General features: G+C 61.4%; 95 protein-coding genes, 1 tRNA gene, 1 other RNA gene, 5 pseudogenes and 1 other annotated feature (1 of these 103 running past the window's edge). Of the genes and pseudogenes, 48 read left to right on the forward strand and 54 right to left on the reverse strand.

Translation table 11 applies throughout. The features are described 5' to 3' along the window. The 5 genes and pseudogenes from BLT66_RS22325 to BLT66_RS22345 all read right to left on the reverse strand — a co-directional run. Window positions 1-229, reverse strand: a pseudogene (locus tag BLT66_RS22325) (IS30 family transposase); the annotation flags it as partial. Between the two features lie 242 nt (window positions 230-471). After that, on the reverse strand, window positions 472-1,329 hold the full coding sequence (queF, locus tag BLT66_RS22330) for an NADPH-dependent 7-cyano-7-deazaguanine reductase QueF (RefSeq protein ID WP_092761375.1): 858 nt from the start codon (window positions 1,327-1,329) through the stop codon (window positions 472-474). A gap of 62 nt (window positions 1,330-1,391) precedes the next feature. Then, entirely contained in the window at window positions 1,392-2,285 is an 894-nt protein-coding gene (locus BLT66_RS22335) for a 2OG-Fe(II) oxygenase (protein ID WP_092761378.1), read from the reverse strand. Continuing rightward, a complete protein-coding gene (gene yaaA / locus BLT66_RS22340) occupies window positions 2,278-3,060 on the reverse strand; it encodes a peroxide stress protein YaaA (protein ID WP_092761380.1) in 783 nt (260 codons plus the stop codon). The genes BLT66_RS22335 and yaaA overlap by 8 nt, the downstream gene beginning before the upstream one ends. Window positions 3,061-3,165: 105 nt before the next feature. Further along, entirely contained in the window at window positions 3,166-4,143 is a 978-nt protein-coding gene (locus BLT66_RS22345; protein ID WP_092761382.1) for a sensor domain-containing diguanylate cyclase, read from the reverse strand. Between the two features lie 132 nt (window positions 4,144-4,275). Here BLT66_RS22345 and BLT66_RS22350 point away from each other — a divergent pair, with 132 nt between their 5' ends. Next, window positions 4,276-5,652: an esterase-like activity of phytase family protein gene (locus BLT66_RS22350; protein WP_092761384.1), complete on the forward strand. Its 1,377-nt coding sequence runs from the start codon at window positions 4,276-4,278 to the stop codon at window positions 5,650-5,652. A 7-nt stretch (window positions 5,653-5,659) separates the two neighbouring features. On the opposite strand, the gene BLT66_RS22355 is transcribed toward BLT66_RS22350, so the two are convergent. Further along, window positions 5,660-6,436, reverse strand: a complete 777-nt coding sequence (locus tag BLT66_RS22355) for an SDR family NAD(P)-dependent oxidoreductase (protein WP_092761386.1) — start codon at window positions 6,434-6,436, stop codon at window positions 5,660-5,662. A 193-nt stretch (window positions 6,437-6,629) separates the two neighbouring features. On the opposite strand from BLT66_RS22355, the gene BLT66_RS22360 reads away from it, so the two are divergent. Beyond that, on the forward strand, window positions 6,630-9,497 hold the full coding sequence (locus BLT66_RS22360) for a valine--tRNA ligase (RefSeq protein ID WP_092761388.1): 2,868 nt from the start codon (window positions 6,630-6,632) through the stop codon (window positions 9,495-9,497). A gap of 89 nt (window positions 9,498-9,586) precedes the next feature. Continuing rightward, window positions 9,587-10,771 carry a glycerophosphodiester phosphodiesterase gene (locus BLT66_RS22365; RefSeq protein ID WP_092761919.1) on the forward strand — a complete coding sequence of 395 codons (1,185 nt, stop codon included), beginning with the start codon at window positions 9,587-9,589 and terminating at the stop codon, window positions 10,769-10,771. A gap of 6 nt (window positions 10,772-10,777) precedes the next feature. On the opposite strand, the gene BLT66_RS22370 is transcribed toward BLT66_RS22365, so the two are convergent. From BLT66_RS22370 to cysM, 3 genes are all read right to left on the reverse strand, one after another. Further along, window positions 10,778-11,005, reverse strand: a complete 228-nt coding sequence (locus BLT66_RS22370; RefSeq protein ID WP_092761390.1) for a sulfurtransferase TusA family protein — start codon at window positions 11,003-11,005, stop codon at window positions 10,778-10,780. A 40-nt stretch (window positions 11,006-11,045) separates the two neighbouring features. Then, window positions 11,046-11,567: an NUDIX hydrolase gene (locus tag BLT66_RS22375; RefSeq protein ID WP_092761392.1), complete on the reverse strand. Its 522-nt coding sequence runs from the start codon at window positions 11,565-11,567 to the stop codon at window positions 11,046-11,048. A gap of 97 nt (window positions 11,568-11,664) precedes the next feature. Next, on the reverse strand, window positions 11,665-12,567 hold the full coding sequence (gene cysM, locus BLT66_RS22380; RefSeq protein ID WP_092761394.1) for a cysteine synthase CysM: 903 nt from the start codon (window positions 12,565-12,567) through the stop codon (window positions 11,665-11,667). Between the two features lie 41 nt (window positions 12,568-12,608). On the opposite strand from cysM, the gene BLT66_RS22385 reads away from it, so the two are divergent. The 4 genes from BLT66_RS22385 to BLT66_RS22400 all read left to right on the forward strand — a co-directional run bounded on the left by BLT66_RS22385 (window position 12,609) and on the right by BLT66_RS22400 (window position 17,697). After that, window positions 12,609-12,693 (forward strand) — tRNA-Leu (locus BLT66_RS22385). A gap of 208 nt (window positions 12,694-12,901) precedes the next feature. Continuing rightward, complete coding sequence (locus tag BLT66_RS22390; RefSeq protein ID WP_092761396.1) at window positions 12,902-13,630, forward strand: response regulator transcription factor; 729 nt, start codon at window positions 12,902-12,904, stop codon at window positions 13,628-13,630. Next, entirely contained in the window at window positions 13,627-15,330 is a 1,704-nt protein-coding gene (locus BLT66_RS22395; protein ID WP_092761398.1) for a FecR domain-containing protein, read from the forward strand. Before BLT66_RS22390 ends, BLT66_RS22395 begins: the two co-directional genes overlap by 4 nt. A 33-nt stretch (window positions 15,331-15,363) precedes the next feature. Beyond that, complete coding sequence (locus BLT66_RS22400) at window positions 15,364-17,697, forward strand: CHASE2 domain-containing protein (protein ID WP_092761400.1); 2,334 nt, start codon at window positions 15,364-15,366, stop codon at window positions 17,695-17,697. A gap of 37 nt (window positions 17,698-17,734) precedes the next feature. Here the strand turns inward: BLT66_RS22400 and BLT66_RS22405 are convergent, their stop codons facing one another. The 3 genes from BLT66_RS22405 to BLT66_RS22415 are packed head-to-tail and all read right to left on the reverse strand — an operon-like array spanning window position 17,735 to window position 29,854. After that, entirely contained in the window at window positions 17,735-18,802 is a 1,068-nt protein-coding gene (locus BLT66_RS22405) for an OmpA family protein (protein ID WP_176955141.1), read from the reverse strand. Between the two features lie 29 nt (window positions 18,803-18,831). After that, window positions 18,832-22,182 carry a porin family protein gene (locus BLT66_RS22410; protein ID WP_143029260.1) on the reverse strand — a complete coding sequence of 1,117 codons (3,351 nt, stop codon included), beginning with the start codon at window positions 22,180-22,182 and terminating at the stop codon, window positions 18,832-18,834. Continuing rightward, window positions 22,172-29,854, reverse strand: a complete 7,683-nt coding sequence (locus tag BLT66_RS22415) for a DUF7933 domain-containing protein (RefSeq protein WP_092761406.1) — start codon at window positions 29,852-29,854, stop codon at window positions 22,172-22,174. The genes BLT66_RS22410 and BLT66_RS22415 overlap by 11 nt, the downstream gene beginning before the upstream one ends. Before the next feature lie 335 nt (window positions 29,855-30,189). On the opposite strand from BLT66_RS22415, the gene BLT66_RS22420 reads away from it, so the two are divergent. From BLT66_RS22420 to BLT66_RS22430, 3 genes are read left to right on the forward strand one after another with little or no spacing between them, the layout of a single operon-like run. Continuing rightward, window positions 30,190-30,771 (forward strand): GbsR/MarR family transcriptional regulator, encoded by a 582-nt coding sequence (locus tag BLT66_RS22420; RefSeq protein WP_092761408.1) that lies wholly within the window; start codon window positions 30,190-30,192, stop codon window positions 30,769-30,771. Then, window positions 30,768-32,129 (forward strand): cytochrome ubiquinol oxidase subunit I, encoded by a 1,362-nt coding sequence (locus BLT66_RS22425; protein ID WP_092761410.1) that lies wholly within the window; start codon window positions 30,768-30,770, stop codon window positions 32,127-32,129. Before BLT66_RS22420 ends, BLT66_RS22425 begins: the two co-directional genes overlap by 4 nt. Continuing rightward, window positions 32,122-33,153, forward strand: coding sequence for a cytochrome d ubiquinol oxidase subunit II (locus BLT66_RS22430; protein WP_092761412.1), 1,032 nt, complete (start codon window positions 32,122-32,124; stop codon window positions 33,151-33,153). The genes BLT66_RS22425 and BLT66_RS22430 overlap by 8 nt, the downstream gene beginning before the upstream one ends. A gap of 40 nt (window positions 33,154-33,193) precedes the next feature. On the opposite strand, the gene BLT66_RS22435 is transcribed toward BLT66_RS22430, so the two are convergent. Beyond that, window positions 33,194-34,117 carry an SDR family oxidoreductase gene (locus BLT66_RS22435; RefSeq protein ID WP_092761921.1) on the reverse strand — a complete coding sequence of 308 codons (924 nt, stop codon included), beginning with the start codon at window positions 34,115-34,117 and terminating at the stop codon, window positions 33,194-33,196. Window positions 34,118-34,160: 43 nt separating this feature from the next. Here BLT66_RS22435 and BLT66_RS22440 point away from each other — a divergent pair, with 43 nt between their 5' ends. Then, the gene (locus BLT66_RS22440; RefSeq protein ID WP_092761414.1) at window positions 34,161-35,213 is read left to right on the forward strand and encodes a CDP-6-deoxy-delta-3,4-glucoseen reductase; all 1,053 of its coding nucleotides are present in this window, start codon (window positions 34,161-34,163) and stop codon (window positions 35,211-35,213) included. Between the two features lie 59 nt (window positions 35,214-35,272). On the opposite strand, the gene BLT66_RS22445 is transcribed toward BLT66_RS22440, so the two are convergent. Beyond that, a complete protein-coding gene (locus BLT66_RS22445) occupies window positions 35,273-35,500 on the reverse strand; it encodes a hypothetical protein (protein WP_092761416.1) in 228 nt (75 codons plus the stop codon). A 152-nt stretch (window positions 35,501-35,652) separates the two neighbouring features. On the opposite strand from BLT66_RS22445, the gene BLT66_RS22450 reads away from it, so the two are divergent. Next, a complete protein-coding gene (locus BLT66_RS22450) occupies window positions 35,653-36,633 on the forward strand; it encodes a tripartite tricarboxylate transporter substrate binding protein (protein WP_092761418.1) in 981 nt (326 codons plus the stop codon). 239 nt (window positions 36,634-36,872) lie between these two features. Beyond that, window positions 36,873-38,750 carry a diguanylate cyclase gene (locus BLT66_RS22455; RefSeq protein WP_092761420.1) on the forward strand — a complete coding sequence of 626 codons (1,878 nt, stop codon included), beginning with the start codon at window positions 36,873-36,875 and terminating at the stop codon, window positions 38,748-38,750. A gap of 16 nt (window positions 38,751-38,766) precedes the next feature. Here BLT66_RS22455 and BLT66_RS22460 read toward each other — a convergent pair whose 3' ends face one another. Together BLT66_RS22460 and clpB are read right to left on the reverse strand one after the other, a co-directional pair. Continuing rightward, window positions 38,767-39,072: a hypothetical protein gene (locus BLT66_RS22460; protein WP_143029261.1), complete on the reverse strand. Its 306-nt coding sequence runs from the start codon at window positions 39,070-39,072 to the stop codon at window positions 38,767-38,769. Between the two features lie 142 nt (window positions 39,073-39,214). After that, window positions 39,215-41,806, reverse strand: coding sequence for an ATP-dependent chaperone ClpB (gene clpB, locus BLT66_RS22465; RefSeq protein WP_092761424.1), 2,592 nt, complete (start codon window positions 41,804-41,806; stop codon window positions 39,215-39,217). A 199-nt stretch (window positions 41,807-42,005) separates the two neighbouring features. Here clpB and BLT66_RS22470 point away from each other — a divergent pair, with 199 nt between their 5' ends. After that, the gene (locus BLT66_RS22470) at window positions 42,006-42,584 is read left to right on the forward strand and encodes a hypothetical protein (RefSeq protein ID WP_092761425.1); all 579 of its coding nucleotides are present in this window, start codon (window positions 42,006-42,008) and stop codon (window positions 42,582-42,584) included. A 216-nt stretch (window positions 42,585-42,800) separates the two neighbouring features. After that, complete coding sequence (dapA, locus tag BLT66_RS22475) at window positions 42,801-43,715, forward strand: 4-hydroxy-tetrahydrodipicolinate synthase (RefSeq protein WP_092761427.1); 915 nt, start codon at window positions 42,801-42,803, stop codon at window positions 43,713-43,715. Between the two features lie 4 nt (window positions 43,716-43,719). Here dapA and BLT66_RS22480 read toward each other — a convergent pair whose 3' ends face one another. The 5 genes from BLT66_RS22480 to BLT66_RS22500 form a co-directional block, all read right to left on the reverse strand. After that, entirely contained in the window at window positions 43,720-44,202 is a 483-nt protein-coding gene (locus BLT66_RS22480; RefSeq protein WP_092761429.1) for a molybdenum cofactor biosynthesis protein MoaE, read from the reverse strand. A 213-nt stretch (window positions 44,203-44,415) separates the two neighbouring features. Further along, entirely contained in the window at window positions 44,416-45,192 is a 777-nt protein-coding gene (locus BLT66_RS22485) for a ferredoxin--NADP reductase (RefSeq protein ID WP_092761431.1), read from the reverse strand. 171 nt (window positions 45,193-45,363) lie between these two features. Next, window positions 45,364-47,310, reverse strand: a complete 1,947-nt coding sequence (locus BLT66_RS22490) for a hypothetical protein (RefSeq protein WP_092761433.1) — start codon at window positions 47,308-47,310, stop codon at window positions 45,364-45,366. A gap of 12 nt (window positions 47,311-47,322) precedes the next feature. Next, the gene (locus tag BLT66_RS22495) at window positions 47,323-48,567 is read right to left on the reverse strand and encodes a pyridoxal-dependent decarboxylase, exosortase A system-associated (protein WP_092761435.1); all 1,245 of its coding nucleotides are present in this window, start codon (window positions 48,565-48,567) and stop codon (window positions 47,323-47,325) included. 12 nt (window positions 48,568-48,579) lie between these two features. Then, window positions 48,580-50,172 (reverse strand): acyl-CoA ligase (AMP-forming), exosortase A system-associated, encoded by a 1,593-nt coding sequence (locus tag BLT66_RS22500; protein ID WP_092761437.1) that lies wholly within the window; start codon window positions 50,170-50,172, stop codon window positions 48,580-48,582. A gap of 125 nt (window positions 50,173-50,297) precedes the next feature. On the opposite strand from BLT66_RS22500, the gene BLT66_RS22505 reads away from it, so the two are divergent. The 8 genes from BLT66_RS22505 to BLT66_RS22535 all read left to right on the forward strand — a co-directional run bounded on the left by BLT66_RS22505 (window position 50,298) and on the right by BLT66_RS22535 (window position 57,756). Next, a complete protein-coding gene (locus tag BLT66_RS22505; protein ID WP_092761439.1) occupies window positions 50,298-50,549 on the forward strand; it encodes an acyl carrier protein in 252 nt (83 codons plus the stop codon). A gap of 15 nt (window positions 50,550-50,564) precedes the next feature. Continuing rightward, window positions 50,565-51,389, forward strand: coding sequence for a hydrolase 2, exosortase A system-associated (locus BLT66_RS22510; RefSeq protein WP_092761441.1), 825 nt, complete (start codon window positions 50,565-50,567; stop codon window positions 51,387-51,389). Continuing rightward, complete coding sequence (locus BLT66_RS22515) at window positions 51,386-52,246, forward strand: hydrolase 1, exosortase A system-associated (protein WP_092761443.1); 861 nt, start codon at window positions 51,386-51,388, stop codon at window positions 52,244-52,246. Before BLT66_RS22510 ends, BLT66_RS22515 begins: the two co-directional genes overlap by 4 nt. A gap of 11 nt (window positions 52,247-52,257) precedes the next feature. Beyond that, entirely contained in the window at window positions 52,258-52,956 is a 699-nt protein-coding gene (locus tag BLT66_RS26550; protein WP_176955142.1) for a hypothetical protein, read from the forward strand. A 107-nt stretch (window positions 52,957-53,063) separates the two neighbouring features. Continuing rightward, the gene (locus BLT66_RS22520; RefSeq protein ID WP_176955143.1) at window positions 53,064-54,194 is read left to right on the forward strand and encodes a DegT/DnrJ/EryC1/StrS family aminotransferase; all 1,131 of its coding nucleotides are present in this window, start codon (window positions 53,064-53,066) and stop codon (window positions 54,192-54,194) included. A gap of 24 nt (window positions 54,195-54,218) precedes the next feature. Beyond that, window positions 54,219-55,343 (forward strand): GNAT family N-acetyltransferase, encoded by a 1,125-nt coding sequence (locus BLT66_RS22525; protein ID WP_092761447.1) that lies wholly within the window; start codon window positions 54,219-54,221, stop codon window positions 55,341-55,343. Next, window positions 55,340-56,317, forward strand: a complete 978-nt coding sequence (locus BLT66_RS22530) for a glycosyltransferase family 2 protein (RefSeq protein ID WP_092761449.1) — start codon at window positions 55,340-55,342, stop codon at window positions 56,315-56,317. Before BLT66_RS22525 ends, BLT66_RS22530 begins: the two co-directional genes overlap by 4 nt. A gap of 740 nt (window positions 56,318-57,057) precedes the next feature. Next, entirely contained in the window at window positions 57,058-57,756 is a 699-nt protein-coding gene (locus tag BLT66_RS22535; RefSeq protein WP_255407044.1) for a contractile injection system protein, VgrG/Pvc8 family, read from the forward strand. 63 nt (window positions 57,757-57,819) lie between these two features. Here BLT66_RS22535 and BLT66_RS22540 read toward each other — a convergent pair whose 3' ends face one another. After that, entirely contained in the window at window positions 57,820-58,752 is a 933-nt protein-coding gene (locus BLT66_RS22540; protein WP_092761451.1) for an XRE family transcriptional regulator, read from the reverse strand. Between the two features lies 1 nt (window position 58,753). Further along, complete coding sequence (locus BLT66_RS26555; protein WP_143029263.1) at window positions 58,754-58,945, reverse strand: hypothetical protein; 192 nt, start codon at window positions 58,943-58,945, stop codon at window positions 58,754-58,756. On the opposite strand from BLT66_RS26555, the gene BLT66_RS22545 reads away from it, so the two are divergent. Then, entirely contained in the window at window positions 58,918-59,397 is a 480-nt protein-coding gene (locus tag BLT66_RS22545; protein WP_304442149.1) for a P-loop NTPase family protein, read from the forward strand. The genes BLT66_RS26555 and BLT66_RS22545 overlap by 28 nt on opposite strands. Window positions 59,398-60,191: 794 nt before the next feature. On the opposite strand, the gene BLT66_RS22550 is transcribed toward BLT66_RS22545, so the two are convergent. The 5 genes from BLT66_RS22550 to BLT66_RS22570 form a co-directional block, all read right to left on the reverse strand. Next, window positions 60,192-60,998, reverse strand: a complete 807-nt coding sequence (locus BLT66_RS22550) for an aspartate/glutamate racemase family protein (protein WP_092761455.1) — start codon at window positions 60,996-60,998, stop codon at window positions 60,192-60,194. Window positions 60,999-61,385: 387 nt separating this feature from the next. Then, window positions 61,386-61,775 carry a hypothetical protein gene (locus BLT66_RS22555; protein WP_092761457.1) on the reverse strand — a complete coding sequence of 130 codons (390 nt, stop codon included), beginning with the start codon at window positions 61,773-61,775 and terminating at the stop codon, window positions 61,386-61,388. 34 nt (window positions 61,776-61,809) lie between these two features. Then, window positions 61,810-62,598 (reverse strand): GntR family transcriptional regulator, encoded by a 789-nt coding sequence (locus BLT66_RS22560; RefSeq protein ID WP_255407045.1) that lies wholly within the window; start codon window positions 62,596-62,598, stop codon window positions 61,810-61,812. Beyond that, window positions 62,595-63,002, reverse strand: a complete 408-nt coding sequence (locus BLT66_RS22565) for a nuclear transport factor 2 family protein (RefSeq protein ID WP_255407046.1) — start codon at window positions 63,000-63,002, stop codon at window positions 62,595-62,597. Before BLT66_RS22565 ends, BLT66_RS22560 begins: the two co-directional genes overlap by 4 nt. A 137-nt stretch (window positions 63,003-63,139) precedes the next feature. Beyond that, window positions 63,140-64,558, reverse strand: coding sequence for a M24 family metallopeptidase (locus tag BLT66_RS22570; protein ID WP_092761462.1), 1,419 nt, complete (start codon window positions 64,556-64,558; stop codon window positions 63,140-63,142). A gap of 303 nt (window positions 64,559-64,861) precedes the next feature. Here BLT66_RS22570 and BLT66_RS22575 point away from each other — a divergent pair, with 303 nt between their 5' ends. The 6 genes from BLT66_RS22575 to BLT66_RS22600 all read left to right on the forward strand — a co-directional run bounded on the left by BLT66_RS22575 (window position 64,862) and on the right by BLT66_RS22600 (window position 70,540). Next, the gene (locus BLT66_RS22575) at window positions 64,862-65,605 is read left to right on the forward strand and encodes an aspartate/glutamate racemase family protein (protein WP_092761464.1); all 744 of its coding nucleotides are present in this window, start codon (window positions 64,862-64,864) and stop codon (window positions 65,603-65,605) included. Window position 65,606: 1 nt separating this feature from the next. Then, window positions 65,607-66,722, forward strand: coding sequence for an ABC transporter ATP-binding protein (locus BLT66_RS22580; RefSeq protein WP_092761466.1), 1,116 nt, complete (start codon window positions 65,607-65,609; stop codon window positions 66,720-66,722). A gap of 61 nt (window positions 66,723-66,783) precedes the next feature. Continuing rightward, window positions 66,784-67,824 carry an extracellular solute-binding protein gene (locus tag BLT66_RS22585; protein ID WP_092761468.1) on the forward strand — a complete coding sequence of 347 codons (1,041 nt, stop codon included), beginning with the start codon at window positions 66,784-66,786 and terminating at the stop codon, window positions 67,822-67,824. A gap of 1 nt (window position 67,825) precedes the next feature. Further along, entirely contained in the window at window positions 67,826-68,671 is an 846-nt protein-coding gene (locus BLT66_RS22590; RefSeq protein ID WP_092761471.1) for an ABC transporter permease, read from the forward strand. A gap of 16 nt (window positions 68,672-68,687) precedes the next feature. Next, window positions 68,688-69,509 carry an ABC transporter permease gene (locus BLT66_RS22595; RefSeq protein WP_092761473.1) on the forward strand — a complete coding sequence of 274 codons (822 nt, stop codon included), beginning with the start codon at window positions 68,688-68,690 and terminating at the stop codon, window positions 69,507-69,509. A gap of 32 nt (window positions 69,510-69,541) precedes the next feature. Beyond that, window positions 69,542-70,540 carry an asparaginase gene (locus BLT66_RS22600; RefSeq protein ID WP_092761476.1) on the forward strand — a complete coding sequence of 333 codons (999 nt, stop codon included), beginning with the start codon at window positions 69,542-69,544 and terminating at the stop codon, window positions 70,538-70,540. Window positions 70,541-70,752: 212 nt separating this feature from the next. Here the strand turns inward: BLT66_RS22600 and BLT66_RS22605 are convergent. Beyond that, a pseudogene (locus BLT66_RS22605) lies at window positions 70,753-70,947 on the reverse strand (type II toxin-antitoxin system MqsA family antitoxin); the annotation flags it as partial. Next, a complete protein-coding gene (locus BLT66_RS26560; RefSeq protein WP_143029264.1) occupies window positions 70,944-71,291 on the reverse strand; it encodes a hypothetical protein in 348 nt (115 codons plus the stop codon). The gene BLT66_RS26560 and the pseudogene BLT66_RS22605, both read right to left, overlap by 4 nt. 87 nt (window positions 71,292-71,378) lie before the next feature. Between BLT66_RS26560 and BLT66_RS22610 the strand changes: the two are divergent. Both BLT66_RS22610 and BLT66_RS27475 read left to right on the forward strand, forming a co-directional pair. Further along, window positions 71,379-72,599, forward strand: a pseudogene (locus tag BLT66_RS22610) (IS3 family transposase); the annotation flags it as partial. After that, window positions 71,657-71,773 (forward strand) — a sequence feature (AL1L pseudoknot). (Overlaps the previous pseudogene by 117 nt.) A gap of 737 nt (window positions 72,600-73,336) precedes the next feature. Then, window positions 73,337-74,224, forward strand: a complete 888-nt coding sequence (locus tag BLT66_RS27475; RefSeq protein ID WP_369821631.1) for an nSTAND3 domain-containing NTPase — start codon at window positions 73,337-73,339, stop codon at window positions 74,222-74,224. Here the strand turns inward: BLT66_RS27475 and BLT66_RS22620 are convergent. Next, window positions 74,220-74,402, reverse strand: a pseudogene (locus BLT66_RS22620) (type II toxin-antitoxin system MqsA family antitoxin); the annotation flags it as partial. The gene BLT66_RS27475 and the pseudogene BLT66_RS22620 overlap by 5 nt on opposite strands. A gap of 2 nt (window positions 74,403-74,404) precedes the next feature. Further along, window positions 74,405-74,911 (reverse strand): P-loop NTPase family protein, encoded by a 507-nt coding sequence (locus tag BLT66_RS22625; protein WP_143029266.1) that lies wholly within the window; start codon window positions 74,909-74,911, stop codon window positions 74,405-74,407. On the opposite strand from BLT66_RS22625, the gene BLT66_RS22630 reads away from it, so the two are divergent. Beyond that, window positions 74,875-75,438 carry a Gfo/Idh/MocA family oxidoreductase gene (locus BLT66_RS22630; RefSeq protein WP_255407047.1) on the forward strand — a complete coding sequence of 188 codons (564 nt, stop codon included), beginning with the start codon at window positions 74,875-74,877 and terminating at the stop codon, window positions 75,436-75,438. The genes BLT66_RS22625 and BLT66_RS22630 overlap by 37 nt on opposite strands. 96 nt (window positions 75,439-75,534) lie before the next feature. Beyond that, a pseudogene (locus BLT66_RS22635) lies at window positions 75,535-75,765 on the forward strand (tyrosine-type recombinase/integrase); the annotation flags it as partial. Window positions 75,766-76,272: 507 nt separating this feature from the next. Here BLT66_RS22635 and BLT66_RS22640 read toward each other — a convergent pair. The 7 genes from BLT66_RS22640 to BLT66_RS22670 all read right to left on the reverse strand — a co-directional run bounded on the left by BLT66_RS22640 (window position 76,273) and on the right by BLT66_RS22670 (window position 85,258). Then, a complete protein-coding gene (locus tag BLT66_RS22640; protein ID WP_092761487.1) occupies window positions 76,273-78,843 on the reverse strand; it encodes a DEAD/DEAH box helicase in 2,571 nt (856 codons plus the stop codon). After that, on the reverse strand, window positions 78,840-80,609 hold the full coding sequence (locus BLT66_RS22645) for a site-specific DNA-methyltransferase (protein ID WP_092761489.1): 1,770 nt from the start codon (window positions 80,607-80,609) through the stop codon (window positions 78,840-78,842). Before BLT66_RS22645 ends, BLT66_RS22640 begins: the two co-directional genes overlap by 4 nt. Then, on the reverse strand, window positions 80,606-80,803 hold the full coding sequence (locus BLT66_RS22650; RefSeq protein WP_092761491.1) for a hypothetical protein: 198 nt from the start codon (window positions 80,801-80,803) through the stop codon (window positions 80,606-80,608). The genes BLT66_RS22645 and BLT66_RS22650 overlap by 4 nt, the downstream gene beginning before the upstream one ends. A gap of 72 nt (window positions 80,804-80,875) precedes the next feature. Next, on the reverse strand, window positions 80,876-81,136 hold the full coding sequence (locus BLT66_RS22655; protein WP_092761493.1) for a type II toxin-antitoxin system MqsA family antitoxin: 261 nt from the start codon (window positions 81,134-81,136) through the stop codon (window positions 80,876-80,878). Continuing rightward, complete coding sequence (locus BLT66_RS22660; RefSeq protein WP_092761495.1) at window positions 81,133-81,501, reverse strand: H-NS histone family protein; 369 nt, start codon at window positions 81,499-81,501, stop codon at window positions 81,133-81,135. The genes BLT66_RS22655 and BLT66_RS22660 overlap by 4 nt, the downstream gene beginning before the upstream one ends. A gap of 46 nt (window positions 81,502-81,547) precedes the next feature. Then, a complete protein-coding gene (locus BLT66_RS22665; RefSeq protein WP_143029267.1) occupies window positions 81,548-82,861 on the reverse strand; it encodes a hypothetical protein in 1,314 nt (437 codons plus the stop codon). Window positions 82,862-83,719: 858 nt separating this feature from the next. Further along, window positions 83,720-85,258 (reverse strand): MobA/MobL family protein, encoded by a 1,539-nt coding sequence (locus BLT66_RS22670; protein WP_092761500.1) that lies wholly within the window; start codon window positions 85,256-85,258, stop codon window positions 83,720-83,722. A 268-nt stretch (window positions 85,259-85,526) separates the two neighbouring features. Between BLT66_RS22670 and BLT66_RS26570 the strand changes: the two genes are divergently transcribed. Beyond that, on the forward strand, window positions 85,527-85,805 hold the full coding sequence (locus BLT66_RS26570; protein ID WP_143029269.1) for a hypothetical protein: 279 nt from the start codon (window positions 85,527-85,529) through the stop codon (window positions 85,803-85,805). Here BLT66_RS26570 and BLT66_RS22675 read toward each other — a convergent pair. The 5 genes from BLT66_RS22675 to ompA form a co-directional block, all read right to left on the reverse strand. Continuing rightward, on the reverse strand, window positions 85,789-87,594 hold the full coding sequence (locus BLT66_RS22675; protein ID WP_143029270.1) for a site-specific integrase: 1,806 nt from the start codon (window positions 87,592-87,594) through the stop codon (window positions 85,789-85,791). The two genes, BLT66_RS26570 and BLT66_RS22675, sit on opposite strands and share 17 nt — an antisense overlap. 94 nt (window positions 87,595-87,688) lie before the next feature. Further along, window positions 87,689-88,077, reverse strand: a transfer-messenger RNA (tmRNA) gene (gene ssrA, locus BLT66_RS22680). Window positions 88,078-88,084: 7 nt separating this feature from the next. Further along, the gene (locus BLT66_RS22685) at window positions 88,085-88,792 is read right to left on the reverse strand and encodes an HAD-IA family hydrolase (protein ID WP_369821628.1); all 708 of its coding nucleotides are present in this window, start codon (window positions 88,790-88,792) and stop codon (window positions 88,085-88,087) included. Then, window positions 88,789-89,496 (reverse strand): bifunctional 2-polyprenyl-6-hydroxyphenol methylase/3-demethylubiquinol 3-O-methyltransferase UbiG, encoded by a 708-nt coding sequence (ubiG, locus tag BLT66_RS22690; protein WP_092761505.1) that lies wholly within the window; start codon window positions 89,494-89,496, stop codon window positions 88,789-88,791. The genes BLT66_RS22685 and ubiG overlap by 4 nt, the downstream gene beginning before the upstream one ends. Before the next feature lie 163 nt (window positions 89,497-89,659). Then, entirely contained in the window at window positions 89,660-90,307 is a 648-nt protein-coding gene (gene ompA, locus BLT66_RS27450) for an outer membrane protein OmpA (RefSeq protein WP_092761507.1), read from the reverse strand. A 225-nt stretch (window positions 90,308-90,532) separates the two neighbouring features. On the opposite strand from ompA, the gene gyrA reads away from it, so the two are divergent. From gyrA to BLT66_RS22755, 12 genes are all read left to right on the forward strand, one after another. Further along, a complete protein-coding gene (gyrA, locus tag BLT66_RS22700; protein ID WP_092761509.1) occupies window positions 90,533-93,205 on the forward strand; it encodes a DNA gyrase subunit A in 2,673 nt (890 codons plus the stop codon). A gap of 78 nt (window positions 93,206-93,283) precedes the next feature. Further along, window positions 93,284-94,390, forward strand: a complete 1,107-nt coding sequence (gene serC, locus BLT66_RS22705; RefSeq protein WP_092761511.1) for a 3-phosphoserine/phosphohydroxythreonine transaminase — start codon at window positions 93,284-93,286, stop codon at window positions 94,388-94,390. 3 nt (window positions 94,391-94,393) lie between these two features. After that, a complete protein-coding gene (pheA, locus tag BLT66_RS22710) occupies window positions 94,394-95,500 on the forward strand; it encodes a prephenate dehydratase (protein WP_092761513.1) in 1,107 nt (368 codons plus the stop codon). 21 nt (window positions 95,501-95,521) lie between these two features. After that, entirely contained in the window at window positions 95,522-96,400 is an 879-nt protein-coding gene (locus tag BLT66_RS22715; protein ID WP_092761515.1) for a prephenate dehydrogenase, read from the forward strand. Next, window positions 96,400-98,400 (forward strand): bifunctional 3-phosphoshikimate 1-carboxyvinyltransferase/cytidylate kinase, encoded by a 2,001-nt coding sequence (locus BLT66_RS22720; protein ID WP_092761517.1) that lies wholly within the window; start codon window positions 96,400-96,402, stop codon window positions 98,398-98,400. The genes BLT66_RS22715 and BLT66_RS22720 overlap by 1 nt, the downstream gene beginning before the upstream one ends. Window positions 98,401-98,550: 150 nt before the next feature. Beyond that, window positions 98,551-100,233, forward strand: a complete 1,683-nt coding sequence (rpsA, locus tag BLT66_RS22725; RefSeq protein WP_092761519.1) for a 30S ribosomal protein S1 — start codon at window positions 98,551-98,553, stop codon at window positions 100,231-100,233. A 149-nt stretch (window positions 100,234-100,382) separates the two neighbouring features. Next, window positions 100,383-100,706 (forward strand): integration host factor subunit beta, encoded by a 324-nt coding sequence (locus BLT66_RS22730; RefSeq protein WP_092761521.1) that lies wholly within the window; start codon window positions 100,383-100,385, stop codon window positions 100,704-100,706. A 42-nt stretch (window positions 100,707-100,748) separates the two neighbouring features. Next, the gene (locus BLT66_RS22735) at window positions 100,749-101,066 is read left to right on the forward strand and encodes a LapA family protein (RefSeq protein WP_092761523.1); all 318 of its coding nucleotides are present in this window, start codon (window positions 100,749-100,751) and stop codon (window positions 101,064-101,066) included. Further along, window positions 101,056-102,201 carry a lipopolysaccharide assembly protein LapB gene (lapB, locus tag BLT66_RS22740; protein ID WP_092761525.1) on the forward strand — a complete coding sequence of 382 codons (1,146 nt, stop codon included), beginning with the start codon at window positions 101,056-101,058 and terminating at the stop codon, window positions 102,199-102,201. Before BLT66_RS22735 ends, lapB begins: the two co-directional genes overlap by 11 nt. Further along, the gene (rfaE1, locus tag BLT66_RS22745; protein WP_092761527.1) at window positions 102,198-103,151 is read left to right on the forward strand and encodes a D-glycero-beta-D-manno-heptose-7-phosphate kinase; all 954 of its coding nucleotides are present in this window, start codon (window positions 102,198-102,200) and stop codon (window positions 103,149-103,151) included. The genes lapB and rfaE1 overlap by 4 nt, the downstream gene beginning before the upstream one ends. Continuing rightward, window positions 103,148-104,140: an ADP-glyceromanno-heptose 6-epimerase gene (rfaD, locus tag BLT66_RS22750; protein ID WP_092761529.1), complete on the forward strand. Its 993-nt coding sequence runs from the start codon at window positions 103,148-103,150 to the stop codon at window positions 104,138-104,140. Before rfaE1 ends, rfaD begins: the two co-directional genes overlap by 4 nt. 4 nt (window positions 104,141-104,144) lie before the next feature. Beyond that, window positions 104,145-104,633 carry a DUF1993 domain-containing protein gene (locus tag BLT66_RS22755; protein WP_092761531.1) on the forward strand — a complete coding sequence of 163 codons (489 nt, stop codon included), beginning with the start codon at window positions 104,145-104,147 and terminating at the stop codon, window positions 104,631-104,633. Between the two features lie 18 nt (window positions 104,634-104,651). On the opposite strand, the gene BLT66_RS22760 is transcribed toward BLT66_RS22755, so the two are convergent. The 9 genes from BLT66_RS22760 to BLT66_RS22800 all read right to left on the reverse strand — a co-directional run bounded on the left by BLT66_RS22760 (window position 104,652) and on the right by BLT66_RS22800 (window position 114,312). After that, a complete protein-coding gene (locus BLT66_RS22760; protein WP_092761533.1) occupies window positions 104,652-105,437 on the reverse strand; it encodes an SDR family oxidoreductase in 786 nt (261 codons plus the stop codon). Between the two features lie 9 nt (window positions 105,438-105,446). Further along, entirely contained in the window at window positions 105,447-106,211 is a 765-nt protein-coding gene (locus BLT66_RS22765; RefSeq protein ID WP_092761535.1) for an SDR family oxidoreductase, read from the reverse strand. A 42-nt stretch (window positions 106,212-106,253) separates the two neighbouring features. Continuing rightward, entirely contained in the window at window positions 106,254-107,234 is a 981-nt protein-coding gene (locus tag BLT66_RS22770; RefSeq protein WP_092761537.1) for a sugar-binding transcriptional regulator, read from the reverse strand. 23 nt (window positions 107,235-107,257) lie between these two features. Further along, entirely contained in the window at window positions 107,258-108,784 is a 1,527-nt protein-coding gene (locus tag BLT66_RS22775) for a sugar ABC transporter ATP-binding protein (RefSeq protein ID WP_092761539.1), read from the reverse strand. A 76-nt stretch (window positions 108,785-108,860) separates the two neighbouring features. Continuing rightward, on the reverse strand, window positions 108,861-109,790 hold the full coding sequence (locus BLT66_RS22780) for a sugar ABC transporter substrate-binding protein (protein WP_092761541.1): 930 nt from the start codon (window positions 109,788-109,790) through the stop codon (window positions 108,861-108,863). A gap of 128 nt (window positions 109,791-109,918) precedes the next feature. Beyond that, complete coding sequence (locus tag BLT66_RS22785) at window positions 109,919-110,926, reverse strand: ABC transporter permease (RefSeq protein WP_255407048.1); 1,008 nt, start codon at window positions 110,924-110,926, stop codon at window positions 109,919-109,921. A gap of 39 nt (window positions 110,927-110,965) precedes the next feature. Next, the gene (locus tag BLT66_RS22790; protein WP_092761544.1) at window positions 110,966-112,435 is read right to left on the reverse strand and encodes an FGGY-family carbohydrate kinase; all 1,470 of its coding nucleotides are present in this window, start codon (window positions 112,433-112,435) and stop codon (window positions 110,966-110,968) included. 3 nt (window positions 112,436-112,438) lie between these two features. After that, the gene (locus tag BLT66_RS22795) at window positions 112,439-113,401 is read right to left on the reverse strand and encodes a transketolase family protein (RefSeq protein ID WP_092761546.1); all 963 of its coding nucleotides are present in this window, start codon (window positions 113,399-113,401) and stop codon (window positions 112,439-112,441) included. Further along, window positions 113,398-114,312 (reverse strand): transketolase, encoded by a 915-nt coding sequence (locus tag BLT66_RS22800; RefSeq protein WP_092761548.1) that lies wholly within the window; start codon window positions 114,310-114,312, stop codon window positions 113,398-113,400. Before BLT66_RS22800 ends, BLT66_RS22795 begins: the two co-directional genes overlap by 4 nt. Window positions 114,313-114,554: 242 nt before the next feature. Between BLT66_RS22800 and BLT66_RS22805 the strand changes: the two genes are divergently transcribed. Next, window positions 114,555-115,184: a LysE family translocator gene (locus BLT66_RS22805; protein WP_092761550.1), complete on the forward strand. Its 630-nt coding sequence runs from the start codon at window positions 114,555-114,557 to the stop codon at window positions 115,182-115,184. A 56-nt stretch (window positions 115,185-115,240) separates the two neighbouring features. Here the strand turns inward: BLT66_RS22805 and BLT66_RS22810 are convergent, their stop codons facing one another. Next, window positions 115,241-115,343: the 3' end of a LacI family DNA-binding transcriptional regulator gene (locus tag BLT66_RS22810; protein ID WP_092761552.1), read on the reverse strand. 968 nt of this gene lie beyond the right edge of the window; only the last 103 of its 1,071 coding nucleotides appear in the window; the start codon falls outside the window, past its right edge; it ends in the stop codon at window positions 115,241-115,243.

Here is a 115,343-nt window from a genome sequence, read left to right on the forward strand (position 1 = left end):
CAACGATCGCGAGCGATATCTCTTCCCTTTCGAACAAAGTCAAGGCTGTCGCGGACCGGCACCGTTCCGGCGGCCGAATGCCACCCGTTTTCACCAAAATGTTTTGGATCGAAGTGTGCGGCCGGTCAAACAGTTGGCCAATCTGGTGAAGCGTCCAACCTTCCTTCCATCGCTCCCACATCAGCGCCTTCTGGCTGTCGGTATAGTAGTTTCGTGTCCGGTACTTCATCTGCAACACTCCGTCTGCTCACGCAGTTCTCAGTGTGTTGCATCGACCGGTTGAATCCGCCGCCTAAAGCGGCCCCTCACCCTTGAATACCAAAGCTAAAGCGAAGCGCTAACAACGCCTATCTCCAGGGGCGGCGCCCCCAAGGCAAGTGCATGGCCGCCGCGAATATCCGCCGCCGGGAGGGGCTGACCCGGGCCCTCATCCCAGTCCTGCACTACGACGGCCGCTCGGCCTGAGCTAACTTACTGGCGCGCAGTGCGAATATTCCCCGGCAGCGCGCCCGGGTGGCTGGTCCGGTAGGGGTTGATATCCAGCCCACCGCGCCGGGTGTAGCGCGCATAGACGCTCAGCTTGATTGGCTTGCAGCGCGTCCACAGCTCCATGAAGATGCGCTCCACGCACTGCTCATGGAATTCGTTGTGGTTGCGGAAACTCACCAGGTATTTCAGCAGCCCGGCCTGGTCGATCTGCGGGCCGCTGTAGCTGATCTGCACGCTGCCCCAGTCGGGCTGGCCGGTCACCAGGCAGTTGCTTTTCAGCAGATTGCTGGTCAGCACCTCGGACACCGGGGCTTCGTCCAGCGCAGCGCTCAGCAGACTCGGGTCAGGGCTGTAGGTGTCGAAATCCATGTCCAAGCGGTCCAGGCTCAGGCCGTCCAGTTCATGCACCGGCTCGCGGTCGAACATCTCAGGCAGCAGGATGCGCACGCCGACGGACGACGGCGTGTCGCTACCGCGCCAGGCGGCTTCGCTGATGTCGGCGCGTATGCGCGCCTGCACCATGGCGGCGTCGGCGAAGCGGGTGTTGTTGAAGCTATTCAGATACAGCTTGAAGGACTTGCTCTCGACGATATTCGGCGTCTCGCAGGGCACGGTGATGTGGGCCAGCGCCACCTGGGGCTTGCCGCGCAGGTTCAGCCAGCTGAGCTCGAAGGCGGTCCACAGGTCGGCACCGAAGAACGGCGCGGCTTTGTCGGCCAGGCCGATCTCGGCACGCTTGACAGCGCGTGGAATCGGGAACAGCAGCGAGGCGTCGTATTGGTCAATATAGGCCGACGACTTGCCAAGCTGCGATTGTTCAGGGGTATTGGGGCTAGCCATGGGTTTGCTCTGTATTTAATAGCTACCAGCGCAGGTTATATCTGCGCTGAAGGCCAATTTGATCAATTAAATTCGCGTTCCCGCAGCCATTTGGTGGCGATCCACTTTTCGCCGGCCAGCACCGGCGCGCCGCCGTGCAGGCTTTGGGTGCTGGGGTGTGGCCGGTCGTAGCTGAAGAACACCGCATTGCCGCGCTGCGGGGCCACTTCCAGGTGCACATCGGGGAAGATGGTGGCGCCGCCCTTTTCGGGCTCGCCCAGGTACATGATCAGGGTGGCGACGCGCTGGCCACCGCGCTTCAGGATGGTGGGCGTGCCCGGCTCCTGCGGGTCGAAGTAGTCGTAGTGCGGCTTGTACTGCGCGCCCGGCTGGTAGCGCAGCACCTGCAGGCCTTCGCCGTTTTGCAGCGGCCAGTCCAGCAGGCGGGCGATGCGCGCTTCGATGCGCTGCACCAGCGGGTTCTCGCCGCGGGTGAAGAACATGCCGTCGCTGGTGCGGTCCACATGCACTTCTTCGCCGCCGCTTTTGGTCTCTACCGTGAGCGACCGGCTCAGGCGCGGCTCGGCCAGGGCCACCAGCTCGGCGCATTCCTCGGCGCTCAGCAGGTTGCCAAACACCACCAGGTGCGGGCGCCGCATCACCGACAGCACCTGGACCATGCGGTCGCCGGCATCCAGCAGCAGGGGTGCGTCGTCCAGCGCAGGCTGGGGCACCGGCACGGCGGTGGGCAGCAGCTTGCGCTCCTGCGTGGCCTGCAGGTGGGCGGCCAGCGTGGTTTCCATGGCTTCGATGGCCACGTCTTCGGTCCAGCCCGAGGCCTGCATGGATTTGAGCACTACGTCGGGCGCAAAACCGGCCTCGGCCTGGTCGATGATCCACTGGCGCAGCGCGGGGGTGACGGTCTGCAGGGCTGCGGCCGGCTTCTGGGATTTGGCAGACTTTGCGGGCTTAGCCATGGGCAGCTCCTGTGCGGCGGAACACCAGCCGGTCCGGCTGCGAGACGGCCGCGTCGAACGCATAGCCTTCGAGGTTGAAGCCCTGCAGCTGCTGCGGCAGGGTCAGGCGGTGGGTGGCCGCGAAACGGGCCATCAGGCCCCGCGCCCGCTTGGCCATGAAGCTGATGATCTTGTACTGGCCGTTGCGCTGCTCTTCGAACACGCATTCAACCACCCGGGCCTTCAGGGCTTTCAGGTCCACCGCCTTGAAATATTCCTGCGAGGCCAGGTTGACCACCACTGGCGAGGCATCGGCCTGCAGACGCTGGTTCAGGTAGTCGGCAATCTGCGTGCCCCAAAACTTATACAGGTTGGCGCCCTGCGGATTGGCCAGGCGCGTGCCCATCTCCAGCCGGTAGGGCTGCATCCAGTCGAGCGGGCGCAGCACGCCGTACAGGCCGCTGAGGATGCACACATGGTCCTGCGTCCAGGCCAGGGCCTCGGCCGGCAGCGTGCCGGCTTCCAGCCCGCCGTAGACATCGCCGTTAAAAGCCAGCACCGCCTGCTTGGAATTCTTGGCGGTGAATTTGGGGCTCCAGGCCTGGTAGCGCGCCACGTTCAGCCCGGCCAGCGCATCGCTGAGATGCATCAGCGCGGAAATCTGCTGCGGCGACTGGGTGCGCAGCAGTTCAATCAATTCGGCCGACTGCTTGGTAAATAAGGGCTGGGTGTGCGGCTGGCCCGTGGCGGGCGTCTCAAAGTCCAATGCCTTGGCTGGCGACAACAAAAACAACATGGGTAGGGCATCCTTTGGTCCCGATTATCTTAGACGACGGGATGAAGGCACCCCATTCGCCCGGTAAATCCAAAGGACTATGCCGTGCCGTAGCCGCAGCGGGGTTCAATGCACAAATTCTGCCGCTTTGCGATTGCGTTTGTTCTCGTACATCAGCACATCGGCGCGGGACAGCAGGGCTTCTATGGGTGCGTTGGAGTCCAGCGCAATATGGATGATGCCGAAGCTGCAGACGATGGGGTAGCCGCTGCCGGTGAACTGGTTGCGCCGGTCGAGTGCGGTGCGCAGGCGGTCGACGATGGTCTGGGCCAGGTCGTTCGGGCAGTCCAGTAGCAGCGCCACAAATTCATCGCCGCCCAACCGGGCCAGGATGTCGGCATCGCGGAAGCTGCGCCGCATCTGGTCGGCAAACGCCAGCAAGGCCTTGTCGCCCTCGGCATGGCCAAACCGGTCGTTGATGGCCTTGAATTTGTCCAGGTCAAAAAACACCAGCGAGCATGGCGCCTTCTTCTCGCGGGCCAGCCCCAAGGCGGGCTGCGCCTGGTTCAGAAAGCCGCGCCGGTTGTACAGCCGGGTCAGCTCGTCCACCGTGGCCATCTGGTAGGTCGATATTTCTTGTTCGACGATGGCGGCCAGGTCAATCAGCAGCTGGATGTCTTCGGCGCCAAACGCGCGCGGCTCAGAATCCAGAATGCACAGCGTGCCCAGCTTGCTGCCGTTGGTGGCGTGCAGCGGACAGCCCGCATAAAAGCGCACATGGGGCGGGCCGGTGACCAAGGGGTTGTCAAAGAACCGTGGGTCGCGCAGCGCGTCGGGTATCACCAGCGGGGTATCCGCCAGGATCGCATGGCCGCAGAACGAGATGTCGCGTGGAGTTTCGCTATCGCTCAGGCCTTGCTTGGATTTGAACCACTGGCGGTTCTCGTCCACCAGGCTGACCAGTGCCGTGGTCACGCCAAACATGCGCCGCGCCATGCGGGTCAGGCGGTCGAACCGCTCCTCGGGCGGCGTGTCGAGCAGGGCGAGGGCACGCAGGGTGTTGAGGCGGAAAGCTTCGTCGAGAGGAAACGCGGGCTTGATCATGGACGGTCCTTGCTCTTGGCTGGCTATGGGAGGGTTCCGCAATGATTCTAGGACCGCATCCAAGCGCTGTCACAGGGATTTCATGGGGCGGGTTTACGCTGCGGCGCTGCATCCACTTTTAAAGCAGCTTCCATGTTCCGTTTTGCATTTACCACCGTGGCACGCGCTGCCGTGTTCGCCCTGGCCGCCGGTGCCGCACAGGCCCAAACCGAAGTCAGCGCCGTGCTGGCCGGCCATGCCGCCCTGCCCTTCAACACCACGGTGGCCGCGCCCAAAGAGGCCGGCCCGCTGTTTGCCACGGCCGGCAAGTTCACCAACAACAACCGCCAACGCAGCGACACCCTGGGCAGCGTGCCTGGCGTGAGCTTTGTGGGCGACCCCAAGTACCCACGCAACTCGGGCGGCAGCCTGCCGATCCAAGGCCAGTCGGTGCAAGGTTTCTCGGGCATCGTGTCGCTGGGCAAAGACCAGTTTCTGACGCTGACCGACAACGGCTTCGGCAGCAAGATCAACTCGCAAGACGCACTGCTGATGGTGCACCACGTGAAGGCCAACTGGGCCAGCGGCAAGGTCACGCGCCAGCGCACCACTTTCCTGCGCGACCCGGACCGCAAGGTGCCGTTCTTCATCGAGAACGAAAACACCACCAGCCGCTACCTCACCGGTTCCGACTTCGACCCCGAATCCATCCAGGTGGTGGGCGATGAATGGTGGATTGGCGACGAATTCGGCCCCTATGTGCTGCGCGTCAACCACCAGGGCAAGGTGCTGGGCGTGGTGGAAACCGTGGTGGCCGGCAAGGCCTACCGCGGCCCCGACCACTACCTGAACGGCCGCCTGCCCAACTACCCCGGCGATTCTGGTTTTGAAGTGCGCCGCTCGGGCGGCTTCGAGCCCATGGCCAAGTCGATTGACGGCAAAACCCTGTACCCGATGTTCGAATGGCCGCTGTGGGATGCGCAAGCCAAGGCCCAAGAGAGCCGCAACGGCAAGCCCTTCACCCGTATTCTGGAACTCGACGCCGCCAGCCAGCGCTACAGCGAACGCCAGTGGAAGTACCAGTTTGAAGAAGCCGGCAATGTGGCATCTGACTTCCAGATGCTGGACACCAACACCGGCCTGGTGATCGAGCGCGACGACGCATCAGAAGGCGCCGGCCCGGGCTGCCCGAACGAGCCGCGCGTCGACTGCTTTACCCGCCCCGCCAAGTTCAAGCGTGTCTACAAGATCGACTTCAGCCAGCTGGACGCCGACGGCTTTGTGAAGAAGGTGGCCTTCATCGACCTGACCAAGATCAGCAACCCGAAGATGGTAGCCAAGCGCGGCCCGAACGAAGCCAATTTCGTGCTGCCGCACCTAGGCCCCGAAGGCCTGACCGTGGTGGACGCAACCCACATCGTGCTGGTCAACGACAACAACTTCCCGTTCTCCTCGGGCCGCGAGATCGGCAAGCCGGACGACAACGAGCTGACCCTGCTGGACATCTCGGCGCTGGTGGACGCCAAGTAAGCCGGGCTTACACCACGGTGGGCGTAGAAGCGCCGTCCACCGTGATGTTGGCACCCGTCAGGTAGCGGCCGCGCTCGGAGGCGGCAAACACCACGATGTCGGCAATCTCGCCGGGCTCGGCCAGGCGGCCCTGGGCCAGCTTCTTGATGGCCTGCACCTTGGCCGCATCGACGCTGGTGCCGGCGCGCTGGGCTTCGGCCACCAGGCCTTCGGCAACCCGCTCGGTATTCGTCAACCCCGGGTTCAGTCCCACCACACGCACCCCGCGCCCGGCATAGGTATGCGCCAGGCCGGCAGTAGCAAGCATCAGCGCCGCATTGGCCGCGCCACCGGCCAGGTGGGTGGGCGAGGGAATCTTGCCGCCATTGCCGATGATGTTGACGATGGCGCCCTGGCCGCGCGCCGCCATCAGCTTGACCACCGGGTCGATCACATGGATGTAGCTGAAGTATTTGGCGTCCATGGCCGCATGCCAGGCCGAGGGGCTCAGGTCTTCGGCATTGGTGCGGCGCGCGGCGCCAGCGCTGTTGACCAGGATGTCGATGGGGCCGAACTGCGCCTCCACCTCGGCCACCATGGCGGCTGCCGCTGCCGCATCGACCAGGTCGGCGGCCACGGTATAGACCTCGCCGAGTGCGGCGCGGGCCGCGTCCAGGTTCGCCTGCGAGCGCGAAACCAGCGCCACGCGCGCACCCTCGGCCAAAAACAGTTTGGCGCAGGCCAGGCCTATGCCCTTGCTGCCGCCGGTGATCAATACGTTTTTACCGCCCAAACCGAGGTCCATGGATCTGCTCCGTTGAAAAGTGGCTGCCAGCCTAACCCAGCGCCTAAGCCCCCGCAGATGCCAGGTATTTATATGAAAAACAGGGCTCTGGCGCAGATAACACCTGCGCGAGCAGCTACTAAAACAGTAGCAAAACAGAATCTATGTACCCGCCCGGTAAAATCGCCCCCTCCCTGAAAGAACCCGCTAGACCATGACCGACAACGCTTCCACCGCTCCCGCCCAGCCCGGCTTGCAATCCCTGTCCAAATCCTTCGAACCCGCCGCGCTGGAAGCGCACTGGGGCCCGGAATGGGAACGGCGCGGTTATGGCGTAGCCGGCCACCGGGGCACGGGCCAGGCGCAGGTAGGCGCGGAGTCGTTTGCCATCCAGCTGCCGCCACCGAACGTGACCGGCACCTTGCACATGGGCCACGCCTTCAACCAGACCATCATGGACAGCCTGACCCGCTACCACCGCATGGCTGGCCACAACACGGCCTGGATTCCCGGCACCGACCACGCAGGCATCGCCACCCAGATCGTGGTCGAGCGCCAGCTGCAAGAGCAAAAGATCAGCCGCCACGACCTGGGCCGCGAAGCCTTCACCGCCAAGGTGTGGGAATGGAAAGAGAAATCCGGCAACATCATCACCGGCCAGATGCGCCGCATGGGTGACAGCGTGGACTGGAGCCGCGAGTACTTCACCATGGACCCCAAGTTGTCCAAGACGGTGACCGAAACCTTTGTGCAGCTGTACCAGCAGGGCCTGATCTACCGTGGCAAGCGCCTGGTGAACTGGGACCCGATTTTGCAAAGCGCGGTGAGCGACCTGGAGGTGGAGAGCGAAGAGGAAGACGGCTTCCTCTGGCACATCGCCTACCCGCTGGCCGATGACTCGGGCTCGCTGACCGTGGCCACCACCCGCCCTGAAACCATGCTCGGCGACGTGGCCGTGATGGTGCACCCCGAAGACGAGCGCTACACCCACCTGATCGGCAAGATGGTGAAGCTGCCCTTGTGCGACCGTGAGATCCCGGTGATTGCCGACGACTACGTAGACAAGGCCTTCGGCACCGGCGTGGTGAAGGTCACGCCCGCCCACGACCAGAACGATTATGCCGTTGGCCAGCGCCACAAACTGCCGATGATCTGCGTGCTGACGCTGGACGCCAAGATCAACGAAAACGCCCCCGCCGCTTACCAGGGCCTGGACCGCTTTGTAGCGCGCAAGAAGGTCGTCGCCGACCTGACCGAACTCGGTCTGCTGGTCGAAACCAAGAAGCACAAGCTGCAAGTGCCGCGCTGCGCCCGCACCGGCCAGGTGATCGAGCCGATGTTGACAGACCAGTGGTTCGTTGCCATGACCAAGGTCAGCGACCAGGACCCGACCGGCAAGAGCATCGCCCAAAAAGCCATCGAAGCCGTCAGCAGCGGCCAGGTGCAGTTTGTGCCCGAGAACTGGGTGAATACCTACAACCAGTGGATGAACAACATCCAGGACTGGTGCATCTCCCGCCAGCTCTGGTGGGGCCACCAGATCCCGGCCTGGTACGACGAAGACGGCAAGGTCTATGTGGCGCGCGACGAAGCCGAAGCGCAGGCCCAGGCTCCGGGCAAAACTTTGACCCGCGACGAAGACGTGCTGGACACCTGGTACTCGTCGGCGCTGGTGCCGTTCAGCACCATGGGCTGGCCCGAGAAGACGCAGGACTACGACCTGTACCTGCCCTCCAGCGTGCTGGTCACCGGCTACGACATCATCTTCTTCTGGGTCGCCCGGATGATCATGATGACCACGCACTTCACCGGCCAGGTGCCGTTCAAGCATGTCTACATCCACGGCCTGGTGCGCGACGCGCAGGGCAAGAAGATGAGCAAGTCCGAAGGCAATGTGCTGGACCCGGTGGACCTGATCGACGGCATCGCCCTGGCTCCCTTGCTGGACAAGCGCACCACCGGCCTGCGCAAACCCGAGACCGCGCCTGCGGTGCGCAAGAACACCGAGAAGGAATTCCCCGAGGGCATCCCGGCCTTCGGCGCGGACGCCCTACGCTTCACCTTTGCCTCCCTGGCCAGCCTGGGCCGTAGCATCAACTTCGACAGCAAGCGCTGCGAGGGCTACCGCAATTTCTGCAACAAGCTGTGGAACGCCACCCGCTTTGTGCTGATGCAATGCGAAGGCCAGGACTGCGGCGTGCGCGACCACACCCCGGAAGAATGCGGCCCCGGCGGCTACCTGGACTTCAGCCAGGCCGACCGCTGGATCAGCTCCCAACTGCAGCAGACCGAGGCCGAAGTCGCCAAGGGCTTTGCCGACTACCGGCTGGACAACGTGGCCAACGCCATCTACGACTTCACCTGGAACGAATTCTGCGACTGGTACCTGGAAATCGCCAAGGTGCAGATCAACAATGGCGACGACTCGCAAAAGCGCGCCACCCGCCGCACCCTGATCCGCACGCTGGAAGCCATCCTGCGCCTGGCCCACCCCATCACGCCGTTCATCACCGAAGAGCTGTGGCAAAAAGTCGCGCCGGTGGCCGGCATCGCTGGCGAGTCGGTGAGCATTGCGCCCTACCCGCAGTGCCAGCCGTCGAAGATCGACCCGGCCGCCATCGCCCATGTGACCAAGCTCAAGGGCCTGGTGGATGCATGCCGCAATCTGCGCGGCGAGATGAATGTCTCGCCCGCCACCCGCATGCCGCTGTACTGCGTGGGCGATGCCGCCTTCATGCAGGAAGTGGCGCCGGTGCTGCAGTCGCTGGCCAAGCTCAGCGAAGTCAAGCTGTTCGATGATGAAGCCGCCTGGCAAGCCGCCGCCCAAGCCGCCCCCACGGTGGTGGCCGGCGATGCACGACTCTGTCTGCACATGGAGATCGACGTGGCCGCCGAGAAAGCCCGCCTGGGCAAGGAAGCCGCGCGCCTGGAAGGCGAGATCGCCAAGGCCCACAACAAGCTGGCCAACGAAGCTTTTGTGGCCAAGGCGCCGCCGGCCGTGATCGCGCTGGAGCGCGGCCGCATCACCGACTTCACGGCGACGCTGGAGCGCTTGAAAGAGCAGCTGGTGCGTCTGGGCTAAAGCAGTACGGGGCTGCGGCCCCGGCCTGCGGTGACGCGCCAGCGTCACATTCGCTGCCTAGTATGGGCAGCTTTACCATGGAGTTTTGCATGCGCCCTATTCTGGCCCGCTCCCTCTTGTGCTCTGCCATTGCCGGCGGCTTGGCAGCCTGCTCTTCCGTTCCCAGCCAGTACGGCGCGTTTCCCACCTTGAACGGCCAGCTGCCGCTGGTGGTGGCCCACCGCGGTGCATCGGGCTACCTGCCCGAAGAAACCCTGGAAGCCTACAGCCGCGCCATCGAGCTGGGCGCAGATGTGATCGAGATGGACATTGTGGTGACCAAGGACGGCCAGCTCATCACCCGCCACGACCCGAACCTGGCGATCAGCACCGATGTCGCCCAACACCCCGAATTCGCTGCGCGCAAGAAAACCACCCAGGTCGACGGCGAGACGCAAACCGGCTGGTTCAGCGAAGACTTCACGCTGGCCGAAATCCAGACCCTGGGCGCCACCTCCACCGACGCAGAACGCCCGCAGCAGTTCAACGGCAAGTTCCGCATCCCGACCTTCCAGCAGGTGATCGACCTGGCCAAAGCCAAGTCCCAAGAAACCGGCCGGACCATCGCCATCTACCCCGAGACCAAGAACCCCAGCTACTTTGCCGCGCTGGGTCTGCCGATGGAAGACAAGTTCATCGCCCACATCCGCGCCGCCGGCTGGGACAGCAAGACCGCGCCGATCTACGTGCAGTCGTTTGAGCCCGGCAGCTTGCAGTACATGAAGAACAAGGGCTTGCAGACCCGCCTGGTGCAGCTGATCGACGGCGACAGCGTGGACCTGGCCACGGGCAAGGTCACCTTCAAGCTGCCGAGCGACCGCCCCTATGACTGGACCTTGGTGGGCGACAAGCGCAACTTCGACGCCATGGTGACGCCAGCCGGCCTGGCGCAAATCAAGACCTATGCCGACGGCATCGGCCCCTGGAAGCGCTTCATCATCAGCATCAAGGGCACGATCGGCGCCGATGGCAAACCGGTGGATGTGAATGGCGACGGCAAGATCAACGATGCAGATGCCACCTCCATGGCCCCGACCAGCCTGGTGGCCGATGCACACAAGGCCGGCTTGTTTGTGCACCCCTTTACCTTCCGCAACGAGTCGCGCCGCCTGGCCATCGACTACCAGAAGAACGGCAAGAACGAGTACACGGCGTTCTACAAAGCGGGGGTGGACGGTGTGTTCACCGACTTCACGGACACCGCGCTGGCGGCCCGCAAGGCCTTGGCACCGTAAGTCTTTTTACCGGCGGCGGAGAACGTGGATGAAGTCCTTGCCCACGGTCTCCTGTTCCACCAGCTCGTTGCCGGTTTGCTTGGCAAAGGCCTGGAAGTCGCGCACCGAACCCGCATCGGTAGACACCACCTTGAGCAGCTGGCCGCTTTGCATATCGGTCAGCGCCTTCTTGGCCTTGAGGATGGGCAGCGGGCAGTTCAGGCCGCGCGTGTCGATTTCTTTGTCTGTCTGCATGGGGCGGTGGTCCTCGGGTAGGTTTTGATTTTAGTGTGCGCTAGGACAGATCGCGGAACTGCGGTTCATAGCCGCGCCGCCTCAAAAACTCCGCCAGCCCATAGCCGGTGCCGGCGGGCCAGCATTTCACATCTTCAAAGTTGTACAGCCGGTAGTCCACCAGCTCGGGCGACAAGCGCACCTCGCCATGCGCGACCGCGTGGTACACGATCAGCAGCTGGTTCATGCGCTGGAAGTCGTACACGCCGATCAACTCCAGCGCTGAGGCTGTGAGGTTGGTTTCTTCCAGAATCTCGCGGGCAATGCCTTCCTCGGGCGTTTCGCCGGCCTCCATGAAACCGGTGATCAGCGCGTAGATCTCGGAGGTCCAGGCCGCGTTGCGTGCCAGCAGAATCTGCCCGCCGTACTCGACGATGGCCGCCAGCACCGGCGTCGGGTTGTTCCAGTGCGTGAAGTCGCAAGCCGGGCAACGCAGACGCTGCTTGGGGCCGCCGTCTTCTTCCTGGCTGATCCAGGCCAGCGCGGTAGCGCACTGGGGACAGAATTTGAACTCAGTGGCCATGGCTTGGATTACCCATCAAAACTATAGAAAACATAGCAGCTAGCGCAGGCAATATAAGCGCTAGCGGCCTATTTCTCATAAATTAACAGCTACCGGGTCAGGCTGGAAACACGCCGGTGGACAGATACCTGTCGCCCCGGTCGCAGACGACAAACACCACGGTGGCATTGCTTTCGCGCTGGGCGATCTGCTGCGCTACCCAGCAGGCACCTGCGGCGGAGATACCGGCAAAAATGCCTTCTTCGCGGGCCATGCGGCGGCACATTTCTTCGGCGTCGTCCTGGCTGACATAGACCAGCTCGTCCACATTCTTAGGGTCGTAAATCTTGGGCAGATAGGCTTCCGGCCATTTGCGAATACCGGGGATGCGCGAGCCCTCGCTGGGCTGGGCACCGATGATGCGCACGGCCGGATTCTTTTCTTTCAAGAAGCGCGACACGCCAGTGATAGTGCCTGTCGTACCCATGGCGCTGACGAAATGCGTGACCCGGCCCTTGGTGTCGGCCCAGATCTCGGGGCCGGTGGTCTCGTAGTGGATGCGCGGGTTGTCGGGGTTGGCAAACTGGTCGAGCACCAGGCCCTTGCCCTCGCGCTGCATCTGCTCGGCCAGATCACGTGCGTACTCGATGCCGCCGCTCTTGGGGGTGAGGATCAGCTCGGCGCCGTAGGCCTTCATGGTCTGGGCGCGCTCTATCGACAAGTCCTCCGGCATGATCAGCACCATGCGGAAACCTTTGACCGCCGCGGCCATCGCCAGCGCAATGCCGGTATTGCCCGAGGTGGCTTCGATCAAGGTATCGCCGGGCCGGATGTCGCCACGCTCCTGCGCGCGCTGGATCATCGACAAGGCGGGCCGGTCTTTGACCGACCCGGCGGGGTTGTTGCCCTCCAGCTTGGCCAGCACCACATTGCCGCGCTGGGCGTTGTCGTCTGCGCCTATGCGCTGCAGCGCCACCATCGGCGTTTTTCCGATGACATCTTCGATCGTTGGATATTTCATAACCCACACTGTGCCATAATATCGGTCTTGCTTCTGCACATGCCCGGGTGGTGAAATTGGTAGACGCAGGGGACTCAAAATCCCCCGCCGCAAGGCGTGCCGGTTCGATTCCGGCCCCGGGCACCACATCCTGAAAACCCCTTGATTCTTTTGGATCAAGGGGTTTTTTCATTGCGCGGCTGCACTTTGTTATCCAATCGTTAACTGGCTGGCAAAAAGCAAGGGCAACCTCTAGAGTGGCTGGGATTTTGCTTTTACAGAAATTTACAATCTCGGCCCGGTGCCGCCTGGCCCATGGTCCGGGGCAAAAATTCTGGCCGCCAAGGATGTACCGATGCGCATAGCCGCCGTTGATGATGACCTCGCCCAACTGGACCTGATCCACGCCGTGATTGCGGCCATGGGACACGACTGCCATGCCCTGCCCGACGGCGAAAGCTTTCTGCGCGCAATCGCCAAAGAAACCTACGACCTGCTGATCATCGACTGGGAACTGCCGGACATTGCCGGCACAGACCTCATTCGCAAAGTGCGTGAGCGCGTAGCTTCGGCGGTGCCGATTCTGATGCTGACCAACCGCAGCGATGAGCGCGACATCGTGACCGGCCTCACATGCGGTGCCGACGACTACATGGTCAAGTCAAACCGCGTGGTCGAGCTGCGCGCACGCATCGCCGCGCTGCTACGCCGCGGTGGCCATATGCGCGCCACCGAAGAAGTCACATTTGGGCGCTATCGTTTCCATACCGCGCAGCGCAATGTCTGGGCGGCTGGCGAGCCGGTAGCACTCAAACACAAGGAATTCGATCTGGCACTCACCATGTTCAACAACCTCGGCAAGCTGATGTCGCGCGGCTACCTGATCGAAGCCCTGTGGGGCCAGGGTGCCGACGTGTCTTCGCGCTCGCTGGACGTCTACTTTTCCCACGTGCGCAGCAAACTGGGTTTGCGCGCAGAGAACGGATACCGGTTGATGTCCGTTTACAACCACGGCTACCGGCTCGAAGAGGTGTCCCAGGCGGCCCCTGCCGCGGGAGCCAACGCCTTGCAACATTCAGAATGACCGCCCCGCTTTTTACATGGCTGCCGCTGCAAGCCAGCATCGCCGTGGCGGCAGCACTGCTGGGCTTGGCGCCCGCCGCGCAGGCGCAAAGCATCAGCTACACCTTGCAACCCGGCGAGAACCTGTATGGGCTGGCCAAGCGCCTGCTGCACAAACCCGAACAATGGAAGCAGATACAACTGGCAAACAAGGTGCGCGACCCGCTGCGCCTGCTGCCGGGCACGCTACTGATGATTCCCGTGCATCTGCTGCGTCCGCAGCCGGCCCTGGTGACCATCCTGCATGCCATAGGCGACGCGCGTGCCGCCCTGCCCGGCCAGGCCAAAGAGCTGCCACTGCAGAAGGGCCAGCAATTGCCGCAGGGCAGCCAGCTGACTGTGGGCGAACAAGGTTTCGTCACCCTGCAGCTGGCCGATGGCTCGACCATTCGCTTACCGGCCAATACCCGGGTGCAGCTCAGCGAAGTGCTGTACGCACCGGCGTCGAAAGACATCCAGGCCACCATACAGCTGGACCGCGGACGGGTGGAATCCAAGGTGGTTCCGCTACCGTCGGCCAACAGCCGCTTTGAAATACGCACGCCCCATGCAGTTGGCGGTGTGCGCGGCACCGATTTTGGCGTGGCGATTGGCGACAACGGTGCCTTCCTCAACGATGTGCGAGAGGGTGCGGTACAAGTCAATGTCCTGGCATCGCGCAAGCCCGGCGCGCAGGCCCTGGTGCATGCGGGCGAAGGCAGCCGCTTGGGTGTCACGGACGGCCAATTTACCGTCGCCCCGCTGCTGCCCGCACCCGATTTGTCGAAAATTCCGTCGGTGCTGGAGGACGTGTCTTTCATCGACCTACCCCTGCCTGGCAGCGCCCAGGCAGTGTCCTACCAGGTGATGATTGCCACCGACAGCGCGTTCAACCAGGTGCTGCGCTACGGCAGCTTCGCGCCAGTGCTGGCCCGCTTCACCGGCCTGGACGATGGCGACTACCAAGTTGCCGTGCGCCCGGTCGATGCACAAGGCATTGTGGGCCGTGAGGCAATGCGATCCATCCGGGTGAAAGCCCGCCCTGAAGCGCCTTTCATGCAGCAGCCACAGCAAGGCAACCAACTGTTCACTACCGCGGTAGAACTGCGCTGCACCGAGAGCCCGGACGTGCAGGGCTACCACCTGCAACTGGCGCGCGACCCCGCTTTTCAAAATCTGGCGGCAGATCTGCCGCATCTGCCCGCCTGCAGCCATACCGCTCCAGGCCTGGCGCCGGGCGCCTATTTCTGGCGCGTCGCTGCAGTGAAAAGCACACCGGATGGCGCCCGCGACCAGGGGCCGTACAGCAAGCCCGCCAGTTTTACGCTGCTGCCCATCCCCCCCCAGCCGCCCACTCCCAGCATCCGGGCCGACGGTGCCAGCCTGTTGTCCGTGCAATGGGGCACCAGCCAACCCCAGGGTGTGCGCTACCGCGTGCAACTCGCCCAGGACATCGCATTCACCCACCTGCTAGACGACAGCGTGGTGGACGCATCGCGGTATGCCCGGCCACTGCCGCCTGCGGGTGTGTATTACGTGCGCCTGCAACAGCTCGACCAGGAAGGCAGGGGCGGCGCATTTACCGCAGCCCAGTCGGTCGTAGTGCCGGGTCGCCTGATGGCCTCGGACCAGCAGCCGGTGGTCAGCTCCGACGGCACACCCCTGCGTCCAGGCAAGCCGTGATGCACATGCGGCACCCAACGCCGGAGACTGCGCTTGAATAACCGCCTGCTCGATTGGGTGTCGCTGCAACGGGAAAGCGGGCTCGATGCCAGGCGACTGCGCAAGCGCTGGATCGAGTGGGGATTGCTAGCCCTGGTACTGCTGTCGGTGGTCGCCACCTTGAGCTGGCGCAACTCTCTGGAGCGGGTGAACCTGGTGATCGAAGACCAGACCACGCGCTTGATGGAGCGGTCTGTCTCCAACGACATCGTGCTGGTCACCATCGATGACAAGAGCCTGGCGGCAATTGGCCGCTGGCCGTGGCGGCGTGGCTTTCACGCAGCTTTGCTCGACAAGATTTCTCCGGCCAAACCCCGCGCCATCGGCTTGGATCTGATTTTTACCGAGCAAGATCCGGTCTACGCGGCAGACGATGTTTTGCTGGCCCGTGCCATCCAACGCAGCGGCAAGGTCGTGCTGCCGCTGGCACTGCAAGACAGCTACGGCACGGGCCATTACAAACCCATATTGCCCGTTCCCGCGCTGGCCAAGGCGGCTGCGGCCATAGGGCACATCCACCTGAAACTAGACACCGACGGCATCGTTCGCACGACCTATCTGCGCGAAGGAGATGGCACGCGCTGGTGGGACCACTTTGGCGTGGCGGTGTTGCGGGCCGGCGGTTTTGCACTGCCTTCTGAACCAGCTCCCAGCCCGAGCGACATCCAGCCCAAGGACTGGACGCGTGAGCACCTGGTGCAAATTCCATTTGTTGGTGCCCCGGGGCAGTTCCAGCAGGTGTCTTATGTGGACGTGCTCAAAGGACAGGTGCCGGCCGCCACCTTCACCAACAAATTCGTGTTGGTAGGTTCCACCTCGGCCGGCATGGGCGACGCATACGCCACACCGCAATCGGGCAATTCGGAACTGATGGCGGGCGTAGAGATTTCCGCGAATCTGATGAATGCCCTGCTGGAAGGGCAAAAGATCGAGCGGGCCAGCGCTTGGCAGAACGCAATCTTCTGCACCCTGCCCGTCGCGCTGGGCCTATTGGCCATACTGTGGCTATCGCCCACGGCCTCGCTGCTAGGCAATGCGCTGCTGGTACTGCTCACGCTGGCTGCGAGCTGGCTGATGGCGCTGTACACCGGCATTCTGCTGGCGCCTGCTGCTGCGTTGCTGGGGCTGTTATCGGCCTATCCCTTATGGGTATGGCGCCGCTTGAATGCCGCCATGTGGTACCTGCTGGAGGAATTCCAGCGCATGGAAATACGCCATGACCTGCCCCAGATGCGGCCCACCCAAAGCCGCGGTGATCCTTTGGAGCGCCACATCGGGGCGCTGCAGAACGCGTCGGAACAGCTGCGCAATCTGCACCGCTTCGTCAGCGACATTCTGAGCAATCTGCCAGATGCCACCGTTATCACCGACCCCACCGGCCGAGTGCTGATGGCCAACCAGGCGGCACAGCAGTATTTCCGCCCGCTCGGCATTGAACAACCGACCAAGCACCAGCTCGCCGACCTGCTGCGCAAAGTGAACCCGGGCGGCAGCACGCAAATACAGGATGCGGCACAAACCTGGACCGGTGAATCCAAAGACGATGCCGGGCGCGATGTGCTGATCAAGTGTGCCCCCTGCTTCAACACCGATGGCGTGGCGACGGGTTGGATTACCAGCCTGGTCGACATCAGCCCGATCCGGCACGCAGAGCGCCAGCGTGACGAGGCATTGCGCTTCATCTCGCACGATATGCGCTCACCGCAGTCGTCGATTCTGGCCTTGCTCGAACTGCACAGAATGCAGGCCGATGCCGCCATGCCTGCAGAGACGCTGCAGCGCATCGAGCGCCATGCGCAGAAGACGCTGTATCTGGCCGAGGAGTTTGTTCAGCTGGCCCGTGCCCAATCCAGCGCATACCGCCTGGAGGTCATCGACCTGGGCGAACTGTTGCATGAGGCGGTAGACGAAGTCTGGCCGCAAGCCGTGCAGCGGCACATCAGCTTCAAACTGCAGACTCCAGAGGTACCCGCCTGGTGCGAAGCGGACCGCGGTTTGCTGACCCGCGCGATCGGCAATCTGCTCAGCAATGCGGTGAAGTACAGCCCGGAACACACCGAGGTGCAATGCAGGGTGCAGGACCACCAGGGCCGTTGGCAGCTGTCGATTGCGGATGCAGGGCCTGGCCTGTCGCTAGAGCAGCAGCAGGTATTGTTTCAGCACTTTGTCCGCCTGCAGCCGAATGACCGCTCAGCACCGCGCGGCATCGGTCTGGGCCTGGTGTTTGTGCGCACCGTGGTGGAGCGCCACGGCGGTAGCATCCAGTTGAACAGCATGCTGGGGCATGGCACCACCCTGCGATTCTCTTTGGCGCAAGCCCTGGAATAGCGCCACACGGTGGATACCGGGTGGCGCCGAACCAGGCCTACCGCTTGCGGGAGATACCTTCGATGCGGATGTCTACCCGCCGATTCGACAGCAGGCATTCGCGCAGAGCGTCCTGGTCCGGGAAGTGGGCGCTGCATGCATCGACCGGCTGGGCATCTCCTTTGGAGTCCGTCTGGATACGCTCCGCCACCACGCCCCGTGACAACAGCAAGTCCCGCACCGTCATCACGCGCTTCTGCGACAGCACCAGGTTGTAATCGCTGTGGCCGGTGGAGTTGAGGCGGTCCGCATGACCCATCAGTTCCAGGTTCTTGATTTCAAGCTGGTCGGCCCCCATGCGTTGGAGCAATTGCTCCAGCGATGCAAGGCTGGCTGCCCGGATATCGGTGCGGCCATAGCGGTCAAATTCAAACACCACCTGGGCCGAGAGCTTGACCACATCGGGTGGCGCAGCCGGGGTCGGCGCCACGGGTAAGGCCGCAACCAGCGGTGCAGGCGGGCTGCAGGATGCCGCCAGCGCATCGGCCTCGGTCAAACCATCTTCCACCATCTGGACATAGGGCTTTGCATGCCGCCACTGCTGCTGGTTCAGCTCGTTGCCGGCATGCACCAACTCGACTTCAGAGCACGCCACGCGTTGCTGTGCGCAGGCGAATCCGCTGTGTGTATGCAGTGCGCGGGCTCGGTCCCACAGGTCCGGGCGAATCCGCGCCGCACCGTTGACCAGCGGGGTGTCCGTGGAGATAGGGCTTTGCTTGCCCTCCAGCGCCACGACCAGCTTTTCCGACTCTACCAAGGACTCCTGCACAAACGGGCTGCGGTCATTGCGGGTGTATTCGTGGAAGGACACGTCCAGCCAGCATTGCGCTTTGGACAGGTAGTAGTTGCGCACCGGCACGCCGGTTTCGTTGATGGCATGGATGCGCTCCTGCATCTGCGTATAGACCGCATGGTCCGCACGCTGGGCTTCGTCGGTGATGCGGTCTTTGGCGGGTGTCAAAGCAGCTTGCGCATCTGCGTCCAGCGCCCCCAAGGGCCCCAGGGCCACCAGCAAGGCAGCAGCCAACACGCGCAGTCTCAAACGGGAGCAAAAAATAGGGTTCATGGTGTTCACTCGGTTCATCATTGGTTTAATCAGCGGTCCAAGCTGGTGTTGACGTTGCGTTGGCTGCCCGCAAACAGGTCTTCGTCGAACTTGAAGCGCAGGCGGATGTAGAAGCCACTGCGCGTGTACTCATAACCGGCCAGGTCCCGGTCGGCCGAAAAGCCTGACTTGTTGTAGCCCACGGACAACCACAGGTTTTGCTGCAGCAGGTAGCCGGCCTCTACGCCGTAAGCCCATTGCCGGGCCCGCTGCTGGCCGAACTGCACCGCACTCATCACACCCACATCCCACTTCTCGGTCACGTCGTACACCAGGCGGCCAGACAGCAGTTGGGCGTGGAAGTTGTCGCGTACCCCGTTTTCCAGGCTGTCACGCTGCCACTTGGCCGCAATGCGGCCAGTCGTCCACCAGGGACGACTCGGGTGGTAGTCAGCGTGCGCCGAGACGATGTGGGCACGCGTGGCCAAGTTGCCAACAGAGGCATCGCTGGCATCGCGTTCGGTTTTCAGCTCGTACTTGGCCAGCGCATTTACGCGGTTGGTATCGGTCTCGCGGTACGCCACACCAATCTGCGCGCGGTTTTGCAGTACGTCGCCGCGGGCGTCGTACTTGGTGAGCAGCAGGTAGTTGCGCCCCAGCAGCGTCCAATCCCGGGCCATCTTGCGCGCCGCCATGACCTGCCATAGCGTGGTGTTGAACGCCTCGTTGCTGGTCGTATTGGCAATATCGCCGGAATGGCGGTATTCCACGCGGCTGGAGCCGCGCCACAGGGGGTGGGCGGTGTAGTCCACACCAGCCGATACCGCGTAGGCATCGGGTACATCACCTGAAAGTACCTGGACCCGTTCGACCGCCGTGTTCAGGCGCACTCCCTGCGCGACATCCCAGGCATTGCGCACGCCCGAAGCCATTTGCAGGTCTCTGCCGCTCACAGCATCGCGCAAGCGGTACTCGCTGAACAACTGGGTGTCCTTGATGTAGGCCGAGTTGACGCCAAAAACAAAGGCATTGGCCTTGCGTTCGTCGGTGGTGATGGTGTTCACGCCCGACAGCCCGGTCTGCTGCTCGTAACGCCCGTACAGGCGGGTGCGCTCGGCAATCTGATAGTCGCCACCGACTGCGAAACGCCGGCGCGGGTCGCCGCTGATGTCATGCTCAAGCTCACCGCCCAAGGTGAACTTGTCGCTGACGCGAAAGCCCAAGCCGCCGCGCACGGTCTGGCTGCTCAGCCCCGTGGTCTGGTTCGCCAGCGTACCGGCAAGCGAGGTACCTGAACTGACCACCACCAGGCCGCTGACCGGATCAATCACCTGGTTGCCAAAGCCCACAGCGCTGCCGCCTGAGCCGGTAGCAATGCTGCTGGTGAGACCGGCCGTAGAACTGAACGGGGTTGAATACAGCGCGGTCACGCTGCCCGCAGACTCATGCAGTGAGCGCAAGCCCACATCGGCGGTCAGGCGCTCGCTCAGCTTGAAGGCAGCACCCACCTGGACCGAGCTGCTGTCGGAAGCGCCCACGTTCAGATCCTCGCTGCGCTGTCCTTGCAGGTACAGCTTGGTGCTGTCGTCCAGCTTGTAGGCAGCGTAGATGCTGGCCTCACCGCGGCCGCCGGTCAACGGTGCCGCCAGGTTGTTGAAGGTGGTGTCACTGCGGCCTACAAAAGCCCGCGCCGTGGTGCGATCCGCCTCGTGTGCCACCTCGATCCGCCACGCGTTGCCCGACACGTCACCGACGCGGCCGGCCATGCCCGGCAAGACAGACACATTGGTCGCATTGGTGTTGACCTCGCTCGTGGTGCGCGCGACTTCGGCCACCAACATGGTGTGTTCATCGATGCGCCAGCCAACGTTGGCGCTGCTCATGGCCTGCGATGCCAGCGGATTGCTGTCGCGCATCACCGAGCCACCGATTTCCGCACTGCTGCCCAGACGCATCTGGCCATCGGCGCCCATCACCCAGAAGCTGTCTCCGCCCTGGTCAACCTCGTAGGTGATGCGCAGCGATACCGGATTCAGATTGGCATCGGCCGACGGCAGAAAGGTGTTGAGCAGAATGCGCCCGCTGAACGGCTCGAACGTGTAGTCGGATAGCCGCGCCAGTGCAGTGGTACTCAGTATGCGCGAAGGTTGCTCGCGGTCGCGTACGACGATCTCCACTTTCTCGCTGCCTTCGAGCACCGCGCTGTTGCGCAGCCCGTACGGGCCGCTGCCCTGGCTGGAGAACTCTTCCACCACCTGCCGCAGCGAGTCGCGAAAGGCAAATACATTGCCCACAAAACCGCCATCCTCATGGTGGTAGCGCACGCCTGCTGCGCTGCGGTTGTAGTTGCCCAGACTGCGCTGCGCGAGTGTGGCCACGTTGCCGCCGCCAGTACGCTGGCTGAAACCGTCGCCTGTGGCGAAGTTACCCCACAGCAGATAGCTTTTGTCTTTATCGACCCGCACATAGAGGCGGCGGTCCGACAGTGCATCCGTACCGCGCAGCGAGGAGTCGCCGTAGACCGGATAGAACTCTTCAGTCTGGATATCGCGCAGCAAACGCGCGCGGGTCACCTTGTCGGAATCGTAGGCTGCCGTCAGCAGGTACTTGCCCTGGATCGTGCCGCGCAGGAAGAACGCACTGCGCGCCTCCAGGTTCGCCTTGCCGTTGTTGAACTCGCGGCCCCAGGCGCGGATCTCGCGCTCGAATGCATCCTCGCGCTCAGGGCGCACCAGCAGGCTGCGCTCTTTGCGCCCAAAATTGATGATGCCCTCGAGCAAACCGGCGGCGACCATTTCACGCATCTCGGGTACGAAGCTGACCACGCCGGACGCTTCCTGCGCCCCCACCGTAATGCGCAGCTGCACATCCTGCGGCGCCATCGGCGCCAACAGGGAGAAGCTGGCCACGCCATCCACCACCCGGACCTGCACACCCGGCGTTACCCGGTCGGCATCACGCGCCATGGGGCCGGATTCATCCGTGCGCGCCCCGGGCACCAGCACGCGGCCACCACTGTGCTCAATGGTTGCCCAGGCCGGGCTTGCCAGCGGCTTGCCCTGGCCATCCAGCACGCGGATGGTGACAGGCACGGCCGTCTGCCCATCGGCAGGCACCGCGTTGCGGGCCACTTCCACCACGACCCGTTGGGCCGCCTGGTTCAGCGCGTAATCCACCTCGCCAACGGTGCCTGGGAAAACCGTAGCGGTTTGGCCAGGCACAGGCTGCCCAGGGGTCGCCAGCGGGTACAAGGGCTGTGCGACACCGGTAACGGAAGTGCGTTCCGCTGCAGTCAGCGGCGCAAAGCGGACATCTTCGGACTGCGCCCAGCCGGACGGAGCCAGGATGGCGCCGATCAGCAAGGCAATAGCGCTGCGTTGGGGGAGACGATTAGCGTGCACCGTTGGCTCCTTCACGCGGCTGGACTATGGGTTGGTTGGCACTGTCGGTAGCTTGTTTCGGCATACGGACAGGCTTGCTTTCAAAACGCAATGCAGGCCCTTTCAGTTTTTCGGTTTCCACCGAGCGGATTTCCCCTTGGGCACGCCGTGCCTTGACCTGCTCCACGACCGGGTTGGAACAGCTGCCCTCGACAAAATCGGCGCGGTGCAGCTCCCCGTTCTTCAGGTCGATAAACAGGCTGTTGGCGTCGCCCAGATTGCGGTTGCTGGAGGTCGTCAGACGCGAACCGGTGGGCAAGGTGCGGGGGTCGACCTTCAGCACATGGCTATTGGGTGTCAACCCGCATTGGCTGTACTTGCCCTCGCTGTCGCTGACCAGGTACTGCCCCGACTCGAAGTACAAGCGCACGCCGGGAATCCCCAGCTCTTCGGAGTCCTGGATGTGGTTTCCATTGCAGTCCACAAAAATCTTGCCCAGCACACAGGCTTGGTCGGTGAACACGCCACCCGTGACCTGTACCTGGTGCGCGCCTTCGTTCGACTCAATGCTGTTAGCCACTGCTTGCAGTGCAGCCGTCAGGCAGCCCGCCGCGGTAGTGCAGCCATAGGCGCGGGCTGTATTGATGCCAGTGCCCTGCATGCTGCCGACGCCCACGCGCACCCGGTAGGTCAGGGTTGTGCTCTGGTTCAAACTCAACCCGCCCACGGTGAAGCCGAGAACCGGTCCCAAGCCGCCCGCAGGATCGGGGGCAGCCAAGCCGTTCACACGCGCCGTGCCACGGATGTAAGTGAAGCCGGCTGGCAGCCGGTCACGCACCGTGACTTGTGGCAGCGAGGAACCTGCTGTGCGGCGTACCACGATGGTGTAGAGCAAGGTATCGCCTACTTCGGCCACCCTGCGGCTACCGGTCTTGGACAACACAAAGCCGGTTGCATTCATGGGATCCACCGGAATATGGTTGTTCACCACATTGGCCGAGCCGCCAGGGAACGCCAGGTTCAGGTTGAAACTGAAGTAGTACTGGGTGGTGGCCGCACCGCTGGACAGGCCGGCAGAAGTCGATGCACACGCACCTGGTGTCGTCAGTGGATTGCCTGCCGCTGCGGTAGGCGCTGTATCGCTGGTCTGGACGACAGCCGGGTCGGGCGGTCCCGCCGAAACCGACAAGGTGGCGGCGCACACCGGGATCAGCGTGGAGGCGCCTGGCGCATAGCCGGCGGGTGCCGTCACGCTCAGGGTGTAGACGCCGGAAGGCGCAGTCGACAACAGCAGAAACTGGTAGCGGCCTGCGCTACCGGTGGTTTGCGACAGCGCCCCACCCAGCAGCTGGGATGCATCAAAACCGGGTGGGCCAGACAAGGTGACCACAGCGCCTTGCACAGGCAAGCGGGTCACCGCGTCATACACCACACCCGCAGGGTCCAGCGGCAGGCTTTGCTGCAGGATGTTGTCGCCCGGAAGCAAGTTGATGTTGTGCAGCACACCTTGGGAGTTGTCTGCACCGCCGGGGTTGCCGGAACCCACCACGCCCGAGGTATAGGACTGGCCACTTTCATTCGGCACCGGCCGGCCATACAGATAGCTGGTGCTGGGCTCGCGGAAGCGCACTTCGTAGCCAGCCCCGGGCGCCAACGCCGTGAAGCTGTAGGCACCATTGCTGTCGGTTTGGGTGGTTGCCACCAGCACCCCGTTGTTCAGCAGTTCGACCGTCCAGTCGAGCACCACGGGCTCGCCCAGATCCTTGACGCGGTCGTGGTTGGCATCGCGCCACACGCTACCACTCACGGTGGCAGCGGATACCAACACCACCGAATCGCTGGCGCTGTTATTGCCATCAAATCCGGCCGGCTCGCCGCCACCCGATACCAGGGCGGTATTGGTCAGTACCTGGCCAGTGAGGCCACTGGCAACCGCCACGCGCACCACCACAGGGTTGCCGCTGGCGCCTGCCGCAATTTCGGTCGTGCTGGTACAGCTGACGATGCTGCCGCCTACCGCACCTGTACAGGTCCAGCCGGTACCGGTAGCCAAAGCCGCCACGGTCATGCCGGTCGGCAGGGTATCCGTGAGGGTGATGGTTCCACTGGTAGCCACCGTGCCGATGTTGCGCGGCGTCAGGGTGAAGTAGCCGGAGCTGCTGCCCGACGCAAAGTTGGATGGCGCATGGGTTTTAGCCAATGCCAGGTCGGGCACCGCGCCCGGAATTTCGGCAAAGTTGTTCTCTGCAGACACCATATTGGCGCCCGACAAAGCAATGCCGGTGATACGGCTGCTGGTGGCAGTGGGGTTGCTGGCAGCTCCACCGGTGGAGCCGGCCGTTACCGTGCCATTGTTGGTGCCCGCAGGCTGGGACGCTTGCGTCAAGGTGTAGTTGCTGCCTTCGGGCACAGCGCTGAAGCGGAAGCTTCCGTCGGCCGCCGTGGTAGTCGTCAGCGATACAGGGTTGCCGTTGATATCGGTTCCCGTCAAAGCTACCGTCTGCCCGCCGATGCCGTGGTCCGGCGGGTTGTTCAACACGCCGTTGTTGTTGTAGTCCAGGAACACCCGGCCCGAAACGCTGCGGCCATTGGGAATCTCGGCGAAGTCATTGGCCACCGACTGCGTATTGGGTGGCAATACGATGTTACGGATCGCACTGGGCAATACCGCAGGCGTGGAAGCCGTTCCCGCGGTACCGCCATTCGGTACGTTGCCCGCAGTGGTCACGCCATTGGATGTGCCAGCCGGCTGGCTGGGCTCGCGCACGCTGTACGTGCCCGGCAACAGGTTGCCAAAGCTGTAGCTACCGTCGGCTGCCGTCGTGGTGCTGGCCACCACGGCGTTCGCACTGTTCAACAACTCGATCACTACGCTAGCCAAAGACGTATCCGCGCCATTGCGGATGCCGTTGTTATTGGTGTCCAGGAATACCGAACCCGCGATGGTCGAGGGAACTATCTCGGCAAAGTTGTTCTGTGTAGAGCCGGTGATCTGGCCACCCGCACCGTCACCATTCAGCACGATGCCCACGATCTGACTGCTGCTTGCGCTCGGGTTCGACGCGCTGCCTGCAGTACCGGTGCTGCCACCGGTCTGCACCAGGCTGCCGGCCGTGGTGATGCCGTTAACGGTATTGCTGGGCTGCACCAGCTCGCACACCGAGTAGGTGGCAGCAGGCAGGCCGGCAAAAATATAGTTCCCCAGCACATCCGTAGCCACCGGGTTGGCCAGACCGCCCTGACTCACCAAGGGGCCAGCGCAGGAGTTACCAGCACGCAGTTCCACGCTCACACCGCTGATCGGTGTATCCACGCCGGATTCAAACGTGCCGTTCGGCGTGAGGTTGTTGTCGCGGAACACACGGCCGGAGATAAAGCCCTGGGTACTGACTGTCAGCGGCGCATTGGCAGCCTGCTGGTTATTACCCAGGTTGGTTTGCAGCGCACCCGCCGCGATGCTGTTGGTATGCGTACCGGGCGTCGCCGCCGTCACCTGCACGCTGATGCTGCAGCCGCCTGCAGGAATCAGGGCACCACTGGCATAGCTGACGGTGTTGGACGCAGCCGCCGCAGTCACGGGTCCTGGGCAGGTAGTCTGCACATTCGGCGTCGCAGCAACCAGCACCGGGCCCGGGGCGGTAGGCAGGGTATCGACCAGCGCGGCCGTCAATGTCAATGCCGTCGGGTTGTCGTTGCCCAGAAATATCGTCAGCGTAGACGTGCTATTGGGCGGAATGACGGGTGGCGCAAACTGCTTGGAAACCACTGGCGGTGTGGACACCTGCAAACGCGCGCTGGTGGGCTCCTCGTTGCTGATGCCCTCAAACGTTGTGATAGCACCCGCGGCAATCGTATTGGTGTACGCGCCCGAGATATTGCTGAGCACGTCCACCAGCAGATTGCAGGATGCATTCGCCGCCAGCGTTGCGCCGCTGATGCGTACCGAGGTACCCGATGCAACAGCCTGCACCGTGCCACCGGTACAAGTGGTCGAAGCGTTTGGCGTAATCGCCACCACCAGGCCAGACGGCAAGCTATCGGTCAGCGCAAGCGCTGTCAACGCGGTCGCGTTCGGATTGGTGATGCGGATGGTCAAGGTAGCAGCACTGCCGGCCGAGCGTGTTGCGCTGCCGGTGCTAAAACCTGCCGGGTTGCCAGCATCCAAAGTCTGGCCGTCTATCGCCTTGTGCACCAGCAGCGGCGCCTTGGCGCGCAGCACATCGGTTGCAGGCTGGGAATTGCTCACGCCCACGCCGCCCGACGAGGCAGAAATCGCGCCTGCAGGAATCGTGTTGGTGTAGTCCCCTTGGGCAGCCACCAAGACATCCACTTCGGCATAGCAGTTGGTCGAGATGGCACCATTGGCGGCCCCCAGGTTGCCACCGGCCACCTGCACTTGGCTGGCAGTGGGCGCACTCACGGTGGCGCCGGTACAGGTGGTGCTCGGGTTGAAGCCGCTGGGCACGGTGACTCCGGCCGGCAGGTTGTCGACTACGGAAAGATTCGACACCGGCTGCGCCGTCGCGTTGAAGAAGGTGATCCGCAAACGCGAGCGACCGCCGGGCTGCACCACTTTCGGTGTGAACTGCTTGGTCAGGCCCAGATTGCTCTGCGTCGTCAGGCTGGTAGTGGCCTGGCCGCTATTGCTCAGGCCCTGGTCAGTTGCAATCGAACCCGCAGGGATGAAGTTGGTGATACCGCCCACCGCCACCGATGTGACGTTGACCACCACGGTGCAAGCCGTGTTCGCCGCCATCGCCGCGCCCGACAAGGACACGGACTCCGCGCCTGCGACCGCTGTCACCACGCCCGCTGGGCAGTTGGTGGCGGTAGCCGGATTCGAAGCCACGACCATGCCGTTGGAAGCCCCTGCGGCCGTCCCATTGGCGGTGAAGTAGTCGGTCAGGCGCAAGCCGGTAACGTTTTGCGTTCCGTTATTGACCGTTATCGTCAACTGGCTGACCTGGCCAGGGAATGTCAGCGTGCTGGGGTTGGTGGCCTTGGCCACCGTCAAACCCGAAGGCGCATTGAAAGCCAGGGTGGCACTCACCGCCGTCTGGTTGAACACACCGCCTGCAGCGGTAATGTTGCCCGCAGGAATGCTGTTGACCCAGTTCGCGCTGCCGGTGGTAACCACGTCGAACACCAGGTCGCAATTGCTGCCGCCAGCGATAGATGCGCCCGTCAAACTGATGCTGGACGCACCCGGCGTAGCCGTCACCGCGGTACTGCCCGCGCACGTGGTGTAGGCATTGGGTGCCGGGGCAAGCAGCATGCCCGCTGGCAAGGGGTCGGTCGCTGCCACCTGGGTCAACGCCACCGCACCGTTGTTGTTCAAGCGCACAGTAACCCTGGAACTGCCGCCGGAAGATACCGACGTGGGCGAAAAGCTCTTGCTCGCTGCCAGCGACGAGGTGTAGACCAGCGTGGCCGTGTTCGAACTCTCCGGTGCCAGCGTATGGGTCAGGCCATTGCCATAGGTTTCGGTACCCGTCACCGTCGCGGTATTGTTGAAAGTGCCCGCAGGGCCGACCACGTCAAACTGCACCACGCACGAACCCGCGGCGCCCGCGCCGTTCGAGGCCCGGGCCGGCACGGTTGCGCCATTCATCGAAAACGAGGTTGCATTCGGCGTGGCCGTCAGCACCGGGCTGCCGGTGCAGGTGGTCGCAGCATTCGCCGGATTCGCCACGCGCATCTGCCCGCCACCGCTCACGGCCGCAGGCAGGTTGTCGCCCAGCGTCACATTGGTCAGCGGGTTGGCCGACAAGTTGTCCAAGCGAACCGTGACCCGCGACACAGCGCCTTCCGACAACGGCCCTGCCGGGCTGAAGCTCTTGTTGGCCGACAGCACCGCACCCGCGTGGATGCTGCCCGAAGCAGACGTTGCGCTGCCGTAGCACACCTGTGGGCCAGAGCCGTAGCACACGGAGCCCGCGGCCAGGGTGTTGTCAAAGCTGGCATTGGCGGCGGCGGCACTCGACACCATCGCCCAGAAAGTGACGGTACAGGTGCCGGGGCTGCTCACGCTCGCCCGCGCCGGTACCGCGATGCTGCCAAACGTGATGGCGCTGGCGCCCAGCACGGCGCCGTTGGTGACGCTCACCCCGCAGCCGCTCGGCGTGTAGTTGACCCCGCCTATCGTGCCGGTCAGAAAGGTCTGCCCCTGCTGCAAGGTATCTGGAAAAACCAGGTCAGTGATCGCGGTGGTGGACCAGTTCTGCAAAGTGACCTGGTAGCGCACCGGATTGCCGGGCTCCGGGTTGTTCGGCGACACCGTCTTGTTGACGTTCAGGTTCTGGTAGACCGTCACGGTGGACGATGCCGGCTGGCTCACGATGGCGGGATTGCCCACATCGACTGCGCCGGCGGCCAGGGAATTGGTATAGGCCCTGGGGGTATTGGGCGACTGCACCGTGCCGGTGAAATCCACCGTAACCACACAAGACCCACCGGCGGGGATGGAGCCCCCCGTCAATGCCACCCCGGTGTTGTTTGCAGTGGCGACCACCGAGCCGCCACAACTCGTAGCCTGCCCGGTGACCTTCAAGCCATAGGCATTCAAATTACCCGCGGTACCACCATCGATCGCATCATCGACCAGGCTGGAGATCGCAAGCGCGCTGGTGCTGCTATTGCCCAGGGTGATGGTGAAGCGCCCGGAGCCGCCGTTCGACAGCGAGGTGGCGTTCACCGTCTTGCTCACCTGCAAAGGCGAGCGTACCGTGATGTCTGCGGTGGCGTTATTGGCCGCTGGTATGCCCAGATCGTTGCTGAACTGCGTACTGCGGTTGATCGTATTGGTCTGGGTAATGCTGTAGCTGCCATTGGTTTGCGCAGCCACTACGTTGACGGTAAAGATACAACTGCCGTTCACCGCACCCGAGCGGGCCGGCAGGGTTCCGGTGGCAGAAAAGTTATTGCCGCCGGCACTGGCCGTGACCACCGGGGAAGCACCGCCGTTGTTGCAGCTCGCGCTGGCGCCCGAAGGTGACGCCACCTGGATCACAGCCGATCCGCCCAGTTGGGGAAACAAATCCGCCACGGTAAAGTTGGGTATCTCCACCGGGTTGCTATTGGTCAGCGTCACGCTCAGCGCGGTGGACGCACCACCCAGCACCACGGTGCCGGTGCCAAAGGCCTTGGACAAACCGGGTTGCGCCAGTGCCACCACGTTCACGCTCTGCTGGACCGCCCCCACGTTCTGCACCGCTGCACCATCATTCCCAGTCACTGCGCCGTCGGCGATGGTGTAGGAATAGGTGGCGGTATTACCGGTGGATGTGCCTGCGGTCACCGGAATGACGATGGTGCAGCCCCCGTCCACCGAGCCGGAACGCGGCGGGATCACACCGCCGCTCAGGCTGATGCTTTGCCCTGTGGTGGTCAAAGTACCCGTACCCGCAAACGTGCTCGGGCCAGCCGGGTCAGTACAGGTGTAGGTGGCAGCGCCCGTCACCCGCAGCCCGTTGGGCAGTGTGCCGGGCAGCAGATTGCTGAAGCCCACCGCAGAAATGGGCGCCAGGATGTTGTTGTTCGACAGCGTGATCTGCAGGCGCGTGGTCTGGCCTGGATAGATCTGGGTCGGGTCGCCGGCCAGCAGGGTCACCGAGGCCCCCAAGGCCGCAAACGCCGAACCCGCAAACCCAAACGACAAAGCCACCAGGCTCAGATTGCGCAGCCCGCAAGCCATGGCGCGGGACGCAATACCCCAGCCCACTAATCGACGCGCCAGCTGGATAAAACAGCGCTTGAAAAGCGCCCGCTCTGCATTACGAACCGCTTCGGTCCAGGCCCTCCGGTGTGTACTCCCCACGGCGCGATCCTTGAATAGTTGTAACAGCCGCGGAGTCTATTTTTCGATGCTTACATCTACAACACAATTAACAAAGCATTAATCAATCTCCAGCAAACCGGCCAGCGCCCCGGTTTCCCCAATGAAACTGAGCAATCCATGGGGTCATTACATTTCGGCATCCCATTTATTCCTGAATTTTCAGAAAATACTGAAAATTCAGGAAAACACAGATGAACCTTGCCCCCCTCACCCAGCGCTTCGTTTTGCACTTTGGCGAAATGGGCAGTCGCTGGGGCATCAACCGCACCGTGGGGCAGATCTATGCCCTGCTGTTTGTTTCGGCCAAGCCGCTGAATGCCGACGACATCGCCGAAGGCCTGGGCTTCTCGCGTTCCAACGTCAGCATGGGGCTGAAGGAGCTGTCGTCGTGGAACCTGGTGCGGCTGCACCACTTGCCCAACGACCGGCGCGAATACTTTGAAACGCCCGAAGACGTGTGGGCCATCTTCCGCACCCTGGCGGCCGAGCGGCGCAAGCGCGAGATCGACCCCACGCTGTCCATGCTGCGCGATGCGCTGATGGAGCGGCCCATGCTGGCCGAAGACATCCACGCGCAGTCGCGCATGAAGGAGATGCACGACCTGATCGAGCTCGGCACCTCCTGGCTGGACGAGGTGCAGAGCATGGATTCCGCCTCCCTGGCCAGCCTGCTGAAAATGGGCGCGCAGGTGAAAAAACTGCTACAAGTGAAGGACCGGGTGAAGCAAGCCTTCACGCCTACCAAGGCTGCCCCCGCAGAAGGAGACGCATGATGGAAGCCCTCGACCCCGTCGCCCTGGCCCGCATCCAGTTCGCGGCCAACATGACCTTCCACATCCTGTTTCCCACCATCAGCATCTCCATGGGCTGGGTGCTGTTCTATTTCAAGCTGCGCCACGCGGCCTCGCGCGAAGCGCACTGGATGGACGCCTACCAATTTTGGGTGAAGATCTTCGCGCTGACCTTCGCACTGGGCGTGGTCAGCGGCATCACCATGAGCTTCCAGTTCGGCACCAACTGGCCGGGGTTCATGCTGAAAGTCGGCAACATCGCCGGGCCGCTGCTGGCCTATGAGGTGCTGACCGCCTTCTTCCTGGAGGCCACCATGCTGGGCATCATGCTGTTTGGCCGGCACAGGGTGAGCGAGCGCGTGCACACCACCGCCACCTTTCTGGTCGCAGCAGGCACCACCTTGTCGGCGTTCTGGATTCTGGCGCTGAACTCGTGGATGCACACACCCACCGGCTTTGTGATGATCGATGGCCAGGCCCATGTGACCAGCTGGTTCGAGGTGATCTTCAACCCGTCCTTCCCCTACCGGCTGACGCACATGCTGCTGGCCTCGGGGCTGACGGTAGCCTTTCTGCTGGCCGGCATCAGCGCCTTCCGCTGGCTGAAGCACGATCGCGGCCTGGAAACCATGGCCGGGCTGCGCACCGGTTTGACGTTGGCCGCCCTGCTGATCCCGGTGCAGATCGTGGTGGGCGACATGCACGGCGTCAACACCTTGCACCACCAGCCAGCCAAAATTGCCGCCATGGAAGGCATCTGGAAGACCGAAAACGGGGCCGCCGCCGTGCTGTTCGGCATCCCAGACGCGGCCACGCAGAGCAACAAGCTCGAGATCGCCATCCCCAAGCTCGCGTCCTTCTACCTGACCCACGACTGGAATGGCGAGGTCAAGGGCATAGACGCGTTTGAAGGCAAGCACCCGCCTGTAGCCCCGGTGTTCTTCGCCTTCCGCATCATGGTTGGCGTAGGCCTGCTGATGCTGGCCGCCAGCTGGCTGGGCGTGTGGCAACTGCGGCACCAGGGCCAGCCGCAGCCCTGGCTGGCGCGCGGCCTGGTGGCCATGACCTTCATCGGCTGGGTCGGCCTGGTTGCCGGCTGGTATGTGACCGAAATCGGCCGCCAGCCCTGGCTGGTGTACGGCGTGATGACCACCGCCGAGGCCGCCTCGGCCATACCCGCCACCGCCATCGCTGCCACCCTGGTGATGTACCTGCTGCTGTATGCGGTGCTGATCACCGCCTATATCTCGGTGGTGTTCTACATGGCCCGCAAAGCCACGCTGTCCGCCAAGCCCAGCTACCCCACCATCGAGCGCCGCCAGGAGACCCAACATGCCTGATCTGATCAACGACTTTGGCCAGCCTCAGGTCTGGTTGCCCGTGGTGTTCGCCCTGGTGATGGCGCTGGCCATGCTCGCCTATGTGATTCTGGACGGCTACGACCTGGGCGTGGGCGTGCTGATGCGCAAGCCGAACAACGAACAACAGGACGCCATGATCGCCAGCATCGGCCCGTTCTGGGATGCCAACGAAACCTGGCTGGTGCTGGGCGTGGGCGTGCTGCTGGTGGCGTTTCCGCTGGCGCACGGCGTGATCCTGGGCGCGCTGTACCTGCCCGTGGCCTTGATGCTGCTGGCGCTGATGCTGCGCGGCGTGGCCTTCGACTTCCGCGTCAAGGCCCACGACGACCACAAGCGGCTGTGGAACATGGCTTTCCACGTGGGCTCGGTGCTGGCCGGCTGGTCGCAGGGCTTCATGCTGGGATCGATGATCACCGGCTTTAGGCACGACCTGGCGGGCATCTTGTTCAGCAGCCTGATCGGCCTGTGCCTGCTGGCCGCCTACGCCTTGCTGGGCGCAGGCTGGCTGATCATCAAGACCGAGGGCGAACTGCAGCTGATGGCCGTGGCCTGGGCCAAACGCAGCCTGTGGCTGACCGGGCTGGGCGTGCTGGCGATCTCCATCGCCACGCCGCTGATCAGCCACAACATTTTCCTCAAATGGTTCAGCTTTCCGAACGTGATTCTGCTGCTGCCGATTCCCGTCGCCACCCTGGTGCTGTTCGGCACCATCTGGCGCAGCCTGGGCCGGCTGCCGGTGCGGCTGGAGCAAGGCAATGAGTACGGCATAGGCGTGCCCTTCGGCGCCACGGTGGGCATCTTTCTGCTGGCCTTCTACGGCCTGGGCTACAGCATCTGCCCCTGGCTGGTGATCGACAAAATAACCATCTGGCAGGCCGCCAGCGCGCCCGAGGCGCTGATGGTGATCTTCTACGGCACGGCCGTGGTGCTGCCGGTGATCATCGCCTACACCGTGTTTGCCTACCGGGTGTTCTGGGGCAAGTCTACAGAGCTAAAGTATTGATGAAATAGGCCGCTGGCGCAGATAGTACCTGCGCTAGAAGCTATTTATTCGATAGCAAACCGGTTTCCACTGTGGGGTAGCGCAGCCGCAGCCGCAGCTCGGTTTTCATGCGCGTGTTGTCCAGGCGCCGGGACTCGGACATGAAGCTCAGCAGCATCAGCGATAACTGCCCCTGGGCCGCGCTGCGCGGCACGCGCGGCGGGCGCGGCAGGCCGTACAGGTCGGCGGCGAAGTCAAAGTAGTCGCCCATCTGCAGCGCGCTGTCGTCGTTCACGTTGTAGATGCGCTGCGGCTGGCCGCGCCACAGGGCCAGCACGCAGGCGCGGGCCAAGTCGTCGGCGTGGATATGGTTGGTGTAGACGTCGTCGCCCCGCTCCAGCACCGGCGTGCCTTTGCGCAGACGCGCCTCGGGCGTACCGCCTTCGCGGTCGGGTGCGTAGATGCCGGGGATACGCAGAATGCTGCTGCGCACCCGGCTTTGCCGGCGGCCCAGCAGGCGCACCGCGGCTTCGGCGTCGACGCGGCGCTGGGCCCGCGGTGTGATGGCGGCCAAGGCCTGGGTTTCGTCCACCAGGGCGCCCTGGCAATCACCGTAGACGCCGCTGGTCGAGCCGTAGACCAAAGCCCGCGGCGTGCCGCGCAGCTGTAGGGCGCGCAGCAGGCTGCGGGTGCGCGGGTCGTCCCGGCCCTCGCCCGGCGGCGGCGCCAGGTGCAGTACGCGGGTCGCCAAGCCGGCCAGGCGCTGCAGCGAGGCGCGCTGGTCCAGATTGCCACACAAGGGCGTGAGCCCCAGAGCGCGCAGGGCTGGCACGCGTTCGGGGCTGGAGGTCAGCGCCAGCACGCGCAGCGCGCGCGGCAACTGGCGGGCGGCGCGCTGGCCGACATCGCCGCAGCCGACGATCAGCACGCGCTCACGGCGAAAGCGCGCAGGCAGCGCGCCAAGAGGGGTTTGGTTTGAGGGCAAAATCAGGCCGTTAAAAGACAGAGCCTCCGAGGATACCCAACCCATGACCCACCCCGCCCCCACCCCGCAGGCCTTCAGCATCACGGTACAGCCCAGCGGCCGCGTATTTGCCGCCACGGCCGACGAATCCATCCTGGCTGCCGGCATCCGCCAGGGCATAGGCCTGCCCTATGGCTGCAAGGACGGCGCCTGCGGCTCCTGCAAGTGCAAAAAGCTCGAAGGCATGGTGTTCCACGGCCCGCACCAGAGCAAGGCCTTGAGCGACGAGGAAGAAGCCGCCGGCCTGGTGCTGACCTGCTGCGCCATGCCGCTGACCGACGTGGTGCTGGAATCGCGCCAGGTCACCGACGAAAGCGCTTTCCCGATCAAGAAGATGCCTTCGCGCGTGACCACTCTGGAGAAGGTCTCGGACGACGTGATGGTCATCAAGCTGCAGCTGCCGGCCAACGACACCCTGCGCTACCACCCCGGCCAGTACATCGAATTCATCCTGCGCGACGGCGCCCGCCGCTCCTACAGCATGGCGAATGCGCCGCACACCGGCCCGGCAGTGGAGCTGCACATCCGCCACATGCCCGGCGGCAAGTTCACCGACCATGTGTTCGGCACCATGAAAGAGAAAGAGATCCAGCGCATCGAAGGCCCGTACGGCAGCTTCTACCTGCGCGAAGACTCCGACAAACCTATCGTGCTGCTGGCCTCCGGCACCGGCTTTGCGCCGATCAAGGCCATCCTCGAGCACATGCAGCACAAGGCCATTACCCGCCCGACCACGCTGTACTGGGGCGGCCGCCGTCCCAGCGATCTGTACCTGAACGACTGGGTGCAGGCCCAGTTGGCGAATATGCCGAACCTGACCTACGTGCCCGTCATCTCCAACGCCCTGCCCGAAGACGGCTGGACCGGCCGCACCGGCTTCGTCCACCAGGCGGTGCTGCAAGACCTGCCCGATCTGTCCGGCTTTGAAGTCTATGCCTGCGGCGCCCCCATCGTGGTCGATTCGGCGCTGGCCGACTACACAGCCAAGGCCGGCCTGCCGCCCGAAGCCTTTTTTGCCGACGCCTTCACCAGCGAGGCCGACAAAGCCGCCGGCTAAAGCCCCACGCACAAAAGCCCACCGTGCACAACACGGTGGGCTTTTTTATGCGCCAGGCTTTACGCGGCGTGGGTAAGCTTGTGTGCGTGCGTGACGGGGTGGTGCACCACCTTGACGTGGTGCTTGACGACCTTCTTGCTCGCCACATGGTGCTTGGTGGGCGCGGCAGCGTGCTTCAACGCGACGTGCTTGGCGTGGGGCGCTGCCACGGGGGTGGCGGCCGAGGCGGCCTGGGCAAAGCCCACGGCGGTCAAAGCGAGGGCGGCGATCAGGGTCTTGACTTGCATGCTGGCTCCTGGAAGGTAATGGTGGGTAAATACACGCGGAGTGGTAGGGCGTTATGGAGTGTTTATGTCCATAGCTATGCAACGCCTACCGCCCTGCAACAGGCAGACGTAAGTGTCTGCAAAGTTTTGTAATCCTGCGCCACAATGCCCGCATGCAACGCAGAAACCTCTTCCCCACCCTTCTCCCCGCCCTGTTCGCCCTAGCCCTGCTGCCCTGGAACGCCAGCGCCCAGACCGGCGCCCCGATCCGCCTGGTCGTGCCCTATGCGGCCGGCGGCCCCATCGACGCCACCGCGCGCATCCTGGCCGAAAAGGTCAAGGACACGCTGGGCCCGGTGATCATCGACAACAAGCCCGGCGCCGGCGGCAATATCGGCGCCGACCTGGTGGCCAAGTCCGCGCCCGACGGCCTGACCATTGGCATCGCCGCCACCGCCACGCATGCCGTCAATCCCTGGCTGTACCGCAAGATGCCGTACAACGCCGCCACCGACTTTGCCCCCATCACCCAGATCCTGCGCGTGCCGAACGTGCTGGTCATGAACGCCGACACCGCCAAGCGCCTGAACATCAACACCCTGGCCGACCTGGTGCGCTACGCCAAGGCCAATCCAGGCAAGCTGAACTTTGCCTCGGGCGGCAATGGCAGCGCCGGTCATCTGGCGGGCGAAATGTTCAAAGCCCAGGCTGGCATCTTTGCGGTGCACATCCCCTACAACGGCGGCAACCCGGCCCAGCTGGCCCTGCTGTCGGGCCAGGTCGACTTCAACTTTGACAACCTGGCCACCGCAGCGCCCAACATCCGCGCTGGCAAGCTGAAGGCGATTGCCGTCACCACGCTGCAGCGCAGCAGCTTCCTGCCTGATGTGCCGCCGGTAGCCGACACCTTGCGCGGCTTTGCCATCGACACCTGGTGGGGCCTGGTCGCCCCCGCGGGCACGCCCAAGGAGACGCTGGCCCGGCTGAACCAGGCGTTTGTCAGCGCGCTGCAGTCGCCCGACACCCATGCCCGCTTTGCCAGCCTGCTGGCCGAGCCCGTGCCCACCACGCCAGACGCCTTTGGCGCCTTCATGGCCAGCGAACGCAGCAAATACGCAAAAGTAGTGAAGAACTCGGGCGCACAAGTGGACTAAGGTGGCACCCGTGGTGTAGCATATTCTTACAAAGCATTTAGGCCGCTGGCGCATACTCAGCATGCGCAAGCAGCTACAGTATCAATAGCAAATCAGATTATTTGCCGATCCAACCTGTATGAACATGCGATGCCCATTTGCCCCCTACTCCCGGCCCTACCTCCGGCCTTATTCCCGGCCCCACTCCCCCAAGCCACGCTGCAGCTGATGCAGACGGCCACGTTCTGACCGCCACGCACATGCGCTGTTACACAACCGCAGCCCTGTTGCGCACCTGGCTGGGCTGGGTGGCCATGGCCAGCTTGCTAGCCCTGTTCCATGTGCCCGCAGCAGCCCAGGCAGCCACCACCATCGGCAACGCGCCGCAGTACCTGCTCGGCCCTGGCGTGCAGATGCTCGAAGATCCGGGCCGCAGCCTGGCGCTGGAGCAAGTCCTGCAAGCCGATACCCAGCAGCGCTTCCTCCCGCTGGCCAGCCATGGCAACGCCAGCAACTTTGGACTGACCCAATCGGCCATCTGGCTGCGCATCCCGCTGCAGACCCAGGCCAGCACACCCGGCGCCTGGCTGCTGGAAGTGGCTTTTCCCTCGCTCGACCAGGTAGAGCTGTTCACCCCGCAAGACGGCGGTGGCTTCCAGCGCCAGGTCGCAGGCGACCAGCTGCCGTTTGCCGACCGGCCACTGAGCCACCGCAACCACGTGTTCCCGCTGCAGCTGCGTCCCGACAGCAGCAGCGTTCTGTACCTGCGCGTCAGTTCTGAAGGCACTTTGTCGATTCCGCTGCGTCTGTGGCAGCCCGACGCACTGGCGCGGGACGACCACGGCAGCTACACCGTGCTCGGCGTTTACTTTGGCCTGCTGGCCGGCCTGGTGTTGTACAACCTGCTGCTGTTCATCTCGATCCGCGAACGCCTATACCTGGCCTACATCGGCTTTGCTGCCGGCATGGGCCTGACCCAGCTGGGGCTGACCGGCTTTGGCGCCGAATTCCTCTGGCCCACCCATCCGCAATGGGGCAATGCCACCACCTTGGCCAGCGCCTCCCTGGCCGGCCTGGCCGGCCTGCTGTTCACCCGCTTGTTTCTGGACACCGCCGCACAGGCACGCCGGCTGGACCGTCTGCTGCAAGGCCTGGGCTGGCTGTTTGCCATCACCGCGGTTGGCACCCTGGTGCTGCCTTACCAGCTGAGCGCCCGCTTGTTGAACCTGGCTGGCATCCTGTTCTCGGTCAGCATTGCCGGCACCGGCATCTACAGCCTGCTGCGGCGCCAGCCCGGCGCGGCCTACTTTTTGGGCGCCTGGCTGATGCTGGTGGTCGCGATCGTGGTCAAGACGGTGCACAACCTGGGCTGGCTGCCCTCGCACCCACTGGTGGTCAATGCCATCCTCATAGGTTCGGCGCTGGAGATGCTGGTGTTGGCGCTGTCGCTGGCCGACCGCATCCGCATCAGCCGCAACGACACCCACCAGGCCCTGACCCGCGTGCACGAAACGGAACAGGCGGCCCTGGAAACCCTGCGCGAAAGCGAGCGCCAGCTGGAAGGCCGGGTGCTGGAGCGCACCCAGGCACTCCAACAGGCCAACCAGCAGTTGCAGCAGAACGAATACCAGCTGGCCCTGCAAGCTAACCACGACGCGCTGACCGGCCTGGCCAACCGCAAGCTGCTGGACGACCGCCTGGCCGTCGCCATGGCCCATGCCAAGCGCAACCAGCACGGTTTTGCGGTGCTGATGCTGGATCTGGACGGATTCAAGCTGGTGAATGACGAATACGGCCACGGCGCGGGCGACACCGTGCTGCAGTCGGTCGCGCTGCGCCTGACCTCCACCGTGCGTGGCGTGGACACCGTGGCGCGGGTCGGTGGGGATGAATTTGTGCTGATCTTGGACGCAGTGAACAGCGCGGCCAGCATGATGGCGATTGCCCGCAAGATCCGCGAGGCATTGTCCGCGCCCATCACCCTGGACTGCGGCCATGTGGTGCAGATAGACACCAGCATAGGCCTGGCCATCTACCCCGTGGACGGCTCCAGCGCCGAGCAATTACTGGCCGCCGCCGACCGCGCGATGTACGCCACCAAGTCCTCGCACCAGGAAGCCGCTGCCAGCCAGCGTTAACGGCAGCGCTAAAGCGTCAGGGCTTGGTTTTTACCGTCACGTCGGTCACGTCAGAGAGATCGCGCGTAGCCGCCGGAGCACGCGCACCGGGGCGCCAGCTGTCGGCCGCCTGGTAGGCCCGGTTCCAGCCCGCGCCCGGGTTCACCCGCATCACCCAGGGGCTGACGGGCTGGCCGGTCAGCTTGGCCCAGGCGGCGCGCACGCCCCAGAGCGCGGCCAAGACCAGCACGACACACAACAGGCTGGCAAAAAACACCAGGCCCATCGCCACCAGCAACACCCGCACCACCAAACGGCTCAGGTTGGATAAAAGATCAGCCAATAAGTCCTCCGTAAGCTAACCAACTTCATATGGAGAAGCGGGCGATGGAATTCAAGGACTGCCACCCAAAATTCGGGAACCTGCCGGCAGCCAAAAAGCGGCTGGTGTAACCCAGCCGCTTTTCAGACACCCTGAGCGCCCATCAGTTCCCGAAGCTGAACTGCCCCGGCGCCTGGATCGGGTCCACATCCACCGGAATCACCGACTTGGGTGCGAACCGGCCTTCCAGCAGCAGCTTGGACAGCGGATTCTCGATGCGCTGCTGGATCGCGCGCTTCAAAGGCCGGGCGCCGAACACCGGGTCGAAGCCGACCTTGGCCAGCTCGGCCAGGGCTGCGGGCGATACCTGCAGTTCCAGGTCCATCTTCGCCAGCCGGGCCTGCAGCACCTTGATCTGGATCGCAGCAATCGCCTCGATGTTCTTCGCGTCCAGCGCATGGAACACCACGGTTTCGTCGATGCGGTTCAGGAATTCGGGGCGGAAGTAGTTCTTCAGCTCGTCCTGCACCGCGTCCTTGATGTCCTCGTAATCCCGGCCCGCCATGGTCTGGATGATGGGCGAGCCGATATTGCTGGTCATCACGATCACCGTGTTCTTGAAGTCCACGGTACGGCCCTGGCCATCGGTCAGGCGGCCGTCGTCCAGCACCTGCAGCAGGATGTTGAACACGTCCGGGTGGGCCTTTTCCACCTCGTCCAGCAGCAGCACGCTATACGGCTTGCGACGCACGGCTTCGGTCAGGTAGCCGCCCTCCTCGTAGCCCACGTAGCCGGGCGGCGCGCCGATCAGGCGGGCCACAGAATGCTTCTCCATGAACTCACTCATGTCGATGCGCACCAGGTGGTCTTCGGAGTCGAACATGAAGCCGGCCAGCGCCTTGCACAGCTCGGTCTTGCCCACACCCGTGGGGCCGAGGAACAGGAAGGAGCCGGTAGGCCGGTTCGGGTCGCTCAAACCCGCACGGGATCGGCGGATGGCGTTCGCCACGGCCGTGATCGCCTCGTCCTGGCCGACCACGCGGTCATGCAGCTTGGTCTCCATCTGCAGCAGCTTGTCGCGCTCGCCCTGCATCAGCTTGGACACCGGAATACCGGTGGCACGCGCCACAACTTCGGCGATTTCCTCGGCGCCCACCTGGGTGCGCAGCAGGCGCGGCGCGCTGGCCGTGCCCTTGCTGGATTCCTTGTCCTGCGCTTCCTTCAGCTGCTTTTCCAGATCCGGTAGCTTGCCGTATTGCAGCTCGGCCACCTTGTTGAAATCGCCCTTGCGGGTGTGTTCCTCGATCTGGAACTTCAGCTTGTCGATGGCTTCGCGCACATGGGCGCTGCCCTGGGCCTGGGCTTTCTCGGACTGCCAGATTTCGTCGTAGTCGGCGATCTCTTTTTGCAGCTTGACGATCTCTTCCTCAATCAGGCTGAAGCGCTTGATCGAGGACTCATCCTTCTCGCGGCGCACGGCTTCGCGCTCGATCTGCAGCTGGATGAGCCGGCGGTCCAGCTTGTCCATCACCTCAGGTTTCGAGTCCATCTCGATCTTGATCTTGGCCGCGGCCTCGTCGATCAGATCGATAGCCTTGTCGGGCAGGAAGCGGTCGGTAATGTAGCGGTGGCTGAGTTCGGCCGCGGCCACGATGGCCGGGTCGGTGATGTCCACGCCATGGTGGACTTCGTATTTCTCTTGCAGGCCGCGCAGGATGGCGATGGTGGCCTCCACGGTCGGTTCTCCCACCAGAATTTTCTGGAAGCGCCGTTCCAGCGCCGCATCCTTTTCGATGTACTTGCGGTACTCGTCCAAGGTGGTGGCACCCACGCAGTGCAGCTCGCCACGGGCCAGCGCCGGCTTGAGCATATTGCCGGCGTCCATCGCGCCCTCGGCCTTGCCGGCGCCGACCATGGTGTGCAGCTCGTCGATGAAGACGATGGTCTGGCCTTCGTCCTTGGCCAGCTCTTTCAGCACGGTCTTCAGGCGTTCTTCGAACTCGCCGCGGAACTTGGCCCCAGCCAATAAAGCCGCCATGTCCAGCGAGAGTACGCGCTTGCCTTTGAGCGACTCCGGCACCTCGCCCGCCACGATGCGCTGGGCCAAGCCTTCGACGATGGCGGTCTTGCCGACACCGGGCTCGCCGATCAGCACCGGGTTGTTCTTGGTGCGGCGCTGCAGCACCTGGATGGCACGGCGGATCTCGTCGTCGCGGCCGATCACCGGGTCCAGCTTGCCCAGGCGGGCGCGCTCGGTCAGGTCCATGCAGTATTTCTTCAGCGCTTCACGCTGGCCTTCGGCATCGGCGTTGTCCACGCTCTGGCCGCCGCGCACCGCGTCGACCGCGGCTTCCAGCGATTTGCGGGTCAGGCCGTTGGCGCGCACCTGCTGGGCAAAGTCGGACTTGCTGTCGGTCAGCGCCAGCAGGAACAGCTCGCTGGACACGAACTGGTCCCCGCGCTTGATGGCCTCTTTTTCGGCGCCCTGCAGCAGGCTGACGAAGTCGCGGCTGGGCTGCACCTGGTCCTGGCCGTGCACCGTGGGCAGTTTTTTGAGCGCGGCCTCGGCCATCGCCAACAGGCTGGGCACGTTGACGCCCGCGCGCTGCAGCAGCGCCTGCGGGCCGTCGTCCTGGCGCAGCATGGCGGCCAGCACGTGGGCCGGTTCGATATAACCGTGGTCGGCGCCCAGCGCCAGGGTTTGTGCATCGCCCAGGGCTTCCTGGAACTTGGTAGTGAGTTTGTCTTGTCGCATAAGAATCTCCAATGCTGTGCCAGATGGGGAGGCTGGCCGCATTTTCAAGGCTGCGGGCGGTACAGACTTTGCGCCAGATCAACTAACAAATTTATAAAAAATCGGGCTCTGGCGCAATCAACACCTGCGCCAGCAGCTACCAAAACAATAGCAAACCGGCGATACACCTGAAGCCTTGCCAAGGCCTAAAATTCGCGGCATGAACATCCACCAGCTATCGGCGCGCTACATCGAGGAGCAAGACCGCATTCTGGTGCGCATCAACACCAGCGAAGGCAGTGAAATGCGCCTGTGGCTGACCCGCCGCCTGACCCTGGCGCTGTGGCCTACGCTGAACAAGGCCGTGGTCGAGCACATCGCCCGGCAAGACAGCTTTACCGCCCATCTGCACGACGAAGCCAGCAAGAAAATGCTGGCCGACTTCCAACGCGAAGCCGTGCTCAAGAGCGCCGATTTTTCTACCCCCTACCAGGACCAGGATGCGGCCGACCCGGTCACCCTGCCCCTGGGCACGGCCCCGCTGCTGGTCACCGAGGTGCGGATCACGCCGGTGGCCAGCGGCCCCCTGAAGATCGCCTTCAACGAGCAGTTGCCCGAGCAGAAATCGCCGCGCGGCTTCCAGGTCGAGCTGGCGCCGCCGCTGGTGCACGGCCTGGTACAGCTCCTGGAGCAGGCCCTGGCCCAGTCCGCCTGGACCCAGGCCAGCGAAGTGCAGGAAGCGTTGACCCGGTCTACCGGCAGCGCCGCCGCCGAGGACCGGCCCAAGTACCTGAACTAGGCACGCCGGCCAAGTCCGTGCGTGCGTACAATCGGTCCATGCATTCCAGCTCCACGCCCATGACCTCGCAGTGCCTCGCCCTGCGTGGTAGCAGCGTGGCCGCCGGTGCATCCAAAAAACCCCAGCTCATCTGACCGGAGCTGCGGTTCCGTCCTCAGATGAGCGATGGAACCGACACTCTCCCCTCCTCCCCGTCCGGTCCGCGCTCCTTTGAAGATGGTTCTCCATCGGTCTTTGTCAAAGGAAACAAGCGTGCGTTCTCTGAATGATTTTTCTGGCCTGTGGATTTCCCTGGTCACCCCTTTTGCCGACGGTGCGGTAGACCACCCGGCCCTGGCCCGGCTGGTGCAGCAGCTGCGCGGCACCGGCATTGCCGGCTTCGTCGCCTGCGGCTCCACCGGCGAGGCCGCGTCGCTGGATGAAGCCGAGCAACAAGCCGTGCTGGACACGGTGCTGGCAGCCGCCCAGGGCCTGCCGGTGGTGATGGGCTTGTCGGGCTACCACCTGCCCAAGATGCTGGCTGCGGTGCACGCCACCAGTGCCCAGCCGGTCGCCGGCCTGCTGGTCACCGCGCCCTGCTACATCCGGCCCTCACAAGCCGGGCTGCTAAGCTGGTTCACCGACCTAGCCGACGCATCCCAGGTGCCGCTGATCATCTACGACATTCCCTACCGTACCGGCGCCACGCTGGAGCTGGCCACCCTGCTACAGCTGGCCCGGCACCCGCGCATCCGCGCCATCAAGGACTGCGGTGGCGATGCGGCCAAGACCGCCGCCCTGGTCGCCAGCGGCGCGCTACAGGTGCTGACCGGCGAAGATGCGCAGTTCTTCAACACCCTGGCCCAGGGCGGCGCGGGTGCAATATCCGCCAGCGCCCATGGCCATACGCAACGGTTTGTAAAAGTGATGCAGGCGATTGCCGAAGGTGATCTGCCGCAGGCCCGGACGCTGTGGCAGCCGCTGCTGCCCTGGATCGCCGGCCAATTTGCCGAGCCGAACCCAGGCCCTATCAAGGGCTGGCTGGCGCACTACGGGCTGATGCAGGCAGAGCTACGGGCGCCGATGACGGTGGCCTCAACGGCCCTGGTGGACCGGCTGGTCACACTGGACCAGAACCTGCCGCCGGTCTGAGCCGTCAAGCGTTGGAGGCCTTAATGCCCCAGCGCTGCAGCGCGGCGTCGTCGCTGACCCGCGCGTCGACCCAGCGCGCACCTTCCGGCGTTTGCTCTTTCTTCCAGAACGGCGCCTGGGTCTTCAGGTAGTCCATCAGGAATTCGCAGGCCTGGAAAGCCTCGCCGCGGTGCGCTGAACTCACGGCCACCCAGACGATCTGGTCCAGCGGCTGCAGCAGGCCGACACGGTGGATGACCTGCACGGCATAGATGTTGAAACGGGCCAGCGCCGCGTCGACCATGGCCTCAATCGCCTTTTCGGTCATGCCCGGGTAGTGCTCCAGCTCCATGCTCAGCACCTCGGCGCTGGCGTCCGGGTGCCAGTCGCGCACCGTGCCCAGAAAGCTGCACACCGCGCCCACCCGCCGGTCGCCCTGGCGCAAGGCGACCAGTTCGGTGCTGGGGTCAAAGTCCTGGGTCTGGATGCGGACGCGTGGCGTGGTCATGGACGTATTTTGCCTGGACTCGCCAACAATTAACCGCTATGCATTTAATAGCTGCCTCCGCAGATGAAATAAGCGCTAGCAGCCTAAAAAGTATCAACCCAAAACTACGGTGCGCCTTCCAGAGATTCCGCGGAACTGGCTTTGCCAGGCCGCAGGAATTGCCCCCTGCAAGGGGGTTGGCGAAACCGCGAAGCGTGTAGCCTGGGGGTGTGCCTACTTCTCTGCGAATGCGCGCTCAACCACGAAGTGGCCGGGCGTCGAGGTATTGCCTTCGTGGAAGCCACGCGCTTCCAGCATGTGCTTCAGGTCGACCAGCATGCCGGGGCTGCCGCACAGCATCACGCGGTCAATGGCGGGGTCGAACTCGGGCAGATCCAGGTCGGTGAACAGCTTGCCGTTGTGCAGCAGCTCGGTGATCCGGCCCATGTTGCGGTAGGACTCGCGGGTCACCGTAGGGTAGTAGCGCAGCTTGCTGGTGACCATCTCGCCCAGGAATTCGTGGGCTGGCAAATGCTCGGTCAGCATGTCGTGGTAGGCCAGCTCTTCGACCTGGCGCACGCCGTGGACCACGATGACCTGGTCGAAACGTTCATAGGTTTCGGGGTCGCGCACGATGCTCAGGAACGGCGCCAGGCCGGTGCCGGTGGACAGCAGGTACAGGTGCTTGCCGGGCAACAGGTAGTCGGTCACCAGGGTGCCGGTGGGCTTCTTGCCCACGATGATGGTGTCGCCAACCTTGATGTTCTGCAGGCGCGAGGTCAGGGGGCCGTCCGGCACCTTGATGCTCAGGAATTCGAGGTGTTCTTCGTAGTTGGCGCTGGCGATGCTGTAGGCGCGCAGCAGGGGTTTGCCGTCTTCCTTCCGCAAGCCAATCATGGTGAAGTGGCCGTTACTGAAACGCAGCGATGGATCGCGGGTGGTCGTGAAGGAGAACAGGCGGTCGGTCCAGTGGTGCACGCTCAGCACGGTTTCTTCGTTGAAAGCACTCATGTCAGATGGAGGTTGGGATGGTGAAAATTGGCGCTATTTTCCTACAGCCGAGCCCCCCACCCTGCGCCGGGCACAGCCACCCTCTGCGCTCCAAGGTAAAACCAAAAGAAATAAGCACATACCGCATATCCCACCTGCGCCAGCAGCTATTACTAATATAGCAAAGCGGTTTTACGCGGATGTGGTCGCCGGCTGCCGCCCCAGGCGCAGCGCGAAAAATGCGAAGAAAAACAGCAGAAAAGCCACCCGCGGTACGTCCAGCACGCTGCTGACCAGGCCCACCAGCGCCACCCCGCTCAGCGATGCCGCCAGGTAGGGGGCCAGCGGCTGCTGCCGGGCCCGGCCGAACACCAGGCTCCAGAGCGCTGCGCCCAGCACCGCCAGCGTCAGCAGCAGGCCCAGCAGACCGCGCTCGATCAACAGCTCCAGGTACAGGTTGTCGATATGCCACGGCAGGTAGTACGAGCGCGCCACCGGGAACCAGCGGGCCGGGCCGTCAGCAAAGTCGGTGTTGGCCAGCAGTTCCTTGCCGCCCGAAGTCCGCAGCTGTATCGACTGGAAATCCACATGCTCTCCGGCCCCCCAGATGGAGACCGCCAACACGCCGAAGCGCGGCGCGTACCAGGGCCCGCCCGTGAAGTTGCGGCCGCGCAAAGGCACGCTGAGCTGCTGCCAGACTTTGGTTGACGGCACCAGCTGCACATAGCCGTCCTGGCAGCGCGCCGGGTACAGCAGATGCCGTTCACACAGCTGCAGGTACACATCGACCGGACGCTGCACCCGCACCTGCAGCGCCGCCTGGTAGCGCTGACCGGGTAGCAGCTGCACGCGCTGGGTGATGGCGTACAGGCCGTCCAGCTCGCTGTCGGTATCGGCACCAAACAGCTGCAGATGGGCCGGTGACTGGAGCCCGGCCGGCTGCCATGCCACATGGCCCGACCATTCGCCCAACGGCGAGCTGCGTGCGTAGTTGGCAGGCAGGCGGCCCAGGCCCTTGCCCAGCAGCAGGTCACCCGGGTCTTGCAGCAGGTCCAGGCCGCGCTGCCAATGCTCGACCCGGCTGCCGAAGTCGCGCTCGGTGTCGGCCAAGCGGTCGACCATGAAACTGCCGCCGTTCAATACACCCACCACCTCGGCCACCAGCGCCAGGCTGAGCGCCCACGCCGCCTTGGAGCGCCAACCCACCGGCCGCCGGCGCTGCCACAGTGCCCGCACCAGCAGCCGGGGGTCCAGGCCGGCCTTCTGCGCCCACAGCAGCAGGCCCAACAAGAACAGCGGCGCCAGCATCGATAAGTAAACGCCGCGCGAAAACGTGGTCAGGCCCGCATAGGCCACCAGCAGGGCCAGCACCGCCCCCCAGGCCCACTGCCAGGGCCGCCGGGCGGTGCGCAAGGCCCAGACCACAAAGGGCGTAGACAAGGCCAGGTAGGCGTCAATCGCCGCGCCGCCCACATGCATCTCCCAGAACAAGGCGGTGGTGCGGTATTTGGCGGTGAAGTTGAACCAGCCGGGAAACGCCCCGCGCTCCCACAGCACCACCAGGGTTACGCAGACCAGGCCCGCCAACATGCCGACGGCCAGGCGCTTACAGGTCTGCGCGGACGAGCGGTGCAAGTCGTGCTGCAGCAAGGGCATGCACAAACTGGCCCAGAGCAGGCTTTTGAAGATGCGCCAGCTGTTCAGCGGGTCCGCATAGCCCTGGAACCAGCCCCAGCGCCAGCCACCCGCGTCCTGTACCCCGCGCAGCATGGCCAGCAAGCCCGCGCTGGCCAGCACAACGACAGCCACGGTGGAAAAAGAGAGCTTGCGGCGCCAACGGAACGGTTCCACCGTCGGTTGCCTCGCCAATCGGAAATAGCCGGCGGCCAGCACGGCCAGCAGCAGCAGGTCGAACTCATCAAAGACCAGCCAGCCGGTCCAGGGCGCGAAGTTCAGAAACGGCAGGCCGGCGGGAACCGCAAACAGCCAGAGGCCAGGCCGCCAGGCCATGGTGACGCTGGCCGCATAAAACCCCAGCAGCGCCAGCATGGGCGCCGCCGGATGGGCGGCTGCCAAGCCCAGACCGGCGCCGAAACAGATGAGCGCCAGCAGCGCCGAGACAGTCCTGCGCGGGTCCACCCCGGGGCGTGCCTAGACCAGCACTTCCACGCAGGCCGGGTGGCCTAGAAAACCTTGCGGGCTGGCACTCGCACCATAGGCGCCCGACTGGAACACCACCACCAGATCGCCCTCGTCGGCTCGGGGCAAGACCATGCGGTCGCCCAGCAGATCCAGCGGCGTGCAGAGCGGGCCGACCACGGAGGCTGGCTCGGTATCCAGCGCGCCCATGCGGTTACCGATGGCCACCGGATAGTTTTTGCGGATCACCTGGCCGAAGTTGCCCGAGGCCGAGAGATGGTGGTGCAAACCGCCGTCGGTGACCAGAAACACCTGGCCGCGCGAGACCTTGCGGTCCAGCACACTGGCCACATACACGCCGGCCTCGCCCACCAGATAGCGGCCGAGTTCGATGACGAACGCCGCTTGGGGAAGCTCAGTCTTGGCGCGCTCGGCCAATGCGGCCAGGTTGTCGCCAATCGGCCGCAGATCGATGCGCTGCTCCCCAGGGAAGTAAGGAATGCCAAAACCGCCGCCCAGGTTCAAAAAGCGCACTGGCTGCGGCGCGCTGTCGGCCAGGCGCACGGCCAGCGCGTAGGACTTTTGTTGGGCTTCGCAAATCGATTCGGGGCGCAGGTTTTGCGAACCGGCGAACAGGTGAAAGCCTTCGAACGCCAGGCCTGCGGCACCGATGGCGGCCAGCAGCTCGGGCATCTGCTCCACGTCCACGCCAAACTGCTTGGGGCCACCGCCCATCTTCATGCCCGAGCCCTTGAGCTCGAAATCGGGGTTCACGCGCACCGCGACCCGGGCGGGCACGCCCAGCGCGGCAGAAATCTTCTCCAGCAGATGTACTTCGCGCATGGATTCGAGGTTGATCAGCACGCCCGAGGCCACGGCCTGGCGCAGCTCGGCCTCGCGCTTGCCCGGGCCGGCGAAGCTGACCTCTTGCGGGTCGGCGCCGGCATCCAGCGCCACCTTGAGCTCGCCGGCCGAGGCGACATCGATGCCGTCGACCAGCCCGGCCATCAGCCCGACCACCGCCGGCATGGGGTTGGCCTTCATCGCATAGTGCAGCTTGACGCTGGCCGGCAAGGCGCTGCGCAGCTCGGCCACCCGGTTGCGCAGCTGGGTCCGGTCATACGCGTAGAACGGGGTTTGGCCCACCCGCGCAGCCAGTTGCGACAAGGGCATGCCGCCCACCACCAGCTCGCCGTCACGGACAGGAAACTGGGACAGAGGCGCGTGGACGGGGATGGGGCGGTCGATGGCGGTCATATAAAAAGGTGCTCAGTTAGCGTTGCGCTCGGCCCAGTCGGTGGATAGCCATTTGCGGTCGATCTTGCCATTCGGATTGCGTGGCAAGGGCCCGGCCACCACTTCCACATGGGCAGGCACCATGTAGGCGGGCATGCGGCTGCGGCAATCGGCCAACAAGGCTGCGGTGTCGAGTGGCGCATCTTCTGGCGCGGTGGCGATCACCTGGATCGCCTGGCCCCAGGCCGGGTGCTCCACGCCAAAGGCCACGCACTCGCCGACCCGTTTGGTGGCGTACAGCACTTCTTCCACCTCGGTAGGGCTGACGCGGTAGCCGGAAGACTTGATCATCTCGTCACGCCGGCCGATGAAGTACAGAAAGCCTTCGGCGTCCATGCGCACGGTATCGCCGGAAAACACGGCGTACTCGGGCAGCTGCAGGCCGGCCTGGCGGCCGGGTGCGTCTGCGGCCAGCAGCTTGTAGCGCTCGGCGGTTTTTTCGGCATCGTTCCAGTAGCCCAGGCCGACCAAGGCGCCGCGGTGCACCAGTTCGCCGGGTTCGTCCGGGGCGCAGGGACTGCCGTCTTCGCGCAGCACCAGGATCTCGGCGTTTGGAATGGCTTTGCCGATGGAATCGGGACGGCGGTCCACCTCGGCCGGCGGCAGATAGGTAGAGCGGAAGGCTTCGGTCAGGCCGTACATCAGAAACGGCTGGCTCTTGGGCACGCGCTGGAGCAACAAGTCCAGGGTTTCGCGCGGCATGCGCCCACCGGTGTTGGCAAAGTAACGCAGCTTGTCGCCGATCGCGGCTGGCCATTCGAGCTGGGTCAGCTGGATGTACAGAGGCGGCACAGCGGTCAGGCCGGTCACGCCTTCGCGCTCCATGGCTTTGAGCACATCGCGCGGCATCAGGTAGTTCAGCAGCACGACCCGCGCGCCGACGAAGAACGCCGTGGTCAGCTGGCTGAAACCCGCGTCGAAAGACAAAGGTAATGCAGCCAACAAGGTGTCAGCACTGGTATTCTCTAGGTAGCTTGCTACACTTTTTGCACCGGCCACCATATTACGGTGCGACAGCACCACGCCCTTGGGCTTGCCGGTGCTGCCTGAGGTGTACAAGATGGCGGCCATGTCGGTATCGATCACCCGGTGCCCGGCACGGGGCGGCGCAGCCAGCAAATCACGCCACAGGGTTTGCGGCAGGCCGGGGCCAGGCTGCGGTGCCGGGTCGGTCACCACCACATGCCGCAGATCGGGGCAATCGCCGAGCACACCGGCCAGCAGCGCGAGACGGTCCGGCGAAGTCACCAGAACCCTCACATTGCAATCGCGCAAGATGAAGGCGACCTGCTCGGGCTTGAGCAAGGGATTGAGCGGTACAAAGACTGCCCCTGCGGCTGGCGCGCCAAAGCTGGCCACCACGGTTTCGAAGCGCTTCTCCAGGTAAATCGCCACCCGCTCGCCACGCGCCAGACCCAAGCCCATCAAGCCTGCAGCAAAACCGGTGACGGCCTGGTGCAGTTCGCCATATCCCATCGATGCGGCGCCGTGGGTGAGCGCCCGGTCTAGCGGCGCCCGCTGGGCTGACTCGGCAATAAGTTCATGCAAAAGAGTGGATTCACGCATAGAGATAGAGCTGGCGCCGTAGAAATCAGGGATTCTCAAAAGTATCGCACAGGGATTCGGGCTCCCACTGTGTATGCGCCGCCTAGAATGCGGCCTACTTTTAGCAAATAAAACAGAGGTTTTCCATGGATGTGACACAGGAGGTCATTCGGGTGTTGGACGAGGTGCTGAGCTTGAATGGCCGCGGCGCAGCTTTTACCCGCGAAACCCATTTGCTCGGCGCCATTCCCGAGCTGGATTCCATGGCCGTTGTATCGCTGATCACCAGCCTGGAAGAGCATTTTGGCCTGACAGTGGACGACGACGATATGGATGGGTCGACGTTCGCGACGGTTGGTTCGTTGGCCGATTTTGTCACCGACAAACTTAACGCCTGAAACTTGCCACGCCACATGCAAGCGTTCTTCCTGCCTCTAGGGTCTGGCCAGAGGTTTGCCATGTTCCACCCATCACAAAGTGCCGTTACGCGCGGGTTGATCGTCTACGTGCATCCATTTGCCGAAGAAATGAACAAGTCCCGTCGTATGGCGGCCTTGCAAGCACGGGCAATGGCGAATGCCGGGTATACGGTTCTGCAACTGGACTTATTGGGTTGCGGCGATAGCTCTGGAGACTTCGGCGATGCAAGCTGGCAGGACTGGGTCGACGATGTAGTCTTTGCCTGCCAATGGTTGCGCAGCAAGTGTGACGCGCCCTTGTGGCTGTGGGGACTACGGGCAGGTTGCCTGCTGACTGTACAGGCCGCCCAGCATCTGAACGAGACATGTCATTTTCTTTTTTGGTCTCCCACTCCGGCCGGCAAGCCACTGCTGCAACAGTTTTTACGCCTGAAGGCAGCCGGCGATCTGGCCAGCGGCAATGCAAAAGCGGTCATGGATGGCTTACGGCAGCAGTTGGCGGCAGGCGCGCCCGTTGAAATTGCGGGTTATCTGCTTTCCGCAGAGTTGGCATCTGGCATGGAGCTCGCCACGTTGACGCCCCCGGTTTCTGCTGGTCGACTGGAGTGGCTGGATGTATCAACCCAAGCAAATGCTTCTCTGTCGCCCGCCTCTACCAAACAGCTGCAGACCTGGCAAAGCGCCGGGGTCAGCGTGCGGAGCCAAGTGGTCGAAGGCCCCCCGTTTTGGCAAACCAGTGAAATAGAAGAGGCTCCGAACTTGCTGGTCGCAACACTCGCTGCATTGGATCAACCGACTTCTGCTGCGGCTACCCCATGAGCGCAACCGAACAAGCTGTGTTGTTCTCTTGCGCTCAAGAGACCCAAGTTGGAATTCTTAGCTTACCCACGGAACCAGCGCAAGTGGCCGTGGTGATTGCGGTGGGCGGGCCCCAATACCGCGCTGGAAGCCATCGGCAGTTTGTATTATTGGCACGCAGATTGGCCACCGCCGGCTACGCGGTACTGCGCTTCGACTACCGTGGCATGGGTGACAGCAGCGGTACCGCCAAAGACTTTCTCAATGCCAGCCCGGATATTGCAGCTGCAATCAACACATTGCACGAACACTCGCCGCAGATTCGCAGCACGGTCATCTGGGGCCTATGCGATGCGGCATCCGCCGCACTGCTGTATCTGCAAGACACGCAAGATACCCGTGTGACCGGGCTATGTTTGCTAAATCCATGGGTACGCTCCGAGACCAGCTTGGCACGCACGCAGGTCAAGCACTACTACATTCAACGCCTGATGCAGCGTACATTCTGGACCAAGCTGCTAAGTGGTCAGGTGGCGTGGAGCGCCTTGAAAGGTTTAGCCAATAATATTCGTCTATCCAGGACGACCTCGCCTTCAAGAGGTTCCGGTAATCTGCCATTTCAGCAACGTATGGCAAATGGATGGATGAATTTTGATGGTCGCATCCTTCTGCTGCTCAGTGGTAATGATTACACGGCCAAAGAATTTCTAGAGTACGCTGGCGTGGATGCTGCCTGGTCCCGGGCTTTTCAACATAAACAGTTGGAGAGACACGATTTGACGAACGCTGACCATACTTTTTCCAACAGGCTGGCACAAGTCGCTGTCGAGAACTTGACGCTGGATTGGCTGGCAAAAACAGGCAACCCAGTTAAATGATGGAGTTAAAGATGATGTTTCCAATGAAACTCCGGCTATTTCATTATTTTTTCGTTTTCATATTACTGGTTAGCCGTTCATCATTTGCACAAGTTACGAGTGCAGAATGTGGCTCATTGGAAAATGCATTTGGACCTTTTGACTATCGGGTCGAACGCGGCAACAATTTGCATCTTGTTGAAATAGGACACTTTACTCCAGCCGTCGAAGCGCTCATAAAAGGGAATGCGGGCTATCTGGGAGGAGATTTGGATTACACGCTAAGAGCTTTTCCAAACCATCACAGAGCCTTGATGTCTATGATGCGATATGGGGAAAGAAGCAAAACACCTATTCCCAGAGATATGCGTTATTCCGTTGAATGTTATTTTGAGCGAGCCATTCGTTTTCGCCCAGATGATGCAATTTCACGCATGATTTATTCAATGTATCTGGCTAAAAGTGGCCGTAGCGCCGATGCGGTTCGCCAGCTAGACGTTGCAGCGCAAGGCGCAGAAGACAAAGAGAATGCGTTCACCCATTACAACTTAGGTCTGAATTACTTTGACCTTAAAGAATATGGGAAGGCACTAGCCCAGGCACATAAGTCCTATGCCCTAGGATTCATCCAACCTGCCTTGAGGGATAAACTCAAGGAAGTGGGCAAATGGACAGACCCCGAACCGGCGGTCGACGAAACAGCCAAGCCATCCACAGATATCGCCAAATAACCCCCAGAGAGTGTTGTTTGCAAAGCAATTTCAAAGAATTCAAGGGCACTCCACGCGCACTACCTCGAGGGCCCGTACTCGATTGGTCCAGTTTCGGGCGTACGAACATGCCCAACATACGCAGTGTTGAGGCACTGCCACACACAGCATTCACCACCAGTGGCCGAGCGGCTATTTACCAGGCACTATTGCAGCTAAAGCCACCGGCTGGCAGCTTAGTACTTGTGCCTACCTACCACTGCCCGACCATGGTGGCACCCGTGCTGCTAGCACAGTTGCAAGTCTCCTATTTCGGATTGCTGCCCAATGGACTTCCTAATCTTGATACGATTAACCCTGCCATACTAGATAAATGCAAAGCCATATTGGTTCCGCATTATTTCGGTCTGGCCCAGTCGCTGAATAAAGTGCGTCAATGGTGCGATGGACACGGGATTGCACTCATTGAGGATTGCGCGCACTGCTACTTTGGGGAAGCAGGAGAAAGAGCAGTTGGGGCTTGGGGCGACTTTGCAACCGCAAGTTTGTCCAAATTCTTCCCGGTACCGGAAGCCGGTCTACTCGCTTCAGCACATCGAGCCATTACCCCACTGCAACTAGAAAATCCCTCCTTGAAAGCTCAGCTCAAAGGTTGGCTGGACGTAATGGAACTTGCCTCAAGCTACCAGCGTTTACGCGGGGTCAGTGCCTTACTGGCACCTTTTTTTCGCTTCAAAAATTTCCGTGCGCAGACATCCAATGCACAGGAAGCTGAAGCTCAACCCGTTGCAAGCACCATGATGCGGGACTGCGATATGTCGCGCATCCAACAAACGCCGTTATCGGCAGCCATGGCCCTGAAAGCCACGCTCCCCCGCGGCCGGATAATCGCCCGTCGTCAACAAAACTTCGCCAACTATGCGGCACACTTTGTTGATGTGCCAGGAGCGCGGCCCTTGTTTCCCTACAACCCAAACTCGGTAGGGTCCACAGCACCATATGTTTTTCCTTTGTGGGTGGACGAACCAGACGAAATCTACCAAGCATTGCGCTTGCTCAAACTTCCGGTTTTTCGTTGGGATCGTATCTGGCCAAGCACGCCCACCTTACCGCAGGACGTGGGGCCCTTATGGAGCCACCACGTGCTACAACTTTTATGCCACCAAGACCTCAGCTCGGAAGATATTGACCACACGGCCGAAATGCTGCTGCGCTTACTAAAAGCACAGCGGTCAACACTGCATCCCGCTGAAGCTTAGCGGCAACAACACACATCTATACGCATGCAAGCCTCCAAACTTCACTGGCAAAACCTGCCCGCTGATGCACTCCAGCGAAACACGGATTTGATAGCAGAATGGGATCGCCTTAACGCCGCCCGTGCCGATTTGCCCTTCATGACAGCCCACGCAGTGCAATTGGCGCTCACTATATTTGGTTCGGGCACGGAAAGGCTGCTGGTTGCGAAGCAATCCGAGTCAATTGTGGCGATGCTAGTGCTGGTACCCGATGGCTTGCTCCAATGGCGTACCTTTCAGCCGTCGCAGTTGCCCCTGGGTGTATGGGTGGCTGAAAACAGCCTCAGCTCAACAGATCTCGCACGCAGCTTAGTCAAAGGGCCACTTGGCCTATGCTTGGTACTGTCTATTACCCAAATAGATCCCTTGATCGCGCCACGCGAACTAGATCAGGCCGACACCAAGCAGATTGATTACATCGACACCGGATGGATCGAGATTACCGGCACATTTGAAGACTACTGGGCCGCCCGTGGCAAGAACCTACGCCAAAACATGCGCAAGCAAAGAAACAAGCTCGCCGCCGAAGGTGTTGTCACTAGCATGCGTGTACTAATAGCGCCCGAAGAAATGGCCGACGCGATTGCTCGATACGGCGTACTGGAAAGCTCAGGATGGAAGGCTTCTGAAGGAACGGCCATACATCCGGAAAATCAGCAAGGTCAATTTTATATACAACTATTCCAGAATGCTGCCAAACACGACGGGGCCGTTGTCTATGAATATCTATTCAACGAAAAAACAGTTGCACTTAATTTATGTATACAAAGGAAAGACTCATTGGTTATTCTAAAAACAACCTATGATGAATCTATCCAAGCCTATTCACCTGCATTTTTATTAAGTCAAGACGAAGTTGAACATATATTTGGCCAAGGAAAAATTCGACGCCTGGAATACTATGGTCGGATGATGGAATGGCATACGCGTTGGACCGAAAGCAAGCGCACGCTATATCACCTCACATGCTACCGATGGGCCTGGCTTAAAAATTTAGCCGGGCGCAGACAGAAGAAAACTGAGCATATCGACACTTCACTGCCGCAGACATTAGCAGCCAATCATGTTCACGTAGCCCAACAGGTTACCCCGCAGGAATCTAGCCCGTGATCACCGTCATAATTCCCTACTATCAAAAGGAATCCGGAATACTCACTAGGGCATTGGCAAGCATTGCAGCGCAGCAATCTCCGGGCATGGCTGTGCATGTTCTCATCGTGGATGATGCATCACCGATTTCTGCAGAGTCAGAAGTAAAAAATTTAAACCCGAACAACCACACACTTCAAATAATTAAACAAAATAATGGGGGGCCTGGCTCGGCGCGCAACACAGGTATTAACAATGCACCGCCGCAAACCCGTTATATTGCGTTTCTTGATTCTGATGACGAATGGTCGCCTGATCATCTGCGGCGCGCTGTTACCGCAATGGGTGTTGGGTTTGATTTTTATTTTGCCGATCACCATCAATTAGGCGCAACGGTCGGTGCATTTGCAAGAGCGGGTCGCATTCGACCGGAAGATCATCCCCAAATTCCTCTACCGGATAAAAACATACATGCATATACGGGAGACTTACTGGATCAAATTATTCGAGGGAATGTAATTGGCACATCTACCGTCGTGTATGATTTTTTACGCTTCCCAGATAAACGTTTCAAAATTGAATTCACCAACGCGGGTGAAGATTATTTATTCTGGATGGATATCGCACATAGTGGCGCCAAAGGAATTTTTTCAAATCAGTCAGAGGCCAAATATGGTCGAGGAGTAAACATATATGCGGGCACTGGCTGGGGAAATGAAAAACATCTACTACGCATTCATAATGAGATAAAGTATAAAAAATTAATCTGCGATATTTTCCCAATCACACCCCTTCAACACTCTCATATTATTAGAGATTTGAAGAGCTTGCGCTTTTCATTTGCACAAGATCTCCTGCATCGAGTTTTTCATCGCAAAAAACTACCCTTATCATTGTTGCGTGAGCACTTCGTTTTGGATCCCCTTAGCTTTCTTTTACTTCCACTGGCGCTGCTAAGCTCGCTAACGCAACGAAGAAAAGCCAAAGCACCATAAGTTCAGCCCCTCGGTTCAAAATAAATTTTTGCCACCAAAACGCGATGCAGACCCGTTGCCCCTAAGAATCCATTGATACTGCTCGTTTTCATAAATGGTAAAAGAATCACTTCGTTAATTTTTGCTCTTTATGCGCAGCGCCCGCATGAATCATTAAACCGACAAACCCATCACAGCAGTGACGCTGAGTGAGCTACGCATCTGGTGTTCATTTCCGTGCAAATCGGACCCAGTAGTGGTCGTGGCAAAAGCTTAGCCAGATTTGAGCCTGAGTCCTAACTCTCTCGCTATCGATGTGACCGAGAGAACCAAGCGATATCTTGATTCGCTTTTTGGAATACACTCCCAAAGAGAAATGGGCGAAAATGCTCAGAATTGACGACTTTCTGATTTGTTCGCCCCGCTCCGCCCCCAGCTTTGCCTTGCATGCAAACGCCAGATTACAGACGTCCTCGCACCGCAAGTTTTGATTTACCAATGAAAAAGGCCGTTTGCTGGACTTCAGTGTGACTTGAAGCATTACTTTGCACTGACGCGGAACCAATGGATTGCACTTCAATCCGCCTCATGCCGCCGTTTCCGGGATCTTTGACCGTGGCTTCGCGGTCGAGAGGAACGATCAGATTGCATTTTGTCGATCTGTGCAGTTAAGCCTTGCACAATGTCAGGGCCCCAGCTTCGTTGCGCATTTCGGTCCGTCCTGGCCCTGGATTCCAGTCGCGCGTGAAGCAAAGTGATGCGTGCTGGGCACTGGTGTCATCGGCGCCATCATGGGCGCTATAGCCCTGCGCAACCAGCTCACCGCCCGCGTGGATGCTGTGCTGGCCGCCAAGGCCGTGGCGCACATAGACCAAACCAACGAGAGCGACCTGAACTTCATCACTCGCCTGGCCCAACGCTTCGACGCCGTGGCAACCGTGAAAAAAGGCCTGCTGCTGTTCCTGCCCATCACCGGCACCACCATCAGCACCGGCAAGCCGCTACCCAGCGCTACCATCGCCCGCGCCAAGGGCGACAGCCACCTATACCACACGAGCGACCGCGTCGCCTACAGAGGCGTGCGCGCCTACTGGCACGCCCCCCAGCGTGCCCAGCGCCGCTCAGTCCTGGTCGGCCTCAGCGGCAACGCCAAGCGCCTCAAAGAAAGCCACGCCAGCGAGGCAGATGCCCACGCCGCCGCCCAGGCCGAATGGGGCCGCATACAGCGCGGCGCCGCCACCTTCGAGCTAACGCTGGCGCTGGGCCTCCCGCAGATCGCACCGCAAACGCCTGAGCAGGTAAACGGGTTTAAACCAGAGATTGACGGCACCGACTGGCTGGTGGTCAAAGCCGGGCACAGGGTAGGAGATGGCGGCTTTACTACGCGGCTGGAAATGGAGCGTAACCATGCAGCCCACCAGAAGCCCGCGGCTCCGTACGCTCCTTCATGGACGCTGTGAAGAAGTTTACCTTCGCGTCTCCAATTGGGGCAATTTTGAATAGAGTCAGATACTCTTTTTCAATTATTCGATCGATAGTCGGTGTTGGCGCCCCGACGGGCAAGCTCTTATGTGAGCAATACCACTGGGGCGACAAGACTTGATTGCACCGTTCGTGTCTTGTCCAAATGTGTCCGACTCCGCTTCTAGCGTACGTAAGCGATGCACTCTGTAATTCAGAGCCGCAGCCGATACTCGCCAACGTGCTTTCTTTTCAATTAGTTGGTCAAGCGAATAAACATTTGAAAGATGGGCCCGAACGTCAGCTTCCGGCATAAGAAATGCAGAAGCAAATTGATTGGCTTCATCTTCGACAGCCCGCCCACCACGCGTTCCTCCATGGCGATGGAGTACGAGATGCCCGAGCTCATGCGATGCATCAAACCGACTTCGCTCAGGCGTTTTGTGCATGTTAAGAAAAACATATGGGATTTCGTTGCGCCATAAAGCAAAAGCATCTACCGACAGCGAGTTTTTTGCTAATGAAAACACCCGTACACCTTTAGCCTCAAGCATTTGCAGGACATTTGGGATGGGGTGCTCCCCCAACAACCAATGTTCACGCACTAATCGCGCCGCTGCTTCGGGGCTGGAGCCTTCCTTAACGTCAATGATTTCTGATACAGGTAAAGAAAAGCGTTCATGCACCCAATCACTCAACATGAATGCAAACGCCCCAGAGGCCAGCGCAGCATCGCGCTCACGAGCAGACATACTGCTCATTGAGCGGAAACTGGCAGCCTCCGCAGTAGGCTCATCAAGATCTGCACCACTGAAAAAACTTTCAGGAAATTCGGTAACTTCTGCTAATTTACGAATACTTTCTGGTGGGGGTAGGCAGTCGCCACTTTCATAACGGGAAACCGTTTTCTGATCTAAATCCAAAGCTTCTGCAAGAGCTTTTTTGGAAAACTTTCTACGGCGCCGAGCAAGTGTCAGGCGCGACGGATTAAACATTTCATTTCCTACTAACTACCACTTCCGGTTGGTCAAAGTCATCACCCGGAGGAGGCTTTCTAAAAGAATCGTTCCAATCCCCGTTTCCGAGGAAAATTATTTTTTCTATAAAACCGGTGAAATAACCACTGGAAAACCCGCACAGCATAGAGTGCCAGCCAGCTGATTCGTGAGGAACGAGGGCGAGCATCATGGGGTGCTGAAAAGGTAGTTTCCGAGATGGAGTTGAACCAACAGGCCTTGATCGCAGCGACGCAGCGGCTTAATGCGAGCGGTAAGTCGCTGGTGCTGGATGGTCACTTTGTACTTCGCGTTGCGCCTGGTCAGCACGAGCCAATTCCACTTAACGTGTTTGGTGCGTTGAATTGCGTTGCCATCATCTTGCTTCAATGCCCGATTAGCGTCCTCTCCGAGCGCTTGCTCGGGCGAGGAGACGCTAGCTGGCCCCACGACGAACTGATTCGGTTCAGTAAGGCGGAGTTCGACCATGGCTTGACGGTGGCGACGACGCTTCAGATCCCCTTCGTGCCGCTAGAAACCCCCAGCCGTGATGATCTCGAATCGTGTCTTCAAGAGCTGCTTGCCCATCGCGCAGCGTCGCAAGTTAGTCGGAATTCCGATTCAGGCAGACAATCAATGCTCTAAACGGCAGTTCCTCGCCTGCGATACAGAACAGGATTTGCCCGCGAAGTGGTCCGACCAGCGCATTTGCTATGCGATAGCGACGGGCACTCGAGTGTCGGCATGCCGTCAGGCGGAGACGTTGCAGACTGATGCCCAGAATCGCTGTCAAGCCATTCACAGACGATTAACCGAAAAGCGGGCAGACCAGAGCCTACAACTCAGGCTCTTGAATGCCGGCCGGGCGTCGAGTTTGTGAGTTCGTCGCAGCGAACACCGGGCATTGAAATTCCCTCAAGCGGTGTCGGGCCTATACCCACCAACACAACGACCGCTGCGCCTCAGATAAGGGCAGTTCGTGCTGAGGCAGGCCGGTCAGTTCAATGAACGCAACGGACCCAAAACCGCGAGGTTGGCAACCCCGGTCGTGTGACCGAACACGCTGCTCGAAAGTAGCCGAGGATGCGCAAAGATGACCGGGTGTTCGCGGGGACAAAACCAAAGAAAACGACCTCATACGAGGTCGTTTAACTTACAAATTGCACTTACGAAATAAACCTAAAAATTGCACGAGGTGCAATTCCTTGGTTTAAGTCGCATCAGCTGTGACTTAAAGGATTGCTTTGCACCGGGGCTAAAGTATTGCTTTGCAGTTGGGGCAGCCGGCTGGTTCATCAGAGAGCAGTTTCAACTCCCCCTGAGGGCCTGACTTATACGATCAAACTGCACTTGGTAGGTTGCGATGCTTAGCGATTGCATTTTGTCGGAAGCCTGGGCCCTTGGCTGGTGAGTATTCCAACTGCGGGGCCGGCGCATGCCTACTTGCTCTTGCGGATGCTGTAGGCCGCAGCCTGCGCGGCCGCGATCACCGGCACCACAAGCGGCATGTCGAATTTCGGCTGAAGCCGAAGCGCCGAAGCCGTCAGCGGCCCGCCGCCGATGATCACCGCCTTCGCGCCGTCCGCGGCCGACGCTCGCACGGCCTCGGCTAGCGCAGCGTCGAGTTCCTCGGGCGACTTCTTCATCAGCGCGTTCGGGTCGCCGGGCGTCGCGCGCGTGCCGCGGAACTGCGCGCCGTAGCCGAGTGCCACCGCCGTCTGGCGGAACCCTTCGAGCAGGCCCGGATCGGGCGTCGTCGTGGCGATGCCGAACGGGCGCCCCCCCTTGGCGGCCTCGTGGAAGGCCTGCTCGCGGATGCCGAATACCGGCACGCCGACCTTGCCACGCAGCTCCGGCAAGCCCGGATCGCCGAAGGCAGAGACGATGATCGCACCGACCTTCGGATCCTGAGCGGCTTCGACGCCGATCCTGACGACGCCCGGCAGCGCGTCGGCCAGGTCCTTCGGCGTCGTCAGTAGAGGCGGGACGCCCTCGTTGCTCTTGCCTTCGACCATGATGCCACCGGTCGCCGTCGAGGCGATCTCGGTCATCGACTGCGTAGTGTTCGCGTTCGAGTTCGGATTGATCAACACGATGTACCGGTCCTCGGCCGCGGCGGTGTTGCCCTGTGCGGCGGCAAGGCCGGGCAGCAGTGTGCAGACGGCGCAGATCGCCGCGAGCAGAGTTCGGCGCGAGTCCAAGCGCGCGGCCGAACGTGACTGCGGTGAAGTGGGAGCGGACGTCATGAGTCTCCTTTCGATGGGGGTGCGGGAGGGACGAGCGGCCGCGGCCGGTATCGCCCCTGTGCGATAGCAGGATCCGCGCCAGCGTCATAAGCGCGCGGCAAACCCACCTTGCCCGGACTTCGTAGACGTACTGAGCGTAGGCTAAGTTTGTGGCTACCAACGATGCGGCAGCGGTTCATGAACGAGGTTTGCGCGTTGGTTTGCTGAACGAACAAATAAGAGAGTGTGTCCGACGCCGATTGCAGTAGGCATTGCGCGGTACGTCTACTTTGGGCGGCCTTTGCAGTCACTGACCCCGCTCAAAAGCAGTCTCTCTAAGCGCACGGAACTTAGATACGAGGTCCACAGCAGCACCATTTGCGAGGGCGCGCTCGGGAACTGACACGCTTACAAGGACGATTCAATCAAGATTTGATGGCCATCCAGCAGCCCCCCTGGGGAAATCTTGATGGAAAACCGCTTGAAAAGACCGAAGAACGTGTGCAACGGCATGGCAACCGAGACCTTCCTTACCTTCACGGGGCCTGCCTCAACGGCCTTGGCCAGGGCCTCGCGCCCCGCCAGGTCACAGACCAAAGCAGTGACAGCCACGTCGGCATTCTGTTCGTCGCCCTGCGTGACGGAAACTAACTCGATGCCGGCCACGAAGTCGCTATTGGCCAGCACGCCGGTTCTCTTGAGGTAGTCGGCGAAATCTTCGACCTCATGGCGGTCGGCCGAAGCGGTGCCCTTGATATGACCGTGCTGTGCGGCAGCGGTGAAAGTTTCAGTAACCATGTGGATTCCCGTGAACTATGCCGTGCAAGGTGACTTATCCAAGCCCCAGCAGGCTGGCCAGGCTGGTATCAGGTTGGTCGCGCTTGTTCAGCAGGCCGCTCTCCAGGTCTCGCAGGTGCAGTTCCATCTCATGCGCCGCGCCAGCCGCGTCCCCGCGTTCCATGCAATCGACGATGCGCTCATGTTCCTCATGTTCGCAGGTCGGGTTATCGGGCAACTCGTACAGCGCCACGATCAACGAAAACCGCGACAGGGTCTCACTGAGATATTGTTCGAGAATCGGACTGCGGGCCAACTGCGCCAGGCGATGGTGGAAAGAAGTAGCCACGCGTGCCCATGTCACCTGGTCGCCCGAGTGTATGGCCGAGTGGTCCTTGCCCAATTCACGACGAAAGTCCGCCAGCTCACGCTTGGTTGCCCGCTGCGTAGCCAGTGTCACTATCGCGGCTTCCAGCCCGCGGCGCGCCTCCAGTACGTGCTGCGCCTCTTCGGGCGACGGCAACACGACCCGTGCACCGCGGTTGGGCTGAAGCTCGACGACGTGGTCGTGCGCCAGCCGCTCAAGCACCTTGCGCACTACGAAGCGGGAAGTACCGAACAGCTCGCACAGAGAAGCTTCGGGCAGCTTGGCGCCGGGTTTCAGGCGTTGGTTCACGACGCTGTCGTAAATGGCCCGGTACATACGGACCTCCACGTCGTCGGCTTGGTCGTCGGTGACAGGCGTTGACGCCGCTGCGGGTGCAGTGGCTTTGATCGGCTTGGGCTTCTTCAAAGTCGCAGCGGGCTTGGTCAACCCGTGCGCGGTAGCGGCCGGCTTCATCATGCTGAGCCCAGCTTGTGGTCGAGCAACCGCTCGGCGCTGTCGTTCCAGACGTCCATCTGCTGAATCAGGCCGTGACTGACGACATAACGGTCGACATAGCGGTTGCCTTCGAACGGCGTGCCGTCCGGCCACTCACCATACAGCGTGCCGATGCTGTAGACAACCGTGTGCTCGGACGTACCGCCTGCCACCACCTCAGTGCCTTCGATGCGCTTTTTCACCCAGCGGTAGCGTGACGCGTTGAAGGCAGCGCATTCGGCTGGCTCACGCATTTCGCGCCCGCCGGTGAAACGGATGCGCAACTGTGGGGAAATGAATCTCTGCACGCCGGCCGGGTCCGGAATCATCAAGATGCGAAGGTATTCATTGACCAACGCGGCTGGATCGAGCGCGGAGTGGGTCATGGACGGAGTTGGCTCAGAATGCATGGAAACCTCGAGGTGCATGCGACGAGGGCTCCTGAAGACCAGTAGCTCAACATCGCGGTTGACGATTGTATTTCTATTTTGTTAACAACTATTGTTGGCCATGAACGCAATTTTCAGGCCGGGATGCGGTACACCTCCAGCGGCGTGTGGCAGGTCAGGTTTTCAAAACCGGTGTCCGTGACCAAGTAACAGTCGCCCACATTGCACCCCGCCACCAGCGGGTCGAGCCACTGCGTGTGCAGCACGAACACCATGCCAGGCTCCAGTCGATCGTAGTTGTGGGATGAAATGTTGTAGCCATTGCTGCCGCCGGCCAGACCCACCGAATGGCCAAGGTTTGGGTTGTGCGGACCTCGCTGCGCGGGGTATACGTGCATCAGGCGCCGCCCCTGTGCTTCCCAGTCAGGCGAAGGCACATATTGCCGCGGCACCAGGCGCGGCTGGCCATCGGGCATGGCCTCCCAGTTGTAGGGCATGGTGCGCGCTTCGGCATCGGCGAGGTAGCCGCGCTCGACATAAGGTTCGAAAGCAGCGTTGTTGACATCGCGCACCAGGGCCCCGGGGCGGATCAGGCGTTCAGCGCGCTTGACCCCCTCCGCACACATGGCCAGCACATCCTCTTGCGCCGACGTGATGTCGCCGACGGCGAACATGCGCGCGGACTGCGCGGTGTAGCCGCGGTAAGTGACGTTGGAAATATAGAGATTAATCAAATCACCCGGGCGCACCACGTGGCCGTAAGGCTTGCCGCAATGGGTACCGTAGGCGTCGATCCCGATCTGGTACCCGTCACCGGTCTCGCCGCCGCGTGCGAGCTGGGCATAAGTGAACGCGGCGTAGATCTCATGGTCGGTGACACCCGGTCGGGTGACATGGCGCGCCGCCTGGATGCCGATGTCGATGAGCTGCGCCGCACCGCGGAACAAGGCCTGTTCCCGCACGGATCGCACGCGCTGCATGCGGTCGACGATGTCGCTGGCAGGGATCAGCTTCGCGCGCGGCAGGGCCGCTTGCAGACCGCTCCAGACCGGCCCTGAGGTGCGGTCCCCGAGGTGGCCGATCTGCGCATCGGCAAATCCCAGCCGCTGCAGCGCCGCCGCGCAAGCCTGCACGGCCTTGGTGGTGGACGAGCCCGGGCGGTCCGCGTATTCACGGCCCCAGGCGCCGACCTGCCAGATCTCGTCGACCAGCATCGGCTCACCGGCAGGCGGCAGCAGAACCGACTGCGAGAACATCGACAGCAGCACCATCTCGCGGTCGCTGTCGGTAGGGATGATCAGCAAACCTTCGCGCATCCAGTCACAGATGTAGCGCAGGTAGGCGTTCGAGGTATGCATCCAGCCAATCATGTCGGTGTGCACGACAAGCACGTCGTGCCCCGCCAGAACCGCTTCGCGGCGGATGCGGCGCAGGCGTTCTTCGTATTCCGCCTGCGGCAGCGGCGGCACGGCCGTGAATTCGAAATCGGGCTCGAAGCCAGCCAGCAGGGCTTCGCTGGCGTGCCTTTTGGTGGCTTGGTATGAATGGCTCATGTCGGTGTTTCCTAGGTTGATGGATCGGGTGGGCCGCTTCATTGCGGTGCTGAAGGATTCAAGTTGGTGCGGTTTGGGCACTGACTTGCTGCATTTCAATTTGAAAGCAAAATTCAGTCCATATTGTTAACAATAAATATAACTTCATTGTCGACATTATTTTCACTCTTGTGCCGACTATAAATATCAAATTACGCCGACATTGGCATGGTCTTTGCAAGTTGAGCGACATGACTCGCCCAAACGCCCTTTCTCCAACCGTCACGGCGCGATGCGCTCCTTGACTTGCACAACAGGCCGCCCATGAACCGTAAGCTACGAATCCTGCTGGTGAACTCCAACACCAGCGCCGCCACCACACAACAGGTGGCAAACGCCGCCCGCGCGCTCGCCCCCGACGTCGAATTCACGGCGATCGAGAGTCGCTGCGGTCCGGCTGGCATCGGCGGGCGAGCCGACGTCGTGATCTCGGCGCTGGCCACGTTCGAGGCCGCGCTCGAAGCCGCCCCGGGCCATGACGCTGTGGTCGTGGCCTGCTTCAGTGACCCGGGCCTGGCAGCTCTACGCGAGGTACTGGACATCCCCGTGGTGGGCATCGGCGAATCCGCCTACCTGACCGCCTCGATGCTCGGCGCACGGTTCTCGGTGGTGACGCCCGGCCTGCGCGTGGCGCCGATGGTTCACGAGGCGGTGCAGGCGGCAGGGCTTGTCTCCCGATTCGGCGGCGTCACATTGATAGACGACGGCGTGATCCAGGCTGAAAACCGCCTCCCGGTATTGATCGAAGGCGTGGCGCGAGCCGTGGCCACGCAGTCGGCCGAGGTGGTGGTGCTCGGCGGCGCCGTGTTTGCCGGCCTGGCGCAAGCCGTGGCGGCTGAGTCAGACGTGCCGGTCGTAGGCAGTGTCGAAGCCGCGGTCGTGCAGGCGCTGGCGCTGTGCCGCCTGCAAGCAGGCCGTGCGACCATCGGCAGCTATTCGCGTCCACGCCGCAAGCTGATGACCGGCGTGTCGCCTGTGGTTGCACAGCACCTAGCCATTGGGGGGTGACATGAACGCGAATACGAAGCTGGCGGCCAACGCCGCAGTGCTCGAAGTCAAACGCGTTCGGCACAGCTACGCCGGCGCGCCCGCGCTGAACGATGTGTCGTTCACCGTACCGGCCGGCGGAGTCGCAGCCTTGCTCGGGCCGAGCGGCTGTGGTAAGTCGACGATGCTGCGGGTGATCGCCGGGCTGATCCAGCCCGCGCACGGCAGCGTGTGGCTGGGCGGCAAGGATCTGATTGCCGTGCCGGCCCGCGAGCGTCGCATCGGCATGGTGTTTCAGAGTTACGCGCTGTTTCCCCATATGTCGGTGCGCGAGAACGTGGCCTATGGCCTGTCGTCGCTGCAGCTTTCACGCGACGAGCGCCACGCCCGAGTGACCGAAATGCTGGGCCTGGTGCAGATGGGCCACCTGGCCGACCGCATGCCGCGCGAACTCTCCGGCGGACAGCAGCAACGTGTGGCGGTGGCCCGGGCGCTGGCGATGCGGCCGACGGTAATACTTCTGGACGAGCCCTTCGCCGCGCTGGACCGGGCGCTGCGCGCCGACCTGCAGGCCGAGTTCGTGGCGATGCAACGCGCACTCGGCATCACCGCCATCCTGGTCACACACGACCAGGAGGAGGCGCAGGCCGTCGCCGATACGCTGATCGTGATGAACCGTGGCAGCGTGGAGCAGATTGGCACGCCGGCCGAGCTCTACGACCGGCCGGCCACACCCTTCGTCAGTGGCTTCATCGGGCAATCGTCGACGATGACGGGCACCGTGATTTCCGCCGAGGACGACGATTACAGCGTCCGCCTGGCGGTCGGCGCCGAGTTGTCGCTGCCGCGTCCTGCCGCTTTCCGCACAGGATCGGAGGTGCTGGTCAGCGTCCGTCCGGAGCATGTGCGTGTAGTCGGCACCCCGCAGGCCGGCTCGCTGCCCGCACAGTGCCTGCAAAGCGTGGTGCAAGGTGCCGACGTACTGCACCGGCTGGCCCTCGCCGACGGCACCCTGCTGCTGGCGCGCCAACCCCGGGGCGCCGCAGCACCCGAGTTGCCCGACTCCCGGGTGCACGCCGTCATCGACACCGTCGCCTGCCGCGTATTCCCCGCCAATGCGCCAGCCGCTACGGCGTAACGCGAACTGCGTCCCATCCTTCCCCGTTCCATCTCAACCAACCTTAGTCCCGGAGATTCACATGCTTGATCGACCCACCCTTTCGCGCCGCCAATTCACTACCGCGCTGGCTGCCCTCGCCAGCACGCCCCTGATGACCGGCCGCGCTATGGCCGCCAACTCGGTCGTCGCCGCTACTTTTCCGAACGCCTGGGAAGACGCCTACCGCCGCATCGTCGTGCCGTTGCTCGCGGCTCAGGGCACCGAACTCGTAATTGCACCCGCTCTAGCGCAGGACCAACTGGCCAAGACCCTCGCCAGCCCATCCCGTCCGCCGTATGACGCGCTGCTGATGTCCCCTGGCCAGACCGCGGAAGCCATCAGCAAAGGTCTGATCCAGAAGATCGACCCGAAGAAGCTGAAGAACTGGGACAAGCTCAGCCCTTCGGCCCGCACCGAATGGGGACCGAACGTCACGGTTGAAGTCAACGGCATCGCCTACAACCCGACCATGGTGCCCAAGCCAACCGGCTACAAGGATCTGTTCGAGAACAAGGCGTACGACGGCAAGGTCGCTTGGATCGGCTTCGGCTCGAACACCGCGGCGATGGCCTGGATCGAAATCGCGCGCCTATACGGCGGGGGGGTCGACAACATGCAGCCAGTGTTCGACCTGCTGAGCAAGCACCTGAAAAAGATCGGCGCTATCGCCAGCAGCGGCAGCCAACAGATGACGCTCTTCCAGCAGGGAGAAATCGGCGTTTTCATGGCCAGCACGAACAATGTATCGCGACTCAAGTCGCTCGGCGTGCCGTGCGAGTTTGTGCATCCATCCAGCGGCTCCCCGGCTACGCCGGTGACGATTCACATGACCAAGGGCGCAAGCGACCCAGAGGCCGTCTACCGCTACATGGACGCCGCCATTTCGGCCGAAGCCCAAAAACAGCTCGCCATGCCGCCCACTGAGATGATCCCTACCAACGTCGACGTACCGCTGACCCCTGGCATCAAGGCCTACGTCAGCGAAGCCGACATGAAGAAGTTCGTCTACTTTGACTGGGCCAAGATCAACCAGCACCGTTCGGCATGGACCACCGAGTTCGACCGCATCGTGAGAAAGTGACATGCGTTCGCTCACACTCCGCTGGCCGGGGCTACCGTTCGTCACGCCGCTCGTGCTGCTGAGCGGCCTGGCCTTCGCGGTGCCGCTAGCCCTGCTCGTGGCGATGGGATTCGCCACGGCCGAAGGCACGCCGACGCTGGCCAACTACACCCGCTTCCTCGGGGACGCGTTCTCTCGCCAAGTGCTGGTCGATACTTTGCTGTTGGGCGGCTACGTCGTCGTCGGTACTACGTTGGTAGGCCTGCCGATCACGTTGCTGTATTGGCACGCCAACAAGTGGGGACGCAGTGCGATCGTCTTCCTCACGTTGCTACCCATGCTAACGAGCAACGTGGTGCGCACCTTCGCGTGGATCGTGCTGCTGGGCCGGCAGGGGCCGATCAGCCACGCAGCGGTGCAGTTGGGCTTGATCGACCAGCCCACAAGCTTCCTCTTCACCGAGATCGGACTGGTCGTTGCGCTGTGCCAGATCGAACTGCCACTGCTGGTGTTGCCCGTGATCGCGGTACTTTCGCGCACCGACCGTTCGCTCGTCGATGCCGCGGTGATGCTCGGCGCCGGCCGTTGGCGAATCCTGGGCACCGTGTTGCTGCCGATCATGGCGCCCGCCGTGCTGGCCGGCTGGGTGCTGGTATTCGCAAGCGCCACCACCTCCTACGTCACCCAGTCGGTGATCGGTGGCGCGCGCCACATCTACGTGCCGCAGTACATCTACCGCGAGGTAGGCGTTTTGTTCCAGTGGCCGAATGCGGCCGCCATCTCCACCATCCTGCTGCTGGCCACCGGCGCCGTCATGCTGGCTGTGACCTCGCTGTCACGGCACCGACGCCTCGTCGGACATGCGTGACCACAAAGGAAAAACCATGCGAAAAATCCTGGATCGACTGCTCGAACACAGCTACGTGATCGTGATCTCCATGGCGGGCCTGCTGGCTTTGGTCTTCATGGTGGGGCCGGTCGCCGTGGCACTGGCGATGTCCTTCACCGATGGTCAGACGCTGAAGTTCCCACCCGACACCTACTCCCTGCGCTGGTACCGCAGCCTGCTAGACCCTGTGCAGTCGGCGCCGATCCAGCAGGCGGCCATGAACTCGCTCAAGATCGCGGCCCTGGCCGTGCTAGGTGCGGTGCTGTTCGCCGTGCCGGCTGCCTTCGGCATGACGCGCCTGGGCAAGCGGCCGGTGACGCTGCTCGAGCCTCTGGTGCTTGCGCCACTGGTGTTGCCCAGCCTGGTCTACGGTCTGGCGGCACTGCTGGCGGCGGACTCCATCGGTCTGCGGCCTTCATTGTGGCTGGTGGTTGCGGGGCATGTGGTCATCTTCGGGCCATTGATGTATCGCTCCACGCTGGCGATCGCGCAGCGCATCGACCCGCATCTCGAAGAAGCATCCACGATGCTCGGCATCGCACGCCTGTCGACCTTCATCCGCGTGACGCTGCCTCTGCTGCTACCGGGCGTGTTCGCGGGTGCCTTCCTGGTGTTCATGCAGTCACTCGACAACGTCTCCATCACGCTGTTCCTGGCCGACGCGCGCACCACGGTGCTGCCACTGCGCATGTTCCAGATGGTCGAAGAATCGCTCGACGTGCGCGTGGCCGCAGTCTCCGGCGTATTGATCACTCTGTCGATGCTGGTACTACTGCTGATTCAACGCCTGGCGCCCCTGCTGCGGCAAGGCCGCTGACCCCCATTACTTCAATCCAAAGAGAAACTGACATGACAAAACCCCAAGTGGCCCTGCTGGGCACAGGCGGCACGATCTCCTCGCTCGGCACCGGTCGACTCGACCTAGTCAACTACGGCGACACCGGCAACATCATGCAGGCCGACGAGATCGTCGCGCAGGTGCCCGACGTGGCGCTGCATGCCGACGTGCTGCCAGTACGTTTTCGCAACATGGCTGCCATCGACATCGGCCCGGCCGACTGGATCGCACTCGGCCGGCGCCTGCACGAGGTAGTGCTCGAACACCCCGGGCTGGCCGGCATCGTCGTGACGCACGGCACCGCCAGCCTCGAGGAGACGGCCTACTTCCTGAACCTCGCGCTGTGCATCGACATCCCGATCGTGCTGGTCGGCGCACAGCGGCCGTTCAGCGCGATTTCGTCGGATGCGCAGCTCAACCTCATCAACGCCGTGCGCGTGGCCGCCGCTCCCGAATCGCGCGGACGCGGCGTGCTGGTGTTGCTGAACGATGAGATCCAGTCCGCGCGCGAGGTGACCAAGACCGACACCTACCGTCTGCAATCCTTCCAGTCGCCGGGGCTGGGCGCACTCGGTTATGCCGATTCCGACCGTGTCAGCTACTACCGTTCAACAACCCGCGGCCACACCAGCGCCACGCCGTTCGACGTGCGGACCATCGACGTGCTGCCGCGGGTCGACATGGTCGTCTCGCACGTGGGCGCCGATGGCGTGCTCATCGATGCGGCGGTGGCCGCCGGTGCGCGCGGCATTGTGGCCGCCGGTTTCGCGCCGGGTTGCGGTGCACCGGGCGAGCGGGCGGCCCTGGCCCGCGCCGTCGAGGCCGGCGTGGTCGTGGTGCAGGCCGCGCGTGCCCACTCGGGGCGCGTCGATGCCCGCGATCGCGTGCGTGCGGCTGGCTTCGTTGCCGGCGATAACCTGCCGGCGCACAAGGGGCGCATCCTGCTGGCGCTGGGCCTCACGCAGACCCAGGACGTTTCGACGCTGCAAGAGTACTTCCTGAAGTACTGACACACAGTGCCAGTTATAAAAATCAGGGCGACCGTGACTGCCTGGATTGTCCCGTGTCACTTGGTGCCAGGGCTGGTAGTAGGCCGCGGTCCCTGCTCCTCGGCCACTCGCCAGTCACCTGTCCAATAGAACAGGCGTGAATTTTCGCCCAGTTCTCATAAGTAGGCTCGTCAAACGCAAGGTGATTGCTCACTCGCGTCGCCATCCCCCTCGTCCACGCAGCGCCTGAACTGGCGCAGCAAATCGCTATACCGATCGCCATGCTCACGGTCCAAGATTACCTGATTGCATGCTGGGCAGAACTCAGCCGTCACGGCTGGAATGCTGGTACTCTGACCTTTATAGACATACGGTAAATCACGGGTGTCGTGAATCAAATCGGCTGCGCCACAGCAAGGACATCTCATGTTTTTGAGGACTCCAAAAGACTTTGGCTGGCATCGGGAGAATTGCTACGTTTGTCTCTTTCAGACAAGGAGCCATCTGACGATGGCTGCATGGGCCACGCCGACCCAGCACGCAGGCGCTGCATCTCTTCGCTCTTCAATCGCTCAATTTCGCCATAGGCGGCCCCCCGTACCTCGGGGCACTGGATACTCAGCCCTTCGACCGCTAAGGCTTGCTCGATTCGCCGACGCGGCAAATGGCCGTTCCTCTCGAATAATAGGCGTGCAACTTTAGTGGCACGAGCAAGCCGATCTTCGCGCTTTGCATTGGAGACCATGGACTGAATCTCCCGCTTGCGTTCCATGGCCGCGCTGCAGATATCAGGCAGTTGGTAACGCAGGTGAATCGCCCCGTATTTTGAGGAGGCTCTTTTCTCTGAGAGGATTGAGTCATGAACAAGACAAACAAGTTTTCACCCGAGGTCCGTGAGCGAGCGGTGAGACTGGTACAAGATCACCGAGGCGAGTACCGCTCGCTATGGGCTGCCGTTGAATCCATTGCACCGGAGATCGGCTGCGTGCCCCAGACCTTGCTGGAATGGGTCAAACGCCAGGAGGTCGACGGCGGCCAGCGAGATGGACTGACGACCAACGAGCGCGAACATATCAAAGCGTTGGAGCGCGAGGTCAAGGAGTTGCGCCGTGCCAATGACATTCTCAAGACGGCCAGCGCGTTTTTCGCCCAGGCGGAGCTCGACCGCCGTTTGAAGAGCTGAAGCGCTACATCGACAGTCATCGCAATGTGTACGGGGTCGAGCCGATCTGCAAGGTCTTGCAGATTGCCCCGCCGTATTACCGGCGCTACGCAGCGCAAATGCGCAACCCGGCGATGCGCTGTGCCAGAGCCCACCGCGATGACGCGCTGATGCCAGACATCCAAAGAGTCTGGCGGGCCAACATGCAGGTCTACGGGGCCGATAAGGTCTGGAAGCAGCTCAACCGCGAGGGCATCCCTATTGCCCGCTGCACGGTGGAGCGGCTCATGCGCCACCTGGGCCTGCGGGGGGCACGCCGCGGCAAGGTTGAGCGCACCACCGTCGGTGACGCCAACACCCCCTGTCCGCTGGACCGGGTGAACCGGCAGTTCAAGGCGGATCGGCCCAACCAGCTGTGGGTATCGGACTTCACGTACGTTTCAACCTGGCAGGGCTGGCAGTACGTGGCCTTCGTGATTGACGTGTACGCGCGGCGTATCGTGGGCTGGCGCCAGAGCAGCTCCATGCGCACAGACTTCGTGCTCGATGCGCTGGAGCAAGCCTTGTGCGACCGCCAGCCCGAGCGCACCGACGCACTGATTCACCATAGCGACAGGGGTTCGCAGTACGTGTCCATTCAGTACAGCGAACGCTAGCCGAGGCCGGCATAGAACCCTCCGTGGGTAGCAAAGGCGACAGCTATGACAACGCTCTGGCGGAAACCATAAACGGTCTGTACAAGGCCGAATTGATTCACCGCCGGGCACTTGGAAGACCAAGGAATCACTGGAACTTGCCACGCTCAAATGAGTGTCCTGTTTTAACCCACACCGACTGCTGGAGCCCATCGGATACATTCCCCCTGCCGAAGCTGAAGAAAATTACTATCGGCAATTAGCCAGTCAGGCCGTAAGCGCGCGGCAACCCGCCGGCCACTTGCAATGTCATAGCGAACGGTTCGGTATGCTACTACTCCCTCAGACGAACGACGGCCTGCCCCACGTCTGGCCGCGATGCACCTTCGGAGCCGACAATTGAGCAAGACCTCAACAACACCTGCAGACGAAGACACAGGCGGTAATCCGTCATTGGAAGGCTGGAACTACCAGTGCGACGTGTCCGTCATGGCCGCCCTGGACCTGCTGGTGGTGAACCGCGTGGCCAAGGTGCTTCAGCTGGAGCCGGCCAACTTCGAGGACTTGGAAGCAGAACTGCAGGCACCGCGGGTGTCGTCCTCGACCGTCGTGGACGGTGAACGCCTGATCGTGCAGGCCAAGCTGCGCCGCACAGGCCCTTGGACACCGGCGGCGCTGAAGAAGCTGGTCGAGCACGGCACGAAGCGCCCTTCCGCGCTGAAGCTCCTGGACGATCCGAAGGTTCGGTACGTGCTTTTCACCAGCGCAGACGTGTCGGGCAAGCTGCGCGATCTTCAAGTGGATGCCCTGTTGGAACGGCCGGAAGACAAAGCCCTGCCAGACACGGTGTTCCCGCCCACCCACGTTACGACAGCGTCGGGTCGCTTTGGCGTGCTGGCGCAGCACAACGAGACCCGCGTCCTCGAGAAGATCGACGGCTACCTGCTCAGCCCATTGGCGGTGTCCAAAGACAAGCTTGAGGCTTGCCGGGAAGAACTCCGCAAGGTGGCGATGGCCGGCATGAGCAAAGGCCTGGCTTGGCAACGCGTAGACGTCGAAGCCATCGTCAAGAAGCACGGCGGCTCCATCCCGTCGGAACGCGACGCTACGTTCGTGCCTCCCACCAACTGGGAGGGCATCCTCGCCCAGATGGACAAGCGCAATGCCATCGTCATCACCGGACCATCCGGTACGGGAAAGACGACCGTAGCCAAGGCGCTGTTTGGCCACTACCGCCGTATCGTTCCCGGCCTCGACTATGTGGAACCGGGCGGCCCCGGCGAACTGAAGGCAAAACCCAATGCAGGCCCCACGTTCTTCTATGTCGAAGATCCCTGGGGCAAATACGAGATCGGCACGAACACCTCCGCCTGGACGGCAGAGCTGAAGGATCGGTTGCTCAAAGCCAATGCCCAGCAAAAGATCGTCGTGACCAGCCGCACAGACATCTTGGCCGCCACCGTGGGCAGTCAGGCCGACTTCCTCAAGCAGTGGGAAGTGCGTCTGGAAGCCAGCCACTACGGTGACAGAGAACTGAGCAAGATGTTCGAGAGGCTGGTGCACCTCCTGTCTTCCGGCGTCCTGAAGATGGCCGCCGTTCGTGCCAAGGAGCGGGTGCTGCAGAAGCTGCGCACACCCTTCGAGATCGACCGTTTCGTGGCCCTGCTAAAAGCTGGGGCCATTCCGGCCGATGAGAACGAAGACCAGTTCTTGTTGCGGGTGCTTGATCAAACCCAGACGAGCGCCATCGAGGACGAAGTCCAATGGATGGTGCCTGTACAGCAGGATATTCTTGGAGAGAGCTTGATCAATTGTCGGGTAAAACCCAACGTCAGAGGTCTAAGTTCGTCAAACACAAGGTGGTCGATCACCCGCGCAGCAATCCCCCTCCATCCACGCAGAACCTGAACTGGCGCAGCAGAGCGCTATACCGATCGCCATGCTCGCGGTCCAAGATTACTTCATTGCATGCTGGGCAGAACTCAGCCGTCACGGCTGGAATGCTGGTCCTCTGCCCTTTATAAACATACGGCAAATCACGGGTGTCGTGAACCAAATCGGCTGCGCCACAGCAGGGACATCTCATGTTTAGGACTCCAACGGATCTTGGCCTACATCGGGCGAACTGCTACGTTTTTCAGACAAGGAGCCATCTGACGATGGCTGCATGGGCCACGCCGACCCAGCGCGCAGGCGTTGCATCTCTTCGCTCTTCAATCGCTCAATTTCGCCATAGGCGGCCCTCTGGCCTGTACGGTCTAGCCAATCTTTCAAGGTGCCAATACAACCCACCGATTTCAGGAAAAAATAGTCCGCTCGGTGAGCCAAATTTTCATCCATGGGAATTTTGATAGCCTCCAGCAAGGTGTGCAGCGCATCAATGAAGTTTGGGTCAACCCCCTCAGCACCGGCTCGATAGCGGGGCAAATGGATGATCTGTGAGCGGCGCAATAGCTGGCCTGTGCCGTCAAGAATGCCCAAAAGGTCATACGCGCCCACCAGTAAGATGGGAATGCGCAACTCAACCGCAAGGGATTTCAGAATCTCAAACTGCAGAAATGGCAGCGCACCATCTTCCGGCTCAAGCGTTGCCACCCCGTGACTATGTTGCCCACTCTGGCGGAATTTTCCGCGACATGGCCATCCATGATTTCGACATGGCGCGCTTTCTTCTTGGCGAAGAGCCCACCGAGGTGTATGCCAAGGCCAGCCGTGTGGTCAACAAGGCGCTGATGGAAGAGTTCAACGACTACGACACGTTGATGGTGGTGATGCAGACTGCATCTGGCAAGCAGTGCCATATCAACTGCTGCCGCGAAGCGGTGTATGGCTACGACCAACGTTTTGAAATTCTCGGCTCCACCGGAATGCTGATGAACGACAACCTGCGACCCAGCACCGTGCGTCGCTACAACTCGACCGAGACCGAAGCCCTGCCGCCTCTACTGAATTTCTTTCTGCAGCGCTACACGGATGCTTACCGCAATGAACTGGATGCCTTCTTAAAAGCATTGCAAGAAGGCAGTGCGATGCCCACCACACCGTGGGACGGCCGCCAGGCACTGCTGCTGGCTGAGGCCGCGATGGAGTCGGTAGCTACCGGTCGATCAGTCGCCGTGTAGGCACAGCTACCCTTGGCTGGCCAAAAGTAACGAGATCGGCGAGTCCATTTTCTAGCACTGCTTATGCGGTTTCATGCATGTACTTGCCGGTAGGTTCATATTGGGACACGGCAGTACGCCCGTATTGTTCATCGTTGGGCCAATGAAATTGGCCTTGATACAACGGAGTTTGGAATGCATTCGATGCGACGAACCAAAGCAACGTTGATCTACCGCAGAACCAAGAACCTGCGTGCCGTCCAACACCTGCTCGGGCATACCAAGTTGGAAAGTACGGTTCGCTATCTCGGCATAGAGGTCGAGGACGCTTTGGAAATTCAGAGCAGACTGAGCTTTGACGATATTGCCAGCAGCGGTGCCGAGGCACTCGGTTGTCGGCTTATCCAAGCAAACGCGTCGTTCGCAGCGATTGCCCAACCGGTTGAATCCGCCCTGCATAACAGTCGTTCAGGATGCCCCGTAGGACCGGGCTTCCTTGACCAGAAAATAAAAAAAACGGCCTCATACGAGGCCGTTTAACTTAAAAATTGCACTTACGAAATAAACCTAAAAATTGCACGAGGTGCAATTCTTTGGTTTAAGTCGCACAGCAAACGGCCTTGGATGTCAATATGGTGGAGCTGGGGGGAAACAGTGAAGCAACCGCCCAAACGCCTAAATGTTGTTGCAAATCAATGAGTTGCCGGACCCCTTACAAAGCTCAACCACATCCAGACGGCCGGGCAGGTTATAAAAGTGTCGCCCCGAAGTGTAGCCCAGGGTGTCGCCCTTGGCCGAACGACGATTTGCGGACGCCGGTTCAATCTCCATTCAAGATTTCCAGACGCCGTCAACTTACGAGTAACGCATCCGCTGCACCTCAAAGGGACCGTCATCGACCAGGTCGTGGCGTTCACCAACCAATCGCCAAAGCCTGAACGAGCCTTCGGCGGCGGTTTTGCCGACCATGAACACCCGGCCGTAGGTGGTGTGCCTGGCCCCGGCTTTTTCTTTGTCGTACTGCTGCAGGTGCGGCCCCTTGACCTCACTAAGCGCAACGCCGTCGCCTTCCGCCCGCTCTGCAACGCCGACGACGAAGTCAGGATAGAAACCCTGGCCTTCGGCCCAGTTGAACAAGGCCACCGAAGACGACTTTTTGACCGGGTTGCGATGCCACCAAAGCACCTGCGCGGACGTGTCCAGCATTTCGGCAAATTCAAGCTCTTGCGGGCGCAAATCTTCCGGGAAGATGCCGTAGACGTTCCGTGCTGCGGAAGCCAAGGGCATGCTGGAGGCAACCGATGGTGGAAGATGCACCGTGAGGGTCGATACCTGTTCGGCACGAAGTCGCTTGTGTGCGTCCCGAATCAGCTTGTCGTTGCGCACGAGGACCAATTCAAGCTGCCTGGTGAGTTCTTCGTCGTCGTCCGGTGGTTCATGCCCTTCGCTGACCAGCACTTCCCTGAAACGTGAGCGCAACTCGCGGAGCAATTCGCGGCGGTCCACGTCATCAAACTGGAACGCGATTTGCCGAGCCTTATTGGCGATGGCCGAAGCCGAGACGGTTGCCCAGATGTCACGGTCCGCAAGCGCCGTGGTGACGAACACGTCCGTGGTTCGTTCGGTCAATCTTGACCGGACCTTCAAGCGGTCACCGAGCACCCGAGCGAAGTCGATGTGGTGGGCTATTCGGCGCTCGAAGTCCTCGGGCAGCGGTGGCAAAACCTCCGTCACCAGCGACCTCGGGGACGAGTCTTTGAGCACATAGCTGAAACCCGACGCCTGGGCATCGAGCTTGAACGCTGTAATCAGCGCGGACTCTTCGCTGTACCCATGCGAAAGGCCGTCCGCCGACGTGTCGCTCTCCTGCCCACCCGTGCCGGTACCGGCCGGGGCCGTCAAGAACTGGAAGAGGGCTACTTGCCCGCCAGACGTGGGCCTGCTGGGCTCGACCGTGCCAGGTAAGGCTTCCGGCGCTCCCTCGCCCGCCCTGAGCAATTCCGCCACCTGGCCCACACCGCCCGCTGTGCCAGGACCGTGTGGGGCATGACTCGGCAGCAAGGACAGGGTCTGGCCAGGCTTGGCTACCTGCACCGTAGACTGGCCACCGATGATGGTGACGACTGTGGCCGGTGACGCGCTGGCAAGCTGGCCCGGCATCTGGTTGATTTGTGCTGCGGCATGCAGCAGACCTTCCTGTGCCTCGCCGTTGGCCAGGAAAACGTAGCCGTAGTGCAGTAGGGGCGGCAACTCGTTGACGCGGCCCTGCAAGAGCCGATGCACCCGCATGATGCGGCCAACCACCTGCACGCCGAAATTGGCATCCCGAGCGCCGCGCAGGGCGGCCAGCGTAAACGCGCGGGGCGCGTCGAAGCCGGTGGCAATGGCCATCTTGAAAAGGATGACCTCGACTTGCGGGTCATCCGCCAAAGCCGACAAATTCGGGTCCGGCTCGTCGGACGTGTGGCTCCGAACGGCGGACTCAGGGAATCGCAATTTATTGATGAGGTAGCTCTTGGCTTTTTCCAGCATTTCCCCACCGTTGGGAACCTGGACCAGCATCAAGGGAACGAGCCCTATCCCAAGCCCAATTAGCGTTTTCTTGATTTCGCGGTGCATCACCGCTGCCTCAGAAAGGGCCACCTCTTCAAATGCCAGTAGCTGCGCGTCGTCTTGGTTCTGTGCGATGAACCTGGCCGCTTTCACGCTCTTTTTGAGTAGCTGGGCATCGACGCCCTCAGAACGGGCCACGGAGGCCCATTCTGTGGGTCCGCCGATGCGATACCCCGTTTGGCTGGCAAAGCGCACGGCGTCTTCGTCCCGTGGCGTTGCCGTCATCAGCAGGACGTAGTCGGGAGCAAGAACATTGGCGAAAAACTTGCCCGCTTCGGTGGCTCTTACAAAGCCATGGTGGGCCTCGTCTACGACAACGCCGATACGAAACCCGGCGTGGCGGGCCTCAACAATCAAATCATCGACAGCCAGGCCAACGTCTCCCGTCTGTCTGACGATTCGGGATTCGCGCGAGCGGGCTGCGACGGTCTGCCAGCTTAGAACGAAGACCGAACCGGGTGTAAGTTTCTCGACTTGGCGGTCAGTGTCTATATCGAGCAATGGAAGGCTGGGTGCCTGCCGTTTGAGTGACGCCTTGGACTGCGAAAGCACGCCCGTGAAGGGCGCGAACCAGAACCACAGGATTTGGTCGTGGGGCGAAAACCGGGCCAGGAATTCGCAAGCCATAAGGGTCTTGCCGATGCCCGTGGGGGCTTGCAGCAACACGCAGGCGCCATTCTGGCGAAGCGTCTTCAACTCGCCCGCATCGGGTGTCTGCCCCAGTGCGTCGTAGCTGTTTTTGAGCGCTACGAAGCGGTCAACCAGGACATCGACGTGCCGCTCTTGGAAGAGCATCGGAATCGTGCGGCTCATGCTGGCTCCCCGTCATCGTCCGCCACACCTAGCTCATCGACCTCATCTACCGCCGTGTCGTCGGTGACTTCAACCGTCTCAGGAACCGCCCGAGCCTCGTCCTCCACCAGCGTGGGTTCATGCACCTGGGCATTGCCTTGCCGGAACGCGCGTTGCAGGTCCTGAGGGACCCCGACATAGCTCACAACGCTGCTTAGACCCGAGAGGAAGGCTTGCACCACCTGTGGTGCCCAACTCAACACCACCGTGGGTCCCTGGTGCCCTTCAAGCAGTGTCCTGAGGGCCGTCAACGTCGCGGGCTTGGTGTTGGCGCAGTACGCGGCCAGGTGATTGCCTTTCACCGAGGAAGAGAGCCCGGCTTGGACCGGCGATAACGGGTGCCCGCAGGCTTGGAGCGCGAACGTCCAGACCATCGAATCCGACAAGCCTTCTTCGAGGCGGTGCATGGGCACGGTGACCGTCTTGACGTACGCAAAGGACCCGCCAAGCGCCGCGACAGGGCCGGTCTTTTCGGACCTATACCCCTCAATCGCCTTGCGAATACGAACGGCGCAGACATCGCGGCAGAGGTTCTTATCGGGGTTCTCGTCGGTGGCCTCACGGCTGGACACCATGACGAACCTACGGTGCCCACCATCCCCTTTGTTCATGCGCAACAGCGCGTGCGCGGTCGTGCCCGAACCCGCAAAAAAGTCCAACACCAAAGCATCTTTTTCAGGGGCACATATTTGCAATACGCGCTCCATCAGCCGGGTGGGCTTCGGGGTATCGAAAGCAGTTTGGGTACCGAAAATATCCTGGATTTCCTTGCGTGCCTCATCCGTGTGCCCCACCTCTTCATGGGGCCACCAGGTCCACGGCGTCATGCCGTCTATGTCTTCGAGAAATTGCATGCGGGAAGGCATGGCGTTGCCATCCTTGCCGAAGTAAATCAGTCCTTTTTCCGTAAGCTCATCGAACCTGGAACGAATCACCTTCCAGCAGCCACCCTCTGGCGGCACGAAAACCTTGCCAGTCTGCGGCGAGACGATTTCGTACATCTGATTGGGCCGGAACCCTTGCGCGGAAAGCGACACCGCCCGCCACTTGCCACGGACGTGGCCAGTGTCTTTGTAGACGGACTTTTGCTTGTCTCCCAGCGCCAGCCGACCGCGTCTATTTTTGAAGCCATCGGGGTCCAGCGAATAGACAAGCAGATACTCGTGCGCATCACCAATGGCGCTGCGATTTTCCCGGCTGTACCGCTTTTGCCAAATGCAGTTGGCCACAAAGCATTTCTCGCCGAAAACCTGGTTCATGAGCAAGCCCAGGTTGAATACCTCGTTGTCGTCAATGCTGACAACAATAGAGCCGGAATCTCTCAGAAGGGAGCGAGCCAGCACAAGCCGTTGGTAAATGAATTCAAGCCAGGTGCTGTGGCGGTATCGGTTCCGGGCGTCAAAGAAGTTGTCGTTGTAGACAAAGTCTTTGTTTCCCGTGTTGTAAGGGACATCAATGTAGATGGCATGGAACTGCCCGGCGTGCGTGGTGGCCAGGTGACGCAGAGCATCAAAATTGTCCCCCTCGATGATCAAGTTTTCCCATGGGCTGGGGCCGCAAGAGAGCGATTCGTCGAGTTCAAGACCCACAAAGTCCCGATTCAGCGCCCTGTCGGCATCCACATTCAGACGTTCCCAGCTCAACCCGTAGCGGGCCTGAACATCGCGCCGCTTCAAGATGTCAACAAGCTGCTCTTTCGTGAGCGAAGAGTAGTCAATGCGGCTCAAGGGTTGGCCTTTTCATCGTTACCAACTTCTGCGCGGGTGAGGTCAAGACCGTGCTGTTCGCAGTAATCAGAAATCAGTTTTTCAATGAAGTTGGTTTGCGACCTATGCTCGTGAAGAGCACCCAGCTCTAAGCCTCGCTTGTGGCGGTTAGAGAGCCGAAAACTGACAGGCAAACGTTTTTCGCTATCGTCCATCGAGTTCACCTATCCGAACAGAAAAGCGTATAGCATAGCGCATTACTGCCTTCGCACCCTGCGGCCAGAGGCCTATGTAGGGGGCTTCTCCGGCCTGCGTCGAGGTATGTCATCCATGTCGGATGCGGTGCCACAAAGAGCGGCCAGGCGCATGCCCGCTCGAACTCGGCCCTCTTTTAACGCCGCGCCGTAGCGGTCGCCGTTTTCACGGTCTAGGATGCACTCGCCGCATGCGGGGCAGAAGTCGCCCGTGATGACCAAATGCACGCCATTGGCGTCCATTTCTCGGTTGTCCCGTACAAGTTCAGTACCCCCGCAGCAAGGACATTTCATGGCGATACGCGGTACTTTTCCATGTCGCCGCCCGCTTCTTGGATAGCCTTCACCCAAGCTGGGCGCGGGCCTTTGCCACCGCCCCAGGTGTTCCCGCTGTCGTCTTTGTATTTGACAATTGTCAGGGGGCGCTTTGTGGCCTTGCCTTTTGCGTTCGGCTTTGCTTTGGCCAATGCAGCCTCGCCAAAAAGCTCTGCGGCGGTAAAGCCGTAGTTCTCTATGTCTTTTTTTAGTTCAACGAGCTTTGGACCCCGGTTTTCTTTGCGGAAATTTGCCAGTTTTGTGTCAGCTTCTGCGAGGGCTTCCGCCGCCTTTTTCCGTGCGGCTTCCAGCTTTTCCAATTGTGTAGCGCTATCATCTGCCATTGCGGCCTCCTATGTTGACGCAGCAATGTAGCACATGGGCACGTAATTAGGCAAAGTTCAATTCGAGACCGGGCGCAATTGGGGCTAAAAGGGGTGCAGGCGTAGACATAGGCACAGGCATTGGAATAGCGGCAGGAAACATGTATGAATGAGTTTTAGCGCGGTACTCGGCAACTGCAAATGTATAGCGCACAAAGTGCCGGGCCGTTAATGCTTCCGTTGCTTTGGGGGCCGCTTTTAGAGCGTCGACAAGGCGGTATGCACTCTTTTTCTTAATGAGTTCAATGTCTGCCTTGATTGTCTCGTCGCACATGCGAAGTGCCATACGCTGTACGCTGCCGGGGCGGGTCGCTTCATTCCTTCCAGCGCGCAAAAGAAATGCAAGGCCCGCACGCTCGCTATTTGGGGATGTGGCGACCATGTGATGCGATTGTGGGTACTCGATAAGCTGCACGGGTGCAGAGTCGTTCATAGACGTAATTGCGGGGTTTTTCCAATCACTCGGGCATGGAATGCCAAGCTTGCTTGCCAATTGGCCCACGTTCCAGCGGTCGCGGCCTTGAATTGCTTTCGCTGCGCGAATCCAGTCTTGTCCCGCTTGCTTGTCGCCGCGTGCGCTTTTATCCAAGAGCTTAAATAGGGTTACAAGGTCACTCTTGCTGTTGGTCTTTGTGTCGTGGGCCGCAAGTTCTTTTGCAATGTAATGTGGGTCAAAATCCCCATCTTTCTTAATGTCCACACCTCGCTTGGAGCAATGCAACCCAAATTTACGTAAGGATTTTTTCCATTTCGCCAGGGCGACAACTTCAAGCGCGGCGATGTCTGCACCGGGCCGGTACGTAAAAAGGTCATGGGGGTGAAGGTGCAGACCGTTGGAGCCCACCGGCGTTTCAATTGCTCTAATGCGGCCAATACTACCCACCGCCTTCATATCGCGCTGCATATCAATACCAAATGCTGCCAGTGCAAGGTAAAAGTTGGCTACGAAATCTGACCAATTGGACTCGCGTTTATGGTGGGCTGTAAGTGTCATCAGCCCGATGGCCAAACCACGATTTTTGACTTCGGGCACAAACATGGATGTAATCCAGTTGCGCATATGTGCTGCTTTCACGCCAGAGCAATATGCGCAAAGATGAGCATTTCCACATTTTGCAACATCGTGCATTTTTGCGGAAAAACCATCTTGGGTGGGTGTTACGGCGATATACGCAGTGTTGGGGTTGCTGCTGTTGTGCGCTTTGGCACGGCGGCAGAGTTTTAAGCCGTCGCCCAAAATGTTCGCGCGGGTCAAACGATAGTCTTGGGTCAACAAGCGGGCCGCTTGGTGCTGTTGAATAGAAGTTGCATTGAATTTCATGGGTTGGTTCCTGTTCAGTTGCAAAACCGAAAGAAACTTTTACCCGTATGCTCTTACATGTTCACTTGACTAAATAGCCGCAATAGCTACAATAGATATGTAAGAGGTTGATGCGTAGTTGGTTTACCGTCAGCCTTGAGCAAAGCAGGTTGGTATCCTGCTTTGCTCCAATTAAATTACCTGACAAGGGTAAGGAAGTCAAGACATGCCGGGGCATCTGCAAAGATGCTTCGGCTTTTCTTTTGGGGCAGCACACCGCCACGATTTGGCGACTCCGACATACGCAATCCCGGCCATGCCGGGATTGCTCTACGCGGAACCGGGTCGCTCGCTCCTTCGTCGCTCTCTCGTAGGTTCCACTATGTCGGCATCGCCGAATCGGCTTCCATATTTTGCGCATTTATGCACTTTTGGGCATGGAGCTGCACGCCTGTTGGGCGGCCTTAGCAGGCCGCCCTTCCCTAGCCTTTGGATTTATATAGTTTATAGAAATCCCTCCATGCTTTTATTGTATAAAAAAGAGCAAAACCTGCATGCCTATTGGGCTGGCGGGGTGCGGGGTATGTCTCTTTGTATGGCTAATACAATTATTCCCTAGCCCCTGACCCATCCCCGGCCACCTTCGGTGTGCCGACCCTTCCTATCCCCGCGCAAGCGCGGAGACCGGAAGGGTGGTGGAGTGATACCACAATGATATATAGAGGATCAACGCATTGTCTTGGGGTATGGGGCTGGCCCCATGAGAGCGAAGCGGAAGCAACAGGGCTATAACGACCCGCAAAGGCCTTTGACGCGGTACAGGGCACAAACACCTCACCACAGCTATTTCGCGTCTTGGAAAGCAGGTTTTGGCCGTCCTTACATGCCCATGCCGCCGCTGCTGTATTCGGTAGCGGAGGCTCGCTCACGTCGCACCGCGTTTTCACGGTCGGACTCGGCCAAATAGGCCGACCAGTCGAATTGCCCCGCCTGTTCGCGTTCCCGTTCGCGTTGGGCCTGGGCCATTAGCTCCCATTCGCGTTCTTGCTGCTGGGCGTATTCCAGTTCTTGGGCATCCACTTTCGCGTTGTGCTCGAAAGTTTCGTTGTAGACGTTATTGAGACGCAGGCGTTCGGGGTTCTTTAAGTACTTATTCAGTACGACTGCCTTTTTCCTGCACTCCTCCATGCCATCATTGGCGCTCTGCAATTTCTCCGAGTGCTCTGCCAACTCCACCTTTGAATGCGCTTTCAATCCACCAAAAAACCCATATGCAGGTGTTGGCGGGTTTGCCGCTAACTCTTTTTGCATTTCTTCCCATGCAACAAATTGCTGCCGCAACGTCTGCTTTGAGAAAAGCGCTTTTTCCATTTGCTCTTTTGCTTTGATGGCATTTTCAGGCATTTCGATTCGATGCAGGCGTTTTGCCTCGAACTCTTCCGTCTCTTTTCGGCGCTGAATAATCCTGGGCTCTTCTTCGATTAGTGCGAGAAATAGCGATTCGTTGGTTGCTGCTTCATCCACATATTCGGCCATCTCGGGACACCCGCGCAATCGCTCCAAAACCTGTTCGCGTGTTGGTGCTACCACAGTTTCATCAAACGAGTTGTCGCGGACTGGGGTGGCATTTTGGCTCGATTCGGCAATTGTGGCCTGCGCCGTCAACTCCCCGAGTTTGGCGGCGTTGGATTTGACGTTAGCGCTGATTCTTTCCAATTCAATGCGCGCTTGCCCAACATCTTCCCGGTTGGCATCAATGAGTGCCTGCTGGTTCTTGCCATGCGCAATTGAAATGTGCGTCGTTGGAATGTGGTCATCCAGAACGTCGGCAAATTTTCCGGCATAGACATACCAATCATCGCCCTGCTCTATTGCCTGGGCGTTAACAATTTCACAAACGGCCTCGCGTAGTTTTTTAACTTCGCCCGTTTTAGCATCATCGAGAATTCGGGTTTTTTTTCCAAATACGCCATTGGCATCAACCGTGCGCGTGGTAAACAAAATGTGTACGTGTTCATTGTTGTTATCTTTGCTCGCTCTATGAATAGAAGCCAACACCGCTACACCATATCGAGCTCGTAGCATTTCACCCAAACCGCGCACGCATTTAGCGCGCTCCGCATCCGACCATGCCGACGGCAAGGGGACCATTAGCTCACGCGCAACCGTGGAATTGGCCCGTGTTTCCGATTTTTCTGCATCATTCCATAGTTTCCCAATATCGTCGTTGGGAATGCCGATGCAAATATTGCTCGCCAGCCCATGCTTGCCTTTTGGCGTGTAATCGGTAGTGATGCCTAAACGCTCGTCCGTTAGCTTTACGCAAGCGCGGTATGCAGCGGCCAGGACGGAGCTACGACCCGATGAGCGCGAAATGGTTTGGAGCGAAGGCGTAAACCATGTAGCTAGGTTAGGCATGGCCAATTGCTCCCCGATTGCGAAGCAATGCCCCCGGCAGGGCGAACGCAAATATACACGTAGTGTATGTTTGCATAAGTGAGCCCTTGCAGGGGGCTACGATGGACGAGGACGATTTAGCAGGCGAGAACATAGCGAGTGCGTTGATACATTCATAGTAGCAAAAGCAAACGCAAAAGCAAGAAAGGCTGGGGCAAGTGAATAGCCCCAGCCTTTATTGACAAGCCGCAATGATTTGTTAAGCTGATTTCAGAAAGCGAGACAAACCATGAGCAAGAACCTGAAAGAACGAATTGCAGTATTGCAGAAGGAACAAGAGCAATTGAAAGCACGAGCACAACAATTGCAGAGTCAATTCAATGCAAAGGAACGAAAAACCACCGACAGACGGAAGTTCGTCGTCGGCGCGCTTGTGCTCAAAGACATTGAGACTAATGCAGCTCTGCGCAAGCACATATCCACGCTGCTAAGCAACGCGCCGGAAAGGGACAAGAAGCCATTCCCGGATTTGCTGAAAATGTCGGCACCGGTTAGCCAAGCAAGTTAGCTAGTTCTTCTGAGGACACTTTAAATTCACCCGCCTTTTTTGCGGGTGTGTTTTTGCGTTTACGTGTTCCGAGTATCGGTTCAACATAGTCGAAGAAATGCACACCGGGATAATTGAGGCGGTCAATTACACGCTTCATGCTTGCAATACTGAAAGCACCCGTGTAGGTATTTGTGTGCACATCGTTCTGATTACGTCCAGCGGTCAGAACATGCGCGCCCGAATGTCCACAAATGCGTCGAAGAATTACCGACTCGGGAATGCGCTCATGTAAAACAGTTTCTACACCCAAGCCGCTACTATCCACAATTGCTTGTGCCAGCGACGTAACAAAGCGATGACGGAAGCTATGAAAGGAGATTTCGGGTTGCTTTATTTCTAGGTATTCAGCAATGTATTTTTCATTAAACCAGCGCCCCGGCGCTTTTCCATACTTGTCCCCTGTGCCAGATGTCAGCCCAAAAAGGTTTGGGGTGTATTTGGCGTTAGCCTCTTTTGTGCCGGGCTTGGCGCTTGCGGCCTTAGCCTCAATTTCAGCTTTACGGGAAGGTGCAGAACGCCTCTGTTCTTTTACAAAGTCAATGAACTTTAAATCTAGCAATTGCTGATGAACCGGGACGAGGCGACGGCTTTCCTCGTTCTTCACTGATTTCGTGTCTTCGTCTTCATCGTCGTCAGCTGATGCGGTAATGTCGATGTACCAGAGCCCGGCATCGTCTTGCCTCACGTCGTTTAGCTGCAATTGCGATATTTCATTGAGCCGCGCCCCGGTGAATAGCCCGAGCAAAGGAACCCAATACTGATAGCTTCTGTTGTAGTTCGCATTTTCGTAATACGCATCGCCAAAGATTGATTTTAATTCAGTTTGCGTAAATGCTCGCTTTATTGTTCCTTTGCGCGCATTCGTTTTTACCTCGAACCCTTTAATTACGAGTTCATTAACCGCATACTGCTTTGCAGCGAACTCCAAAAATTTAATTGCCACCGTTACATAGCCTTCCAGCGTGGCCTCCGTAAGGCGCTCTGCAATAGCGCCGTCATTGTCCAACAACAGCTTGCGGCGGGAACGGCTCACAATTTCGTCAAACGTCAGATTTACGGCATTGCGCAGGTTTGGCGCATTGACGGGGTAGAAAACCAAGTCCTTCTTGAATTTCTCCATGTCGGCAGGCGTGAGTGTGCCAATCTGCTTGGTTCCGAAGCGTTCGAGGAATGGCCTCAACCGGGTTTTGGTTTGCGGAAGGCTTCTCTCGCCGATTTCCTTGTCGTCTTCGCGGGCTTGCTCGGATTTCAGATAGTCCGCTATGTGTCTGGACACCCGCAGGCGGGCGGAAGACGACAGCCGCCCAGGCTCGTGAAAACGTTCTGGCAAGGGCTCGGATAGGGCAACCTGCGACAAAGGCCTATCGCCCTGGCTAGACCTATTTACGGCCTCTAAAAAGGCGTCGATGGCCCCCACGTCCCCGGGCTTTACGTCCGTGAAGCGCCAGTTGCCGTTGTCGTCCTTGTCGGCATTGAATGGGGCGAGGTCTTCGAGCTTTGGTTTTTTCATGTTGCTGCGCAGATATTCAATGAGCGCTTGGCGCTCAATACGCACATTTTGCAACAGATACAGCTCGAAATAGACGCGCAGACGCCGCGCTATGCTCCTAGCACAACGCGGGTCTTTGGTGAGCGTGGAAAACTTTATATCCCTCGGGTCTTTGTGGCTTCTACGCTCGCTGGGGATGACCAAACGAACAAGAAAAACCCCGCAGCGCGAGACGGAAAGGTAAGCGGATGACCTCATGGAACAGACCCCAAAGTGTCGCCCTTGGTGTCCGTTCGAGGTGTCTTCGTTTTAGAAGTCCTGAAAACCCTTTGATATCAACAACTTACAAATGTGGTGGAGCTGGGGGGATTTGAACCCCCGTCCGCAAGCCTTCTTCGAACAGTTCTACATGTGTAGCCGTCTGGTTTAAGTCTCGCCTTTTACATCGCGCAGTGGCACGCTATGCAAAACGCCAGCAACCTATTTTCTCGAAGAGTACTAAGTTACCCAGTGCCCTCCCAGCCAAATAAAATTACCCCGCAGCCTGGACTGTAAAACCTTACGGAATTACAACCCTTGCCCAGCCTATTGGCTTGCTGTTGCGAGGCTCACGCGCAATTAAGCGGCGAGTGCGAAACGTTCGTCGTTTGCAGTTAGGTTTTTTCTGCTGTTTTACGAGGTGACAGAACCTCGACATGCCCTGCTGCGCGTCCGAACCCACGTCGAAACCAGTGCAGCCCCAAGCTGTTCATTTTAAGCCATTAAGTGCTTGACCGCTCGGTAGGCAATTTAATAAATCCAGAGGCGAATGGATTGCTGCGTGCGCCCCCCAGCGCTCGACATCCGTGTTGTGCCCCAGGTAACCATACGCGGCAGCAACTGTAGCCATGCCAGCAGCTCGGCCTGCCACAATATCTCGCTCGTCGTCGCCCACATATACGCAGCGCTCTGGAGCCAGCCCCAGCCGCCTAGCAGCCTCCAGCAAGGGCTCAGGGTGGGGCTTGGCATGCGGCGTAGTGTCCCCGCCCACCACCGCACCGGCCGTAGCGAACAGCGGCATAGATTGGGTTAAGGGAATGGCAAAACGCTCAGACTTATTGGTCACCACGCCCCAAGACAACGACCGGGCAACCAGTTGAGCCAGCAGCTCTGAAACCCCTTCAAATGCGTACGTTTCTTGAGTCAGTCGGCGCTCGTAATTGACAAAGAACTCCTCTCGCATCGCCGCAAAGTCGGGGTGATCAGGTTGCATGTCAAACGCAATACCCAGCATGCCACGCGCTCCTGCGCCCACCATCGGACGGTAACGCTCAGGTGCATAGGAAGACAGACCGCGATCGGTCCGCATTTTGTCGACCGCCCCCGCAAGATCGGGCGCACTGTCTACCAAGGTTCCGTCCAAATCGAACAATACCGCTTGTATATTGCGAAAAATGGGAAGCACGTTGGACGTCATAGCTTTTGCGTGGCAATCATGTAGTTCACGCTTGTATCCGCACTTAGCCAATAGCGCTGAGTCAAGGGATTGAATTCCAATCCACGGGTGTGCCGCAACGTAAGCCCCGCACTCCGGCAATGCGCAGCCAGCTCACTAGGGCGAATCATTTTCTCGTATGCATGAGTCCCACGTGGCAGCATGTTGAGAACATATTCCGCCCCCACAACAGCCAGCAAGAAAGCTTTCGCGCTTCTATGGATAGTTGAAAAAAACACCCAGCCTCCCGGCTTTACCAGGGCTGCACATGCACGAACCACAGAAGCGGGATCGGGTACATGCTCCAGCATCTCCATGCAGGTGACAACGTCAAAGCTGCCCGGTTGCTCAATCGCTATTTCCTCTGCACTGATCTCGCGATACTTCAATGTCGGCGTTTGGGCCTCCAAAGCGTGGAGTTGTGCCACTTTCAATGCCTTCGTAGACAGGTCGATCCCCAATACATCCGCACCACAACGGGCCATGGAGTCCGCCAATATGCCTCCGCCACAACCGACATCCAACACACGTTGACCACCGACGGATGCGATGCTGTTAATCCAGCCCAGGCGCAGTGGATTGATTTGATGCAACGGTCGAAACTCGCTATCGGCATCCCACCAACGGTGGGCCAGGTCAGAGAATTTGGCCAGCTCGGCGGGATCGGCATTCAGACTAGGGTTCATAACTCCATTTTCTCAGATTACATAGCGCCACATCACAACGATCCCGCATACAGCGGCACATAAAAAAAGCCCTCGGAACGTAAGTTCAGAGGGCTTCGGTGAACAGGCTCTAGAGCCTGTTCAAGACCATAACACCAAGTAGGCTCGGTGCTAGACCTTTGGATTACTTGTTGCGCGTACCAACAACTTCGATTTCAACGCGGCGGTTTTTAGCGCGGCCTTCGGCAGTCTTGTTGTCAGCAACAGGTTGCTTTTCGCCCTTGCCTTCGGTGTAGACGCGGTTCTTTTCGATGCCGCTGGACACCAAATAAGCCTTGACGGACTCAGAACGGCGAACCGACAACTTCTGGTTGTATGCATCGCTGCCCACGGAGTCGGTGTGACCCACGGCAATGATCACTTCCAGGTTGATGCCCTTAACCTTGCCAACCAGGTCGTCCAGCTTGGCTTTGCCTTCTGGCTTCAGAACCGACTTGTTGAAGTCGAAGAAAGCATCAGCTGCGTAGGTTACCTTTTCTGCGACCATGGCGGGAGCCACAGCAGCAGGAGCAGGAGCAGCAGCGACAGGTGCTGGTGCTGGTGCGGGAGCAGCCACAGGAGCGGGAGCAGCAACAGGAACAATAGCGCCATCACAACCAGGAGCAGCCGTTGCGGGCGTCCAGTACGCATCACGCCAGCACAGTTCGTTGGTACCGTTCTTCCAGACCAGTTCGTTGGTGCCGTTCTTCCAGTTATCAACGGTTTGTGCGCCCGCGGCGGTTACAAGCGCTGCGGAGGCAAACATCATTGCCACTTTGTTCAATTTCTTCATGGTTCTCCTCTTGGGGAAAAAGCCGCAGCAGCGCTGCGAAACGGGACGCTTACAGTGACCATCACTGCAAACGTTCAAACAATTGTGCCACAGGGCTAAGGGGAAACGAGTAGGACGACAGGCATACCTAAATGTATGCACATCCATATAGGGCATGTGTTGCTGTGTAGCGACAGTCACTTGCCTCTAAAATGATGGACCTCCGCTGCACAACGTTTGCCTCTCATGACCCAGTTCGCCAAAGAAACCCTGCCCATCAGTCTTGAAGAGGAAATGCGCCGGAGTTACCTCGACTACGCGATGAGTGTTATTGTGGGCCGCGCCCTGCCCGATGCGCGCGACGGCCTCAAGCCCGTGCACCGGCGCGTGCTGTTTGCCATGCACGAACTCAACAACGACTGGAACCGTGCATATAAGAAGTCGGCCCGTATTGTGGGCGACGTGATTGGTAAGTACCACCCCCACGGCGACAGTGCGGTATATGAAACCATCGTTCGCATGGCGCAAGATTTTTCGCTGCGCCACATGCTGGTGGACGGCCAGGGTAACTTCGGCTCGGTCGACGGCGACAACGCCGCCGCCATGCGCTACACCGAAATCCGCATGTCCAAGATCGCCCACGAGCTGCTGGCCGACCTGGACAAGGAAACCGTCGACTTTGGCCCTAACTACGATGGCAGCGAGCAAGAGCCGCTGGTCATGCCAGCCCGCTTCCCTAACTTATTAGTCAACGGTTCATCCGGCATTGCCGTGGGTATGGCGACCAACATCCCGCCGCACAACCTGAATGAAGTGGTCGACGGCTGCCTGCACCTGCTGCGCAACCCGCAGGCCACGGTGGACGAGCTGATGGAGATCATCCCCGCGCCCGACTTCCCCACGGCCGGCATCATCTACGGCATCAATGGCGTAAAAGACGGCTACCGCACCGGCCGTGGCCGTGTGGTGATGCGCGCCAAGGTGCACTTCGAAGACATCGACAAGGGCCAGCGCCAGGCCATCATCGTGGACGAGCTGCCCTACCAGTGCAACAAGAAGACCCTGCAAGAGCGCATGGCCGAGCTGGTGCACGAAAAGAAGATCGACGGCATCAGCCACATCCAGGACGAGTCCGATAAATCCGGCATGCGTCTGGTGATCGAACTCAAGCGCGGTGAAGTGCCCGAGGTAGTGCTAAACAATCTTTACAAACAGACCCAGCTGCAAGACACCTTCGGCATGAACATGGTGGCGCTGGTCAATGGCCAGCCCAAGCTGTGCAACCTGAAGGACTTGATTGAAGTCTTCTTGGAGCACCGCCGCGAAGTCGTCACCCGCCGCACCATCTTCAACCTGCGCAAAGCCCGCGAACGCGGCCATGTGCTGGAAGGCCTGGCGGTCGCGCTGGCGAATATCGACGATTTCATCGCCATCATCCGCAACGCGCCCACGCCCCCGGTCGCCAAGATCGAACTGATGGCCCGCCCCTGGGACAGCAAGCTGGTGCGCGAGATGCTAACCCGTACCCGTGCCGACGGCGGCATGGTCAATGTGGACGACTACCGCCCCGATGGTCTAGAAAAAGAACTCGGCATGGGCAAGGACGGCCTATACCGCCTGTCCGAAGTGCAAGCGCAAGAAATCCTGCAGATGCGTCTGCAACGCCTGACCGGGCTCGAGCAGGACAAGATCGTTGCCGAATACAAAGAGGTGATGTCCGAGATCGAAGACTTCCTCGACATCCTGGCCAAGCCCGAACGCGTGTCCACCATCATTGGCGAAGAGTTGACCGCCATCAAGCTGGAATTCGGCCAGACCAAGCTGGGCGCCCGCCGCAGCCTGGTGGAGTACAGCTCGTTCGACCTCAGCACCGAAGACCTGATCACCCCAACCGACATGGTGGTGACCTTGTCGCACAGTGGCTATATCAAGAGCCAGCCGCTCTCTGAATACCGGGCGCAGAAGCGTGGCGGCCGCGGCAAGCAGGCCACGGCCACCAAAGAAGACGACTGGGTCGACCAGCTGTTCATCGCCAACACGCACGATTACATCCTGTGCTTCTCAAACCGCGGCCGCTTGTACTGGCTCAAGGTCTGGGAAGTACCGCAGGGTTCGCGCGGCTCGCGTGGCCGCCCGATCGTCAATATGTTCCCGCTGCAAGAAGGCGAAAAGATCAACGTGGTGCTGGCCCTGACCGGTGAGAAGCGCAGCTTCCCGGCCGACCAGTATGTGTTCATGGCCACCAGCATGGGCACGGTCAAGAAGACCCCGCTGACCGACTTCAGCAACCCGCGCAAGGCCGGCATCATCGCCGTGGACCTGGACCCGGGCGACTTCCTGGTCGGAGCCGCCCTGACCGACGGCAAGCACGATGTGATGCTGTTCAGCGACGGCGGCAAGGCTGTGCGTTTTGATGAAAACGATGTGCGCCCCATGGGCCGCAATGCCCGGGGCGTGCGCGGCATGATGCTGGAAGAAGGCCAGGGCGTGATCGCCATGCTGGTTGCCGAAGACGAGCAGCAAAGCGTGCTCACCGCCACTCTGAACGGCTACGGCAAACGTACCAGCATCACCGAATACACCCGCCATGGCCGCGGCACCAAGGGCATGATCGCCATCCAACAAAGCGAGCGCAATGGCCGCGTGGTGGCTGCCACCCTGGTGCATGCCGACGACGAGATCATGCTGATTACCGACAAGGGCGTGCTGGTGCGCACCCGGGTCAGCGAGATCCGCGAACTCGGCCGTGCCACCCAGGGCGTCACCCTGATCGGCCTGGACGAAGGTTCCAAGCTCAGCGGACTGCAGCGCATCGTGGAAAACGACGCCATCGCAGCCGCCGCCGAAGCCAGCGCAGCGGGTGAAGACGACGCAGCCGGTGGCAACGATGACAGCGCAGGCGACACCCCCGAAGCGTAATCCGCCATCACTACATAATTCATAGCACCTTGCGCTTACCAAATAAGCGCCAGCGGCCTATTTAACCTAAGAATTTGCATGACCCGACCGTTCAATTTCTCCGCAGGCCCTGCCGCCATTCCTGAAGAAGTCCTGACCCAGGCAGCCGCTGAAATGCTGGACTGGCATGGCAGCGGCATGGGCGTGATGGAGATGAGCCACCGGGGCAAGGAGTTCTTGTCGATCTACGCCCAAACCAAGGCCGACTTCCGGGCCCTGATGGCGGTGCCGCCTGAATTCAAAATCCTTTTCATGCAAGGCGGTGGCCTGGGCGAAAACGCCATCGTTCCGCTGAACCTGTCGCGCGGCGGCAAGATCGACAGCGTCGTCACCGGAAGCTGGAGCCAGAAGTCGCAAAAAGAGGCACGCAAATATGCCCAGGTGCACATCGCCGCCAGCACCGAAGCCACCGGCTATACGCGCCTGCCGGACCCGGCTAGCTGGGACTTGAGCGCCGACGCCAACTACGTTCACATCTGCAGCAACGAAACCATAGACGGCATCGAATTCCAGACCCTGCCCGACCTGCAGGCACTGGGCTCGAAAGCTCCGCTGGTGGTCGATTTCTCGTCCCACGTCGCCTCGCGTCCGGTCGATTGGTCGAAGATCGGCCTGGCCTTTGGCGGCGCCCAGAAGAACCTCGGCCCCGCCGGTCTGACGGTGGTGGTGGTGCGCGAAGACCTGCTCGGCCACGCGCTGGACATATGCCCCAGCGCCTTCAACTACGAGACCGTGGCCGACAACCAGTCGATGTACAACACCCCGCCCACCTTCGCGATCTACGTCGCCGGGCTGACCTTCCAGTGGCTCAAGCACCAGACCGAGGGTGAGCTGCACGGCATTGCCGCCATGGAGCAGCGCAACATCGCCAAGGCCGAGCTGCTATACCGCGCGATCGACCAGTCGCAGCTGTACTTCAACAAGGTGGACGCCGATTGCCGCTCGCGCATGAACGTGCCTTTCTTCCTGCGCGACGAGAGCCGCAACGACGCCTTCCTGGAAGGTGCCAAGGCACGCGGCTTGCTTCAGCTCAAAGGCCACAAGTCGGTCGGCGGCATGCGCGCCAGCATCTACAACGCCATGCCGCTGGCGGGTGTGCAGGCTCTGGTGGACTACATGCACACATTCGAGAAAAGCCAAGCCTGACCCATGACTGCTGTAACACCGCCCGCCGCCACCCCTGATCTGGCCGATTTGCGCGTCAAGATCGACCAGATCGACCAAGACCTGCTGAGCCTGCTGAACAGCCGCGCCAAAGTGGCCGAACAGGTGGGCGAAATCAAGCGCCGCGAAGGCTCGCCCTTCTTCCGGCCCGACCGCGTGGCGCAGGTGATCGACAAAATCCAGCAGGCCAATACCGGCCCGCTGAAGAATACCCATGTGGCCGCCGTCTGGCGCGAAATCATGTCAGCCTGCTTGGCGCTGGAAGCACCGCAGCGCGTGGCCGTACTCGGCCCGGAAGGCACCTTTACCGAACAGGCCGCCATCGAATTCTTCGGCAGCGCGGCCGAGCTGCTGTACTGCGCCAACTTTGACGAAGTTTTTCACGCCACGGCCGCAGGCACGACCCAATACGGCGTGGTGGCGATTGAAAATTCCACCGAAGGCGTGGTCGCCCGTTCGCTCGATCTGTTCCTGCACTCGCCGGTGCACGTCGTCGGCGAAGTCAGCCTGCTGGTGCGGCACAACCTGCTGCGCCAAACCAATTCACGCGACGACATCGAAGTCGTTATGGCCCATCCCCAGGCGCTGGCCCAGTGCCAGGGCTGGCTGACCCAGCACCTACCGCATGTGGAGCGCCGCGCCGTCTCCAGCAACGCCGAAGGCGCACGCCTGGCCGCCACCCACCCAGCCTGGGCCGCCCTGGCCAGCGAACGCGCAGCCGCCCAGTTCGGCCTGCACGTGGTGGCGCATGCAGTGCAGGACGACGCATACAACCGCACCCGCTTCGCCGTCATCTGCCTGCCACAGACCCTGGCCACGCCGCCGGCTTCGGGCAAGGACTGCACCAGCCTGGTGGTATCAGTACCCAATAAACCCGGCGCCATGCACGATCTACTGGTACCGCTGAAGACCAATGGCGTGTCGATGACGCGTTTCGAGTCGCGCCCGGCCCGTACCGGCCAGTGGGACTACTACTTCTACATCGACCTCGACGGCCACCCCTCGCAGCCGCATGTGGCCAAAGCGCTGCAAGAGCTGCGGGCCTTGTGCGCCTTCTACAAGGTACTGGGTACCTATCCGGTCGGCCCTTGATGTTCTGGAGCAAGACGCAGCATGTTTGAACAATTGGGATTGATCGGTTGCGGCCTGATGGGCGGCTCGTTTGCGCTGGCGCTGAAAAAGGCCGGCCTGGTCAAGCAAGTCGTCGGCTACAGCAAATCCCCCTCCACCACCAGCCGGGCCCGCCAAATGGGCGTGATCGACATCGAAGCCCCGTCGGCCCTATTGGCCGTGTCGGGCGCCGACATCGTACTGCTGGCCGTGCCGGTGGCCGCCACCGAAGCCACTTTCAAATCCATCAAGCACCTGATCAGCCCCACCACCTTGGTAATGGACGTGGGTTCGACCAAGCGCGACGTGGTCGATGCGGCCCGCCGCGCGCTGCGCGAGCAGGTCGGCTCCTTCGTCCCGGCGCACCCGATCACCGGCAAGGAAGTCTCGGGCGTGGAATTTGCCGATGCGCTGCTCTACAGCGGCAAGAACGTCATCCTGACCCCGATTGAGCGCACGCTGACCAAGCAGCTGAGCCAGGCGGTGGACGTGTGGACGGCACTGGGCTGCAATGTGCTGCAGATGTCGCCCGAGTCACACGACGCAACCTTTGCCGCCGTCAGCCACCTGCCACACCTGATCGCTTTCGCCATGATGCACGGCCTGGTTAGCCAGCCACAAGGCCAGGAATACTTGGCGCTCGCCGGCCCCGGCTTCCGTGATTTCACCCGCATCGCCGCGTCTGACCCGCACATGTGGCGCGATATCTTGCTGGCCAACAAGGAAGAGCTGCTGGCCCAGTCGCAGATCTTCCAGCGCACGCTGCAGGCCATGGAAGCCATGATCACCAGCAACAACATAGACGGGCTGACCGGCATGCTGGAGCACGCTAGCGACAGCCGCGCCGACTGGAGCATGGCCTCCTTGAAACCAAAGACCTGATGTACGCCACCCCCTTCCTAGACCTCCCCCCGCTGGAAAGCGCCCACGGCACTGTGGTGCTACCAGGCTCGAAAAGCATCTCCAACCGTGTTTTGCTCCTGGCCGCCCTGAGTGGCGGCACCACCCGGGTCCACGACCTGCTGGATTCCGACGACACCCGGGTCATGCTGGACGCACTGGCCAAGTTAGGTTGCGGCATCCGCCGTGACGGCAAGGTTTTGGAAATCGACGGTCTGGCCGGGCAATTGCGCAACAGCCAGGCCGATCTGTTCATGGGCAATGCCGGCACCGCCATCCGCCCGTTGACCGCGGCACTGGCCGTGCTGGGTGGTGATTTCAGCCTGCACGGAGTGCCGCGCATGCACGAGCGGCCGATTGGCGACCTGGTCGATGCACTGCGCCAGCTCGGCTGCCAGATAGCCTACACCGGGCAAGACGGCTACCCGCCCTTGCACATTGGCCAGCCCCAGCTCAAGTTGGATGCGCCGATCCGCGTGCGTGGCGATGTGTCCAGCCAGTTCCTGACGGCGCTGCTGATGGCGCTGCCGCTGGTCGCCCAACAAGACGTGACGATTGAAGTCGTCGGCGAGCTGATCTCCAAGCCCTATATCGAGATCACGCTGAACCTGCTGGCGCGCTTTGGTATCACGGTGCGGCGCAATGGCTGGGCCAGTTTCACGATTCCGGCCGGCAGCCGCTACCAGTCGCCGGGCGACATCCATGTGGAAGCCGATGCCTCATCCGCTAGCTATTTCATAGCGCTTGGCGCAATTGCTACCAGCACTGGGAGCCAAATTCATATAGAAGGTGTGGGTGCCGCATCGATCCAGGGCGACATCCGCTTTGTCGAAGCCGCCGAGCAAATGGGCGCGCGCATCGTCAGCGGCCCGAACTGGCTGGAAGTCAGCCGGGGCAGCTGGCCGTTGAAAGCCATTGACCTGGACTGCAACCACATTCCCGACGCCGCCATGACCCTGGCGGTGATGGCGCTGTACGCCGACGGCACGACCACGCTGCGCAATATCGCCAGTTGGCGGGTCAAGGAAACCGACCGTATCGCCGCCATGGCGACCGAATTGCGCAAGCTCGGCGCCACCGTGGACGAAGGCGCGGACTACATCCGCGTTACGCCGCCTGCCTCGGTAGCCGACTGGAAAGCCGCGGGCATCCACACCTACGACGACCACCGGGTGGCGATGTGCTTCTCGCTGGCCGCCTTCAACCCGGCACGCTTGCCGGTGCGCATCGAAGACCCGAAATGCGTGGCCAAGACCTTTCCCGACTATTTTGAAGCGCTGCTCGCCCTGGCCAGCACTGCCGACAGCCATATCCCCGTGATCTGCATCGATGGCCCTACCGCCTCGGGCAAGGGCACGGTGGCAGCGGCCCTGGCGGCCAAGCTCGGCTACCACTTCCTGGATTCGGGTGCGATGTACCGCATCACCGCGCTGGCAGCCCTGCGTGCAGGTTTGAACATCACCGCCGCCGACGAAGCGGCGATAGCGACGCTGGCCAAGACCCTGCCAGTGCGCTTCGACGCCGGCAAGGTCTGGCTCGGCGATTCCGATGTATCGGAAGCCATCCGCACCGAAGAAGCCGGCATGAACGCATCCAAGGTCTCCGCCCTGCCCTCGGTAAGACTGGCGTTGGTGGACCTGCAGCACAGCTTCCAGCGCCTGCCGGGCCTGGTGGCGGACGGTCGCGACATGGGTACGGTGATCTTCCCAAGCGCCCCCTTGAAGGTGTATCTGACCGCCACCGCCGCCCGGCGCGCAGAGCGGCGGTATAAGCAATTGATTTCAAAGGGAATTTCGACTACACTAGAAGACCTTCGTGCCGACTTGGAAGCGCGTGATGCCCGGGACTCATCCCGCAGCACCGCACCTCTCAAACCGGCACAAGACGCGCTGCTGCTGGACAACTCGGATATGACGATAGAAACATCGGTCGATCAGGTGTTGGACTGGTGGCAGAGCAAACAGCCTTTTCAGCCTCGCTGAACCGGCTAATAAGGCCCACTCTGCTGCTTCAGCCGAGTGGTTTTTAACCCTGTAACCCCGGTGGTCCACCGACCGCCAAACCGCCACACCAGACCCCAACGCAGGTGCAATTCCGCACCCGCCAACCCTGTGCTGTGGACTAGGAAAACCATGTCAGAATCATTTGCAGACCTCTTTGCCGAATCGCTAACCCGCACGGAAACGCGCATTGGTGAAGTCGTCACCGCCGAAGTCATCCGTATCGAACACAGCTTTGTGGTCGTTAACGCTGGCCTCAAATCCGAAGCCTACGTGCCGCTGGAAGAGTTCAAGACCGACAAGGGCGAAGTTGAAGTCCAAGTTGGCGAATTCATTTCGGTTGCCATCGTTGCGATCGAAAACGGCTACGGCGACACCATCGTCAGCCGTGACACCGCCAAGCGCCTGGCTTCCTGGATGTCCTTGGAGAAATCCCTGGAATCCGGCGAATTCGTTACCGGTACCACCAGCGGCAAGGTCAAGGGCGGCCTGACCGTTCTGGTCAACGGCATCCGCGCATTCCTGCCCGGTTCGCTGATCGACACCCGCCCCATCAAGGACTTGTCTCCCTACGAGAACAAGACCATGGAATTCAAGGTCATCAAGCTGGACCGCAAGCGCAACAACGTCGTGTTGTCGCGCCGCGCTGTGGTCGAAGCGTCGATGGGCGAAGAACGCGCCAAACTGATGGAAACCCTGAAAGAAGGTTCCGTGGTGCATGGCGTGGTCAAGAACATCACCGAATACGGTGCGTTCGTGGACCTGGGCGGCATCGACGGCCTGCTGCACATCACCGACATGGCATGGCGCCGCGTTCGCCACCCATCGGAAGTGGTTACGGCTGGTCAGGAAATCACCGCCAAGATCCTCAAGTTCGACACCGAAAAGAACCGTGTGTCCTTGGGCCTCAAGCAAATGGGCGACGATCCATGGATGGGCGTGAACCGCCGCTACCCACAGTCGACCCGTCTGTTCGGCAAGATCACCAACATCGCCGACTACGGTGCATTCGTGGAACTCGAACCCGGCATCGAAGGCCTGGTGCACGTTTCCGAAATGGACTGGACCAACAAGAACATCGCTCCCGCCAAGCTGGTTTCGCTGGGCGACGAAGTCGAAGTCATGGTTCTGGAAATCGACGAAGACAAGCGCCGCATCAGCCTGGGCATGAAGCAATGCAAGGCCAACCCATGGCAAGAATTCGCGCAAGACACCAAGCGTGGCGACCGCGTCAAGGGCCCGATCAAGTCGATCACCGACTTTGGCGTGTTCGTGGGCCTGGCTGCCGGTATCGACGGCCTGGTGCATTTGTCTGACCTCTCGTGGAACGAAACCGGCGAAGCCGCCGTGCGTAACTACAAGAAGGGCCAAGAAGTCGAAGCCATCGTGTTGGCCGTGGACGTGGACCGCGAACGTATCTCCCTGGGCATCAAACAGCTCGACAGCGATCCGTTCACCACCTTCACCACCATCAACGACAAGGGCCAGATCGTGACCGGCAAGGTCAAGACCGTGGACGCCCGTGGCGCTGAAATCGACCTGGGTGAAGACATCATCGGTTACCTGCGCGCTTCCGAAATCAGCCGTGACCGCGTTGAAGACGCACGCAACGTGCTGAAAGAAGGCGACGAAGTTACCGCTGTGGTGGTCAATGTGGATCGCAAGACCCGCAACATCCAGCTGTCGATCAAGGCCAAGGACGCTGCCGACCAAGGCGAAGCCATGGCCGCTCTGAGCCAAGCTTCGGCCCGTGAAAACGCTGGCACTACCAGCCTGGGCGCATTGCTGCGCGCCAAGCTGGACAACAATAATTAATTGTTGAAAGCCTAGTGCCAAGCCGATCCGACTCGCAGGGGCGAGCGGGTCGGCTTGTTTCACTCCTGAGCAGGACTTATGCAATGCCTTCCATGCGCCAAGGGAGCGGCACCGAGAGCATTGCATAACTCCGACTGAAGTCTTTTTCCATGACCCGATCCGACCTTGTTGAAGAACTGGCCGCCCGATTCAGCCAGCTGACCCACCGCGATGCCGAGCATGCCGTGAAGACCATCCTGGATGCCGTCGGCGATGCGCTGGTGCGCGGCCACCGCGTCGAGATCCGCGGCTTTGGCAGCTTCTCCATCAACCGGCGTCCACCGCGCATGGGCCGCAATCCACGCAGCGGCGAGAGCGTGGCGATCCCGGAAAAGCGCGTGCCCCACTTCAAACCCGGCAAGGCCCTGCGCGAAGCCGTCGACCAGCGCACCGCCGAGATCGAAGCCCGCGAGCTGCGCGAATCGCGCGAATGAGGCTGGGCCCTCGCTAGAATGTTCTGCTGATCGAGGACACCTATGAAAAATCTGGTCCGGCTGCTTAAGTGGTTACTTAAAGCAGCCATTTTTTTTACCCTGTTCGCATTTGCGCTGAATAACCAGCAGGACGCGGTGGTGCACTTCTTCTTTGGCACGCAGTGGCGTGCGCCCATGGTCTTGCTGGTGCTGAGCGCATTTGCCGCCGGCCTAGCGCTGGGCATACTGGGTATGGTGCCGCGCTGGTGGAAACACCGTGTCGTGGCCAAGAAGGCCCAGAAGCCCGTCGTTCCCGCTCCCGCAGCCCCGGCTGCCGACACCTCCCGCACGGAACCCCTGACCCCACCCCATGGACTTTGACCTCAGTTGGATTTTGCTGGGCCTGCCGATCGCCTTTGTACTGGGCTGGCTGGCCTCAAGGCTGGACTTTCGGCAACTGCGCCTGGACAACCGCCTGGCCCCCAAAGCCTACTTCAAAGGCCTGAACTACCTGCTCAACGAGCAGCAGGACAAGGCCATCGACGCCTTCATCGAAGCGGTGCAAAAAGACCCCGACACCTCGGAGCTGCATTTCGCCCTGGGCAACCTGTTTCGTCGCCGCGGCGAGACCGAACGCGCGGTGCGCGTACACGAGCACCTGCTGTCGCGCGGTGACCTTAGCGCGGCCGACCGCGACCGCTCGCAGCACGCCCTGGCCATGGACTTCCTCAAGGCCGGCCTGCTGGACCGGGCCGAAGACGCACTACGCAAGCTTGAAGGCACGGCCTACGAGGCGCGCAGCCGCCTGGCCCTGCTGTCAATCTACGAGCGCTCGCGCGACTGGGCCGATGCGTCCGAGATCGCCCACAAGCTGGAAACGTCGGACCAGGGCAGCTTCAGTGGCCGCCAGTCGCACTATCTGTGCGAGCAAGCTGCCGCCCAGCCACCCGAATCAGCCCGGGCCTTGCTCGAAAAAGCCATTGCCATCGCCCCCCAGGCTGCCCGGCCGCGCATCGACCTGGCCATATTGCAGCAGCAGGCAGGCGCCAACGATGAGGCATTCAAAACCCTGCTGGCGCTTTCTGAATCTGCACCAGCCGCTATACCTTTGGTAGCAGAACGGATCGCCACCGTGGCCACCGCCGCCGGTCTCACCGACAGCGCCCTGGAACTGCTGGAGGCCAGCTACGCCCACACCGCCTCACTCGACGTGCTGGAAGCCATCCTGGGCTTGCAAATCCGCTCGGGTACGCCTATCACCGATGTACGCATGCGCTACATCCAGCACCTGGAACGAGAACAATCCCTGGTCGCCGCCGCACGCTGGATCGCCGGCGAAAAGCTGGAGCACGAAGAATTCCACCCCCAGATCCAGCGCGCGCTGGACCATGCCGCAAATCCCTTGAAGCGCTACCGCTGCGCCGCCTGCGGATTTGAAGCCAAGCAGCATTTCTGGCAATGCCCGGGCTGCCAGGCCTGGGACAGCTATCCCGCCCGCCGGGTAGAAGAACTATGACCAAACTCTCTACGTTATCCCGTGAACAAATGGCCCAGGCCCAGGTGCTGGTGGTCGGCGACGCCATGCTGGACCGTTACTGGTACGGCGCGGTAGACCGCATCAGCCCCGAAGCTCCGGTGCCGGTGGTGCGCGTCACGCGCGAAGAAGAACGCATGGGCGCGTCGGCCAATGTGGCCTACAACATCGTGTCGCTGGGCGCGCAAGCCTCGCTGCTGACGGTGGTGGGTGACGACGACGCCAGCCACAAGCTGGAAAAACTGGTCGCCCAGACCGGCATACGCCCGTACTTCGGCCGCGATGCCGAGCTGCAAACCACGGTCAAGCTGCGCGTGATCGGCCGCCAGCAGCAGCTGCTGCGCATGGACTTCGAGAACACCCCGAAGAGTGAAATCCTGGCATCCCAATCCGCCACCTTCGCCACCCTGCTGCCCACGCACCAGGCCGTGCTGTTTTCCGACTACGGCAAGGGCGGCCTGGCCCACGTGGGCGACATGATTGCGCTGGCCCTAGCCGGTGGCAAGAAGATCCTGATCGACCCCAAGGGCAGCGACTATTCACGCTACAGCCAGGCCAGCGTGATCACGCCAAACCGCGCCGAGCTGCAGCAAGTAGTCGGCAGCTGGAACAGCGAAGAACAGCTGCGCACCAAAGCGCAGAATCTGCGCAAGGAACTCCAGCTGGAAGCCCTGCTGGTCACCCGCAGCGAAGAAGGCATGACCTTGTACGACGACGCTGGTGAAGTCCACGCCAGCGCCCAGGCGCGCGAGGTGTTTGATGTGACCGGAGCCGGCGATACCGTGATCGCCACCATGGCCGCACTAGTGGCCGCCGGCCTGAGCCTGCGCGACGCCATGCCCTTGGCCAACCGCGCCGGCAGCGTGGTGGTCGGCAAGTTCGGCACTGCCACCGTGAGCTACGAAGAACTGTTTGCGAAGGATTTGCTATGACCCGCATCGTCGTTACCGGAGCCGCTGGCTTCATTGGCAGCAACATCGTCAAAGGCCTGAACGCGCGCGGCATCACCGACATCATTGCTGTCGACGACCTCACGCAAGGCGACAAATACCGCAACCTGGCGGATCTGCAGATTGCCGACTACGTGGATGCCGACAGCTTCTACGACCGCTTTGCCATAGGAGGCTACGGCAAGGTCGAGGCCGTGTTCCATGAGGGCGCGTGCAGCGACACCATGGAAATGAACGGCAAGTACATGATGGACAACAACTACACGCTGTCCTGCAAGCTGTTCGATGCCTGCCACGCCCAGGGCACGCGCCTGCTGTACGCCTCGTCCGCCGCCACTTACGGCGGCTCTGCATCGTTCGTCGAAACACCCGAATTCGAGCGCCCGCTCAACGTCTACGGCTACTCCAAGCTGCTGTTCGACCAGCGCATGCGCCTGCTGTGCGGCAGCGGCTTCGACCGCAACCCCCACCAGGTGGTGGGTTTCCGCTATTTCAACGTCTACGGCCCGCGCGAACAACACAAGGGCCGCATGGCCAGCGTTGCCTTCCACCAATACCACCAGTTCAAGGCCGACGGCAAGGTCAAGCTGTTTGGCGAATACGGCGGCTATGCAGAGGGTGGGCAGATGCGCGACTTTGTCTTCATCGACGACGTGGTCGCGGTGAACCTGTGGTTCTTCGACCACCCGGAAAAGTCCGGCATCTTCAACCTGGGCACTGGTAGGGCCCAGCCCTTCAACGACATCGCCCACGCGGTAGTCAATGTCCTGCACACCGCGCCTATCCGACTGCATGACGCGGTAGCCAGCGGCCTGATCGACTACGTGCCCTTCCCCGACGCGCTGCGCGGCAAATACCAGTGCCACACCCAGGCCGACTTGACCGCCCTGCGGGCCACCGGCTGCGACCACGTGTTTGCCGACGTGCACACCGGCGTCACACGCTACATACACCAGCTGATGCAAGGCTGAGCCGGTGTACGCCAGCTCGGTACCAGTGTTTCAGCGCTATCTGCGCCAGCTGGCGCAGATGCTGGAGCGCGCCGAAGCCTCGGGGCTGGACCCGCAGCGCTTGCTGCAGGCCAGGCTGGCGCCCGACATGCTGCCCCTGTCGCTGCAGGTTGAAATAGCCACCAACTTCGCCGTGCGCGCCTGTGCCCCGCTGGCCGGGCTGGAAGTGCCACCGTTCGGCGAACCAGGCCACTCGTTTGCCGCGCTGCACGCGCGGATTGACCGGGCCCAGCAGTTTCTGGCGGCGCTGAGCCCAAAGCAAATGGCCGACGCTGCCCAGCGCATCTGCACCGACCAGGCCGGCCAGGCCACGCTGGCGCTGCCGGGCGAGGTTTTTCTATCGCAGTACGCGCTGCCCAATTTCTTCTTCCACCTGAGCAGCGCCTACGCCATCCTGCGCCAGCAAGGCGTGCCGCTGGGCAAGGCAGACTTTGACGACTGGCACGTGTACTGAAGCGCGCCAGCACGCAGATCAGGACATGAACATCCCGCCGTCCACATTGACGGTCTGGCCCGTGATGTAAGCCGCGTCGTCCGAGGCAAAGAAGCTCACCAAGCCGGCCACATCCTCCCCCGTACCCGCGCGGCCCATGGGGATGGCCGCCACCCACTCTGCCATCAGCTCACCGGGCTGGTAGTCGCCCATTAGCTTGCCCCAGGCCGCGTCGTTGTAGGCCCACATATCGGTGGTGATGATGCCCGGGCAAAAAGCGTTGACGGTGATGCCGGTCTTGGCCAGCTCCTTGGCCAGGCTCTGGGTGATACCCACCACGCCAAACTTGCTGGCAGCGTAGTGCGGCGTAAAGATGAAGCCTTGGCGCGCTTGGCCCGAGGCGGTGTTAATCAGCCGCCCTTTCTTACCGGCAGCGCGCATGCGCACCGCAGCTTCCTGGCAGCACAGGAATACACCCTTGGTGTTCACGGCCATGACCTTGTCCCACTCGTCTTCCGTCAGGTCTTCCAGACGGGCGACGGTGATGACACCGGCGTTCTGTATTGAAACATCCACCTCACCCAACTCGCGCGCAACCTGCTCGTACATAGCCTTGACCTGCACTTTGTCCGTGACATCCAGCACCACGGAAATGGCTTGGGCACCGGTATCCCGCAAGGCCTGGGCGGTCTCGTGGACGAGGGGCTCATTGGCTGCGACGCAGATGCGCGCACCTTCACGGGCGAATCGCTCGGCAATGCTCTTGCCAATACCCCGGCTGCCGCCGGTCACCACCACCACTTTGTCTTGGAATCGGAGGGACATATTCAGCCCCTACCAGCAGACGAAGCCGCCGTCCACGATCAGGTCCACGCCGGTACAGAACGAGGCCGCCTTGCTGGCCAGGAACACGGCAGGGCCGACCATTTCGTCCACCGTCGCCATGCGGCCCAGGGGCGTGTCGCGCTCAAAAATCTTGCACTGCTCGGCCACTTCGGGGCGGGCATTCATGGGTGTCATGGTGTAGCCGGGGCTGATGCTGTTGACGCGCAAGCCACGGTCGCTCCACTCCATCGCCAGGCTCTTGCTCAAATGGATAACGGCCGCCTTCGAGCTGTTGTAGTGCGCCTGCAGCAGCCCCCGATTCACGATACTGCCCGACATGGAAGCGATATTGACGATGCTGCCGCGGCGGCGCGGCAGCATTACGCGGGCCTGGGCCTGGCAGGACAGAAACACGCCCTCCACGTTGATCTGCATCATGCGCTGCCACTGCTCTATCGGCATATCCTCGGCCGCTGTAGCGTTGGCAATACCGGCACAGTTGACCGCCACCGTCAGCGCGCCCAGATCCTTCTCGGTAGCGGCGACGGCTGCCTGCACATCTTCGACCCGCGTGACATTGCCTTCCAGCGCTAGCGCACGCCGACCCAAAGCTTGGATGCGCGCCACGGTCGCGGACAGGCCAGCGCTGCCCGCCAAATCCAGGCAGGCCACATCCGCCCCCGCCTCGGCCAGACCCACCGCGATACGCTGGCCAATGCCGCTCCCCGCTCCCGTAACAAAAGCCACGTCGCCGCGCAATTCAAACAAGTCCATAAATGCTCCTGTGCAATGCTGCCGGCCCCGTGGTCGGCAGGGTTAAGGTCGATCCAGCAGTTGCTGGGCCGTGTGTAAATCTGTAATCAAAGTGGTCAGCCAGCCGCCGCGCAGGGCTGCCCGGATGGCCTCGAATTTGCGCGCGCCACCGGCCACACCGATGCGGCGTCGCGTTCGGCGGATCTGCTCTATGCCAATGCCCAGTACGCGCTCGCCAAACGGCGTGGTCACGTGCTTGCCATCGGCATCAAAAAACTGCATGCAGACATCGCCCACGGCGCCAGCATCGCGCAGATCGGCCAAGTCTTGCTCGGTAAATACATTGCCGCTCTCACGCAACATGCGCGACGGCGGAATCGCGCCTATGCCCAGCAACAGGGCCGACAAATCGTCGAAGCGCTCCAGGGCCTGGCGGCAGGTCGGGTCGGTCAACATGGCGTTTTTGGCTTCCACGGTGCTGACGACGCCGGGCGCATTCATGAAGATGGCTTCGGCCTTGGACAACTGTGCCAGCCGCTCGGTCAATCGGGTGGCAAACACCTGCGCCCCGGCAAAACCCACACCGCCCAGCACCTGCACGATGCTGCGCGTATGGCCAGGACTCGCGGGCCGCATCACGTTGACGGCCGCCAGAAGACTGGAACTCCAGGACGACACGCCGATGGCACCAAAGGTTGGCACCATCAGCTCCAGATAACGGGCCGTAGGGCCGGCCAGCGCCAGGTTGGTCCGCTCGTCATCCAGCACATCGGCCTCCTCGGCCTCGACCACGATGACTTCGTCCAGCCCGTAGTGCGTTTCCAGCCGCTCTTCCAGATCGGCATGCACGCCCTCGGGCACATGAACCGTGATGCGCACAATGCCTAGCTCCTCGGCCTGCTTGAGCAGACGCGACACCCGTGTCTGCGACAGGCCAAGCTGCTCTGCGATGCGCGGCTGCCCGATGCCGCGTTGGTAGTACATGCTAGCGATCCGGGTGATGAGACGCTGCAGGTCGTGGGAGCCATATTGATGTTTTGCCATGGCGCGGATTATCACTATGCCCCTCAGGACACTGCCAGCTCCATTACCCGTGACGGCGTTGCCTCGGCACGGCTCAGCACCCCTTGGTTCTCGCCGCGCGCCAGCACCACCACACGGTGCGCCAACCCCAGCACCTCGTCCAAGTCGGAACTCACCACCACCACAGCCATGCCGGCCCGTGCCAGCTCGGCAATCACCTCGTAGATGGCAGCACGCGCGCCTACATCGATACCGCGCGTGGGCTCGTCCAGGATGATGATCTTGGGGTCGTGTGCCACCCACTTGGCGATTACCACCTTTTGCTGGTTGCCGCCCGACATGCTGCTGGCCGGCAACTGCGGCTGGCCCTTCACGCCCAGGCGCTGGATCAGCTTGCGCGCGAACTCTGCGGTGCGTGCGGGTTGCAACCAACCGCTTGGCGCCACCCGGTCCAGGTTGTTGTACAGCAGGTTGTCCTCTATGCTGTGGGGCAGCACCAGGCCTAGCGCCTTGCGGTCATCGGGCACCAACACCAGGTGGGCACGGATGGCGTCCATGGGGCTGCGCATCACGATGGGCTTGCCGTCTATCTCAATGCTGCCCTGGGCGATGGGGTCTATACCCACCACGGCCCGCATCAGCTCGGTGCGGCCCGCACCCACGATGCCGGCAAAACCCAGCACCTCACCGGCACGCACTTCAAACGATATGTTCTTGAACCGGCCATTCGGCGCGTGCAGATTGCGCACCGCCAAGGCCACCGGCGCATCCGGGCCTGGTGCCGGGATGGAAGGAAACAGGCGGTCCACACTGCGCCCCACCATATCGCGAACCAGCTGCGCCGTGGGTACCTGGGCCGTGGCATGGGTGGCGACCTGGGCGCCATCGCGCAACACCAGAATGCGGTCTGCAATGCGCGCAATCTCGGCCAGGCGGTGGCTGACATAAATGAAGGACACGCCCTCCGCCTTCAGCCGGTGGATCTGCTCGAACAGGCGGTCGGTTTCCTTGTCGCCCAGCGCGGCAGTGGGCTCGTCCAGTATCAGCAACCTGGCGTTTAGGGTCAGCGCCTTGGCAATCTCTACTTGCTGCTGCGCGGCCACGCTCAGCGTGCCGACTTTCTGGGTGGCGGGCACGTCCAGCCCCAGGCGCTGCAACTGGACCTGGGCGCGCTGGACCATGCCCTCACGGTCGATGCGCCCGCCCTTCATGGGCAGGCGGCCAACAAAAATATTCTCTGCAATCGTCAGCTCGGGCAGCAGGCGCATTTCCTGGTGGATCAGGCCGATGCCCACATGCAACGCATCCACCGGCGCCTGCGGCGCATAGACCTGGCCTTGCCAAAACATGCTGCCGCCCGCATCCGGCTGCACCACCCCGGCAATCACCGAAGACAGCGTGGACTTGCCCGCGCCGTTCTCACCCAACAAGGCCAGCAACTCGCCGGGCCGCACCTGCAGATTCACCCCGCGCAGCACGGTGGTCGGGCCATAGGTTTTGCCGATGTTGCGCAGGACCAGGCCGGTAGAGGTATCGACAGAGGTGTCTGCTGAAGAAGCAAGGGGGCTCATGAATGTGCCAGGGGAAATAAATACACAGTGGGCACCAGGCCCCGCCCAAGGGCGAGGACCTGGCGCGCCCGCCAAATTAAGGATGGGCCTTCAGGAACTCTTCCACATTGGCTTGGGTGGTGACCTTGGCGTCCGTAGGTTGGTCCTTAGGCACGGCCTTGCCTGCGATCAGGCTGGTGGCAGCATCCACCGCCATGCGGCCCATATTGAAGGTCTGCTGCGTGGCCGTGGCATCCAGCGAGCCGCTTTGCACGGCCTTCAGGCCACCCACGTCGCCGTCAAAGCCCACGACCCAGATCTTCTGTGGCAGCTTGGCCAGCTTGACCGCCTGCGATGCGCCCAAAGCAATGCCGTCGGCCTGGCCCAGGATGACGTTGATGGATGGGTCGCGCTGCAGCATGTCCTGGGCGATCTTGGCGCCTTCATCGGCCGACCAGCGCTCGGTCCATTGCTCTTGCTTGACCTTCAGGCCGCATTTGTCCAGGCCCAGCTTGAAACCCTTGGTGCGGTCCACCTCGGGCGTGGTGCCGCGCTGGCCGTGGATCATCACCACGGTACCCTTGCCACCGGTCTTGTCGCACACCAACTCGCCCAAGGCCTTGGTGGCAGCGACCGATTGGCCATAGATAAAGGTATCGCCGGGCGCACCTTCGGCATTGCGGTCGACGTTGATGACGGGGATGCCGGCAGCGCGCGCGGCCTTCACCGGCACGGTGGCAGCGGTGGCACCGGCGGGGATATAGATCAGTGCGTCGATCTTTTGCGTGATCAAATCCTGGATCTGGTTCACCTGGGTCGTGGCGTCGCCCTTGGCATCCACGGTGATGACCTTGTAACCCTTTTCCTTGCCGTAGGTTTCTACAGACTGCTTGATCATGTTGAAGAACTCGGCCTGCAGGTTGGCCACGGCCAAGCCGATCTTCTTTTCTTGCGCGAAAGCGGCGTTCGATGCGACGAGAGATGCGGCCACACCGGCGGCGATGGCGATTTGCTTGAACTTAAACATGTTTGCTCCTAAATGATGTATTTGTAGTTACGGTCGGTTCCATCACGGCGCCACCGGACCAGAGGGCGTCGGCTCAAGGGTTGAAAGGTGGTTGAATGGCGTGGGCGGTGGTCCTCCTCTGTGCGGCTCTAGCCAATGCGGCGTTTGTTGGAATCCACCGCCACCGCCAGGACAATCACCCCGCCGATGACCACTTGCTGCACGAAGGGCGATACGCCCAGCAGGTTCAGACCGTTGCGCAGCACACCGATGGTCAGCACGCCCATCAGCGTGCCCCAGATGGTGCCCACGCCGCCGGACAAACTGGCGCCGCCAATCACCACGGCCGCAATCGTGTCCAGCTCATAACCCAGGCCGCCGCTGGGCTGCGACGAATCCAGCCGCGTAGACATCACCGCGCCGGCCAAGCCGGCCAGCAGGCCGCACACGGTGTAGACCGCCAGCGTTACCTTGCGCACCGGAATGCCGGCCAGCCGCGCCACCTCGGCACTGCCGCCAATCGCATACAAAGAGCGCCCGGCGGCGCGGTACTTCATGAAGACAGCAGCAGCAATCGTCAGCACGATGAAGAGCGCCACCGTGATCGACAAAAAGCCGAAGTAGCGGTTGATCGACATAGCCGAGAACCAATCCGGGTAGCCCACGATCTGCGAGCCGTCGGTCACCATATTTGCTAAGCCACGGCAGATCGACATGGTGGCCAGCGTGGCGATGAAGGCCGGCAGGCGCGCATGCGTGATCAGCAGGCCCGAACCAAGTCCACAAATCGCGCCCATGCCCAGCGCCGCCAGGATGGCCAGCGGCATGGGTATGCCCACCACGTTCGACAGCCAGCCCATCACCATCATCGACAAGGCCAGCACCGAGCCCACCGACAGATCGATGCCGCCGATCACGATCACCGCCGTCATGCCCAGCGCCATGATGCCCAGCACCGTCAGCTGGTCCAGCACATTCAGCAAGTTGCGGAATGAAAAGAAGGTGTCCGTCGCCAGCGACAGCGCCACACACAGCACCAGCAGGCTCAGCTCGGGGCCGTGGTCCACCAGCGTGCGCGCCCAATGGGTGCGGTGCTGGTGTACAGCGGTCGGGCGGGCCTTGTCAGGGTGGGCCGGGTTAGAAAGATCAATAGCCAAGATGCCTCCGGAAAATGCGTGAAATAGAGAAACCTGGGCTCAGCCGCGCAGCCGCGCACGTGCCACAGCATGCGACCAGTTGTGCCGGCTGGCCACCACCTCGGCCGGGGCCAGGGTGGACTGCACATCGTTTTGCGCGCGGGCCAGGGCCTTCAAGCCCGCCCAGTCCCACATACCCGCCTGCAGCCCGGCAAGATGCGCCACGCCCAGGGCCGACAGTTCGGGGTCGGCGCACTGCACCACCGGGCGGGCGATATAGCCGGCCAGCATGTCCAGCAGACGCGGATTACGCGAGGGGCCACCGTCCAGATACAGCTTGCGCATGCCGGGCACGCTCTGGTCCATGGCGTCGATCACATCGGCCACCTGGTGCGCGATCGATTCCAACCCGGCTGCCAGCAGCGCGGACTTGCCCGCGCTCAGCGTCAGCCCACTGACCAAACCCACGGCCTGCGTATCCCACCAGGGCGCTCCCAGGCCGTTGAAGCCGGGCACCAGACAGACACCATTGCTGTCGCTGCGGCTGGCCAGCTCGACTGCGTCGTCCAGTGGCATTTCGAACAGATCGGCCAGCCAGCGCAAGGTGGCACCGGCTGCACGGATATTGCCCTCCAGCGCCTGCACCGGGCCCTGGCCTGCGTCCCAGGCAATCGTCAGGCACATGCCCGGGTGGTGTGCAGCGCCGCTGGGCGCCAGCGCCATCACGGACGAGCCGGTGCCCAGCGTGGCCTTGACCTGGCCTGGCTCGAAGCCGCCATGGGCGAACAGCGCCGAGTGCGAGTCGGCCATGACCGACAACACCGGCACGCCTTCGAGCGCAGGATGCAGTTTGTCCGCGGTGGCGAACGCGCCGCGAGACGCATGGACCCGCGGCAACAGCTGGCGCGGAATGCCGAACAACGCCAGTAAATCCGCATCCCAGTCGCCGGTATGCACGTTCAACAGCTGGGTGCGCGAGGCATTGCCTACCTCGGTCACAAAGTCTGCGCCCAAGCGGCCCAGCAGATACGCGTCCACCGTGCCAGCGCACCAATTGCCCGAGCGGGCCTGCTCACGCTGCGGATCAAACTCGTCCAGCAACCAGGCCAGCTTGAGTGCGGAAAACATCGGGTCTAGCGGCAGGCCGGAGCGTTCGCGCACCATTTTTTCGACAACATCTGTGTTCAAACGGTCGCGCAGTGACACCGTGCGTTGGTCCTGCCAGCTGAGCAATGGTGTCACGGCCCGGCCATCGCTGCGCTGCCACACCAGGGCCGACTCGCGCTGCGTGCTGATGCCCACGCCGGCCACCTGCACGCCGGGAACGCCGGAAACTTGGGCCATGCAGGCCTGCACCGCTTGCAGCACGCTCTGCCAGATTTCCTCGGCGTCCTGCTCCACCCAGCCGGGCAGAGGCAGGTATTCCGACAAGGGCGCGGTCGCCTTCGCCACCATGCGGCCGGCGGCATCCACCAAGATGCATTTGGTGGCGCTGGTGCCCTGGTCGATCGCCAAAATATGCGCAGCCATGGGTCAGCCTTTGCGTGCAGCCAGCAAAGCCCGGGCTTGCGTGGCAATGCCCTCGGCGGTCAAACCAAAATGCTCCAGCAAGAAGCTGGCGCTGCCTGTAGGCGCAAAGCCCGGCACACCCATGATGCGCACCGGCACCGGGTGGTTCTGCACCACCAGCTCGGCCACAGCGCCACCCAGGCCGCCATGCACAATGCCCTCTTCCACCGTGACGATGGCGCCGGTTTCGCGGGCCGCGCGCAGCACGGCATCGTGGTCCAGCGGCTTGACCGACGACGCGTTGATCACCCGCGCAGCAATGCCTTCGCGGCCCAGCTGCTGCGCGGCTTCCAGTGCGCGGGACACCATGGTGCCGATGGCGATCAGAGTCACGTCCTTGCCTTCATGCAAGGTGGCAGACTTGCCCAGGACAAAGTCCTGCCCGTCCGGCATCACCGCCGGCACCTTGTAGCGGCCGATGCGGAAGAAGGCCGGGCGGGGCGAAGCCACAAACCAGCGCAGAGCCGCACGGGTTTCCGCCGGGTCGGCCGGCACGATCACAGGAAGGTCACCGATGGCACGTATCCAGGCCAGATCTTCGATGGAGTGATGGGTAGGACCCAACTCTCCATAGGCCATGCCCGGGCTCATGCCGCACAAGGCCACCGGGAAGTTGCTGTACGCCACGTCGGCCTTGATCTGCTCCAGCGCGCGGCCGGTCAGAAAGGGAGAGGCCGCGCACACAAAGGGCAGAAAGCCGCCATTCGCCAGACCTGCGGCCACACCCACCATGTTTTGCTCGGCAATGCCGACGTTGACCAGGCGGTCCGGAAACTCCTTCTTGAAAGCCCCCAGGTTGCTGGAGCCCACCGAGTCGTTGCACACGGCAACGATGCGCTTGTCCACCCGCGCCATGGCCGTCAGTTCGTCGGCGAAAGCCACGCGGCAATCGAATGTGCCGGCGACGCTGTTGTCTTCTTTACTCATTGATCCAACTCCTGCAAGGCTGCTTCATATTGCGCTGCGCTGGGCACTTTATGGTGCCATTCCACGCCGTTCTCCATGAAGGAGACACCCTTGCCCTTGATGGTGTTGGCGATGACGAAACGCGGTTGTCCGGGGTGCGGCGCGGTCAGGGCGGCCAGCAGCTCGGCATGGTTATGGCCGTCTACCGTCACCACGTCCCAGCCAAAGGCGCGCCATTTGTCGGCCAGCGGCTCCAGCTCGTTGGTGTCGGCCGTGGTCGCGCCCTGCTGCAGGCGGTTGCGGTCCACCACGGCGGTGAGCGACCCCAGGCGGCGGTGGGCGGCGCACATGGCGGCTTCCCAGTTGCTGCCCTCTTGCAGCTCGCCGTCGCCCAATATGACGTAGGTGCGCCAGTCCTGCTTGGCGATTTGCGCGGCCGAGGCGCAGCCCACCGCCACCGGCAGACCGTGGCCCAGCGGACCGGTATTGGTTTCGACACCAGGTATTTTTTGCCGGTTCGGGTGGCCGTTCAGCGGCGACAGATTGGCCATGAAATGCTGCAAGCGGTCGGACGAGAAGAAGCCGCAGGCCGCCAGCGTGGAATACAAGGCCGCCGCGCAGTGGCCCTTGCTCAGGATGAAACGGTCGCGCTCGGCCCACTGGGGCTGGGTCGGGTTGATGCGCAGCACAGCCTCGAACAGGGTGGTCAGCACATCGGTCACCGAGAAGTCACCACCGATATGGCCCAGGCCGGCGCGATGGATCATGTGCAGTATCTGGCGGCGCGTGGCCCGGCTGGCCTCGGCCAGCAAAAGTGCCTGCTGCGCAGGGGCGGCTGCCGCAAAGCGCGCACGCCGAGTCTGCCAAGCCTCAAGAGAAGAATGGTCTACGACAAGCGCTTGCGCCGGACCTTGGTTTGACTGTTCTTGCATATTTATTCATGTGTGAATTTATAGTTTTAATTGTAGAAAGGATTTGAAACCCAGGTATCAGGGTTTTCACCGGGATGCCGCCAGATCGCCAAAATCCAGCGCCCAAACCAGGCATATACGGCGCTACAGTGGCAGCTCTGCAGGCTTGCACTTCCACTCAAATGCTATGCAATCTGTAGCTATCTGCGCAGGTAATATATGCGCTAGAAGCCTATTTAGCCCACAACATGAAAGGTCTAGCAATGGATACGCTCACCACCCTGGCCAGCATCCTGGCCGTGCTGTTCATAGGCGTGATCAGCCCTGGCCCAAGCTTCGTATTGGTGGCGCGCACCGCCATCGGCCATTCACGCGCGGCCGGTGTGGCTTCGGCGCTGGGCATGGCGGCCGGGGCCTGTGTGCTGTGTATCGTTGCCCTGCTCGGGCTGCACGCCGTGCTGCAGCAGGTGCCACTGGCTTACTGGGGCTTGAAGCTGGCCGGTGGCATGTATTTGCTGTACCTGGCTTACAAGATCTGGCAAGGCGCCAAGACGCCGCTGGTGTTGGCCGATGGCGGGCCGCCCGATGCCGCGGGCTGGCTGCGGCACTTTCTGGTCGGCACTGGCACCATGGTCAGCAACCCCAAGGCGGCGGTGGTTTACGGCGTGATCTTCGCCGCCCTGCTGCCGGCGACGCCCTCTGCCGCGCTGAACCTGGCGCTGCCGCCCAGCGTGTTCGTGCTGGAGGGCTGCTGGTATCTGCTGGTGGCCCTGACCCTGTCGTCGGCACGGCCACGGCAAACCTATCTGCAAGCCAAGACCGCCATCGACCGGGTGACCGGCGCGGTGCTGGGCCTGTTGGGTATCAAGCTGCTGCTGTCTTCGTCACGCTGAGGCGTGGTGCTATTAAATAAATAGCTGCTTGCGCAGGTATTCTCTGCGCTAGCGACCTATTTCTTTTGAACGGACGCTAGCCGGGCACCGCAGGATTCGCGCACAACCAGCGGCATCAATGCCTCGGGCACCGTGGTACGTACCGGCGTTTCTTTGCGC

Origin of the sequence: Rhodoferax sp. OV413 (assembly GCF_900104385.1) — a bacterium.
GTDB lineage: Bacteria > Pseudomonadota > Gammaproteobacteria > Burkholderiales > Burkholderiaceae_C > Rhodoferax_B.

Coding starts and splice junctions, on each gene's coding strand:
- BLT66_RS22480 (WP_092761429.1), bottom strand. CDS start 44,202: ATGACCACGCCACGCGTCCGCATCCAGACCCAGGACTTTGACCCCAGC.
- BLT66_RS22360 (WP_092761388.1), top strand. CDS start 6,630: ATGACCGACAACGCTTCCACCGCTCCCGCCCAGCCCGGCTTGCAATCC.
- BLT66_RS22590 (WP_092761471.1), top strand. CDS start 67,826: ATGCGTTCGCTCACACTCCGCTGGCCGGGGCTACCGTTCGTCACGCCG.
- BLT66_RS22795 (WP_092761546.1), bottom strand. CDS start 113,401: ATGAGTAAAGAAGACAACAGCGTCGCCGGCACATTCGATTGCCGCGTG.
- BLT66_RS22585 (WP_092761468.1), top strand. CDS start 66,784: ATGCTTGATCGACCCACCCTTTCGCGCCGCCAATTCACTACCGCGCTG.
- BLT66_RS22805 (WP_092761550.1), top strand. CDS start 114,555: ATGGATACGCTCACCACCCTGGCCAGCATCCTGGCCGTGCTGTTCATA.
- BLT66_RS22595 (WP_092761473.1), top strand. CDS start 68,688: ATGCGAAAAATCCTGGATCGACTGCTCGAACACAGCTACGTGATCGTG.
- BLT66_RS22450 (WP_092761418.1), top strand. CDS start 35,653: ATGCAACGCAGAAACCTCTTCCCCACCCTTCTCCCCGCCCTGTTCGCC.
- BLT66_RS22370 (WP_092761390.1), bottom strand. CDS start 11,005: ATGCAGACAGACAAAGAAATCGACACGCGCGGCCTGAACTGCCCGCTG.
- BLT66_RS22445 (WP_092761416.1), bottom strand. CDS start 35,500: ATGCAAGTCAAGACCCTGATCGCCGCCCTCGCTTTGACCGCCGTGGGC.
- BLT66_RS26555 (WP_143029263.1), bottom strand. CDS start 58,945: ATGATGCTCGCCCTCGTTCCTCACGAATCAGCTGGCTGGCACTCTATG.
- BLT66_RS22650 (WP_092761491.1), bottom strand. CDS start 80,803: ATGGACGATAGCGAAAAACGTTTGCCTGTCAGTTTTCGGCTCTCTAAC.
- BLT66_RS26570 (WP_143029269.1), top strand. CDS start 85,527: ATGAGCAAGAACCTGAAAGAACGAATTGCAGTATTGCAGAAGGAACAA.
- BLT66_RS22760 (WP_092761533.1), bottom strand. CDS start 105,437: ATGTCCCTCCGATTCCAAGACAAAGTGGTGGTGGTGACCGGCGGCAGC.
- BLT66_RS22510 (WP_092761441.1), top strand. CDS start 50,565: ATGCAAGCGTTCTTCCTGCCTCTAGGGTCTGGCCAGAGGTTTGCCATG.
- BLT66_RS22415 (WP_092761406.1), bottom strand. CDS start 29,854: ATGGCTTGCGGGCTGCGCAATCTGAGCCTGGTGGCTTTGTCGTTTGGG.
- BLT66_RS22660 (WP_092761495.1), bottom strand. CDS start 81,501: ATGGCAGATGATAGCGCTACACAATTGGAAAAGCTGGAAGCCGCACGG.
- BLT66_RS22375 (WP_092761392.1), bottom strand. CDS start 11,567: ATGGCCACTGAGTTCAAATTCTGTCCCCAGTGCGCTACCGCGCTGGCC.
- BLT66_RS22470 (WP_092761425.1), top strand. CDS start 42,006: ATGAACATCCACCAGCTATCGGCGCGCTACATCGAGGAGCAAGACCGC.
- ubiG (WP_092761505.1), bottom strand. CDS start 89,496: ATGAACCCTAGTCTGAATGCCGATCCCGCCGAGCTGGCCAAATTCTCT.
- BLT66_RS22540 (WP_092761451.1), bottom strand. CDS start 58,752: ATGTTTAATCCGTCGCGCCTGACACTTGCTCGGCGCCGTAGAAAGTTT.
- BLT66_RS22735 (WP_092761523.1), top strand. CDS start 100,749: ATGAAAAATCTGGTCCGGCTGCTTAAGTGGTTACTTAAAGCAGCCATT.
- BLT66_RS22575 (WP_092761464.1), top strand. CDS start 64,862: ATGAACCGTAAGCTACGAATCCTGCTGGTGAACTCCAACACCAGCGCC.
- BLT66_RS22675 (WP_143029270.1), bottom strand. CDS start 87,594: ATGAGGTCATCCGCTTACCTTTCCGTCTCGCGCTGCGGGGTTTTTCTT.
- BLT66_RS22335 (WP_092761378.1), bottom strand. CDS start 2,285: ATGGCTAAGCCCGCAAAGTCTGCCAAATCCCAGAAGCCGGCCGCAGCC.
- BLT66_RS22500 (WP_092761437.1), bottom strand. CDS start 50,172: ATGCGTGAATCCACTCTTTTGCATGAACTTATTGCCGAGTCAGCCCAG.
- BLT66_RS22685 (WP_369821628.1), bottom strand. CDS start 88,792: ATGACGTCCAACGTGCTTCCCATTTTTCGCAATATACAAGCGGTATTG.
- BLT66_RS22440 (WP_092761414.1), top strand. CDS start 34,161: ATGACCCACCCCGCCCCCACCCCGCAGGCCTTCAGCATCACGGTACAG.
- queF (WP_092761375.1), bottom strand. CDS start 1,329: ATGGCTAGCCCCAATACCCCTGAACAATCGCAGCTTGGCAAGTCGTCG.
- BLT66_RS22560 (WP_255407045.1), bottom strand. CDS start 62,598: ATGATGAAGCCGGCCGCTACCGCGCACGGGTTGACCAAGCCCGCTGCG.
- BLT66_RS22525 (WP_092761447.1), top strand. CDS start 54,219: ATGCAAGCCTCCAAACTTCACTGGCAAAACCTGCCCGCTGATGCACTC.
- BLT66_RS22420 (WP_092761408.1), top strand. CDS start 30,190: ATGAACCTTGCCCCCCTCACCCAGCGCTTCGTTTTGCACTTTGGCGAA.
- rfaE1 (WP_092761527.1), top strand. CDS start 102,198: ATGACCAAACTCTCTACGTTATCCCGTGAACAAATGGCCCAGGCCCAG.
- BLT66_RS22430 (WP_092761412.1), top strand. CDS start 32,122: ATGCCTGATCTGATCAACGACTTTGGCCAGCCTCAGGTCTGGTTGCCC.
- BLT66_RS22570 (WP_092761462.1), bottom strand. CDS start 64,558: ATGAGCCATTCATACCAAGCCACCAAAAGGCACGCCAGCGAAGCCCTG.
- BLT66_RS22600 (WP_092761476.1), top strand. CDS start 69,542: ATGACAAAACCCCAAGTGGCCCTGCTGGGCACAGGCGGCACGATCTCC.
- BLT66_RS26550 (WP_176955142.1), top strand. CDS start 52,258: ATGATGTTTCCAATGAAACTCCGGCTATTTCATTATTTTTTCGTTTTC.
- yaaA (WP_092761380.1), bottom strand. CDS start 3,060: ATGTTGTTTTTGTTGTCGCCAGCCAAGGCATTGGACTTTGAGACGCCC.
- BLT66_RS22720 (WP_092761517.1), top strand. CDS start 96,400: ATGTACGCCACCCCCTTCCTAGACCTCCCCCCGCTGGAAAGCGCCCAC.
- BLT66_RS22775 (WP_092761539.1), bottom strand. CDS start 108,784: ATGAGCCCCCTTGCTTCTTCAGCAGACACCTCTGTCGATACCTCTACC.
- BLT66_RS22580 (WP_092761466.1), top strand. CDS start 65,607: ATGAACGCGAATACGAAGCTGGCGGCCAACGCCGCAGTGCTCGAAGTC.
- clpB (WP_092761424.1), bottom strand. CDS start 41,806: ATGCGACAAGACAAACTCACTACCAAGTTCCAGGAAGCCCTGGGCGAT.
- BLT66_RS22655 (WP_092761493.1), bottom strand. CDS start 81,136: ATGAAATGTCCTTGCTGCGGGGGTACTGAACTTGTACGGGACAACCGA.
- BLT66_RS22455 (WP_092761420.1), top strand. CDS start 36,873: ATGCGCTGTTACACAACCGCAGCCCTGTTGCGCACCTGGCTGGGCTGG.
- BLT66_RS22355 (WP_092761386.1), bottom strand. CDS start 6,436: ATGGACCTCGGTTTGGGCGGTAAAAACGTATTGATCACCGGCGGCAGC.
- BLT66_RS22780 (WP_092761541.1), bottom strand. CDS start 109,790: ATGTTTAAGTTCAAGCAAATCGCCATCGCCGCCGGTGTGGCCGCATCT.
- rpsA (WP_092761519.1), top strand. CDS start 98,551: ATGTCAGAATCATTTGCAGACCTCTTTGCCGAATCGCTAACCCGCACG.
- BLT66_RS22730 (WP_092761521.1), top strand. CDS start 100,383: ATGACCCGATCCGACCTTGTTGAAGAACTGGCCGCCCGATTCAGCCAG.
- BLT66_RS22715 (WP_092761515.1), top strand. CDS start 95,522: ATGTTTGAACAATTGGGATTGATCGGTTGCGGCCTGATGGGCGGCTCG.
- BLT66_RS22505 (WP_092761439.1), top strand. CDS start 50,298: ATGGATGTGACACAGGAGGTCATTCGGGTGTTGGACGAGGTGCTGAGC.
- BLT66_RS22365 (WP_092761919.1), top strand. CDS start 9,587: ATGCGCCCTATTCTGGCCCGCTCCCTCTTGTGCTCTGCCATTGCCGGC.
- BLT66_RS22515 (WP_092761443.1), top strand. CDS start 51,386: ATGAGCGCAACCGAACAAGCTGTGTTGTTCTCTTGCGCTCAAGAGACC.
- BLT66_RS22765 (WP_092761535.1), bottom strand. CDS start 106,211: ATGGACTTGTTTGAATTGCGCGGCGACGTGGCTTTTGTTACGGGAGCG.
- BLT66_RS22790 (WP_092761544.1), bottom strand. CDS start 112,435: ATGGCTGCGCATATTTTGGCGATCGACCAGGGCACCAGCGCCACCAAA.
- BLT66_RS22800 (WP_092761548.1), bottom strand. CDS start 114,312: ATGCAAGAACAGTCAAACCAAGGTCCGGCGCAAGCGCTTGTCGTAGAC.
- BLT66_RS22630 (WP_255407047.1), top strand. CDS start 74,875: ATGGCAGCGCACCATCTTCCGGCTCAAGCGTTGCCACCCCGTGACTAT.
- BLT66_RS22640 (WP_092761487.1), bottom strand. CDS start 78,843: ATGAGCCGCACGATTCCGATGCTCTTCCAAGAGCGGCACGTCGATGTC.
- BLT66_RS22495 (WP_092761435.1), bottom strand. CDS start 48,567: ATGACCGCCATCGACCGCCCCATCCCCGTCCACGCGCCTCTGTCCCAG.
- lapB (WP_092761525.1), top strand. CDS start 101,056: ATGGACTTTGACCTCAGTTGGATTTTGCTGGGCCTGCCGATCGCCTTT.
- BLT66_RS26560 (WP_143029264.1), bottom strand. CDS start 71,291: ATGGAACGCAAGCGGGAGATTCAGTCCATGGTCTCCAATGCAAAGCGC.
- BLT66_RS22395 (WP_092761398.1), top strand. CDS start 13,627: ATGACCGCCCCGCTTTTTACATGGCTGCCGCTGCAAGCCAGCATCGCC.
- BLT66_RS22425 (WP_092761410.1), top strand. CDS start 30,768: ATGATGGAAGCCCTCGACCCCGTCGCCCTGGCCCGCATCCAGTTCGCG.
- BLT66_RS22520 (WP_176955143.1), top strand. CDS start 53,064: ATGCCCAACATACGCAGTGTTGAGGCACTGCCACACACAGCATTCACC.
- BLT66_RS22665 (WP_143029267.1), bottom strand. CDS start 82,861: ATGAAATTCAATGCAACTTCTATTCAACAGCACCAAGCGGCCCGCTTG.
- BLT66_RS22555 (WP_092761457.1), bottom strand. CDS start 61,775: ATGGTTACTGAAACTTTCACCGCTGCCGCACAGCACGGTCATATCAAG.
- serC (WP_092761511.1), top strand. CDS start 93,284: ATGACCCGACCGTTCAATTTCTCCGCAGGCCCTGCCGCCATTCCTGAA.
- BLT66_RS27475 (WP_369821631.1), top strand. CDS start 73,337: ATGAGCAAAGGCCTGGCTTGGCAACGCGTAGACGTCGAAGCCATCGTC.
- BLT66_RS22390 (WP_092761396.1), top strand. CDS start 12,902: ATGCGCATAGCCGCCGTTGATGATGACCTCGCCCAACTGGACCTGATC.
- BLT66_RS22350 (WP_092761384.1), top strand. CDS start 4,276: ATGTTCCGTTTTGCATTTACCACCGTGGCACGCGCTGCCGTGTTCGCC.
- BLT66_RS22485 (WP_092761431.1), bottom strand. CDS start 45,192: ATGAGTGCTTTCAACGAAGAAACCGTGCTGAGCGTGCACCACTGGACC.
- BLT66_RS22770 (WP_092761537.1), bottom strand. CDS start 107,234: ATGGCAAAACATCAATATGGCTCCCACGACCTGCAGCGTCTCATCACC.
- BLT66_RS22405 (WP_176955141.1), bottom strand. CDS start 18,802: ATGAACCCTATTTTTTGCTCCCGTTTGAGACTGCGCGTGTTGGCTGCT.
- rfaD (WP_092761529.1), top strand. CDS start 103,148: ATGACCCGCATCGTCGTTACCGGAGCCGCTGGCTTCATTGGCAGCAAC.
- pheA (WP_092761513.1), top strand. CDS start 94,394: ATGACTGCTGTAACACCGCCCGCCGCCACCCCTGATCTGGCCGATTTG.
- BLT66_RS22565 (WP_255407046.1), bottom strand. CDS start 63,002: ATGACCCACTCCGCGCTCGATCCAGCCGCGTTGGTCAATGAATACCTT.
- cysM (WP_092761394.1), bottom strand. CDS start 12,567: ATGAAATATCCAACGATCGAAGATGTCATCGGAAAAACGCCGATGGTG.
- dapA (WP_092761427.1), top strand. CDS start 42,801: ATGGTTCTCCATCGGTCTTTGTCAAAGGAAACAAGCGTGCGTTCTCTG.
- BLT66_RS22670 (WP_092761500.1), bottom strand. CDS start 85,258: ATGCCTAACCTAGCTACATGGTTTACGCCTTCGCTCCAAACCATTTCG.
- ompA (WP_092761507.1), bottom strand. CDS start 90,307: ATGAAGAAATTGAACAAAGTGGCAATGATGTTTGCCTCCGCAGCGCTT.
- gyrA (WP_092761509.1), top strand. CDS start 90,533: ATGACCCAGTTCGCCAAAGAAACCCTGCCCATCAGTCTTGAAGAGGAA.
- BLT66_RS22345 (WP_092761382.1), bottom strand. CDS start 4,143: ATGATCAAGCCCGCGTTTCCTCTCGACGAAGCTTTCCGCCTCAACACC.
- BLT66_RS22550 (WP_092761455.1), bottom strand. CDS start 60,998: ATGACGTCCGCTCCCACTTCACCGCAGTCACGTTCGGCCGCGCGCTTG.